Annotated in this window: 103 protein-coding genes and 5 pseudogenes (1 of these 108 running past the window's edge); 76 read left to right on the forward strand and 32 right to left on the reverse strand. The window is 65.0% G+C overall.

The features are described from left to right. Positions 1-292 carry the final stretch of an MFS transporter gene (locus ACVWZM_RS30415; RefSeq protein ID WP_076824390.1) on the forward strand. 944 nt of this gene lie to the left of the window's left edge, so 292 of the gene's 1236 nt are visible here — the last part of the coding sequence; the start codon falls outside the window, past its left edge; it ends in the stop codon at positions 290-292. Positions 293-299: 7 nt separating this feature from the next. Here ACVWZM_RS30415 and ACVWZM_RS30420 read toward each other — a convergent pair whose 3' ends face one another. After that, positions 300-704 (reverse strand): DUF4864 domain-containing protein, encoded by a 405-nt coding sequence (locus ACVWZM_RS30420; RefSeq protein ID WP_076824372.1) that lies wholly within the window; start codon positions 702-704, stop codon positions 300-302. Between the two features lie 118 nt (positions 705-822). Then, a complete protein-coding gene (locus ACVWZM_RS30425) occupies positions 823-1206 on the reverse strand; it encodes a hypothetical protein (RefSeq protein WP_141342804.1) in 384 nt (127 codons plus the stop codon). A gap of 187 nt (positions 1207-1393) precedes the next feature. Here ACVWZM_RS30425 and ACVWZM_RS30430 point away from each other — a divergent pair, with 187 nt between their 5' ends. After that, the gene (locus ACVWZM_RS30430; protein ID WP_057015183.1) at positions 1394-2146 is read left to right on the forward strand and encodes a Crp/Fnr family transcriptional regulator; all 753 of its coding nucleotides are present in this window, start codon (positions 1394-1396) and stop codon (positions 2144-2146) included. A gap of 301 nt (positions 2147-2447) precedes the next feature. Here ACVWZM_RS30430 and ACVWZM_RS30435 read toward each other — a convergent pair whose 3' ends face one another. Next, positions 2448-3980, reverse strand: a complete 1533-nt coding sequence (locus ACVWZM_RS30435; RefSeq protein WP_083714866.1) for a lysozyme inhibitor LprI family protein — start codon at positions 3978-3980, stop codon at positions 2448-2450. 67 nt (positions 3981-4047) lie between these two features. After that, positions 4048-4596, reverse strand: a complete 549-nt coding sequence (locus tag ACVWZM_RS30440; protein ID WP_018273259.1) for a cupin domain-containing protein — start codon at positions 4594-4596, stop codon at positions 4048-4050. 160 nt (positions 4597-4756) lie between these two features. Here ACVWZM_RS30440 and ACVWZM_RS30445 point away from each other — a divergent pair, with 160 nt between their 5' ends. After that, the gene (locus tag ACVWZM_RS30445; protein WP_035631725.1) at positions 4757-6085 is read left to right on the forward strand and encodes an aspartate aminotransferase family protein; all 1329 of its coding nucleotides are present in this window, start codon (positions 4757-4759) and stop codon (positions 6083-6085) included. Positions 6086-6191: 106 nt separating this feature from the next. Continuing rightward, positions 6192-7457: a D-amino acid dehydrogenase gene (locus ACVWZM_RS30450; protein WP_076824368.1), complete on the forward strand. Its 1266-nt coding sequence runs from the start codon at positions 6192-6194 to the stop codon at positions 7455-7457. Positions 7458-7564: 107 nt separating this feature from the next. On the opposite strand, the pseudogene ACVWZM_RS30455 reads toward ACVWZM_RS30450, so the two are convergent. From ACVWZM_RS30455 to ACVWZM_RS30465, 3 genes and pseudogenes are all read right to left on the reverse strand, one after another. After that, positions 7565-8727: pseudogene (locus ACVWZM_RS30455) on the reverse strand (IS4 family transposase). Positions 8728-9008: 281 nt separating this feature from the next. Beyond that, positions 9009-12164, reverse strand: a pseudogene (locus tag ACVWZM_RS30460) (efflux RND transporter permease subunit). 343 nt (positions 12165-12507) lie between these two features. Further along, on the reverse strand, positions 12508-12711 hold the full coding sequence (locus tag ACVWZM_RS30465) for a hypothetical protein (RefSeq protein WP_016844551.1): 204 nt from the start codon (positions 12709-12711) through the stop codon (positions 12508-12510). Between the two features lie 146 nt (positions 12712-12857). Between ACVWZM_RS30465 and ACVWZM_RS30470 the strand changes: the two genes are divergently transcribed. The 4 genes from ACVWZM_RS30470 (at position 12858) to ACVWZM_RS30485 (ending at position 14891) form a co-directional block, all read left to right on the forward strand. After that, positions 12858-13196: a hypothetical protein gene (locus ACVWZM_RS30470; protein WP_076824366.1), complete on the forward strand. Its 339-nt coding sequence runs from the start codon at positions 12858-12860 to the stop codon at positions 13194-13196. A 373-nt stretch (positions 13197-13569) separates the two neighbouring features. Next, entirely contained in the window at positions 13570-14013 is a 444-nt protein-coding gene (locus tag ACVWZM_RS30475; RefSeq protein ID WP_076824364.1) for a hypothetical protein, read from the forward strand. Between the two features lie 36 nt (positions 14014-14049). Further along, positions 14050-14238, forward strand: a complete 189-nt coding sequence (locus ACVWZM_RS30480; RefSeq protein ID WP_057015177.1) for a hypothetical protein — start codon at positions 14050-14052, stop codon at positions 14236-14238. A 263-nt stretch (positions 14239-14501) separates the two neighbouring features. Beyond that, on the forward strand, positions 14502-14891 hold the full coding sequence (locus ACVWZM_RS30485) for a hypothetical protein (RefSeq protein WP_057015176.1): 390 nt from the start codon (positions 14502-14504) through the stop codon (positions 14889-14891). A 119-nt stretch (positions 14892-15010) separates the two neighbouring features. On the opposite strand, the gene ACVWZM_RS30490 is transcribed toward ACVWZM_RS30485, so the two are convergent. Beyond that, the gene (locus ACVWZM_RS30490; RefSeq protein WP_076824361.1) at positions 15011-15643 is read right to left on the reverse strand and encodes a TetR/AcrR family transcriptional regulator; all 633 of its coding nucleotides are present in this window, start codon (positions 15641-15643) and stop codon (positions 15011-15013) included. A 152-nt stretch (positions 15644-15795) separates the two neighbouring features. Between ACVWZM_RS30490 and ACVWZM_RS30495 the strand changes: the two genes are divergently transcribed. Genes ACVWZM_RS30495 through ACVWZM_RS30505 form a run of 3 tightly spaced genes read left to right on the forward strand, consistent with a single transcriptional unit; the run spans position 15796 to position 19607 of the window. Continuing rightward, positions 15796-16293 (forward strand): (2Fe-2S)-binding protein, encoded by a 498-nt coding sequence (locus ACVWZM_RS30495; protein ID WP_076824359.1) that lies wholly within the window; start codon positions 15796-15798, stop codon positions 16291-16293. Next, positions 16290-17336 carry an FAD binding domain-containing protein gene (locus tag ACVWZM_RS30500; protein WP_076824357.1) on the forward strand — a complete coding sequence of 349 codons (1047 nt, stop codon included), beginning with the start codon at positions 16290-16292 and terminating at the stop codon, positions 17334-17336. The genes ACVWZM_RS30495 and ACVWZM_RS30500 overlap by 4 nt, the downstream gene beginning before the upstream one ends. A 3-nt stretch (positions 17337-17339) precedes the next feature. Next, positions 17340-19607: a xanthine dehydrogenase family protein molybdopterin-binding subunit gene (locus tag ACVWZM_RS30505; protein ID WP_076824355.1), complete on the forward strand. Its 2268-nt coding sequence runs from the start codon at positions 17340-17342 to the stop codon at positions 19605-19607. Between the two features lie 54 nt (positions 19608-19661). Here the strand turns inward: ACVWZM_RS30505 and ACVWZM_RS30510 are convergent. Further along, positions 19662-20646 (reverse strand): annotated as a pseudogene (locus ACVWZM_RS30510) (IS30 family transposase); the annotation flags it as partial. A gap of 212 nt (positions 20647-20858) precedes the next feature. After that, entirely contained in the window at positions 20859-21506 is a 648-nt protein-coding gene (locus ACVWZM_RS30515; protein ID WP_253638938.1) for a cupin domain-containing protein, read from the reverse strand. 182 nt (positions 21507-21688) lie between these two features. Here ACVWZM_RS30515 and ACVWZM_RS30520 point away from each other — a divergent pair, with 182 nt between their 5' ends. The 7 genes from ACVWZM_RS30520 (at position 21689) to ACVWZM_RS30550 (ending at position 29869) form a co-directional block, all read left to right on the forward strand. Continuing rightward, positions 21689-22456: an ABC transporter substrate-binding protein gene (locus tag ACVWZM_RS30520; protein ID WP_057015171.1), complete on the forward strand. Its 768-nt coding sequence runs from the start codon at positions 21689-21691 to the stop codon at positions 22454-22456. 171 nt (positions 22457-22627) lie between these two features. Further along, positions 22628-23281: an amino acid ABC transporter permease gene (locus ACVWZM_RS30525; RefSeq protein WP_057015170.1), complete on the forward strand. Its 654-nt coding sequence runs from the start codon at positions 22628-22630 to the stop codon at positions 23279-23281. After that, positions 23278-24009: an amino acid ABC transporter ATP-binding protein gene (locus tag ACVWZM_RS30530; protein ID WP_076823713.1), complete on the forward strand. Its 732-nt coding sequence runs from the start codon at positions 23278-23280 to the stop codon at positions 24007-24009. The genes ACVWZM_RS30525 and ACVWZM_RS30530 overlap by 4 nt, the downstream gene beginning before the upstream one ends. A 14-nt stretch (positions 24010-24023) precedes the next feature. Then, entirely contained in the window at positions 24024-25316 is a 1293-nt protein-coding gene (locus tag ACVWZM_RS30535) for an NAD(P)/FAD-dependent oxidoreductase (RefSeq protein ID WP_076823716.1), read from the forward strand. An 80-nt stretch (positions 25317-25396) separates the two neighbouring features. Beyond that, entirely contained in the window at positions 25397-28624 is a 3228-nt protein-coding gene (locus ACVWZM_RS30540; protein WP_076823719.1) for an adenylate/guanylate cyclase domain-containing protein, read from the forward strand. A gap of 47 nt (positions 28625-28671) precedes the next feature. Beyond that, a complete protein-coding gene (locus ACVWZM_RS30545; RefSeq protein WP_057015167.1) occupies positions 28672-29166 on the forward strand; it encodes a hypothetical protein in 495 nt (164 codons plus the stop codon). 7 nt (positions 29167-29173) lie between these two features. Further along, on the forward strand, positions 29174-29869 hold the full coding sequence (locus tag ACVWZM_RS30550; protein ID WP_083714852.1) for a class I SAM-dependent methyltransferase: 696 nt from the start codon (positions 29174-29176) through the stop codon (positions 29867-29869). 12 nt (positions 29870-29881) lie between these two features. On the opposite strand, the gene ACVWZM_RS30555 is transcribed toward ACVWZM_RS30550, so the two are convergent. The 3 genes from ACVWZM_RS30555 to ACVWZM_RS30565 all read right to left on the reverse strand — a co-directional run bounded on the left by ACVWZM_RS30555 (position 29882) and on the right by ACVWZM_RS30565 (position 33531). Continuing rightward, the gene (locus tag ACVWZM_RS30555) at positions 29882-30283 is read right to left on the reverse strand and encodes a PaaI family thioesterase (RefSeq protein WP_244558637.1); all 402 of its coding nucleotides are present in this window, start codon (positions 30281-30283) and stop codon (positions 29882-29884) included. 455 nt (positions 30284-30738) lie between these two features. Next, positions 30739-31824: an IS4 family transposase gene (locus ACVWZM_RS30560; protein WP_456851881.1), complete on the reverse strand. Its 1086-nt coding sequence runs from the start codon at positions 31822-31824 to the stop codon at positions 30739-30741. Between the two features lie 117 nt (positions 31825-31941). Then, positions 31942-33531 (reverse strand): gamma-glutamyltransferase, encoded by a 1590-nt coding sequence (locus ACVWZM_RS30565; RefSeq protein ID WP_076823724.1) that lies wholly within the window; start codon positions 33529-33531, stop codon positions 31942-31944. A gap of 104 nt (positions 33532-33635) precedes the next feature. On the opposite strand from ACVWZM_RS30565, the gene ACVWZM_RS30570 reads away from it, so the two are divergent. Continuing rightward, positions 33636-34409 carry an enoyl-CoA hydratase-related protein gene (locus ACVWZM_RS30570; protein WP_026193208.1) on the forward strand — a complete coding sequence of 258 codons (774 nt, stop codon included), beginning with the start codon at positions 33636-33638 and terminating at the stop codon, positions 34407-34409. Between the two features lie 249 nt (positions 34410-34658). On the opposite strand, the gene ACVWZM_RS30575 is transcribed toward ACVWZM_RS30570, so the two are convergent. Further along, complete coding sequence (locus ACVWZM_RS30575) at positions 34659-35672, reverse strand: zinc-dependent alcohol dehydrogenase family protein (RefSeq protein ID WP_057021064.1); 1014 nt, start codon at positions 35670-35672, stop codon at positions 34659-34661. Positions 35673-35876: 204 nt separating this feature from the next. Here ACVWZM_RS30575 and ACVWZM_RS30580 point away from each other — a divergent pair, with 204 nt between their 5' ends. After that, complete coding sequence (locus ACVWZM_RS30580) at positions 35877-36743, forward strand: DUF2066 domain-containing protein (protein WP_076823726.1); 867 nt, start codon at positions 35877-35879, stop codon at positions 36741-36743. Between the two features lie 44 nt (positions 36744-36787). Here ACVWZM_RS30580 and ACVWZM_RS30585 read toward each other — a convergent pair. Beyond that, a protein-coding gene (locus ACVWZM_RS30585; protein ID WP_199805250.1) for an IS5 family transposase occupies positions 36788-37548 on the reverse strand; the annotation gives its coding sequence in 2 pieces (ribosomal slippage) (positions 36788-37203 and positions 37203-37548; 762 coding nt in all). Positions 37549-37722: 174 nt separating this feature from the next. After that, positions 37723-38676, reverse strand: a complete 954-nt coding sequence (locus ACVWZM_RS30590; RefSeq protein WP_057021062.1) for an AraC family transcriptional regulator — start codon at positions 38674-38676, stop codon at positions 37723-37725. Between the two features lie 747 nt (positions 38677-39423). Here ACVWZM_RS30590 and ACVWZM_RS30595 point away from each other — a divergent pair. The 18 genes from ACVWZM_RS30595 (at position 39424) to ACVWZM_RS30680 (ending at position 60781) form a co-directional block, all read left to right on the forward strand. Beyond that, entirely contained in the window at positions 39424-39675 is a 252-nt protein-coding gene (locus tag ACVWZM_RS30595; RefSeq protein WP_244558638.1) for a hypothetical protein, read from the forward strand. 21 nt (positions 39676-39696) lie between these two features. Then, positions 39697-40716 (forward strand): formylglycine-generating enzyme family protein, encoded by a 1020-nt coding sequence (locus ACVWZM_RS30600; protein WP_141339642.1) that lies wholly within the window; start codon positions 39697-39699, stop codon positions 40714-40716. Positions 40717-40718: 2 nt separating this feature from the next. Next, on the forward strand, positions 40719-42362 hold the full coding sequence (locus ACVWZM_RS30605) for an arylsulfatase (RefSeq protein ID WP_141339640.1): 1644 nt from the start codon (positions 40719-40721) through the stop codon (positions 42360-42362). A gap of 194 nt (positions 42363-42556) precedes the next feature. Further along, positions 42557-44965: a fused MFS/spermidine synthase gene (locus ACVWZM_RS30610; RefSeq protein WP_301322470.1), complete on the forward strand. Its 2409-nt coding sequence runs from the start codon at positions 42557-42559 to the stop codon at positions 44963-44965. Positions 44966-44969: 4 nt separating this feature from the next. After that, the gene (locus tag ACVWZM_RS30615) at positions 44970-46004 is read left to right on the forward strand and encodes an AAA family ATPase (protein WP_244558639.1); all 1035 of its coding nucleotides are present in this window, start codon (positions 44970-44972) and stop codon (positions 46002-46004) included. Between the two features lie 7 nt (positions 46005-46011). After that, positions 46012-46998 carry a DUF58 domain-containing protein gene (locus ACVWZM_RS30620; RefSeq protein WP_057021076.1) on the forward strand — a complete coding sequence of 329 codons (987 nt, stop codon included), beginning with the start codon at positions 46012-46014 and terminating at the stop codon, positions 46996-46998. Continuing rightward, a complete protein-coding gene (locus ACVWZM_RS30625; RefSeq protein WP_076823744.1) occupies positions 46991-47482 on the forward strand; it encodes a DUF4381 domain-containing protein in 492 nt (163 codons plus the stop codon). Before ACVWZM_RS30620 ends, ACVWZM_RS30625 begins: the two co-directional genes overlap by 8 nt. Further along, positions 47475-48473 carry a vWA domain-containing protein gene (locus ACVWZM_RS30630; protein WP_076823747.1) on the forward strand — a complete coding sequence of 333 codons (999 nt, stop codon included), beginning with the start codon at positions 47475-47477 and terminating at the stop codon, positions 48471-48473. Before ACVWZM_RS30625 ends, ACVWZM_RS30630 begins: the two co-directional genes overlap by 8 nt. Continuing rightward, a complete protein-coding gene (locus tag ACVWZM_RS30635) occupies positions 48466-49986 on the forward strand; it encodes a VWA domain-containing protein (protein ID WP_253589455.1) in 1521 nt (506 codons plus the stop codon). The genes ACVWZM_RS30630 and ACVWZM_RS30635 overlap by 8 nt, the downstream gene beginning before the upstream one ends. Next, the gene (locus ACVWZM_RS30640) at positions 49983-51377 is read left to right on the forward strand and encodes a BatD family protein (protein ID WP_076823752.1); all 1395 of its coding nucleotides are present in this window, start codon (positions 49983-49985) and stop codon (positions 51375-51377) included. The genes ACVWZM_RS30635 and ACVWZM_RS30640 overlap by 4 nt, the downstream gene beginning before the upstream one ends. Beyond that, positions 51374-52432, forward strand: coding sequence for an HAD family hydrolase (locus tag ACVWZM_RS30645; protein ID WP_076823754.1), 1059 nt, complete (start codon positions 51374-51376; stop codon positions 52430-52432). Before ACVWZM_RS30640 ends, ACVWZM_RS30645 begins: the two co-directional genes overlap by 4 nt. Continuing rightward, positions 52429-52671, forward strand: coding sequence for a DUF3302 domain-containing protein (locus ACVWZM_RS30650; RefSeq protein ID WP_057021056.1), 243 nt, complete (start codon positions 52429-52431; stop codon positions 52669-52671). The genes ACVWZM_RS30645 and ACVWZM_RS30650 overlap by 4 nt, the downstream gene beginning before the upstream one ends. Beyond that, a complete protein-coding gene (locus ACVWZM_RS30655; RefSeq protein WP_253589457.1) occupies positions 52671-53612 on the forward strand; it encodes an HlyD family secretion protein in 942 nt (313 codons plus the stop codon). The genes ACVWZM_RS30650 and ACVWZM_RS30655 overlap by 1 nt, the downstream gene beginning before the upstream one ends. Positions 53613-53627: 15 nt before the next feature. After that, positions 53628-55061 (forward strand): DUF1254 domain-containing protein, encoded by a 1434-nt coding sequence (locus tag ACVWZM_RS30660; RefSeq protein WP_456855506.1) that lies wholly within the window; start codon positions 53628-53630, stop codon positions 55059-55061. Between the two features lie 41 nt (positions 55062-55102). Next, positions 55103-56566 carry a DUF1254 domain-containing protein gene (locus ACVWZM_RS30665; protein WP_076823761.1) on the forward strand — a complete coding sequence of 488 codons (1464 nt, stop codon included), beginning with the start codon at positions 55103-55105 and terminating at the stop codon, positions 56564-56566. Then, a complete protein-coding gene (locus ACVWZM_RS30670) occupies positions 56563-57582 on the forward strand; it encodes a DUF1254 domain-containing protein (protein ID WP_143270681.1) in 1020 nt (339 codons plus the stop codon). Before ACVWZM_RS30665 ends, ACVWZM_RS30670 begins: the two co-directional genes overlap by 4 nt. Positions 57583-57631: 49 nt before the next feature. Then, entirely contained in the window at positions 57632-58657 is a 1026-nt protein-coding gene (locus ACVWZM_RS30675; protein WP_141339636.1) for a SphA family protein, read from the forward strand. A gap of 21 nt (positions 58658-58678) precedes the next feature. Then, positions 58679-60781 (forward strand): adenylate/guanylate cyclase domain-containing protein, encoded by a 2103-nt coding sequence (locus ACVWZM_RS30680; RefSeq protein WP_076823766.1) that lies wholly within the window; start codon positions 58679-58681, stop codon positions 60779-60781. 128 nt (positions 60782-60909) lie between these two features. Here the strand turns inward: ACVWZM_RS30680 and ACVWZM_RS30685 are convergent, their stop codons facing one another. The 7 genes from ACVWZM_RS30685 to ACVWZM_RS30715 form a co-directional block, all read right to left on the reverse strand. Further along, entirely contained in the window at positions 60910-61191 is a 282-nt protein-coding gene (locus ACVWZM_RS30685; RefSeq protein WP_057021052.1) for a hypothetical protein, read from the reverse strand. Positions 61192-61286: 95 nt separating this feature from the next. Further along, positions 61287-61799, reverse strand: coding sequence for a MarR family winged helix-turn-helix transcriptional regulator (locus ACVWZM_RS30690; protein WP_076823768.1), 513 nt, complete (start codon positions 61797-61799; stop codon positions 61287-61289). 77 nt (positions 61800-61876) lie between these two features. Continuing rightward, complete coding sequence (locus ACVWZM_RS30695) at positions 61877-63190, reverse strand: MFS transporter (protein WP_057021050.1); 1314 nt, start codon at positions 63188-63190, stop codon at positions 61877-61879. Between the two features lie 37 nt (positions 63191-63227). Next, positions 63228-63554, reverse strand: a complete 327-nt coding sequence (locus ACVWZM_RS30700) for a non-heme iron oxygenase ferredoxin subunit (RefSeq protein ID WP_076823771.1) — start codon at positions 63552-63554, stop codon at positions 63228-63230. A gap of 8 nt (positions 63555-63562) precedes the next feature. Continuing rightward, complete coding sequence (locus ACVWZM_RS30705; protein ID WP_076823774.1) at positions 63563-64078, reverse strand: aromatic-ring-hydroxylating dioxygenase subunit beta; 516 nt, start codon at positions 64076-64078, stop codon at positions 63563-63565. Next, entirely contained in the window at positions 64078-65451 is a 1374-nt protein-coding gene (locus ACVWZM_RS30710; protein ID WP_076823778.1) for an aromatic ring-hydroxylating oxygenase subunit alpha, read from the reverse strand. Before ACVWZM_RS30710 ends, ACVWZM_RS30705 begins: the two co-directional genes overlap by 1 nt. A 241-nt stretch (positions 65452-65692) precedes the next feature. Beyond that, positions 65693-66589 carry a LysR family transcriptional regulator gene (locus tag ACVWZM_RS30715; RefSeq protein ID WP_076823781.1) on the reverse strand — a complete coding sequence of 299 codons (897 nt, stop codon included), beginning with the start codon at positions 66587-66589 and terminating at the stop codon, positions 65693-65695. A gap of 111 nt (positions 66590-66700) precedes the next feature. Here ACVWZM_RS30715 and ACVWZM_RS30720 point away from each other — a divergent pair, with 111 nt between their 5' ends. From ACVWZM_RS30720 to ilvA, 5 genes and pseudogenes are all read left to right on the forward strand, one after another. After that, positions 66701-68320 (forward strand): FAD-dependent monooxygenase, encoded by a 1620-nt coding sequence (locus ACVWZM_RS30720; RefSeq protein WP_076823783.1) that lies wholly within the window; start codon positions 66701-66703, stop codon positions 68318-68320. Positions 68321-68331: 11 nt separating this feature from the next. Further along, the gene (locus tag ACVWZM_RS30725; protein WP_076823786.1) at positions 68332-69123 is read left to right on the forward strand and encodes an alpha/beta fold hydrolase; all 792 of its coding nucleotides are present in this window, start codon (positions 68332-68334) and stop codon (positions 69121-69123) included. An 18-nt stretch (positions 69124-69141) separates the two neighbouring features. Continuing rightward, on the forward strand, positions 69142-70560 hold the full coding sequence (locus tag ACVWZM_RS30730) for an MFS transporter (protein ID WP_076823789.1): 1419 nt from the start codon (positions 69142-69144) through the stop codon (positions 70558-70560). Positions 70561-70578: 18 nt separating this feature from the next. Further along, on the forward strand, positions 70579-71769 hold the full coding sequence (locus tag ACVWZM_RS30735) for a M24 family metallopeptidase (protein WP_076823791.1): 1191 nt from the start codon (positions 70579-70581) through the stop codon (positions 71767-71769). Positions 71770-72099: 330 nt separating this feature from the next. Beyond that, a pseudogene (ilvA, locus tag ACVWZM_RS30740) lies at positions 72100-73389 on the forward strand (threonine ammonia-lyase, biosynthetic); the annotation flags it as partial. 3 nt (positions 73390-73392) lie between these two features. Here the strand turns inward: ilvA and ACVWZM_RS30745 are convergent. After that, a pseudogene (locus tag ACVWZM_RS30745) lies at positions 73393-74655 on the reverse strand (FGGY-family carbohydrate kinase); the annotation flags it as partial. Between the two features lie 134 nt (positions 74656-74789). Between ACVWZM_RS30745 and ACVWZM_RS30750 the strand changes: the two are divergent. From ACVWZM_RS30750 to ACVWZM_RS30795, 10 genes are all read left to right on the forward strand, one after another. Continuing rightward, complete coding sequence (locus tag ACVWZM_RS30750; protein WP_076823802.1) at positions 74790-75806, forward strand: sugar-binding transcriptional regulator; 1017 nt, start codon at positions 74790-74792, stop codon at positions 75804-75806. Between the two features lie 29 nt (positions 75807-75835). After that, positions 75836-77275, forward strand: a complete 1440-nt coding sequence (locus ACVWZM_RS30755; protein ID WP_057021038.1) for an extracellular solute-binding protein — start codon at positions 75836-75838, stop codon at positions 77273-77275. Positions 77276-77392: 117 nt separating this feature from the next. Continuing rightward, positions 77393-78322, forward strand: a complete 930-nt coding sequence (locus ACVWZM_RS30760; protein WP_194295301.1) for a carbohydrate ABC transporter permease — start codon at positions 77393-77395, stop codon at positions 78320-78322. A 14-nt stretch (positions 78323-78336) separates the two neighbouring features. Then, positions 78337-79194 (forward strand): carbohydrate ABC transporter permease, encoded by an 858-nt coding sequence (locus ACVWZM_RS30765; protein WP_018273209.1) that lies wholly within the window; start codon positions 78337-78339, stop codon positions 79192-79194. A gap of 4 nt (positions 79195-79198) precedes the next feature. After that, positions 79199-80302: an ABC transporter ATP-binding protein gene (locus ACVWZM_RS30770; RefSeq protein WP_076823807.1), complete on the forward strand. Its 1104-nt coding sequence runs from the start codon at positions 79199-79201 to the stop codon at positions 80300-80302. Between the two features lie 12 nt (positions 80303-80314). After that, positions 80315-81430 (forward strand): ABC transporter ATP-binding protein, encoded by a 1116-nt coding sequence (locus ACVWZM_RS30775; protein ID WP_371852070.1) that lies wholly within the window; start codon positions 80315-80317, stop codon positions 81428-81430. A gap of 2 nt (positions 81431-81432) precedes the next feature. Beyond that, positions 81433-83013 carry an FGGY-family carbohydrate kinase gene (locus tag ACVWZM_RS30780; protein ID WP_076823813.1) on the forward strand — a complete coding sequence of 527 codons (1581 nt, stop codon included), beginning with the start codon at positions 81433-81435 and terminating at the stop codon, positions 83011-83013. Further along, entirely contained in the window at positions 83006-84046 is a 1041-nt protein-coding gene (locus ACVWZM_RS30785) for a 2-hydroxyacid dehydrogenase (RefSeq protein ID WP_076823817.1), read from the forward strand. Before ACVWZM_RS30780 ends, ACVWZM_RS30785 begins: the two co-directional genes overlap by 8 nt. 17 nt (positions 84047-84063) lie before the next feature. Then, entirely contained in the window at positions 84064-84792 is a 729-nt protein-coding gene (locus ACVWZM_RS30790) for a class II aldolase/adducin family protein (protein ID WP_076823820.1), read from the forward strand. Next, on the forward strand, positions 84789-86297 hold the full coding sequence (locus ACVWZM_RS30795) for a glycerol-3-phosphate dehydrogenase (protein WP_076823824.1): 1509 nt from the start codon (positions 84789-84791) through the stop codon (positions 86295-86297). The genes ACVWZM_RS30790 and ACVWZM_RS30795 overlap by 4 nt, the downstream gene beginning before the upstream one ends. A gap of 23 nt (positions 86298-86320) precedes the next feature. Here the strand turns inward: ACVWZM_RS30795 and ACVWZM_RS30800 are convergent, their stop codons facing one another. Genes ACVWZM_RS30800 through ACVWZM_RS30810 form a run of 3 tightly spaced genes read right to left on the reverse strand, consistent with a single transcriptional unit; the run spans position 86321 to position 88899 of the window. After that, complete coding sequence (locus ACVWZM_RS30800) at positions 86321-87316, reverse strand: ABC transporter substrate-binding protein (protein ID WP_057021030.1); 996 nt, start codon at positions 87314-87316, stop codon at positions 86321-86323. Positions 87317-87337: 21 nt separating this feature from the next. Next, the gene (locus tag ACVWZM_RS30805) at positions 87338-88147 is read right to left on the reverse strand and encodes an ABC transporter ATP-binding protein (RefSeq protein ID WP_076823827.1); all 810 of its coding nucleotides are present in this window, start codon (positions 88145-88147) and stop codon (positions 87338-87340) included. Then, positions 88144-88899, reverse strand: a complete 756-nt coding sequence (locus ACVWZM_RS30810; RefSeq protein WP_225163506.1) for an ABC transporter permease — start codon at positions 88897-88899, stop codon at positions 88144-88146. Before ACVWZM_RS30810 ends, ACVWZM_RS30805 begins: the two co-directional genes overlap by 4 nt. A gap of 120 nt (positions 88900-89019) precedes the next feature. Here ACVWZM_RS30810 and ACVWZM_RS30815 point away from each other — a divergent pair, with 120 nt between their 5' ends. The 3 genes from ACVWZM_RS30815 to ACVWZM_RS30825 are packed head-to-tail and all read left to right on the forward strand — an operon-like array spanning position 89020 to position 92493. Beyond that, on the forward strand, positions 89020-90147 hold the full coding sequence (locus tag ACVWZM_RS30815) for a mandelate racemase/muconate lactonizing enzyme family protein (RefSeq protein WP_076823831.1): 1128 nt from the start codon (positions 89020-89022) through the stop codon (positions 90145-90147). After that, complete coding sequence (locus ACVWZM_RS30820) at positions 90147-91742, forward strand: GMC family oxidoreductase (RefSeq protein ID WP_253625745.1); 1596 nt, start codon at positions 90147-90149, stop codon at positions 91740-91742. Before ACVWZM_RS30815 ends, ACVWZM_RS30820 begins: the two co-directional genes overlap by 1 nt. Before the next feature lie 28 nt (positions 91743-91770). Then, the gene (locus ACVWZM_RS30825; protein ID WP_028335658.1) at positions 91771-92493 is read left to right on the forward strand and encodes a GntR family transcriptional regulator; all 723 of its coding nucleotides are present in this window, start codon (positions 91771-91773) and stop codon (positions 92491-92493) included. Between the two features lie 10 nt (positions 92494-92503). Here the strand turns inward: ACVWZM_RS30825 and ACVWZM_RS30830 are convergent, their stop codons facing one another. Genes ACVWZM_RS30830 through ACVWZM_RS30845 form a run of 4 tightly spaced genes read right to left on the reverse strand, consistent with a single transcriptional unit; the run spans position 92504 to position 96337 of the window. Further along, positions 92504-94294, reverse strand: a complete 1791-nt coding sequence (locus ACVWZM_RS30830) for a chloride channel protein (protein ID WP_076823840.1) — start codon at positions 94292-94294, stop codon at positions 92504-92506. A 1-nt stretch (position 94295) separates the two neighbouring features. Continuing rightward, positions 94296-94556 carry an SUMF1/EgtB/PvdO family nonheme iron enzyme gene (locus ACVWZM_RS30835; RefSeq protein ID WP_057021025.1) on the reverse strand — a complete coding sequence of 87 codons (261 nt, stop codon included), beginning with the start codon at positions 94554-94556 and terminating at the stop codon, positions 94296-94298. Further along, positions 94553-95287, reverse strand: coding sequence for an SDR family NAD(P)-dependent oxidoreductase (locus ACVWZM_RS30840; protein ID WP_057021024.1), 735 nt, complete (start codon positions 95285-95287; stop codon positions 94553-94555). The genes ACVWZM_RS30835 and ACVWZM_RS30840 overlap by 4 nt, the downstream gene beginning before the upstream one ends. A gap of 15 nt (positions 95288-95302) precedes the next feature. Beyond that, positions 95303-96337, reverse strand: coding sequence for a LacI family DNA-binding transcriptional regulator (locus ACVWZM_RS30845; RefSeq protein WP_057021071.1), 1035 nt, complete (start codon positions 96335-96337; stop codon positions 95303-95305). 180 nt (positions 96338-96517) lie between these two features. Between ACVWZM_RS30845 and ACVWZM_RS30850 the strand changes: the two genes are divergently transcribed. The 20 genes from ACVWZM_RS30850 to ACVWZM_RS30945 all read left to right on the forward strand — a co-directional run bounded on the left by ACVWZM_RS30850 (position 96518) and on the right by ACVWZM_RS30945 (position 115007). Beyond that, positions 96518-97819 carry an extracellular solute-binding protein gene (locus tag ACVWZM_RS30850; protein ID WP_456855507.1) on the forward strand — a complete coding sequence of 434 codons (1302 nt, stop codon included), beginning with the start codon at positions 96518-96520 and terminating at the stop codon, positions 97817-97819. Positions 97820-97877: 58 nt separating this feature from the next. After that, positions 97878-98765, forward strand: coding sequence for a carbohydrate ABC transporter permease (locus tag ACVWZM_RS30855; protein WP_076823847.1), 888 nt, complete (start codon positions 97878-97880; stop codon positions 98763-98765). A 4-nt stretch (positions 98766-98769) separates the two neighbouring features. Continuing rightward, positions 98770-99597: a carbohydrate ABC transporter permease gene (locus tag ACVWZM_RS30860; protein WP_076823849.1), complete on the forward strand. Its 828-nt coding sequence runs from the start codon at positions 98770-98772 to the stop codon at positions 99595-99597. A 7-nt stretch (positions 99598-99604) separates the two neighbouring features. Further along, complete coding sequence (locus tag ACVWZM_RS30865; RefSeq protein ID WP_076823852.1) at positions 99605-100609, forward strand: zinc-dependent alcohol dehydrogenase family protein; 1005 nt, start codon at positions 99605-99607, stop codon at positions 100607-100609. A gap of 6 nt (positions 100610-100615) precedes the next feature. After that, complete coding sequence (locus ACVWZM_RS30870; RefSeq protein ID WP_141339628.1) at positions 100616-101689, forward strand: ABC transporter ATP-binding protein; 1074 nt, start codon at positions 100616-100618, stop codon at positions 101687-101689. A 68-nt stretch (positions 101690-101757) separates the two neighbouring features. Continuing rightward, complete coding sequence (locus tag ACVWZM_RS30875; RefSeq protein ID WP_456856797.1) at positions 101758-102645, forward strand: sugar kinase; 888 nt, start codon at positions 101758-101760, stop codon at positions 102643-102645. Then, on the forward strand, positions 102642-103679 hold the full coding sequence (locus tag ACVWZM_RS30880; RefSeq protein ID WP_076823861.1) for a tagatose 1,6-diphosphate aldolase: 1038 nt from the start codon (positions 102642-102644) through the stop codon (positions 103677-103679). Before ACVWZM_RS30875 ends, ACVWZM_RS30880 begins: the two co-directional genes overlap by 4 nt. Positions 103680-104353: 674 nt before the next feature. After that, complete coding sequence (locus tag ACVWZM_RS30885) at positions 104354-105712, forward strand: ABC transporter substrate-binding protein (protein ID WP_028335636.1); 1359 nt, start codon at positions 104354-104356, stop codon at positions 105710-105712. Positions 105713-105778: 66 nt separating this feature from the next. Beyond that, on the forward strand, positions 105779-106753 hold the full coding sequence (locus ACVWZM_RS30890) for a carbohydrate ABC transporter permease (protein WP_141339626.1): 975 nt from the start codon (positions 105779-105781) through the stop codon (positions 106751-106753). Beyond that, entirely contained in the window at positions 106750-107727 is a 978-nt protein-coding gene (locus ACVWZM_RS30895; RefSeq protein WP_016843403.1) for a carbohydrate ABC transporter permease, read from the forward strand. Before ACVWZM_RS30890 ends, ACVWZM_RS30895 begins: the two co-directional genes overlap by 4 nt. Further along, complete coding sequence (locus tag ACVWZM_RS30900) at positions 107724-107942, forward strand: hypothetical protein (protein WP_057021016.1); 219 nt, start codon at positions 107724-107726, stop codon at positions 107940-107942. The genes ACVWZM_RS30895 and ACVWZM_RS30900 overlap by 4 nt, the downstream gene beginning before the upstream one ends. Before the next feature lie 4 nt (positions 107943-107946). Beyond that, a complete protein-coding gene (locus ACVWZM_RS30905; RefSeq protein WP_456855508.1) occupies positions 107947-109044 on the forward strand; it encodes an ABC transporter ATP-binding protein in 1098 nt (365 codons plus the stop codon). After that, complete coding sequence (locus ACVWZM_RS30910; RefSeq protein WP_076823867.1) at positions 109037-110062, forward strand: ABC transporter ATP-binding protein; 1026 nt, start codon at positions 109037-109039, stop codon at positions 110060-110062. Before ACVWZM_RS30905 ends, ACVWZM_RS30910 begins: the two co-directional genes overlap by 8 nt. A gap of 21 nt (positions 110063-110083) precedes the next feature. After that, positions 110084-110707, forward strand: a complete 624-nt coding sequence (gene dhaL / locus ACVWZM_RS30915) for a dihydroxyacetone kinase subunit DhaL (RefSeq protein ID WP_057021013.1) — start codon at positions 110084-110086, stop codon at positions 110705-110707. After that, entirely contained in the window at positions 110704-111096 is a 393-nt protein-coding gene (dhaM, locus tag ACVWZM_RS30920) for a dihydroxyacetone kinase phosphoryl donor subunit DhaM (RefSeq protein ID WP_028163196.1), read from the forward strand. The genes dhaL and dhaM overlap by 4 nt, the downstream gene beginning before the upstream one ends. Positions 111097-111127: 31 nt before the next feature. Beyond that, a complete protein-coding gene (locus tag ACVWZM_RS30925; protein ID WP_233475452.1) occupies positions 111128-111430 on the forward strand; it encodes an HPr family phosphocarrier protein in 303 nt (100 codons plus the stop codon). 1 nt (position 111431) lies between these two features. After that, positions 111432-113051 carry a phosphoenolpyruvate--protein phosphotransferase gene (ptsP, locus tag ACVWZM_RS30930; protein ID WP_076823870.1) on the forward strand — a complete coding sequence of 540 codons (1620 nt, stop codon included), beginning with the start codon at positions 111432-111434 and terminating at the stop codon, positions 113049-113051. Further along, positions 113044-113466 carry a hypothetical protein gene (locus ACVWZM_RS30935; RefSeq protein WP_057021010.1) on the forward strand — a complete coding sequence of 141 codons (423 nt, stop codon included), beginning with the start codon at positions 113044-113046 and terminating at the stop codon, positions 113464-113466. The genes ptsP and ACVWZM_RS30935 overlap by 8 nt, the downstream gene beginning before the upstream one ends. Before the next feature lie 37 nt (positions 113467-113503). Next, complete coding sequence (gene dhaK, locus ACVWZM_RS30940) at positions 113504-114487, forward strand: dihydroxyacetone kinase subunit DhaK (protein ID WP_076823874.1); 984 nt, start codon at positions 113504-113506, stop codon at positions 114485-114487. 334 nt (positions 114488-114821) lie between these two features. Next, a complete protein-coding gene (locus ACVWZM_RS30945) occupies positions 114822-115007 on the forward strand; it encodes a hypothetical protein (protein WP_456855509.1) in 186 nt (61 codons plus the stop codon). Between the two features lie 115 nt (positions 115008-115122). Here ACVWZM_RS30945 and ACVWZM_RS30950 read toward each other — a convergent pair whose 3' ends face one another. Continuing rightward, on the reverse strand, positions 115123-115293 hold the full coding sequence (locus ACVWZM_RS30950) for a hypothetical protein (RefSeq protein ID WP_244558641.1): 171 nt from the start codon (positions 115291-115293) through the stop codon (positions 115123-115125). Positions 115294-115343: the final 50 nt, after the last annotated feature.

Below are 115343 nucleotides of genomic sequence, written 5' to 3' on the forward strand. Positions count from 1 at the left end.
GCTCTACATCATCTCGGCGATGTTCGGCCTGTTCCAGGGCGGCATCGTGCCGAGCTACGCGATCATCGTGCGCGAGGCGATGCCGGCGTCGGAGGCCGCGACGCGGATCGGCATCGTGATCTTCGCCTCGGTGTTCGGTATGTCCTTTGGCGGCTGGATTTCGGGCGTGATCTTCGACGCCACCGGCTCCTATGCCGCCGCCTTCGCCAACGGCCTCGCCTGGAACCTGCTCAATGTCAGCATCATTCTGCTGCTCATGATGCGCTCGCGGCAGCGGGTGGCGCTGGCGTAATTCTCGATCACACCGCCTGGCCGGCCCTGAGCAATGAGCAGCCGGTGATCTTCAGGCTGCCGTCGGCCTGCCGCTCCAGCGTGTAGAGCGCCTCCCACGCCTCGCCATTGGCGTCGACGATATGGACGCGCTGTGCGATCCGGCCGCCGTCGCTGCGCGCCTCGCCGAACTCGAAGCTCCTGTGCCGATAGACCGGCGCGTATTGGTTCTGCACCATCGACATGAAGATGTCGGCTTGCGGAAAGATCTGCCGGATCGCCGGCGCGGCATGCGAATAGGCCGCCGCGGCGTCGTCGCGGCCGAACGCCTGCTCCTGCGCGCGGATCACGGCCTGCGCGGCGCCGACGTCGTCGGCCGCTGCGGGAGCGAGCGAGCCGAGCAGAATAGCGACGAACATCAGGATGATGCGCATGCGGTGGCACCGTCGACAGTCGACCTTCCAGCCGCCGCAAGGCTACTCCCGCACGACCACGGCGGCAACGGAGCAGGCGCATTCGGCGGCTGGCTCCGAACGGCCACGCAGCGCGATGTCAGTTGACGCGCCGATGGTGCCGCAGCGCCTCGGCAGTCGGGCATCCGGCGTGCCGCGCATGACGCGTTGCGAATGGCTGCTCGATGGTGACGATCTGGCAACCGTATTGCGCCGAAACCTCGGCGATGACGTTCGACACCGCGTCGTCGATGCGCGAGCCGGGCAGATGCGCGACGATCAGGTCGCCGATGCTGAGCCGCTTGCGGACGCGCAGGTCGTTGTCGATGCGGTAACTGAACAGGGCATGGATCACGCCGCGGCGATCGCGAATCGCGATCAGCCCGGTCTCGGGCGAGCTGCCGCGGCAGCGCCGGCGCACGAACCGCAGCCACTGATCCGTGGTAATACTGGCATCATGCATGAACACCAGCGGATAGGCCACGATCGCATGCTGATGGTCGATCGGAAGTGCCTGGAATTGCTCGTTCATCGCCGGATTCCCCGATGATGGCGAAACTGCTGGGGAAAGCGCGGCGCAGCATTGATCTGCATCAATGCCGCCGGCGGTTGATCCAGATCAAATCGGGGTTGATAGTGCCACGCACCTAACCAAGCGGACACCCGAAGCCATGAGCATTGCCGAGCCACTGCAGGATTCCTGTGCAGGCGCGACGCGTTCCGACTGCAGGCACGGCCGCGCCACGAATGGTTGCGAGGACTGCAAGGTCAGGCTGTTCAGCGTCTGCGCTGCGCTGGAGCCGTCCGAACTCGAGGAGCTCGACCGGATCAGCCAGGCAAAGCAGGTTCCGGCACGAACGACGCTGTTCGAGCAGAGTGCGCTGGCGGGCAGCGTGTTCAATGTCACCGACGGGGTCGTGCGGCTCTACAAATCATTGCCCGACGGCCGCCGCCAGATCGTGGGTTTCGCGCTGCCGGGCGACTTCCTCGGACTTGCGCTTCAGGACCGCTACGGCGTCACCGCGGAGGCGGTCAACGACGTCGCGGTTTGCCGTTTCGTGCGATCGGCGTTCCTCGCCTATGTCGACGGCAAGCCGCATCTGTTGCGCCGCCTGCATGAGTTCGCGGGGCACGAGTTGAGCCTGGCGCAGGACCAGATGTTGCTGCTCGGACGGCGCAGTGCCGAGGAAAAGATCGCTGCATTCTTGCTCCACATGCAGACGCGATACGCCCGGATCGGAAGCGTGTCCGTTACCGTGCCGCTGCCGATGAGCCGGCAGGACATCGCCGACTATCTCGGTCTCACCATCGAGACGGTGAGCCGCACGCTGACCCGCCTTGCGCGCGAGAAGGTGGTGTTGATCGTGCCCGATGGCGTGCGGCTGCTCGACCTCGAACGGCTCAAGCTGAGCGGCGCGAGCTGACGCTGCGGCGTCGGCTTTTGATCCAGCACAAGGCGATGCGCGCGCAGGCGCGCTAGGTCTCTCCATCACATGCAGGAGACGACCCATGCCTCTCGACACCATCCTCGTCATGATCGCGGTCACCGCGATGTTCGCCACCATTGCCGCCGTTATTGCGTGGGGCGACCGGCAGACGCGCGATCTGTGATACTGTCGTGTGATCAGAGCCATTCCGGTCCGATTGAATCGGAACGGGTCTCTGGATCGTTGTCTTGACGCGTTTTCGTCACGCGAACCGGTATCCACTTCGCCTGAAGACGCTCTATCTGATCGAGCCCTTGAAATTATCGATGTCCGGCGAGGGACGGGCGGGAAACAGCCGCGCGGTCGAGGAATTGTCAAGCCGGCGCTTGCACTTCGCTTCGTCGGCGTCCTTGTTCTCGGTGCCATCTTTGTTCGAGTAGCGCTTCTTCGCGAACAGATCGTCCTGCCGGTTGACGATCAGCATGGCGTGGTCGCGCTCGAGCGTGTCCGGGTTCTTGCGCTGCTCGTCGGAGCGGAACGTGCCGCCGACGATCTTGCCCGTCATCTCGTAGTCGCAGCCGGCCTTCCAGTCGCCCTGGTCCCACTTCCATCCCGTCGCCTTCAAGGTACCGTTGCTCTCGGTGGTGATCTTGATGATGGCGTTATGGGCGAGCCAGATGCCCGCAAGTCCGCTGCGCTTGTCGTCAAAGCCTTCGAGCAGCGCCAGGCGTTCGCGCTGCAATTCGTCGACGTGGTCGCGGGCATCGACGGTGAAGTGAACCTGGGAGCTCTGCTTGTTCCAGGCCGGGTGCAGGAATTCGGGATATTGCTGCGCCTGGCTCTTCACCCAGTTGCGCTGGTCGTCGATCAGCGCGCGCCGCGTCGCTTCGTCGAGGTGCGGCTGCAACGCCTTCCAGGCGCGGTTCAGCCGCCGGTCGTTGTCGGCCAGATCAGGGTCGGCGCAGATTTCCTCGTCGGTCGCCGTCTCCGGCCTGGTGCAGTCGAAGGTCGGGACGACGAAGGCGGTGTCCGCCCGGTCGGATGCCGTATCCTTGCCGGCGGCAAAATAGCTGCCGGTGACCTGCCACATCGACGAGCAGTCGACGAAGCCGTCCCACTCCTCGTCGTCGATGCTGCCGACGATCCGCAAGGTCTCGCCCTGGCGGCGGAGTTTGACTGACGGCGGCCTGGCGGGAGCGGCCGCAGCGTCGGCTTTCGGCTTGTCGGCCGCCGTGTCCGTATTGATCGCCACGGTGCCGGCGAGCCAGCCACTCCCCGCAGGCTTCAGGTCGGCGGTGAGCTTGCAGCTTCGCCTGCGGTCGCCGCCATAGTCGCCGCGCAGATCGGCGGCGAGGCGATAGGCGCCGCCGCCGGCAGGCGTCAGCGTGATGTTGCCGAAAGCGTTGACCCAGTTGCCGGCGAAGCCGGGACGGCCGGATGCCATTCCCTCAAGCGCGGCGGCGCGGCGGCGCAGGGCTTGCGCAAAGCTCTCCTTCAATTCGTCCGCGTCGCTATCGGCCAGCACCTCGGCGGCGTCGATGATCATCTCGTTGAACCAGGCCTGGTCGCGCTTCAAGAGCGGCTTGATGTTCGCAGGTATCTTGCCGAGCGCCACGTCGAACGCCCGGTCGATCTGCGTCACCAGCCTTTCGGTGCCGGCCTTCCTGCAGTCCGCGATCTTGATCGTGCCGTCGCCGCCATCGCCGCACAGCCTGATCGCGGTCGGCCCGCTGCTTGATGCCCGCAGATCATCGTCCAACGCAACGGACGGGCCGGATGCAAGGACCGCGATGGCCGCGACGGCGGCCGCAAACCGTGGAGAGCAAGGCATCGACGTCACCCGCACGGCCGCGCCATGCGGCCCCTGCGGCTTGGGTCGCCCGCCGCGCGCGCCGGGTTCAAAATGTCGGCGGCGTGCAGGCCGAAATCACCTCGCATGGCTTGGCGCCGATGCAGCGGAAGCGGTGCGGGCGGCGGCTTTCGAAGTAATAGGCGTCGCCGGCGTTGAGCACCCGCCGCTCGTCGTCGACCGTGACCTCGAGCCGGCCCGAGACCACGATGCCGCCTTCCTCGCCCTCATGCACCAGCGGCACCCGGCCGGTGTCGCTGCCGGGCTCGTAGCGCTCTTTCAGGATTTGCAACGCCCGGCCGAACAGGCTGTCGCCGATTTGCAGATAGGAGATCGGCTTCTTGCCGATCTCGGTCAGCTCGTCGGCGCGATAGAACGCCTTGCGCGGCCGCTCCGGCTCGATCGCGAAGAATTCGGCAAGCCCCATCGGGATCCCGTCGAGGATGCGCTTCAGGGCGCCGACCGACGGGTTCATCTGGTTGGATTCGATCAGCGAAATCGTCGAATTGGTCACGCCGGAGCGCTTGGCGAGTTCGCGCTGCGACAGCTTGTGCCGCGCGCGGATGAATCGAAGCCGACCGCCGATGTCGACGCTCATGGCAGTCCCCTTGGCAAATCTTTGTTGCAGGTGTTGCGGATCGAACAAATCTTGGCAGACCGCCTCAACAAGATCAATGGCTTGCGCTGCGGCAGAAAAGGACTTGTTGAGTGCCTGGAAGAGTGGTCCGACTAGCATCAGTCAGCAATGGAGCGCCGCCGTGACCGTTCATCAGATTCCGAACACCATCAAGACCGACTCGTTTTGGATGCCGTTCACGGCCAACCGGCAGTTCAAGAAGGCGCCGCGGCTGTTCTCCTCCGCCAAGGGCATGTACTACACCTCGGTCGACGGCCGGCAGGTGATCGACGGCTCAGCCGGCCTGTGGTGCGTCAACGCCGGCCACGGCCGCCCGCAGATCGCGGCCGCGGTCGAGCGGCAGTTGTCGACGCTGGATTTCGCGCCCTCGTTCAACATGGGCCACCCGCTGGCGTTCGATTTCGCCGAGCGGCTCGCCGAGATCGCCCCGAAGGGGCTGGATCGCGTCTTCTTCACCAATTCGGGCTCTGAATCGGTCGATACCGCGCTGAAGATCGCGCTGGCCTATCACCGTGCCGCCGGCCAGCCGAGCCGCACCCGCTTGATCGGCCGCGAGCGCGGCTATCACGGCGTCGGCTTTGGCGGCATGTCGGTCGGCGGCATGGTCGCCAACCGCCGCCAGTTCGCGACCCATCTGCCCGGCGTCGACCACATCCGTCATACCCACGATCTCGCCCGCAACGCCTTCGCCAAGGATCAGCCGGAGCACGGCGCCGAGCTCGCCGACGATGTCGAGCGGATGGTGGCGCTGCATGGCGCCGACACCATCGCGGCGGTGATCGTCGAGCCGGTGCCGGGTTCGACCGCGGTGCTGCCGGCGCCGAAGGGCTATCTGCAGCGCCTGCGCGAGCTCTGCACCAAGCACGGCATCCTGCTGATCTTCGACGAGGTCATCACCGGCTTCGGCCGCCTCGGCACCCCGTTCGCCGCCAACTTCTACGGCGTGACGCCCGACATGATGACGACCGCGAAGGGTATCACCAACGGCACCGTGCCGTGCGGCGCGGTGTTCACCAGCCGTCAGATCCACGACGGGCTGATGGTCGGCCCGGACAACGCCATGGAGCTGTTCCACGGCTACACCTATTCGGCGCATCCGGTGGCCTGCGCGGCGGGTCTTGCCACGCTCGACATCTACAAGGACGAAGCTCTGCTGACCCGCGGCGCCTCGCTCGCCGACTACTGGCGCGATGCCCTGCATTCGCTGAAGGGCCTGCCGAACGTGGTCGACATCCGCAACCAGGGCCTGATGGGTGCGGTCGAAGTCGCGCCGCGCGATGGTGTCGTCGGCGCGCGCGGCTACGACATCATGGTCGATTGCTTCAACCGCGGCCTCTACTTCCGCATGAGCGGCGACTCGCTGGCGTTGTCGCCGCCTTTGATCGTTGAGAAGTCGCACATCGACGACATCGTCTCGATCCTCGGCGACTCCATCAAGCGCGTGGCCTGATAATTGCTAGCTAGATATTAGCTGGCTCTACAAATTGCTGTCGCCGTTGCGAAGCAGAGTGGTTTCGCAGCGGCGATTGCGTTTTCGCTGCAGGATGTGAGGAAAAGTGAAGGTCCTTGTTCTCGGCAGTGGCGTGATCGGCGTCACCTCTGCCTATTACCTTGCACGCGCAGGCCACGAGGTGACGGTGATCGACCGTCGGCCGAAGCCCGCGCTGGAAACCTCCTTTGCCAATGCCGGCGAAGTGTCGCCCGGATACTCATCGCCGTGGGCCGGCCCCGGCGTGCCGGTCAAGGCGGTGAAGTGGCTGTTGATGAAGCACGGCCCGCTGGTGATCCGCCCCAAGCTCGATCCCGTGATGTGGCTCTGGCTCTTGAAGATGCTGCGCAACTGCACGACTGCGCGCTACGCGGTGAACAAGAGCCGGATGATCCCGATCGCGGAATACAGCCGCGACTGCCTGCAGGCGCTGCGCAGCGAGATCGGCATCCGCTATGACGAGCGTGCGCGCGGCACGCTGCAGCTGTTTCGCGAGCAGGCCCAGCTCGATCACACCGGCGACGATATCGCGGTGCTGAAGCAGTACGGCGTGCCGTTCGAGGTGCTCGGCCGCGAGGGCTGCATCGCCGCCGAGCCCGCGCTGGCCGGCGTGAAGGAAAAGTTCGCCGGCGGGCTGCGGCTGCCGCATGATGAGACCGGCGACTGCCACATGTTCACGCAGGCCCTGGCGCTGGAAGCCGAGAAGCTCGGCGTTCGCTTCAACTTCAATGTCGGCATCGACGGACTGAATGCGGACGCGACCCGGATCACCGGCGTCGCGACCAGCGCCGGGATGATGACGGCGGACGCCTATGTGCTGGCGCTCGGCAGCTATTCGCCGATCCTGCTGCGGCCGCTCGGCATCTCGCTGCCGGTCTATCCGGTCAAGGGCTACTCGATCACCGTGCCGATCAGGGACGCGTCCGGCGCGCCTGAATCGACCGTGATGGACGAGAGCTACAAGGTCGCGATCACCCGGCTCGGCGATCGCATCCGGGTCGGCGGCACCGCCGAGATCTCGGGCTATTCGACCAAGCTCTACGCCGCGCGGCGCGCGACGCTGGATCATTCGCTGACCGACCTGTTTCCGCGCGGCGGCGACCTTCCCAGGGCCACCTTCTGGTGCGGGCTGCGCCCGATGACGCCGGACGGCCCGCCGGTGATCGGCGCCACGCGCTTTGCCAATCTGCACCTCAACACCGGTCATGGCACGCTCGGCTGGACCATGGCCTGCGGCTCGGGCCGGGTGCTGGCGGACATGCTCTCGGGGAAGAAGCCCGAGATCGGCACCAAGGAGCTGTCGATCAAGCGCTACGATGTCAGGTTCGGGTAGGCCGCATCGCTGTACGCGAGCTGCTGGCGCAAGATGAGTTTATTTTGAGTCGAGCAACGGGCTCCGCTTCACCTCGCCCCGCTTGCGGCAGGGGTGTCCGGGGAAATTCAGGCATAGCGGAGCTCCATCTGGTCAGGTGAGATGGTTGATTTCCGACGGCTGGGGTTGATGGGCGGAGGTTTGTCGATGGCAGCGAGGGATCGACGCGTGAGCAGGAGCTGGCCGACGAGTTCGGCGAACCTGAGCGGGAGCATTTTGATGCAGTTGGTGTGAGCGGCGATGCGCAGCAGCAGGTAGGCAATCATCGCAGCGAGCACCTGAAGGCGGATCGCGTTGTCGTTGGCGCCGAGGAACTTGCGAATATCGAGATGCTGCTTGATCCAGCGGAACAGCAGCTCGATTTGCCATCGGCTCTTGTAGAGGGCGGCGATCTCGACGGCGCTACGGGCAAGGTCGTTGGTCAGGAGTGTGATCTTGCCGCCTTTCTCGCGTCTGATCTTGATGCGGCGGAGCGGGATTGGAAGGCGCGAATCGCCCTTGCTGGTGAGCTTCACCTCGTCATCGGCAAGGATTTCGAAGCCATCCCCGTTACGCTTGCGGATGGCGCGATGCCTGAGCGAGCGAAGACGGATGCTCGTCTTCGCCCGGGTAACGAAGAAAGCCTTGCTATCATTGATCTTCTGCCACCAGTCGAAACGGCAATAGCCCTTGTCAAACACATAGGTGGTGGCGGGCTGGATTGGGGTCTGTCGGCCGATCTCGATGTCATTGACGTTCGCGGCCGTCATCTCGACGCAGGTCGGGACATCGCTCCTTGGGTCGTAGACGACATGCAGCTTCATGCCGCGGATGCGGCCGTTCCACGTCGCCCAACTGCAGACCTTGCCGAGCGGGATCGGACTGGCGTCGATCAGACGCACCATCTCCATGCCTTCACTCCGCAGCTGGCGACGCGCCATCGCCGACAGCGCCGCAAAGGTTTGCGCGAAAATGCCGATCGGACGGCGGGCATTGGCATCGGACAACGTCGAGCGCGACAGCTTGCCGGTTCCCAAGTGATAGTGATGCTGCGAATTGGCGTTGAAGCCAGTCACCACCCCGCGCAGACTGCTGTTGCCGCTAAGCTGGGCATAGATCAGCGCCACCAGATGATCCCAGCTCCTGAACGACTTGTCGTAGGCATCCCCGTCCAGACGATCCACAACCGTCTGAACTGCCGTCGATTGATCGGTTCAAGCAGCCTTCCAAAAATGCTACCGCGATATCGCATGCTCGGCCCTCTGTGTCTCGACAACCAGAAAAGACCGATTTGCCTCGGTCCTGCCGAGCATGCACCGCGACACAGTGAATCATTCCCCGGACACCCCTGCGCGCGCGGGGAGAGGTCGGAACGCATCGTCAGATGCGTTCCGGGTGAGGGGGAATCTCCGCAAACGCGGCTGTCGCCGAATACGCTGAGAAGGCCCCTCACCCCAACCCTCTCCCCGTAAGAACGGGGAGAGGGAGCGCAGCACCGTCGCGGCTGCGATTTTGCCCCAATCTCGTCACGCACTATTCGGCGGCGTTCTTCACGGGCGGTTCGACATCGTCGTCGCGCTTCGTTGCCGTCCAGCTCGACAGCGCATTCGAGAACCGGTCGAGATAGAGATACACGACCGGCGTCGTGAACAGCGTGAGCGCCTGGCTCACGATCAGGCCGCCGACCATCGCATAGCCGAGCGGTTGGCGGATTTCCGATCCCGTTCCGGTGCCCAGCATCAGCGCGACGCCGCCGAGCAGCGCCGCCATCGTCGTCATCATGATCGGGCGGAAGCGCAGCAGGCCGCTTTCCGGATCGATTCACGCGGCGACCGATGCTCCTCGCGTTCGGCGGCGATCGCGAAGTCGACCATCATGATGCCGTTCTTCTTCACGATCCCGATCAGGAGGATGATGCCGATCAGCGCGATCAGGCTGAAATCGAACCCGAACGCCATCAGGATCGCCAGCGCGCCGACCCCGGCCGATGGCAGCGTGGACAGGATCGTGAGCGGATGGATGTAGCTCTCATAGAGCACGCCGAGGATCAGGTAGACCACGACCAGCGCGGCCAGGATCAGCAGCGGCACCGAGCTCAGTGACTGCTGGAAGGCCTGCGCGGTGCCCTGGAAACTCGAGCTGAGCGTGGCTGGAGCACCGAGATCGGCGACGGCGTTCTGGATCGCATCGGTGGCCTGGCCGAGCGCCACCCCTTGCGCGAGGTTGAAGCTGATCGTGGTCGCAGGAAACTGTCCCTGGTGCGCGATCGCGAGCGGGCGCACCGGAATAGTGGTCCACTTGCAGAACACGGAGAGCGGCACCTCGTCCCCCGTGGTCGGCGACTTGATGTAGAGCTTGTTGAGCGTGTCGAGCTTGCCCTGCAATTCGGGGAGGATCTCCAGGATGACGTGATAGCTGTTGAGCTGGGTGAAGTATTGGGTCACCTGGCGCTGGCCGAACGCGTCGTACAGCGTGTCGTCGATCAATTGCGGCTGGATACCGAAGCGCGACGCGGTGTCGCGATCGATGGTCAGCGTCAGCGTCGTTCCCTCGGTCTGCTGGTCGGTGGCGACGTCGCGCAGTTCCGGTAGCGTCTTCATCCTGGCCAGAATCTTCGGCGCCCATTCGTTCAGCTCGTCGAGCTTTGCATCCTGCAGCGTGTATTCGAACTGCGTCCGCGTGGCGCGGCCGCCCAGCCGGACGTCCTGGGACGCCTGCATGTAGAGACGTGCTCCCTCGACCGCCTCGAGCTTCGGCCGCAGCCGCGCGATGATCTGCTGCGCATTCGCGTCGCGCTCCTCGCGCGGCTTCAGCGTGATGTACATGCGACCCGAATTCAGCGCGGTGCCGCCGCCGCCGATGAACTCGGCCATGCTCTCCACCGCGGGATCGGCCCGAACGATCCTGCTGAGTTCTTCCTGGTGCCGCTCCATGTCGGCGAAAGAGATATCCTGGGCCATCTCCGACACCGCGTTCAGGAAGCCATTGTCCTGTTGCGGGAAGAATCCCTTCGGAATGATCAGGAACAGATAGACCGACAGTGCGACCGTCGCGAAGAAGATGCAGAGCGTGGTCCGGCTCCAGCTCAGCGCCCGATCAAGCCCTCGCTCATAGGCATGCAGCATCCTGTCGAATGCCGCCTCGCTCCATTGGTAGAGCCGGCCGTGCCTCGTCTCGCCATGCGCGCGCAGGAAGCGCGATGCCATCATCGGTGTCAGCGTCAGCGACACCACCAGGGAGACGAAGATCGCCATCGCCAGGGTCACCGCGAATTCGCGGAACAGTCGGCCGATCACGCCACCCATCAGCAGCAGCCCGATCAGCACCGCGATCAACGAGATACTGATGGACAGGATGGTAAACCCGATCTCGCCGGCGCCCTGCAATGCCGCGGCGAGCGGCCGCGCGCCCTGCTCGACGTATCGCGCTTTTCCAGCATCACGATGGCGTCGTCGACCACGAAGCCGACCGCAATCGTCAGGGACATCAGCGAAAGGTTGTCGAGCGTATAGCCGAACACTCACGTCAGCGCGCAGGCGCCGAGCAGCGCGAGCGGTACCGTGACGGCCGGAATCACCGTGGCCCAGAAGCTGCGCAGGAACAGGAAGATTACCATCACGACCAGAACGATGGTGATGAGCAGCGTGATCTGAACGTCCTCGACGGCGGCGCGGATGGTCAATGTCCGGTCGCTGATGATCTTGATCTGATGGCGGGCGGAATCGCGGCGACGAGCCTTGGAAGCTGCTCCGTGATCCTGTCGACCGTTCCGATGACGTTGGCGCCGGGTTGCTTGAAGATGACTAGGAACACGCCGCGTTTGCCGTCCGCCCAGGCGACCCGCTTCATGTCCTCCGACCCGGCGACGGCCTGGCCGATGTCGCGAATCCGCAACGGGCCGCCGTTGCGGTAGGCGATGATCACGTCATTCCAGTCCTTGGCATCCAGCAACTGATCGTTGGCGTAGATCGTGTAGGCACGGCTCGTGCCGTCGATGTTGCCCTTCGGACTGTCGACCGTCGTGATCGCGATCTGGCCGCGGATATCTTCCAGCGAGCGCCCCTTGGCGACCAGCTTGGCGGGATCGATCTGCACGCGGATCGAAGGCTTCTGCTGCCCGCCGATGAACACCTGGGTGACGCCCGAGATCTGACTGATCTGCTGCCCGAGCTGGGCGTCGACCGCGTCGCTCACGGTGATGAGGGGCAGGGTGTCCGAGGTCGCCGACAGCAGCAGGATCGGCGAGTCCGCCGGGTTGACCTTGCGATAGGTCGGCGGCGTCGGCAGGTTCTTGGGCAACTGGCCACCTGCGGCATTGATCGCCGCCTGGATGTCATTGGCGGCGCCGTCGATGCTGCGGTTCAGATCGAACTGAATGGTGACTGCGGTCGACCCGAGCGAACTCGTCGAGGTCATCTGGGCAATGCCCGGAATCTGCGCGAATTGCCGCTCCAGCGGCTGCGCAACCGAGGAGGCCATGGTCTCCGGGCTGGCGCCGGGCAGACTTGCGGAGATCTGGATGGTCGGAAAGTCGACTTGCGGCAGCGGCGCGACCGGCAACAGGGGATAGGCGACCATTCCGACGAACAGAATGCCGGCCATCAGCAGCGAGGTGCCGATCGGGTAGCGGATAAACCGAGATGAGATGCTCTCGTTCATTTCTGCGATCCAAATGAACGGCAGGCGCATCTTTTACCGAAGGTCGGGAGTCGTCCTCGAAAGCTCGAGCGCGAACGCGCGTTTTCCTCGCCATGGCCAATCGGCAGATCGCGGAGCTGTCTACCTGTTTTTGGCCAGCATAATCATTCCGGGGCATGCCGCGAATGGAAACGTCGGATCGCACATCGACGTTCGTTCAATGGCCGGAATTCGCGTGCCGTTATCGCCGTTTGGGAAGCGTCAAAAATGTCGCTGGCGCAGAATATATCGTGGGACGACATATTATTGCGCGCGCGGTTGGCTCGACGCCACGAGGGGGCGTTATGATTGTTCAGCCGCGGCTTGTCCAATGCAACTTGCTCGTGCAGCGGTCCTAGGCGATGTCGAACTCGTCCTGCATCCTGGTCACGATGTCGCGAAGTTCTTTTTCCTTCGCCTCGTCCAGGGCGGTCTCGCGGGTGCCGCCGAGATCCCAGCTCGGCGTATAGCCCTTGAGCCGGATCAGCTTCAGGCCAGTGACACCGGATCGTCTTTCCAGCTCGGCCGTGATCTCGTGCTGCATTTGAAGCGTCTTCATCGCGCACCTCCGGGAACGCTATTCCGCTCAACAGGACAGCCAGCATCATGTTCCTCGCGAGCCCGCGCCGGATGTGTGTCCCGCCGTGCAGGAACGTGCGCCTTGCGGTCCACGTTGCTTCCGGTCGAACCAGGAAAGGACCTCACATGAAGAAACTGGCAACGATCGGATTGGCTGCGGCCGTGATGCTGTCGACATCGCTCGCCTTCGCGCAGGGTGGCGGCGCCGGTGGCGGATCGGCCGGCGGTGCAAGTGCAGGCGCGGGGACCGGAAGCTCCGGCACAGGAACCGGCACCGGCGGCACCACCGGGATGGGAACCGGCTCGGGAATGAGCAATCCGCCCGGCAGCACGACCGGGAACATGAACAACCCAGGCACCTCGACGCCGAACTACTGGACCGACCCAAACAACAATTCCGCGACCGGGACCGGGACTTCAAACCTTCCCGGCAACAACAGCGGAACGCGGACCAATCCGCGGTGATCGCGAAAGCCTCGCCTCAGCGCGGGGTTTTTCATTACGGTCGCGTTCGGCGACGAAAGAGCCCGGCGCGATGGCCGGGCTGGATCGCGAATATGAACAGATATGTATGTACCAGGCTTGGCAATGCGACGATCTAACCGAATGCCAACCTGATCGTCTGTGCACTTTAGCACACTTGCGCGGCCACCGTGCTCAGCGACCGCAGCCATCGCATCCGGCGCGGGCTTATGCGGCTCATATGCCGTAGAGCCCGCGGCGCTCTCGAATTCATATCCCGCCCTGAAGATATTGAGCCCGACGCAGACGCTCTCGCGTGCAGGCCAGACCGTTGAGGTTCGGCCGCGAGCGCGGCAGCGAACCGAAAGGTGATGTCATGTCTTCGCTTCAGATTGCTATCGGCGACCGGATCATCGAGCCGATGATCGCGCTTGCCGGCTGCACGACGCAACAGCACATCGTCGTGGCCGGCACGAGGAGCATGGAATTGATGTTCGAGCTGCAGCGGCGCGGCTACGCGCGCGCGGCGGCGTCGGGCAATTGCGGCTGCCCCGCCGGTCAGTACGACGTTGCGCTGGTCGATTGGCGGCGGCGCACGCTTCTCTCGCTCGAGCCGGCGCTGGACTGGTTGACGAATGTCCTTAGCGCCCGTGCGGTGCTGGTGGTGTGGGTCGATGCCCAGAAGCCCTCGGCCAACCAAAGCCTGCGGGCGTCGCTGGAGCGGCGCGGCTTCGTCGTCGAGCAGGGCATCGTGCATCAGTACGGCTGCGCGCTGTCGGCACGGAGGTCGCAAGCCCATCCGCTGCAGCTTGCGGCCTGACGCGCTGAACGCGGCTTATCGCGAGGGGAAATCACCATGTCCAAGGTGCGACGCGCCGTGATCCGCGAATGGATGTTGCTGGCGCGCGAGAAACGGCAATCCAGCGAGCAGGCGGCCGCCTTTGCAACGGCGTCGCTGCAGCGGCACGACCTGCCGCGCAGCAGCCGTCGAACACCGCATGAAATCATCATGCGGTGGCTGCGGCCACGCACCGGACGTCCTTGAGCGGTGGCCGCCGCCATCGTGGGGCGGGCGGCAATCAACAGCAGAGCGATCGATGCGTGCCCATGAGTTTGAGCTGCCCCCGCATGCGCCTCGCGGCGCGGAGGATCTTGTTGCCGAAATCGCGAGGTCAACGTCCGACGCTGCGGCCCGCAGCGCCGCGGCGCTCGCGCTGGTGTATTGCGACATCATCGCGGGCGAGGGACCCACGGTGGCCGGCCGGGCGCATTTCTCGCGAACGATCGACGCCGCCGACGCCGCGCTATGTGCGCGCATCCTCTGTGCCGCCGGTCGCGCCGGACATTCGGTCAGTCGCGCCGAAGCCGACGCGGGTTTTTGCGATCGATGCGGTCGGGAGCGAACGGGTCGATGACGGACGTTTCGACGACCTGCTTGCCAAGGCGGTGCTGCATCATCTGATGGGCGCCGCCGGCACAACCATTCCCGGCCGCGAGCAGGCGCTGGCCCGCGACAATCCGCTGGATGACTGGGGGGCGGCGATCGTGCTGGCTGCGGAACCGCGATCCTGGCTCGCCGGTCATCTTGACTGGATGAAGCCGTCATCCCCGGCCGCGCGCACCATCGATGCGGTGCTTCATGTCAATCCGGCAGGACCCCGGCTGCCGCTCGGCATCCTCTTCAACATGGAGGCCTGAACAAGCATAGCCCGTTGAGCCAACGGGTCGCGCGATGGCCCGCCGATGACAGGCTCCGCGACATCCGGGGCAGTCGGTCCCGCATGTCGCTGCGCGCATGCGGGCTACGATGGGTAAGGTCAGCGCGACGGCTTTGGGTTGGCTTTCTTCGCAGGCTTTGCCGTTGTGCCGACCGGCTGCACCCGCAAGCCGTCCACGAATACGTCCAACAGCCGGAGCGCAGTGGTCTGCCAGCCGGGCTGGTCGTGCATGTAGCACATGCCGATCAGCGCCCGCAGCACGTCCTCGGCGCTGATGTCGCCACGGATCGCACCGGCCGCGACCGCGCGCGCGAGCAGGGTGCCGATCGCCTTGGTCAGGCGGTCGAACGAATAGGCGTGCAGCTCGGTCGAGCCGTGAGCGACCAGCGCCAGTGCTGCGACCATGCCCTTCTTGGTGGCGACGAATTCCACGTTAGCGCGCAGCCAGCGCCGCAGCGCCTCGACCGGCTCGGGCGCGCATTGCAGTTGCTCGGCCAGATCGCCGAGCTGCTCGACCTCGCGGCGGTAGACCGCCTCATAGAGCGCTTCGCGCGTCGGGAAGTGGCGATAGAGCGTGCCGATGCCGACGCCGGCATGGCGCGCCACCGCCTCGAGACTCGCCTCGCTGCCGCCGGCCGAGAACACGGCCTTGGCCGCTTCCAGCACGCGCTCGCGATTGCGCACGGCGTCGGCGCGGGGCTTGCGTGCAATTTCTGGTGATCGAGCGGCCATCGCTTTTTCTTTTCACCCTCCCTTGTAAACGGAGGATGCCTCCGTATATGGCGACCAGCACCGGGCCTGACAAGGCGCGCCGATCCTGCATCGGCGGCCACGGGCTTCCGTTGCCTCGATTCAAACCGACCATACACGGATCGGAGCCCTGCATGAATCTCCCACTCAGCCTCACTATCAACGGTGTCCGCCGGGAAATTGCCGTCGACGACCCCCGCGTAACCCTGCTCGACCTGTTGCGCGAGCGGCTCGACCTCACCGGTACCAAGAAGGGATGCGACCGCGGCCAGTGCGGCGCGTGCACCGTCCTGGTCGACGGCCGCCGCATCAATTCCTGCCTCGCGCTTGCCGTCAGCCATGACGGCGCCGAGATCACAACCATCGAAGGCGTCGCGCGCGGCGACCAGCTGCATCCGGTGCAGGCCGCCTTCATCGCCCATGACGGCTTCCAGTGCGGCTTCTGCACGCCGGGCCAGATCATGAGCGGCATCGGCCTGATCCAGGAAGGCCAGGCCGGCGACGATCCGGAGCGCGTGCGCGAATGCATGAGCGGCAATCTGTGCCGCTGCGGGGCCTATCAAGGAATCACCGAGGCCGTGCTCGAGGCGCAGGCCGACATCAACGCGACCAAGCAGAGGCGCTCCGCATGATGAACTTCGATTATGTCAGGCCGGCCAGCGTCGCGGACGCGATCGCGGCGGCATCCGAGAAGGGCGCGAGCTATCTCGCCTCCGGCACCAATCTGCTCGACCTGATGAAGGGCGGCGTCAGCCGGCCGAGCCTTCTCGTCGACGTCACGCGTCTGCCGGGGCTCGACCGCATCGAGCATCTGGCCGACGGCGGCTTGCGGATCGGCGCGCTGGTGCGCAATGCCGATCTCGCGCATGACGCGGAGTTTGCGCGCGACTATCCGGCGGTCGCCGAGGCGTTGCTGTCGGGCGCGTCGGCCCAGCTGCGCAATGCCGCGACCGTCGGCGGCAACCTGATGCAGCGGACACGCTGCGCCTATTTCTACGACGCCGGCAGCGCCTGCAACCGGCGCTGGCCGGGCGCCGGCTGCGACGCGCTGAAGGGCGAGAACCGCCTGCACGCGGTGCTCGGCTGGAGCGAGGGCTGCATCGCAACCCATCCGTCGGATTTCTGCGTGCCGCTGGTCGCGTTCGACGCCGTCGTCGAGATCGAGGGCAAGACCGGCCGGCGCGAGCTGCCGCTCGAGGCGCTGCACCGTCTGCCGGCCGAGACGCCGGAGCGCGAGACCGCGCTGGAGCGCGGCGACCTGATCGTCGCGCTGCGGCTACCGGCCGAAGCGCAAGGCTTCTCCGGGCATGCCCGCTACATCAAGGTGCGCGAGCGCACGTCCTACGCGTTCGCGGTGGTCTCGGCCGCGGCCGGCTTGCGCATCGAGGATGGAAAGATCCGCGAGGCGCGGCTGGCGCTCGGCGGCGTCGCGGCAAAGCCGTGGCGAGCGCGCGAGGCCGAGCAGGTGCTCGCGGGCGCCGCGCCGGATGCGGCGACCTATCGCGAGGCGGCGCGCGCCGCGCTCGCGGGCGCAAAACCGTCCGGCGACAACGCCTTCAAGATCGAGCTCGCGCAGCGCATCGTCGTGCGCGCGCTCACCCTTGCTGCTGCAGGCACCCCGGATCGCATTCCCGCGCTGCCGGGCTCTCCCTTCTCATCCGTTGCAGGAGCGTAACGCATGACGGCTGAACTCAATCTGACCCGCGACCCCGCCCATCTCAGGCACGGCTCGAATATCGGCCAGCCGCTGACCCGCACCGACGGCACGCTGAAGGTGACCGGCAAGGCCCGCTATGCCGCCGACAATCATCCGCCCGGCATGGTCTATGCCGTGATCGCGACCAGCTGCATCGCGCGCGGCCGCGTCACCGCGCTCGACGTCGCCGCCGCCAAGCGCCACCCCGGCGTCATCGACGTGATGACGCCGGCGCACAAGCCGGAGCTCGCCGAAGACCCCGACGCCAAGGGCAATCCGTTCGCCTTCCGCATGGAGCTCTTGCAGAGCGACGAGGTGCGCTACGCCAACCAGGCGATCGCGGTCGTGATCGCCGAGACGCTGGAGGCCGCCACCGAAGGCGCCGCGCTGCTGTCGCCGCGCTATCAGGTCGAGATCGCGCGTGTCGGTCTCGACGCCGGCGAAGCCTACGCGCCGCCGGTGGTCGGCATCGGTAATCCCGCCGAAGTCCGGCACGGCGATATCGATGCTGGCCTTGCCGCGGCGTCGAAGCGGATCGACGCAACTTACGAGACGCCCGCGCAGTACCACAACGCGATGGAGCCGCACGCGGTCGTCGCGGTGTGGGACGGCGACCGCCTGTTCCTCGACACGCCGAGCCAGGGCATGGCGATGGCGCAGATGCGGATCGGCGGCCTGTTCGGCGTTCCGCCCGGCAACATCCACATCAACAGCCCGTTCCTGGGCGGCGGCTTCGGCTCCAAGGGCCTGGTCTCCGGGCCGCAGGTGCTTGGCATCATGGCGGCGAAGCTTGTCGGGCGTCCGGTTAAGCTGGTGCTGCGGCGGAGCCAGATGTACGGCCCGGTCGGCCATCGTCCGCAGACCCGCCAGCGCATCCGGATCGGCACCGGTGACGACGGCCTGCTGACCGCGCTCGATCACGAGGCGCGCGTCACGACGTCGAGCTTCGACGATTTCTATGAGCCGGCGGCGGACGCCTCGCACACGCTCTATGCCAGCCCGGCGATCCGCACCGCGCATGAGGCGGTGCGCGTCGACACCGGCACGCCGCTGTTCATGCGCGCGCCGGGCGAGGCTACCGGATCGATCGCGCTGGAAAGCGCGATCGACGAGGCGGCGTTCGCCTGCGGCATCGATCCCCTGGAATTCCGGCTGAAGAATTATGCCGAGGTCGAGCCGACCACCGGCAAGCCGTTTTCCTCCAAGGCGCTGCGGCAGTGCTACGCCAAGGCCGCCGAACGTTTCGGCTGGGCGCGGCGTCCGCTGCAGCCGCGGCAGATGCGCGACGAGAACGGCTTTCTGGTCGGCTGGGGCATGGGCACCGCGACCTTCCCGGCGCTGATGTTCCAGGGCAATGCCCGCGCCGTAATCCGCGCCGACGGACGCGGCGTGATGGAGAGCGGCGCGCATGACATGGGGCAGGGCGCCTGGACCGCGCTCACGCAAATCTCGGCCGATGCGCTCGCGCTCGATCTCGGGCAGATCTCGTTCCTGTCGGGCACGTCGGACCTGCCGGATGCCGGCATCGCCGGCGGCTCCGCGCACACCGCAACGGTCGGTGCCGCGATCCACAATGCCGGTGCGGCGGTGATCGCAAAACTCGCCGAGCTTGCGACCTCCGATGAGCGCTCGCCGCTGTTCGGCGCCGGCAATGCCGGCGTGGTGGCGCGGGCCGGGCGGCTCCATCGCCGCGACGATGACGCGCGCAACGAAAGCTACGCCGAGATCTTGGCGCGCGCTGGCGTTGCCGAGGTCGAGGCCTCCGGCACGGGTGCGGCCGATCCGGCGGCGCAATCGCAATATGCGATGCACGCGCATGGCGCTGTCTTTGCTGAGGTGAAGGTCGATCCGGAGCTCGGCCAGATCCGCGCCACGCGGCTGGTCGGCGCGTTCGCCGCAGGGCGCATCATCAATCCGTTGATGGTGCAGAGCCAGCTGCGCGGCGGCATGATCTGGGGCCTCTCGTTCGCGCTGCACGAGGAGGCGGTGATGGACAAGCGGTCCGGCCGCATCCTGAATGCGAACCTTGCCGAGTATCATGTGCCCGTGAATGCCGACGTGCCGCCGATGGAGGTGATCACGGTCGACGAGCACGATCCCCATGTGAACCCGCTCGGCATCAAGGGCGTCGGCGAGATCGGCATCACCGGCAGCGCCGGCGCCGTCGCTAACGCCGTCTTCCACGCCACCGGCATCCGCGTGCGGAATTTCCCGATCAAGATCGAGGAAGTGGTGATGGGGTTGAAGTGATGCGGCTTGACGTGAGGGCTGTAATAACAGGTGTCGTCCCGGCGAAAGCCGGGAGGTGGATTCACATTCGAAGTGCAACACTTGAGCAAAGGACTCGGCAGGCGTGCGGTAGTCAAGGCATTTGCGCGGGGTTGTTGTAGGCGGCGATGAACTGGCGGAATCTGGCGGTCGAGAGGGTTACGAGATCCGTCTTGCGGGGAATAAAGCGGCGCATCCTGCCGATGGCGTTCTCGATGCCACCCTTCTGCCAGGGGGCATGGGGATCGCAGAAGAAGGTCGCGATCGAGAGGCGGTGCAGCGCCAGGTGACCGGCGAACTCGGTGCCGTTGTCGAAGGTAACGCTCTGGCGCAGCTCTTGTGGAAGGGGCGCGAAGAAGCCCACGAGATGGCGGGCGACACCGCGCGCGACCTTGGTGGCAAGGCGGATGCCGAGCAGCAGCCGCGAGGTGCGCTCATGCACGGTCAGCACGGCCTGACCGTATTTCGAGAACATCATCAGGTCGGCCTCCCAGTGTCCGGGCACGCTGCGGTCGGCCGCTTCGAGCGGCCGATTTGCCAGGGATACACGGCCTTCGATGAAGCTTGCGGGGCTGCCGCCCCGCTTGCCGCGGCAGCCGCGCTTGCTCTTGGCGCGCGGCAGATAGCGCCGCCAGTTGAAGTCCGTGGTGCGCCTGAGTTGGCGATAGATGAAGCGGTAGATGGTCTCGTGGGAGATCACCTTGCGCCCGTACTCGCGGGCCAGCCGGCCAGCGACCTGCTCGGGCGACCAGCCGCGGCGAAGGCGTTGCAACACCGCGCGGCGCAGGCCGGGCTCCCGTTCGAGGCGTCCGCCCGTCCAGCGCCGCGCTCGCATCTGGTGCTGGGCATAGCTCGGCTTGTAGCCGACCTGGCTCCCCCGATTGCGCCTCAGTTCCCGAGAGATCGTTGATGGCGAGCGATCCAGAGCTGCCGCGATTTGCCGGACCGAGCTGCCATTGGCCGATAGGCAGGCAATCTCGCATCGGTCGTCCAGAGAGAGCTGCTTGTAAGTCCGCCCCATGGCAACACCTCCTCAAGGAAGTGTTGCACTTCGTTTGTGAACTCAGGGGACCCATAACCACGAATGTGAGTTATGGCAGGACGCTGGGGCCGCTTCCCCTTCGACAATCAAGATTGGTGGTAATGGGTCCCGGCCCCCGTGCGCAATTGCGCACTAGGTCGGGACGACGCTGGATGGTTTTCGCCGGGACGACGGCGGAGAGAGTGGGGCCGTCACCCCGCCGCCGTCACGCAGTTCACCCACAGCACCACGGCCTTCGCATCGCGCGCGGGATTGGAGAACCGGTGCGGCCTCCGGCTCGCGAATCTGAAGCTGTCGCCTTGCTTCAGAGTCCAGGTCTCCGTGTCCACCGTCAGCGTCATCTCGCCCTGGAGCACGAGGCCGGCCTCTTCGCCGTCATGGGTATAGAACTCGTCGCCGGTGTTGCCGCCGGGCTCGAGATGCACCAGGAACAGGTTGAGCCGGCTCTCGCTGCCGGCCGGGCTCAGCAGCTGCTTTGAAATTCCCGTGCGCCACAGCTTCAGCTCGGCGCGCTGCACCTCGCGGGTCACGATGCCGCCGGCGCCGTCATCCCTGGGCGTCGCGCCGAACAGCGCGGCGATGCCGACGCCGAGTACGTCGGCCAATGTCGCCAGCACGCGCAGCGAGGGCGACGACAGGCCGCGCTCGATCTGGCTGATGAAGCCGATCGACAAATCGGTGCGCGCGGCGACCACCTCCAGCGACATTTCCTTGCTGCGGCGCAGGTCGCGGATGCGGCGTCCGACCGCGAGATCCATCGCCGGCTCCGCCGGCTTGCCGGCCGGTTTCTTGGCCGCGCGGCGTGCCGTTGCGGGCTTCGCTGCCGCGCCTTTACGCATTCTCTTGCCGCCGCTCACGTCAGTCCGCTTCCTTCATGTGCATGAAAACCGCTTGCATTGGCCGCGGTTTCGTGACCACAATTTCATATTGGTGAAAATAGGCCGGAACGGCGTCGACCGCAACCAAAAGCCCGAAACGCGCGGGCGATGCGGCGCCAAGGCCAGCTTCGGGAGGTGTTGCGATGTCGTTTCAGCGTCTCGTCCAGGCCGCGGTGGCGGCGCTTGCCCTTGCCTTGATCGCGCCGTCAGGGGCGCAGCAGGTGCTGAAGGTCGGCTCGACCCCGACCGGCATTCCCTTCACCTTCCTCGACACCAAGTCCAACTCGATCCAGGGCATCATGGTCGATCTCGCCACCGAGATCGGCAAGGACGCCGGCTTTACCGTGCAGATCGAGCCGATGCAGTTCTCGGCGCTGATTCCCTCGCTGACCGCGAACAAGATCGACATCATTGCGGCCGCGATGTTCGCCACCGCCGCGCGCAAGGAGGTGATCGACTTCTCCGAGCCGGTCTACACCTACGGTGAAGGTTTGGTGGTGCCGAAGGCCGACACCAAGGCCTATGCCTCGCAGGAGGATCTGAAGGGCACCGTGGTCGGCGCCCAGGTCGGTACTGCCTTTGTCGACGCGCTGAAGAAGACCGGGCTGTTCAGCGAGGTCAAGGTCTACGACACCATTCCCGACATCCTGCGCGACGTGAATGCGGGCCGTCTCAAGGCCGGCTTCGCCGATTATCCGATCCTCGCCTACAATCTGCAGCAGGGCAATTTCGCCGACGTTCGGCTGGTCGACGGCTACAAGCCGGTCACCGTCGGCACCGTCGCGATCGGTGTCCGCAAGAGCGACACGGAGCTGCTCGCGAAGATCAATGCCTCGCTCGCCAAGCTGAAGGCGAACGGCACGATCGCCAAGATCTTAGAAAAGTGGGGCCAGAAGGCCAACGCATCGTGAGTATTCATGTCCCGAAGTGATCCGTCATCCTGAGGTGCGAGCGAAGCGAGCCTCGAAGGGTCGACGGCCACCAGCCGGGCCGTACATCCTTCGAGACGCGGCGAAGACGCCGCTCCTCAGGATGACGGAGGTAACGTTCGAATAGTGTCGGGACTGGATACGTTTGAGCCGATGCAAAAATTCTTTCATGACGCCGTCGAGTTCGTGCCGATCCTGCTGCAGGGTGTCTGGCTGACCATCGTCGTCACCGTCGGCTCGCTCGTCCTTTCGACCGTGCTCGGGCTGGTGTGGGCCTTGATGCGGGTGTCCGGCATCGGCGTCCTGGTCGGGCTCAGCGCCTCGTTGATCAACGTGATCCGCGGCATCCCGATCATCGTGCTGCTGTTCTACATCTACTTCGTGATGCCAGATTTCGGCATCGCGCTGTCGGCGCTGCAGGCCGCGATCATCGGGCTCGGCATCGCCTATTCGGCCTATCAGGCGGAAAATTTCCGCGCCGGCATCGAGGCGATCGACAAGGGGCAGATCGAGGCGGCGCAGACCATCGGGATGGGCTGGTGGCTCACCATGCGCCGCGTGGTGCTGCCGCAGGCGGTCAGGATCATTTTGCCGCCCTACGGCAACATCATGATCATGATGCTGAAGGATTCCTCGCAGGCGTCCACCATCACGGTGGCCGAGCTGGCGCTGCAGGGCAAGCTGATCGCCTCCTCGACCTTCAAGAACACCAGCGTGTTCACACTGGTGGCGCTGATGTACCTCACCATGAGCATTCCGCTCATCCTGCTGGTTCGGCACTTCGAGAACAAGGCGAACCGCAAATGATCGAGCTCCGCGACGTCCACAAGAGTTTTGGCAAGGTCGAGGTGCTGAAGGGCATCACCGCCTCCGTCGCCAGGAGCGAGGTGGTCTGCATCATCGGCCCGTCCGGCTCCGGCAAGTCGACCATCCTGCGCTGCATCAACGGGCTCGAGAGCTACGATCGCGGCGAAATCAGCGTCGAAGGTGCGCGCGTCGACAGCAATGACCGCTCGATCGTGGCGATCCGCACCCAGGTCTCGATGGTATTCCAGCGCTTCAACCTGTTCCCACATCGCACCGCGCTCGAGAACGTCATCGAGGGGCCGCTTTATGTGAAGAAGGAGCCGCGTGAGCAGGCGATCGCCCGCGGCCGCGCGCTGCTCGCGCAGGTCGGGCTCGCCGACAAGGCGGAGGTGCATCCGCCAAAACTCTCCGGCGGTCAGCAGCAGCGCGTCGCGATCGCGCGGGCGCTGGCGATGCAGCCGAAGGCGATCCTGTTCGACGAGCCGACCTCCGCGCTCGATCCGGAACTGGTCGGCGAGGTGCTGTCGGTGATGCGCAAGCTCGCCGACGACGGCATGACCATGGTCGTCGTCACCCATGAAATGGGCTTTGCCCGCGACGTCGCCGACCGCGTGCTGTTCATCGACGGCGGCGTCATCGTCGAGCAGGGCGCCGCCAAATCCGTCCTCAACCAACCCGAGCACCCGCGCACCCAGGATTTCCTGCGCCGCGTGCTGCATCCGCTGTGAGCAGGTCACCTGTAATGAACGCGCCTATTCGCCTGCCGCTGCCACCGAGCCTCTATGCCGACACCGCGGTGCAGGCGACGCCGACGCCTCAGCTCACAGCGGACAAGAGCGTACCGGTCGCGATCATCGGCGGCGGCTTCACCGGCCTGTCGACCGCGCTGCACCTCGCCGAGCAGGGCGTGCTGGCGACCGTGCTGGAAGCGCAGGAGCCGGGCTGGGGCGCCTCCGGCAACAATGGCGGGCAGACCAATCCGGGACTGAAGCACGACCCCGACCAGATCGAGCAGGATTTCGGCACCGATCTCGGCCGCCGCATGATCGAGTTCTCCTACGGCACCACCAACTTCACGCATGACTTGATCCGCCGCTACCAGATCCCCTGCGAGGCCAGGCAGAACGGCACGCTGCGCGCCGCCTACAACGAGGCCAGCGCAGCGGCGATCGCGACCACGGCGAAGCAATGCATCCGGCGCGGCATGCCGGCGAAGCTGCTCGACGCCGCCGAGATGCGCCAGATGACCGGCAGCGACCGTTACCTCTGCGCCATGCTGGATGCGCGCGGCGGCGACCTGCATCCGCTGAGCTATGCGCGGGGTCTTGCGCGCGCCGCGATCGGGGCTGGCGCCGCCGTCCATGGCGAGACCCCGGCGCTGCGGCTGCGCCGCGACGGCGGCCGCTGGCGGATCGAGACGCCGCGCGCGGTCGTGCTCGCCGACAAGGTGCTGCTCGCGACCAACGGCTTTACCGATGATCTCTGGCCGGCGCTTCGCCGCAGCATCGTGCCGGTGTTCTCGTCGATCGCGGCGACGGCACCGCTGTCCGAGGCGATCGCGCGCGCGATCATGCCGACCCGGCCGGTGCTCTACGAAAGCGGCCACATCACGGTCTATTACCGCATCGACCAGCAAAATCGGCTCTTGATGGGCGGCCGCGGCCCGATGCGCTGGATCAGCAAGCCGACCGACGTCGCTTATCTGATCCGTTACGCCGAGCGGCTATGGCCGCAGCTCAAGGGCGTCAGCTGGACCCACGGCTGGAACAGCCGCCTTGCCATCACCGCCGATCACTACCCGCATGTCCATGAGCCCGCGGAGAATTTGCTGATCTCGCTCGGCTGCAACGGCCGCGGCGTCGCGCTCTCGACCGCGATGGGCGCACAGCTGGCGCGCCGGCTGATCGGCGGCCCCAAGGCCGAGATCGACATGCCCGTGACCGGCATCAAGCCGATCCCGATGCACGCCTTCTGGCGGGTCGGCGTCATCACGGCCGTGCTGACCGGCCGGGTGCGGGACCGCCTTGGTGTGTGAGGCATTTAACACAATTACAGAATGTGCTGGGCTAATCTCGCGCGTCGGATATATTCGCAGTCTTTACTGAAAGGCTGTTCATGCAGTGCGAGCGATGCGGCCGCGCAAACCGGGCTGGCAACGATTATTGTGAAGATTGCGGTGCGCCATTAGGCCTCAAATGTGACTCCTGTCAGCATGTGAACGGGCCCTCCAGCCGCTTCTGCGGCCGCTGCGGCACCGCGCTCGCCGCGGGCAGCGTCCGTCCCGACGCGCCCTCGCAGCGGCTGCTGCGTTCGCTGAGCACCAAGGGCGGCGAACGCAAGAACCTCACTCTGCTGTTTGCCGATATCCGCAACTCGACCAATCTGATCGACAGCCTCGGCGATCCCGAACTCGGGATGCGGCGGCTGGAGCCGGTGCTCGACCTGATGAAGGAAGCGGTCCACCGCTACGACGGCATCGTCAACAAGATCCAGGGTGACGGCGTCATGGCGCTGTTCGGCGCGCCGCCGCGCCCGCATGAAGATCATGCGGTCCGCGGCTGTCTCGCCGCGCTCGCCATGCAGGATTCGGTGGCCAGGCTCGCCGATCCCGGCATGCAGATCCGGGTCGGGCTGCACACCGGCGAAGTCGTCGTTCAAACGGTGGAAAACACAATCTATCAGACCTACGACGCCGCCGGCGCCAACGTCCATATCGCCAACCGGATGGAGCAGATGGCCGATGAGGGGGCGATCCTCATCACGCGGGACACCTATCTCGGCGCCAGGCAATTCGTCGAGGTCATGCCGCTCGGCATGCAGACCATTCGCGGCATCTCCATGCCGGTGGAGGTCTTTCGGCTGACCGGGCTGCTCAGCGCGCCCGCCAGCGACGTTTTCCGCAGCGGCCGCCGCCTGACCTCGATGGTCAACCGGACCGAGCAGATGGCGGCGTTGGAGCATGAGCTGTCGCGTGCAGTTGGCGGCGACGGCCGGGTCGTCGGCATGGTCGGCGACGCCGGCATCGGCAAGAGCCGGCTCTGCTTCGAGTTCGCCGAAAACTGCCGCCGCAAGGGCATTCGCGTCTACGAGGCCCGCGTGCTGGCGCATGGCCGCGCAACACCGTTCCAGCCCGTGCTCGAGCTGTTGCGCGACATCTTCGGCATCCGCGCCAAGGAGCCGATCGAGACATCCCGGCGTCGCGTCATCGACCGCTTCGCCGAGATGGCCGCATCGGAGCAGGAACTGCTGGTGCTGCTCGAATTCCTCGGATTGGCTGATCCGGCGTATCCGGCCCCGAAGCTCGATCCGCGCGCGCTGCGGCTGCAACTGCTCGATCTCGTTCGAACCTTGGTGCATGCGCGCCCCGGCGACACGCCGGCGGTCGTCATGATCGAGGACCTGCACTGGATCGATGCCGCGAGCGAAGAGTTCGTCGAGACGCTGGTCGATGCCATCGTCGGCACCGCGACGTTGCTGGTGGTCAATTTCAGGCCGGGCTTCACGGCACCTTTCATGCAGCGTTCGCACTACCGTCAGATCGCAATACCGCCGCTGCCGTGGTCCGATTCGAACGAGCTGCTCCGCGAGCATTTCGGCAGGCATCCCTCGCTGGCCTCGCTGAGCAGCAACGTCATCGAACGCGCGCAGGGCAATCCGTTCTTCATCGAGGAGCTTGCCAACACCGTCGTGGAGCGCGGCAATGTCGAGGGCGAACGCGGCAACTACCGGCTCAAGCATGGCGTCGATGCGGTGCCGCTGCCCGCAACGGTGCAGGCTGTCGTGGCCGCCCGCATCGATCACCTCGAGGATATCGCCAAGCAGGTGCTGGAGACGGCGGCGGTGATCGGCCGGCTGGTCGCGATGTCGGTGCTGCGTCCGGTCGCGGCGTTGCCGAACGACGATTTGCAGAACGCCATCGCGCAGCTGCGCCAGGCCGAACTGCTGTACGACCTGCCGCCCTACGACAAGGGACTGCTGGCGTTTCGCCATCCATTGATCCAGGAGGTCGCCTACGCAACCCAGTTGCGGTCGCGGCTGACCACGCTGCATGCGACTGTCGCCAAGGCCATCGAGGGCTTCGACTGGGGCAAGCTCGACGAGTTTGCCGGGCTGCTCGCCTATCACTACGAGGCCGCGGGCCAGCCGCTGGAGGCGGTCACCCATTTGCAGCGTGCGGCGCGCTGGATCGGCAAGACCAACTCCGCCGAGGCAATGAAAAGCTGGAAAAAGGTTCGCGCCCTGCTGCAGGACCAGCCCCCGTCCGAATATGTCGATCGGCTGCGAGCGATGTCGAGCGGCCAGATCCTCAACTTCGGCTGGCGTGAGGGCATGTCCGCCGAAGAGGTCAAGCCCTACGCCGAAGAGGCGATCAAATACGCACGCGCGGCGGACCCGGTGCACGAGCCGATCCTGCTCGGCGCCTACGGCAGAATCCTGGCCGCGACCGCGGCGGCCGACGACTATGTCAATCTCGTGCAGGACGCCTTGAAGCTCACCTCCGGCACCGGGGACGTCGGACGGTTTGCGACGGTCAACGCCATGCTGAGCCAGGCGTTCTTCCTGTCGGGTCGTCTTGCCGAGGCGCTCGACGCCGGGCAGGTGGCGGTTGCCGCGATTGCCGAGCAGGGCGGTTTTCACAACAACGTCACACTCGGCCTCAACCCGAACCAGATTCTCGGCTTCGACGTCGAGCACTGGATCAGGTGTCTCGGCACCAGAATTCTGGTGCGGCTCGGCCGGTTCGACGAAGCCGAACGGCGGATCGCCGAGGTGCTGCGGGCCGAGCCGGAGCGCTTCGCCGCCGTCGTGCAGTTCATTCCGCATTTTGCGATGGTGGAGATGGGCTGGAGCCGCGGCCGGCCGGAACTCGCCAAGCCGCATGCGGCGAGGATCGCCGAACTGGCCGAGCAGTCCGGCACGCCCTATCTGCGGGTCGCGGCGCTCGCCAGCGCCGGCCTCGCCAGCGGCGCCGCGGGCGATTTCAAGGTTGCCGCCGCCCAGCTTCAGGAAGCGATCGACTTTGCGCGCTCTGCGCGAGCCGGCCTCGAATTCGAGGCGCGCATGCTGGCGGATCTGGCCGAGGCGCTCTATCGCGCCGCCGACCACCATGCGGCCCTGCAAGCGGTGGACGAGGCGCTGATGGTCGCGCGGCGAAGGACCGATCGCGTCGCCGAGTTGCACGCGACCGTGCTGCGCGGCCTGATCATTTGCGCCTTGGGCAGCACGTCACATGAGGAGCTTGACGAGATTGTCGGCGGCGCTCAGAATCTGCTCGATGTCTCGGGGGCAGTCTATTTCACACCACAACTCGATCAGCTTCGATTGCATCTTGAGCGACGCTAGACGCGACGATTTTTCATTTCTGGAAACAAGGTACTGAGGGGGTTTTAATGGGACGGATGATTCAAGACGATACGACGCGCGATGTCCTTGATCTGCTGAACAAGCGGTTTGGTCCCGGCGGGATCATGGAGATGGTGGAGCTGCAAAAGGAGTTCGACATCTTCTCTCCCAATCATCCCCTCGAACAGTCGTTCCGGCTGATCGGGATCGAGCCGGCCGACCGGGTCGAGCGGAAGCGCTGGTATACTTTCCTCGGCACGCTGAAGGACTATCCTTCCGATCAGCCCAATGTGAGCGGATACAAGCGGGTGGTCCAGGCGTTCCGGCAGGCGCTCACGCAGGGTCCGTATCTGCCGGTGCTCGTTAGCGTTCACGCCATGAAGGAAAATCCGAAGGTGACGTTTGCAGCCGATGGCCATACGCCGCTGATCTACTCGACCCAGTCGTATCGGGTTCTGTCGATCCCGACCAAGCCAAGCCAGGTCGCCCGCAAGGAGCTTGCTGCGATGGCGAAGCAGCGGCGGGCCAAAGCCAAGAAATGAGCAAGACGTGAGCATCGCAGCGGAGACCGCAGGTGTCGGCGCCGAAGGCGACCGGGCGCGGTTCTCCGACCTCTATGCCGATGTCGAATCCTACTACAGCGCGCGGGTCGCCAAATACGGCGCCACCCCGCGCGGAGTGGACTGGTCCTGCCAGGCCACCCAGGACCTGCGCTTCGTCCAGTTGCTGAAGCTCTGCGACTTCTCCGCACCGTTCAGCCTGAACGACATCGGCTGCGGATACGGCGCGCTGTGCGCCTATCTCGCAAGGCGCCATCCGCAAGCGGAGATCGACTATCTCGGGATCGACCTGTCGCTCGCCATGATCAGCCGCGCGCGCCGCCGTTTCTCGGCGCCGGGGCGCCGCTTCAAGGTCGGCAAGGGCGGCCTGCGTCGCGCGACCTATTCGGTCGCGAGCGGCATCATGAATGTCGATGTCGGCGGCTGCCGCCGATCCTGGGAGGCATTTGTCGCCGGGATGCTGGCCGACCTGCGCCGCGCCAGCCTGCGCGGCTTCAGCGTCAACTTCGTTACCGGCGGGACGGAAGGCACGGCGGCCGCCGATGCGTCGCCGGTGCAGCTCTATTGCACCAGCCCCGAGGCGTGGATCGATTATTGCGAACGCGAGCTTGGCTGCACCGTCGAGACCGTCGACGGCTACGGACTGAACGAAGTCACCCTGCTGGCGCGATGTAGGGATTGCTGATCGGGCTGCGGACTATCGCTTGTCCAGAATCCGCAACTCGGCCGTGGCGCTGGCGACCGTTACATCGCTGGCGTCGATCAGATCGGCTTCGACGATCATGTCGCGGTCGGTCTGCGAGATGACCTTCGCCTTGGCCGTGATCGGGCCGACGCGCGCCGGTTTGAGAAACCGCGTGGTGAGGGTCCTCGTCACGACGGTCCGCGTTGCGGGCAGCGCTGCGAGGGCGCCGAGACCGGTGGCTGAATCCAGCATCGCGGCAAGGAAACCGCCCTGGATCGTTCCATGGCGGTTGGTGAACAAGGGTTGCGCCTCGAAACGGACTGTGGCGATTTCACCGTCGAAGCCCAGCCACTCGCGCCCAAGAAGTTGCGCGCCGGGCGGCACGTCTGCGCTTGCTTCACTCAAGCCGGTCACCGCAATTGTTGTCGGTCCAAAAGTATCAGAGCGTCTGGCTCATGCAATGTCCGCGGGCGCGGGTGGCGAAAGGCGGCAAATCACTGAGTGGCGCGACCTTTTGCAGATCGTGTCGCGAGAATGCGAGCGTGTGACTCACAGGTCGTGCAACACATTCACTGTCGTCCCGGCGAAGGCCGGGACCCATAACCACCGATGGTCGTTGTTTCGCGATGCTGGAACGACGAGCGCGATCCACAATTCTCGCTGCGGCGTATGGGTCCCGGCCTGCGCCCATAGGCGCTAAGATAGTTTGATCATAGTCTGATAGTGGCGCTTATGTCTGGGTGGCTCGCGTAGATGTCGCCGGAGAGCGTGACTGGCTCTGCAGAGTAGAGCGATTGCGGGCTGTGGAATGATCGCTTGCCGTAGCGAAGCGACGAGCTGGCGCAGCAGACGCCACGTCACTGGGTGGGTCAGGCGGCGTCGGGCAAGCGGGGAGAGTCTTCGAGTTCGTCGACGAGCGGCTCGAGCAATAGAATGATCAGCAGATGAGCGAGGATATGGGGTCTGGCGGACCGCTCGTCGGTTCCGGGAGGTCCCTTCAGGCCAATCAGGCTTTTCAGCCGCTTGAAGCCGAGCTCAATGCGCCATCGCAGCCGATAGAGGGCGAGGATATCTGCAGTCGTGAAGTCCTCTGGCCTGAGTGAGGTCACCAGGATCACCCAATCTGCGGCGTCAAGTGTTTGCCTGGAGAGCTGATGACCTCCCTTTTGTGCAGTCCGGCGCGCCTTGCGTCGCGCAGCCGCAGCAGCTTGCGCCGGCTTCTTCGCGGCAACCAGACGCACTGCGAGCGGCGGCGCACCTGACTTGCGCTTTATCCAAATCGGCCGATCGATCAGGCCACGCGCCGAGGCGTTGCGCAGTTCGGCAGTGAGGTCAACAAGATTACCTTCGGCATCGAGCCAGCGCGCGCTCTTCCAGCCGGCCCGGATCACGAAGTCTGCATCGGCATCGACGAGATGCGCCATGCGCTCCGGTTGCAGATAGGCGCGATCGGCAAGACGGATCTCACCGGCAACCGCCGGTATCCGATCCAGCGTCTCGCCCGCTCGCTGATCGGTCAGCTCGAAGTGACCAAAGCGCTCCTGCGGAAGATCGAACGCGCTATGGATACGCCACACTGCGTTCTTGTTCCTGCCGCTCGTCCCAGCCTTGGGGACCGTCGTGGCGTCAACAATACGGATCAGACGACCGCGGCTCGCCTTCGGCGCCGCGTCGGCAAGCGCCTGCTCGACCAAGATTGCCAGCCAATCTCCGCACTGACGTAAGCGATACAACAGAGCCACGTTGGAGATATCGACAAGCCCAACCGACGTGGCCCATGCCGCCGTCAACCGCAGCCCTTTCTCACCAAGGCAATAAGCCAAGATCAGGCGCAGCAAGTCGACCGCATTGCTGATCTCCCGCGGACGGACAAACGCCTTCGTCTTGCGCGCGCTAATGTTCAGAGCCTCGGCTCCGCCAAGTCGGGCGACAACGCGCGCCCAATCTTTGTTCACAAGCGATTCGTGTGCCATTCCATCTTGGAATCACAAACGAATCCAAGGCGCAAATCCTATTTTAGCGCCTATGGGCCTGCGCCGGGACGACGGTGGAGAAGGAGTCGTGCGTATAACTCACCCCTCCGCGACCGCGTCGCCCCAGGGCTGGAACGGCTCGGTGACGCCGCTGTTGGTGGCGCCGTCGCGCAGCACGACGCTCGGGCAGGCGAACTTCATCGGCAGGGTCTGGATGCGGGCTTCCTCGAAGTCGAAGCGGCCGCGCAGCGCCTCGCGCACGCTCGCGGGCAGGCGCTTGTCGCCGATCACCACGGCGCCTTCGCTGGCGTCGATCCGGGGCTGGTGGATTGCGGCGTCGAGATCCATGCCGAAATCCATCACGAAGGAGAGCAGTTGCGACACGGCCGGCAGGATGCGGCGGCCGCCCGATGCGCCGGCGGCAAGCGTGCGGCCGTCGGCGGCCTGCGCCACGACCGGCGTGTAGTTGGTCAGGCAGCGCTTGCCGGGCGCGAGCGAGTTCGGATTGCCTTGCGTCGGATCGAACCACATGATGCCGTTGTTCATGGTCAGCCCGGTGTTCGGCGTCACGAATTTGGAGCCGAAGGTCGACAGCAGCGTCTGCGTCACCGCGGCCATGTTGCCGTCGCGGTCGACCGCGGAGAAATGCGTGGTGCAGCTTGGCGCGATTGCTTCGGCGCCGAGCGCGCGGCGGCCGTCGACGTCGCCCATGTCCTTCAGCCGCTCGCGATAGGCGGCTTGCAGCGCCTCGGCATAGGCTGCGTAGGCCGCCGCATCCGGACCGCCCTGCGCGGGCGCCAGCGCCTTTTGCAAAAGGCCGAGCGTGCGCGCCATGGTCGGACCCGCGGTCAGCTCCGGCGTCGCATAGACCGTGCCGCCGCGATAGGGAATTTTCAACGGCTCGCGCAGATGGGCACGGAAGGCGGCGAGGTCGCGCACCGACAGCGTGCCGCCGGCGGCCTGGATGTCGTCGGCGATGCTGCGCGCCAGATCGCCCTCGTAGAAATCGCGCGGGCCGGCCGCGGCGAGCTGCGCCATCGTGGCCTTCAGCCTGTCCTGCGGCATGCGGACCACCGACCTGATGCCCCATTGCGCATTCGGCGGCAGGCCATCCTGCAGATACGCCACCGCGCTGGCGGGATAGCGCCGCAGATCGGCGGCGGAGCTTGCGATCATCGCGGTGGTCCACCAATCGACCAGAAGGCCCTCGCCGGCGAGCTTGACGCTCGGCGCCAGCAGGTCCTTCCACGGCATTTTGGCGTGGCGACGATGCGCTTCCTCCATGCCGGCAACGACTCCGGGCACAGCGATCGAGCCGGGGCCGTGCAGGTTGCGGTCGTCCTTGACCCGCGCCCAGGGGAACAGGTCGGAGGCCGCGCCGCCGGTCAGCGGATAATCCTCGATGCGCAGGCCGTCGGGCGCGCGCATGCCGTAGTCGATCACCTCGACGCGGTTCTCCTTGGCGCGATAGAGCACCATCGCGCCGCCGCCGCCGGCGCCGCTCATCCAGGGCTCAACGACGCCAAGCGCGAAGGTGGTTGCGATCACGGCGTCGACGCAATCGCCGCCCGCAGCCAATACCTCCGCGCCGACCTCGGCCGCCCGGCGCGACTGTGCGGCGACGATGCCGCCCTTGGCGCTGACGGCCGGCTTGCGGATCACTTGCGAGTTGGAGAACTGGTCGGACATGGCGTTGCTTTCGCTGTTCTTGTTGCGGGTGGGACACGTTGGCGTAGCATGCCAAGCATGGCACTGTCAGTGCAACAACAAGAACCAATTTCAGGGAGCGGAAAATGACTGGTGTGAAGCGTGAACGGGACGGCAAGGTCGGCATCCTGACGCTCAACGATCCCGCGAGCCTGAACGCCATGACGCCGGAACTGCTCGGCGATCTCGCGCGCGCCGTCGGCGAGATGAGCCTCGATCCGGACATCCGCGCGCTGGTCCTGACCGGGGAGGGACGCGGCTTCTGCTCCGGGCAGAACCTCAAGGCGTTCCAGTCGCTCGGCGACAACATCTACACCGGCGTGATGAGGCATTATTGGCCGGCGATGCAGGCCTTGCGCGAATGCCGCGTGCCGGTGGTGGTCGCGGTCAACGGCGTCGCGGCCGGCGGTGGCTTCAGCCTCGCGATGTCCGGCGACATCATCCTGGCGGCGCGCTCGGCGAGCTTCATCCAGGTGTTCAGCCGGATCGGCCTGGTGCCGGATCTCGGCTCGACCTGGCTGTTGCCGCGCCTGATCGGCCGCCAGCGCGCGCTCGACCTGATGCTGCTGAACGAGCCGCTGCCGGCCGAGCGGGCCAAGGAGTGGGGGTTGGTGCGCGACGTGGTCGACGATGCCAAACTGCTCGACGAGGCGAAGGCGCTCGCCGGTCGTCTCGCGGACGGACCGACGCGCGCGCTGGTCGCGACGCGGCAGCTCCTCGAGGAGAGCGAGCACGCCAGCTACGCCGATCAGTTTCGGCGTGAGATCGAGCTCCAGCAGGTGATCCGCGAGAGCGCCGACGCGAAGGAAGGCCGCCAGGCCTTCGTCGAGAAACGCAAGGCTCAGTTCACGGGACGCTAGAGCGGGATGAGCTTACCTAAATCGAGCGGCGAGCTCCGCTTCACCTCGCCCCGCGTGCGGGGAGAGGTCGGAACGCATCGTTCGATGCGTTCCGGGTGAGGGAGAGTCTCCGCGAATACAGCTATCACCAGACATATGCGGAGGCAGCCCCTCACCCAACCCTCTCCCCGTAAGAACGGGGCGAGGGAGCGCAGCGCCGTCGCTGTTCGGCGCAATCTCAGGATGCTCCAGGCCTTGATCGTGGGCGTGCTAGCCGATCGCAATCGCGATCTTGCCGAAATGCGCGCCACTCGCCATGTGGGCGAACGCTGCCTTGGCCTGGTCGAACGCGAACACTTTGTCGATGACAGGCTTGACGCCGTGCAGGCTGATGCCGTCGCACAGCGCCTGCAGATCCTCGATTGAGCCGACGGTGACGCCTTGCAGCCGCTGCTGCTGCATCACCATCAGCGGCAGCCGCGTGTCGGACGCGGCGGGACCTGCGAGCACGCCGATGAAGGCGATGGTGCCGCCGATCCTGGTGGCGCGGATCGACTCGTTCAGCGTGCCGACGCCGCCGACCTCGACGACGAGATCGACACCGCGTCCGGTGAGTTCGCGCGCCTTCTTGCCCCAATCGGGCGTGGACTTGTAGTTAAGCGTGACATCGGCGCCGAGCTGCTTCAGCCGCGCGATTTTGGCGTCGCTGGAGGATGTCGCGATGACGCGGGCGCCGCACATCTTGGCGAATTGCAGCGCGAACAGCGAGACGCCGCCGGTGCCCTGGGTCAGCACCGTCTGCCCCGGCTTGAGGTCGCCGAGCTTGACCACCGCGCTCCACGCCGTGAGGCCGGCGCATGGCAGTGCCGCGGCCTCGATATCATTCAGATGATCCGGCGTGCGCACCAGCGCATGCGCGGGGAAGACCCGGTACTCGGTCAGCACACCGTCGACGCTGCCGCCGAGCGCCGCGCGCATCCGCGCCTCGCTCGGCTCGCCGGCGAGCCAGCTTTCGAAGAAGCTGCCGATCACGCGATCGCCGGGTGCGAAGGTCCTGACGCCGGCGCCGACCGCCTCGACCACGCCGGCGCCGTCGGAGACCGGCACCAGCGGAAATTTCTGGCGCGAGCCGTAACCGCCCTTGACCGTGAGCAGGTCGCGATAGTTCAGCGTCGCCGCCTTCAGCCGCACCAGGACCTCGCCCGGGCCGGCTTGCGGAACCGGCTTGTCGACCAGCGCCAGCGCGTCGACGCCGCCGGGGCCTTGCAACTCATAGCATTTCACGGAACGTCTCCTGCTCGGTGCTCTTGTCTTGGGCTGCGCTCGCGGCGCTGCCACGCATGCGCTGAGCATATGTCAGGCCTGCCGCGCGTGGCCATAGCGCGCAGTGGGATTGATGGAATGGCGCCCATGCCCGAACGCGCTGGCGCGCGACCGGGAAATACCGCCAATCTGAGCCGTCAATGAAGTGACCGAGCGGAGGTGACCATGGCTGCCTTGCTTGAGACGAAGCGCGATCTGCTCGCCACGCTCGCACGCGGCGCGGTTCGCGTGCTGCTTGCCGCTGCATGGATCGCTTGCGGTGGTGCGATGGCCGCAGCAGACGACAGCCTCTACCGCGCGCAAACCGTCGTCACCGGCCAGGGCGAGCCGAACCGCATCGTAGGCTTCGGGGCGTGTCTGGAGGACGTCCTGATCAAGGTTTCCGGTCAGCCAATGCTGGCAGGCGACCACCGGCTTGCCGCGTACAAATCGAAGGCCAAGGCGTTCGTCAGCAGTTTCGACTATCACGATCAATATGCCGGCAAGCCGCATCATGACGAGCAGGGCACCCGCGACCGGCCCTACGACCTGACGGTGAATTTCGACGAGAAGAAGATCGACGGCATTCTCGCCAGGCTCGGTCTCAAGCCGTGGCGGTCGCAGCGACCGGTGCTCGGCGTCTTCGCCGAGATGCAGCACGGCCCGAAGGACTACGTCGTCACATCCGACGGGACGCAGTCCGACCTGCAACGCGACGCGCTTGCGGCTGCGGCCGGAAAACGCGGCATGCGCTTCGTGCTGCCCGATACAGCGGCATTGACGAGCGCCAACCTCACCGCCGCCGAACTGTTGAAGACGCCGCCGGCGAAGCTGAGTTCGATCGTCGCGGCGCAAGGCGAGGCCACCCTGCTCGGTCGGCTGGTCTGGGACGACAAGGATCTCGGCTGGGCCACGCAATGGCGGATGGCCTGGCACGGCAAGGATTACAAATGGCAGTTTCGCGGCGTCACCTTCGATGAAGCCTTCCTCCGCGGCATCGGCGGCGCCGCGCAGGTGCTGTCGGGCAATGGCGATCCGGGGCGATCGAAATGAGCTTGCGCGCGCAGCGGCTGGATCGCGCTAGGACCGATCGACATTCATTGCATCCAGATCATTGCGGCAGCGAGATGGATGAAGCCGGTAAAGTTGTCAGATCGCCTGTCATAACGGGTTGCCAAGCGTCGGAAGTGTTTGAGCTGGCCAAAGCAGCGCTCGATGCGGTTGCGCTGTTTGTATGCGTCGGCGTCGTGCGGAATGATGATCCTGCGGGTGCGGTTTGACGGGATCACCGCCGTTGCGCCGATTTCCGCGATGATCGCACGCAGGGCGTTGCTGTCATAGGCCTTGTCGGCGAGCACGGCATCGCCGCTTTGGCCGTGGAGCAGTGCCGGCGCCTGGGTGATGTCATTAACTTGCCCAGCCGTGACGATGAAGCGGAGCGGACGGCCGAGCGCATCAGCCAGCATGTGGATCTTGGTGGTCAGTCCACCTCGGGAACGCCCCAGCGCCTGATCTTTGGCCCCCCTTTTCCGCTCGTCGCCTGCTGGTGGGCGCGAACGATGGTGCTGTCGATCATCAGATACTGGTTGTCGCGATCGGCGGTCAGAGCAGCGAACACGCACTCCCAGACGCCGGCATGGCACCAGCGGCTGAAGCGCTGATGCACCGTTTTCCACTTGCCGTACCGTTCCGGCAGGTCGCTCCAGTGTGCGCCCGATCGCAAAACCCACAAACATCCGTTGACGAACAGTCGATTGTCCGCAGCCGTACGTCCCGGGTCGCCAGCTTTCCCCGGCAGCAGTGGCGCAATCCTCGCCCATTGCGCCTCCGTCAGCTCATATCGTTTCGCCGCCACCATCTGCTCCGTGTCTCGAATCACGGAACTCTATGAATCAGCGATCAAACCGCTTGGGAATCCTGAATGTCGATCGGTCCTAGAGCCCCGTTCCGATTGAATCGGAACGGGGCTCTAGATTCTCATTTTGACGCGTTTCCTTCACGCGAACCGGTATCCACTTCGCTCGAAAACGCTCTACCCGGCGTAGCCAAGCGTCTGCGACGGATATTCCCCGAACATCGCGCGGTAATATTGCGAGAAACGCCCGAGCTCGATGAAGCCCTGTTCGATCGCAACCTTGGAGACGGTGGTCTGGTCCGGGGTGCTTTCGCGCAGGATCGAACGGATCATGCAGAGCCGCTTGTAGCGCAGGAAAGTCACCGGGCCGACCCCGAACACCTCGTGGAAGGCGCGGTGCAGGCTGCGTCGCGACAGCCGAAGCTCGGTGCAGATTTCCGAGACATGGACCGGGCGCGTGCCCGCGGCGTGCAGATAGTCCTCGACATGGCGCACCAAGCGCATCGCCGACGGCAGATAGCTCGTTCCGTCGGGCGGCAGCGATGTCACGACCGTTGCGGTCACGCAGTCGACGATCGCGCGCCTCCAGAAGTCGGCCGACGCGTCCGTCAAGGCGTCCGGATAGCGCGCGAGGTGCGCGACGATCCGCGGCAGTTTGTCCGCCGCGCCCATGCCGATCGTGGGGTCGGCGCGAAAGTGGTTCTTCGCCTGCCAGGTTTCGGCGTCGGCGAGCCGCGGCTCGCCGCCGAATATGTCGGGCAGATCGGCGAGGTCGAAGCGGATGGCCGCGTAGGACGAAGCGCTGTGAAAGACCCCGTCATGCTCGACCGACGGCGGAATCACCAGCACATCGGCCGGCTGCATGTCGAACGCCCAATGCGTGACACGGTCGGTCGCGTTCAGCAGCATCCCGATGATCAGCTTGGGATCGGTCGAGATGCGCTGGGTGCGGACCCCGACATTGAATGCGCCGATGCTGAGCGAAAAATCACCGATCCCGACGTGAGACAATGTGCCGCGCAACTTGCCGCGCTCAAGCTGCATGACATCGACATGCGAGCCTTTGACGGCATCGTAAAGACCCTCGAAGCCGTCAAGCTCGCCGGTGCTAACCGTCAGGTGTTGGCCCATATCCACGTTCACAACTGCAGCGCGATTAATCTACTAAAACCAAATGCTTGAAGTCGGTGCAAGTCGGTACAAAAAGTGTGCCCCGCGACAATGTGCCTAAATTGGTTTGATTCGCATGGCGAGATCGTGATGCGGATTTGCAAACGTGCGGATTTTCGCTTGTTTTTCCGAGAAAGCAATAAGGCCGACCGGATCGGATTGATCGAATTGGAGCATCTTTCGTTAAGCCTGCACGCCTCGGGGTTGAGATTGGCACAAAGTGCACATCACTTGTATAGTGCGTTTCGCTATCGTTTGAACTGACAGCAGAATTCGCTCGTGACAACGTCCAGTGGAACGAGGCACGATGGAGAGCACTGTGCATGCAAGTGTGCACATGGATTGGCAACGGAGGAGAAAGGGAAGAAGACCTGACGGATCAACGCTGCCGAAAAGTGCAGCACAGAAAAATGGAAGGGCGCGACAATGCACTCAGGCACGATGCAATCATGCACGACGTTCGGTCACCGAGATCATAAGGTTCCGATCTTCAACAGGATTTTCCGTCTGGCGCTCGTTGGAGCAGCCGCGATTGTCGCGCAAGCAGGCCCGGCGTCGGCGGTCAGCATCGGCTCTTCCGCTTCACTGCCGATCATCACACAGCAGGAAGGCAGCGGTAACGTTGTGCAGGTGCGCGCTGTCGCGCGCCGGGGCGGCGTTGCCGTCGGACCACGCGGCGGTGCGGTAGCTTACCGGAGCCGGACGGTGGTGGGGCCGGGCGTTCGCCCCGGCTGGCACGGCGGCGGCACGCGCTGGGTCGGACCGCGGCCGGGAGGTTGGGCGCGGCCCGGCTGGTACGGCTGGCCGGTCGGGGGCGCGGTCGCGGCCGGCGCAGCGATCGGGTTCGTCAGCGCGGCGAGCGCAGCCGCCTGGGCGGGACCGGCACCGGCAGCGGGCATGTGCTGGTACTACACCGACCCGTCTCGAACACAGGGCTTCTGGGACTACTGCTCGCGGTAATGCCCAAAGAGGTGCATCGCCATGTCCCGGGTAGAGATCGCCTCCGCTGAACGAGAGCGTGACGACCGCGTCCAGACCGACGACATGGTCTGGATTCCCGGCGGCACGTTCCGCATGGGCTCCGACCATCACTATCCCGAGGAGGCGCCGGCGCATCGCGCCTCGGTCGACGGCTTCTGGATCGACCGCACCCCGGTGACCAACGCTCAATTCCGCGAATTCGTGCGGGAGACCGGGCACATCACGGTCGCCGAGCGACCGCCGGATCCTGCGCAATATCCGGGTGCGCTGCCGCATATGCTCTACGCCGGCTCGCTGGTGTTTCAGCCGCCGCGCCGCGTCACCACCCTGCGCGACTGGAGCCAATGGTGGACCTTGATGAAGGGCGCGAACTGGCGCCGCCCCTACGGCCCGCGCAGCAACATCAACGTGCTCGGCAGCCATCCGGTGGTCCACGTCGCCTATGCCGATGCGCTCGCCTACGCCAAATGGGCCAGCAAGGAGCTTCCGACCGAAGCCGAGTGGGAGTTCGCGGCGCGCGGCGGGCTCGAGGCCGAGGAGTTCGCCTGGGGCAACGCCTTGACGCCCGGCGGCAAGCACATGGCCAATACCTGGCAGGGCAATTTCCCGATTCAGAACCTCTGCGAGGACGGCTTCGACCGGACCTCGCCGGTGACCGCGTTTCCGCCCAATGGCTACGGCGTCCACGACATGATCGGCAATGTCTGGGAGTGGACCGCCGACTGGTGGTCCGCCCGTCATGAGGCCGACGCCGCGAAGCCCTGCTGCATCCCGCAGAATCCGCGCGGCGGCCGCGAGGAGGCGAGCTACGACCCCGCCCAGCCCGCGATCAAGATCCCGCGCAAGGTTCTCAAGGGCGGCTCGCATCTGTGCGCACCGAATTACTGTCGCCGGTATCGCCCTGCCGCCCGCCATGCCGAGCCGGTCGACACCTCGACCAGCCATGTCGGCTTTCGCTGCGTGGTGCGCCGACCCGATTCTCAATCGTCACAAAAACCGTTCGACAAGCAAGGAGCGTAAGAATGAGCGATGAGAGCAATATCGTTGCCAGGCAGTCCGGTAGTCGCGGAGGGCTGCTTCGTGGCTTGTTCGCGGCGGCGTTGGTCGCGACAAGCCTGGCGCCATTTGCCGGGTCTCCCGCGTCAGCGCAGCAGCCGAACGCGGCCAAGCCGAATATTCTCGTGATCTTCGGCGACGATGTCGGCCAGTCCAACATCAGCGCCTATACCCGCGGGCTGGTCGGTTACAAAACACCGAACATTGACCGCATTGCCAATGAAGGCATGATCTTCACCGACTATTATGCCGAGAATAGCTGCACCGCCGGCCGCTCCACCTTCATCACCGGACAGGTCTGCCTGCGGACCGGCCTCTGCAAAGTCGGTATTCCGGGAGCACCGGTCGGCTTGCAGAAGGGCGACATAACTATCGCGCAGGCCCTGAAGCCTCTCGGCTACGCCACAGGTCAGTTCGGCAAGAACCATCTCGGCGATCGTGATGAATACCTGCCGACCAATCACGGCTTCGATGAGTTTTTCGGCAATCTTTATCATCTTAACGCCGAAGAAGAGCCCGAGCGGCCATACTGGCCGAAGGACGACGCAGCTTTCGTCAAAGCCTATTCGCCGCGTGGCGTCCTCAAAGCTTCCGCCGACGGCAAGATCGAGGATACCGGCCCGCTTACCAGGAAGCGGATGGAGACAGTCGATGACGAGACTACAGGTGCTGCGATCGATTTCGTCACGCGACAGGCAAAGGCCAACAGGCCGTTCTTTACCTGGATGAACTTCACTCGCATGCACATCTTTACCCACGTTCGTGCCTCGATGCGCGGGCAAAGCGGCATGCCGGGCAATGAATACGCTGACGGCATGGTCGAGATGGACATGAACGTCGGAAAGCTGCTCAAGACGCTCGATGACCTGAAGATCGCAGACAACACGATCGTCGTCTTCAGCACGGACAACGGCCCGAACGCGTTCACCTGGCCGGATGCAGCGACGACGCCCTTCCGGTCGGAGAAGGACACCAATTGGGAAGGCGCGTTCCGTGTGCCGGCGATGATCCGTTGGCCCGGCCACGTCAAGGCAGGCGAGGTTGCCAACGGAATCGTGTCAGGTCTCGACTGGTTCCCGACGCTCCTTGCCGCCGCCGGCGATCCCGGGGTGAAGGATCGCCTGCTCACCGGCTGGCAGCCGCAAGGCGGCTCGACCACCTTCCGCAATCACCTCGACGGGTTCAACCAGCTCGACTACATCACGGGCAAGGCCGACAAGAGCGCACGCAACGAGTTCTACTACTTCAACGACGACGGTGATCTCGTTGCGATGCGAAACGGCGATTGGAAACATACCTTTGAACGGCAGGATCAGCCCGGCCAGTTCGACGTCTGGGCCCACCCGTTCACGCCTTTGCGCGTGCCAAAGATATTCAATCTGCGCATGGATCCGTACGAACACGCGGAGATATCGGGCAGCATGTACGATCAATGGCGGGTAGAGAACGCGTACATGATCGCTCAGGCACAAATCAAGGCGGCAGCGTTCCTGCAGACCCTTGTTGAATATCCGCCAAGCCAGCGGATTGCGAGCTTCAGCATCGACCAGATTCGTCGTGCGGTCGACAAGAAGGTCGATGAATCGTTCAAGAAGCGTGGTCTCGAATAGTCGCGAGGCCCTGCGAGACAGGCCAGTGGTATCGGCCTGTCTCGCACTGTATCCAAGGGGATTAGCGGATGGATGCTCGATCGAGCATAGGGTCTGCATCGACCGCGACCCGAGCACACCGAAAGAATCTGGACGCCGGCGCGAGCCGGAGGCTTGTCGCAGCGGCGCTGGCATTCGTCTCGGGTGCCGCCGGCCTGATCTACCAGGTGATCTGGATCAAGCAGCTCTCGCTCGTGGTCGGCGCTGATGTCTACGCCATCACGACCGCCGTGAGCGCCTTCTTTACCGGCCTGGCGTTGGGCGGCCTGATCTTTGGTGGAAGGGCTGACCGCGCCAGCCAGCCGGCGAAACTCTACATCGCGATCGAGATCGGCATCGGCATAACCGGCGTCGCCACCACCTTGATCCTGGCGAATATCGCGCCGGTCTTCGTGGCGATCGAGAGCGCGAGCGGCTTGCTCGCATGGGCCATGGTGTTCGTTCTGGTCGGCATCGCCCCGCTTCTGATGGGTGGGACGCTGCCGGTCCTTGTGCGTGCGGTGCTGCAGAATTCCGGCGATGCCGGCCGCGTCGGCGGCCGGCTATACGCCGCCAACACGGCCGGCGCGATTCTTGGCGCTCTGCTGCCGATGTTTGTCCTCATTCCGCTGTTCGGGGTGCAAGGGACCTCGATCGCGGCGGCGACCCTCAATGCCCTCGCGGCGGCGGGGGCAACGGTGCTTGGCCGGATTCCCTTGGCGTCGGCGAGGATCAAGCCTGCCGGCCGCGCGGCGGCGCATCAACCGCGCCGGGTCGGCTTGGCCGTTGCCCTCTATGCCGCCGCCGGCGCAATTGCCCTCGGCTATGAGGTTGTCTGGTCCCAGTCCATCGTTCAGTTCATGAGTACGCGCAGTTTCGCGTTTTCCGTGGTGCTTGCGACGTACCTCGCGGGACTTGCGGCGGGTGCCGCGATCGTTGCGCGGGTAATCGACCGGATCCGCGATCCCTGGAGTGTCTTTGGCCTTCTGATCGCCGCCGCCGGTTTCCTGGCTTTGATCGAGATCGCGGCACTTGGCCATTGGCTCGTGGTCGCGCAGACGGCGACCGAGGCGTTCGTGCTCCGCCTTACCGAAAGCCAGTTCGCCGGCATGTGCGCCCGCTTCGCGGTGGCAGCGTTCTGCATCGTATTCCTGCCGACCTTGCTGCTCGGGGCGGCCTTTCCGGTGGCGCTGCGTCTGGTGGTGCGGGATGCGCATATCGGGCAGGACGTTGGTGCCGTCGTGGCGGTCAATACGCTGGGCGGTGTGGGCGGCGCGCTTCTCACCGGCTTCGTGCTTCTGCCCTGGCTCGGGCTGGTCCACACACTTGCATTGCTCGCAATCGGTGCCGGCCTGCTGGGTGTCTTGGCCTGCTGGGGCGGTCGCTCGAGCCGCACCGGTCTTGGACTGGCATTCGCGGTCGGCGCAGCCTGCATCGTCGCTGCGGTCGCCACGCCGTCCGACCGATTGGCCCAATTGCTGCCGGCAGCGCGGTCGGGAAAAATCATGTTCTATGAAGAGAGCCCGGGTGGGACCGTTGCGGTGGTCAACACCGGCCGCTTCCGCCGGCTCTATATCCAGGGCGTATCCAATTCCGGCGACGCCATGCCGTCGCTGCGCTACATGCGGCTGCAAGCGCTCCTGCCTCTCATCATTCACAATGGCGAGCCGAAATCAGCCCTGGTGATCGGCTACGGCACGGGCATCACGGCCGGTGCTCTCTCGCAATTCCCTGCTCTCGACAGGAGGGTGGTGGGTGAGCTGCTCCCGGCGGTCCTTCGTGCGGCTCCGATGTTCGACGGCACCTTCAACGCCGCGTCCGACCCGGGATTGGAGAAGCGCTTGGGCGACGGCCGTCGCCTCCTGCAGCGCGAGAGCCAGACCTACGACCTGATCACGCTGGAGCCACCGCCGCCATCGGCGGTGGGCGTCGTCAATCTCTATTCTCGCGATTTTTATCGTCTGGCTTCGTCGCGACTGAACGACGACGGGATTGTCGCGCAGTGGTTGCCGCTGCCAACGCAGAACGACGAGGACACGCGCGCACTGGTTCGCAGCTTCATCGATGTGTTTCCGTACGCGTCTCTGTGGACATCGGAGCTGCATGAAATGTTGCTTGTCGGGTCGCGTCGTCCGATTCAGTTGGATGCGGAGCGCATCAGCGCGAGATTCAATCAGCCCGAGACGTCTGCGGCGCTTTCCGCGGTCGGCGTCAACTCGGTCGCGGCGCTGATCGCAACCTGGATCACCGACCGCGACGGGCTCGTGCGCTACGCGGCGGACGCGCCGGCGGTGACGGACGACAGGCCGCGGATCGAATACGCGACATGGGTTCGTCCGGACGAGTTCAGCCGGACGATTTCGCACATCTGGCAGTACCGTAGCGAACCGCCGCTCAAGGGAGCGGACGAGCAATTCACCGCCTCGCTGCTGAGCGAAAGGCGAGATCTTGATGCGTTCTATCGTGCCGGCCTCAGCGCCTATGCGGGCAACAGGCAGGCTTACGCGCGCGAGATGGCGAGCCTGAGCCAAGCGGCGAGGCGAAACCCCTATTACCGGTGGTTTACGGGGTCCAAGGAGCCGTAGTGCAATGTCAGACCATGCCGCAACACAGTTAGCGGCCGCCCCGGCGCGGCGAACCGCCAAGGACTCCGCGGCGCGCGACGCCGTGCTCGATCTCAAGGCGCGCATCGGCAAGTCGGTGCTCGGGCAGGATCATCTGGTCGAGAGCATGCTGATCGGGTTGCTGGCCAACGGCAACCTCCTGATCGAAAGCCTGCCGGGGCTTGCCAAGACGCGGGCGGTGAAGACGCTGGCGAAGAATCTTGCCGCGGACCTGTCGCGCGTGCAGTTCACGCCGGACCTGCTGCCGTCGGACGTGACCGGCGCGGAGATCTACCTGCAGACCGAGAAGGGCGGCCAGTTCCAGTTCCAGAAGGGGCCGATCTTCGCCAACCTCGTGCTCGCGGACGAGATCAACCGCGCGCCGGCCAAGGTGCAGTCGGCGCTGCTGGAAGCGATGGAAGAACGTCAGGTCACCGTTGCCGGCAAGACCTACAAGATGCCAGACCTGTTCATGGTGCTCGCGACCGAGAATCCGATCGAGCAGGAGGGCACCTATCCGCTTCCCGAGGCGCAGCTCGACCGCTTCCTGATGCATGTCGTGATCACCTATCCCGACGAGGCGACCGAAGGAGAGATCATCAAGCTCAATCGCGCCGAGAATGCGCGGAAGCCGGAAGCCGGAGCTGCCGAGCCGCCGCCGGTGCCGCAGCAGGCGATCCTCGATGCGCGCGGCGAGCTCGATGGCATTTTCGTCTCCGACCTCGCACAGAAATATATCGTCGACCTGATCTATGCGACGCGGTTTCCCGGCCGCTACGGCGAACCCCTGAGTAAATGGATCCAGATCGGCGCCAGCCCGCGCGGCAGCCTTGCCATCGACCGCAGCGCGCGGGCGCGGGCATGGCTCGACGGGCAGGATTTCGTCACGCCCGACCACATCCGCGCCGTCATCCACGACTGCCTGCGGCACCGGCTGATCCTGAGCTACGAGGCCGTATCGCAGGGCATCAGCCCCGACCAGGTGATCGACAAAATCACCGAGCTTGTCGCTGCAGCGTGAGGCCGTGATGACGGAGACATCAGCCAGAACGCCCGGTGTCTACGTCGGTCTCGACGATCTGATCGCGCTCGAATTCCGGGATCGCAGGGTTTCGTTCCTGCCGCGCCAGCCGGTGCATAGTCTGCTGTCGGGCCGGTTCGCCTCGCGCATGCGCGGCCGCGGGCTGAACTTCGAGGAGATCAGGGACTATCGCCCGGGTGACGATGTCCGCGAGATCGACTGGAAGGTCACGGCGCGGCTGCAGAAGCCGCATGTGCGCGTCTTCAACGAGGAGCGCGACCGTCAGGCTCTGCTCGTGGTCGATCAGCGGCTGTCGATGTTCTTCGGCAGCCGGCGCGCCATGAAGTCGGTCACCGCGGCCGAGACCGCCGCGATCGGCGCCTGGCGTGTGCTCGGCGTCGGCGACCGGATTGGCGCGATCGTGTTCAATGACAGCGATGTCGTCGAGCTGGCGGCGCGGCGCAGTCGCGCGACGGTGTTGCAGATATTGTCCACCATCGTCGCGCAGAACCAGGCGCTCGGCGTCGGCCGAGGCATCGTTCCGGCGTCAGGCATGCTCAACCGGGCGCTCGAACATGCCGAGCGGCGGACGATGCATGACGCAACCGTGATCCTGATCAGCGATTTCGATGGCGCCGATAGCGCGACGCGCCGGATGATCGGGGCGATCGCCCGGCATAACAACGTGGTCGCGGTGCTGGTCCACGATCCCTTGCAAAGCGATTTGCCGGCCTCGAGCCGGATGACCGTCACCGATGGCGAGCTGCAGATTCAGCTCGAAGTTGGTCGCGAGAGCGTCCGCAAGAGTATCGCGCAGGCGTCGCAGGAGCGGCTGCGCGGCGTATTCGCGTGGACGCGCGAGCTTGGCATTCCGGTGCTGCCGCTGAGCACAGCCGAGGAAACGGCGCCGCAAATCCGGCGTCTCCTGGGCGGGCTGCCGGCCCGGCACGGACGCGGTGGCGGTCACGCCCGAGCGGAGGCGGCTCTTGGCTGATCCCCAACCCGTCATTGTGGATCCCGTCGCGGGCCTGATCGATATCCCGCTGCCCCCGTCGGTGAGCCTGCTTCCGGCGACATGGGCGTCGCGGATCGTGATCGTGCTGGTTGCCGCAGGGGTCGCCGTCGCGGCGTGGCGCCTGCTGCGACATTTCCGCGCCAACCGCTATCGGCGCGCGGCGCTCGCGGAGCTTGACCGGCTGCTGCAGACACAAGGCGGCGTCCCGGAGGGAATGGCCGCGAGCCTCGCGCTGCTGGTGCGGCAGACCGCGCTCGATGCCTTTCCGCGCGAAACCATCGCGCCACTTGCCGGCGCGGGCTGGCTTGCGTTCCTCGACCGCAGCTATGGCGGGGACGAATTCTCGCAAGGCGCCGGACGGCTGGTCGCGACCGCGCCGTACGGGCGGACGACGGCGGATGCCGGCGATCTAACGGCGCTGCAGGATCTGGTGCGGCGCTGGATCAGGGGGCACCATGTTTGAGTTCACATGGCCCTGGATGCTCGCGCTCCTGCCGCTGCCGATCCTGGTGTGGTGGCTGTTGCCGCCGTATCGCGCGCGGCAGGCCTCGGTGATGGTGCCGTTCTTCGACCGCCTTGCGGCGGCAACCGGACAGACCCCGCAGCGCGGCGCCGTCGTGCTGCAACGGCGGCGCATCCAGATGGTGACGGCCGTATTGATCTGGGCGCTCGTCGTCGCGGCGCTGGCGCGGCCGCAATGGGTCGGTGATCCCGTCACGCGCGAGGTTTCGGCGCGCGATCTGATGCTCGCGATCGATATCTCCGGCTCGATGGACCAGCGCGACTTCCGCGGCAGCGATGGCGCGACGTTGACGCGGCTCGACGGCGTCAAGCGCGTGGTCGCGGATTTCATCGCGCATCGGCACGGCGACCGCGTCGCGCTGGTGCTGTTCGGCACCAGGCCCTATGTGCAAGTACCGTTCACGCAGGATCTGCAGACCGCGACCGCGCTGTTGGCGCAGACCGAGGTCGGCATGGCCGGACAGCAGACTGCGATCGGCGACACCATCGGGCTTGCGATCAAGACCTTCGAGGCCAGCAAGGCGCGCGAGAAGCTTCTCGTCCTGCTCACGGATGGCAACGACACGGCGAGCCGCGTCCCTCCGGAGCATGCCGCCGACATCGCGCACCAGAACGGCGTCGTGATCGACACGATCGGCGTCGGCGATCCGGCCGCGACCGGCGAGAACCGCGTCGATCTCGGCGTCCTGCGGTCGGTCGCCGCCACGACCGGCGGCCATTTCTACCGTGCCGAGGACGGTGCGCAGTTGCAGGCGATCTACGCGGACATCGACCGTCTCGCGCCGGCCAAGCTCGATACGCTGTCATGGCGGCCGAAGCAGCCGCTGTTCCAGTGGCCGCTCGGCGCCGCCGTGGTGCTGTCGCTGCTGCTGTGGCTCGGCCTGTCGCTGGAAAGCGGGCTGGGACGAAGGGGAGCGATCGGCCATGCATGACGCGGCCGCGATTCCCTTCCATCTGCTGCGGCCGCTGTGGCTGCTCGCGCTGATTCCCGTTGCTGCCGTCTTCGCATGGGTGCGGTGGCGGCAGAGCCCGCAGGCGCAATGGGGCGGGGTGATCGCGCCGCATCTGCTCAACCATCTCATCGTGCAGCCGGGGACGGGGCGTGGCGTCAGCCCGCTTTATCTGGTCGCCGCCGCGCTGTCGCTTGGCATCGTCGCGTTGTCGGGCCCGACCTGGCGGCGTGAGCTGCCGCCCTTCGTCGAGGACAAGGCGCCGCTGATGATCGCGCTGTCGCTCGACGCAACGATGGGGCAGAGCGACGTCGCGCCGACGCGGCTCGAACGCGCCAAGCAGAAGATCAGGGATCTGCTTGCGGCGCGCGCCGGCGCGCGCACGGGGCTGATCGCCTATGCGGGCACCGCGCATCTGGTGATGCCGCTGACCGACGATCGCGCCGTCATCGAACCCTTCCTCGCCGCGCTTGCCCCGGGCCTGATGCCGTCGCCCGGGAAGAACGCGGTCGCGGCGGTGGCGCTCGCCGCGGAGGCGCTCGCGACCGAAACAGTGCCCGGCACGATCCTGCTTGTCGCCGACGACGGCGGTGACGAGGAGGGAGCGGTTCGTCAGGCTGCCGGACGGAACGGCCTGGTCAAGCTGAGCGTCACGCCGAACAAGGGCGAAAGGTTCGGGCTCGGTTCGGACGTCGTCCAGGTCAGCATCGACGACGCCGACATCGCGGCGCTCGAGCGCCGGATCGAAACCCGCTATCAGGCCGCGCAGGGTGACGCGTTCGGTACGCAATGGCGCGATGAGGGCTTTTGGCTGCTGCTGCCGATTGCACTGCTCAGCCTGCTCTGGTTCCGGCGCGGCACGACGGTGGCCTGGGTTGTCGCCTTCGTCTGTCTGTCGCACGTGTCGTCCGCGAGGGCGGAGGAGTCGCGCCGTTTTGCCGACCTGTGGTTGACGCCGGATCAGCAAGGACGCATCGCCTTCGATCGCGGCGACTATACGACCGCGGCCAAGCGCTTCTCCGATCCGATGTGGCGCGGCATCGCCGCCTATCGGGCGTTCGACTTCCTGACGGCTGCGCAGGAATTCGCGCATGTCGAGACGCTCGAGGGACGCTTTGCGCTGGCTAACGCCCAGGCGCAGAACCACGCCTATGAGAAGGCGATCGCCGCCTATGACGAGGTTCTGAAGGTCGCGCCCGGCCATGTCGCCGCGAAGACCAACCGTGCCATCGTGGTGGCGGCGCTGAAGGCGAAAGAGGAGAAGCGGAAGAAGCAGGAGCAGGACGACAGTGCGCCGCCGGACGAGAAGGCCGACGAGATGCGGGTCGACCCGACCCAGAAGGGCGGCAAGCGGATCGAGGTGAAGCCGACGGATCTCACCACGGCCGGCGCCGCCGAAGCCTGGATGCGTCAGGTCCAGACCACGCCGGCTGACTTCCTCAAGCTGAAATTTGCGATCCAGGACGCGACGCGGCCGGCGGGGACGAAGCCATGAGGCACCCGCTCGCCGCCGTAGCCCTGATGATCGGACTGCTGATACCCTGCGCGGCGCTCGCCCAGCAAACCGCGCCGGAGCCGATCCTGCGGGTGACGATCGATCCGCCGCGCGTCGTGGTGGGGCAGGCGGCCACGCTGCGGATCGACGTGCTGGCGCCGAACTACATGACGGCGCCACCCGAGCTGCCCGACTTCCAGGTCCGCAATGCCGTGACCCGTCAGTTGCGGAGCATCAATGAAAACGAGCAGCGGGACGGCCTCACCTATGCCGGCGTCCGGTTCGAATTCGCCATCCATCCGCAGGAGCCGGGCAGCTACGCGATCGCCGGCCAGGCGATTACCATCAAATACGCCGCCGAGCCGCCGGCGACGCGCGAGGCCACACTCGCGCTGCCGCCGATCGCATTTGAGGCCTTCATCCCGGACGCGGCCTCCGCCCTGCAGCCGTTCCTGGCCGCGCGCAATCTGTCGATCGAGCAGACCGTCAACCGTTCGTCGGATCAGCTCAAGACCGGGGACGCCGTGACGCGGACCGTCACCGTCAAGGCCGAAGGCATTCCCGCGATGCTGCTGCCGCCGGTGAAGTTCACCGCGTTCGACGGACTCAAGCTCTATCCTGCGCAGCCGTCGCTCCAGGACAAGACCGACGGGCGCACCGATGTGCTGTCCTCGGCGCGCACCGACAGCGGCGTCTACATGCTCGAGAAGGCCGGCGACTATGTGCTGCCGCCGATCGACCTGCGCTGGTGGAACACCGGCGCGCAAAGCATCGATGTGGCGCATCTCGACCCGGTGACGCTGCACGTGGAGGCGAACCCCGCAGCCGGCGCTGCGTCCTCCGTCGGCACCTCCGGCCCGCGCCGGTCATGGGGCGCGCTGCGCGATGTCGTCGCCGACCACTGGCTGTCGATCGCGCTCGTGCTCCTGGCGCTTGCCGGGCTCGGCTGGCTGATGCCGCGGATGGTGCGGGCGATCGCGGCGCGTCTTCGCCGGCGTCGCGAGGCCTATCTCCGCTCGGAAGCGTTCGCCTTCAGCGAGCTGCGGCGCGCCGCGCGCCGTGGCGATGCCAAGGCGGTCTACTTCGCGCTGCTCGACTGGCTGCAGCGGTTCGAGCCGGTCGCGCCGCAGCATACGGTCGAGGCGTTCAAGGCCGTCGCCCATGATGCCGCGCTCGATGACGAGATCGGCGCGGTCGAGCGCGAGCTGTTCGCGCCGTCTGCCGGCGCGGTGCGCTGGTCACCGCACCGGCTGCTGCGCCACATCGGCGGTGCCCGGCGCAGCATACGACACGAGACGGCGCGCGCCGCAAGGCACAGGGCGCCGGGACAACTCAATCCGGTTGACGATCGTGTGCTGTCGCTCAACCGGCAGAGGAGGCCTGCGAGATGAGCCGCGATGTTGGTGCCTTTGCCGTCTCGAAGAGATTGCTGCTGATCGCGTTGATCGCCCTGCCGCTCAGCGCGCTGGCGCCGGCGCGCGCGCTGAGCCAGGTCGATCCCTTACCGTCCTGGAAAGACGGCGCGGCGAAATCGGCGATCGTCGATTTCGTCGCGCGCGTCACGACACAGGGCGGGCGAGACTTCGTGCCGCCGGCTGAGCGGATCGCGACGTTCGACAATGACGGCACGCTGTGGACCGAGCAGCCGTTCTACTTCCAGCTCGCCTTCGCGTTCGACCGCGTCAAGGCAATGGCGCCGGAGCATCCGGACTGGAAGACGCGGCAACCCTTCAAGGCGCTTATCGAGAAGGACAGCAAGGCGCTGGCCGCGAGCGGCGAGAAGGGCCTCCTGCAGATCGTGATGGCGACGCATGCCGGCATGACCACCGATGCGTTCGCAAGCTCGGTGCGCGACTGGCTCGCGACCGCCAGGCATCCGCGCTTCAACCGGCCGTATGACAGCCTGGTCTACCAGCCGATGCTGGAGCTGCTGGCCTATCTCAGGGCCAACGGCTTCAAGACCTTTGTCGTATCCGGCGGCGGCGTCGAATTCATGCGGCCGTGGATGGAGCGGGTCTACGGCATCCCGCCGGAGCAGGTGGTCGGCTCGTCCGGCGTGGTGAAATTCCAGATCGGCGCCGACGGCAAGCCCGTGCTGATGAAAGAAGCCAAGGTCGAGTTCATCGATGACGGCCCGGGCAAGCCGGTCGGCATCAACCGGTTCATCGGCCGCCGCCCGATCTTTGCGTTCGGCAACTCGGATGGCGACCTGCAAATGCTGCAATGGACCGTGGCGGGGTCGGGCGCGCGCTTCGCCGGCATCGTGCACCACACGGATGCGGTTCGTGAATATGCCTACGACCGGCAATCCAGGATCGGCAAGCTCGACAAGGCGCTGGATGCCGCCAGCGCGGGTGGCTGGACCGTGGTCGACATGAAGCAGGACTGGAAGGAGGTCTTTCCGCCCCTGACCGCGGCCGGCGCCGCGACGGAGGCGAAGCCATGAGCGGCTACGACATCTTCGCCTGGATCGTGCTCGTCATCCTGGTCGCGAGCGCGATCGGCGTGTTCTGCATCGCCGGCTGGCTGCCCGGGCACATCGCGAAATCGCGCAATCACCCCTATGCGCAGGCCGTGATGGTCGCCGGCTGGATCACCTTGATCTGCGGCTTTGCGCTGTGGCCGATCGCGTTCATCTGGGCCTATGTCGATGTGCCGGCGCCGCGCCGGGCGGGAGATGCGTGATGGGTGTCGCGATCTTCAACGTCTATCTGGTGCTGCTGTTCCTCTTGGTGCATTTCAAGATCGTGCGCTTCAACCTGTTCTGGAAGGCGTCTCCCTTCATCGTGCTGGTGTTGCTGCTGTTCGGCCTGCTGGTGCCGATGGGCTGGGGCGCGCCGCAGGGCTCGGCGCTGGTCGTGCGCAACGCAGTGTCGATCGTGCCTGACGTCGCGGGCGAGGTGACCGAGGTGCCCGTCGTCGCCAACGTGCCGCTGAAGGCCGGCGACGTCCTCTTCAAGATCGATCCGACGCCCTATGACGCGCAGGTCAAGGCGATCACGGCGCAGCTCAAGCTGTCGAAGACGCGGCTTGCGCAGATGACGACGCTTTACGAACGCGACGCCGGGCGCGGCTTCGACGTCGAGCAGCGGCAGTCCGAGGTCGATCAGCTCAGTGGCCAGCTCGAGGCCGCGCAGTGGAACAGCGACAAGACGGTGGTCCGCGCGCCGGCCGACGGCTACGTCACCAACCTCGCGCTGCGCAAGGGCGCGCGGGTCGCGAACCTGCCGCTGTCGCCGGTGATGGCGTTCATCGACACCTCGAACACAATCATCGGCGTCGAGATCAATCAGATCGATGCGCGCTACGTTGCGCCCGGGCAGGAGGTCGAGGTCACCTTCAAGTTTGCGCCCGGGCAGATCTACACGGGCAAGGTCGAAAGCGTGCTGCAGGCGGTCGCGACCGGCCAGGCCACGACTTCGGGCACCGCCGTTGCGCCGAAGGCGATCGAGGCGGTGCCGTTCGTCGTGCGCGTCAAGCTCGATGATGCCGCGTTCGCCAACCGTCTGCCGGCCGGCTCGACCGGAACGGCGGCGATCTACACCGACCATCTGAAGCCGACCCACGTCGTGCGCCGCGTGATCCTGCGGCAGCTCGCGATCGTCAATTATGTGAATCCGTTTTGAGTGATGGAGATTGTCATGAAGCCATTGATCGCCGGAGGACTTGCGCTGATGATGGCGACCGTATTGGCATATGCCCAAACGCCGTCCAGCGATGATCTGAATCGCCGCCTGATCGAACGCCGCGCTGTCGAGGCCGTGATCTGGGGCATTCCCGCGGTCAACACCGACCTGATGCGGCAGGAGATGCTGACCAGGACGCCGGGCAAGGTGGGGCAGGTGATCTATTGGGGGCGTCCGCTTGATTGGCACAACCAGACGCTGACGCCGAATCCGGACGCGCTGTACTTCATGACGTTCTTCGACACGCGGAATGGTCCGATCGTGCTCGATCTCCCGCCTAACGATACGAACGGATCGTTCAACGGCAATATCGTCACGGTCTGGCAGATGCCGCTCGAGGATGCCGGCCTGCTCGGCGTCGACAAGGGTGCCGGCGGCAAGTTCCTGATTCTGCCGCCGGGTTACAACGGCCCGAAGCCCGACGGCTACATCGCGCTGCAGTCCGACACGTTCGGCGGCTACATGCTTCTGCGCTCCAACCTCAAGAGCCACGGCGATGCCGACGTCCAGGCCGCGATCGCCTACGGCAAGCGCATGAAGGTCTATTCCCTGGCGCAGGCGGCCAGCCCGCCGGCGACGGTGTTCAGCGACGTGAAGGACACCGATTTCGATTCCACCATTCGCTACGACGCGGCTTTCTTCGAGCACCTGAATCGGATCATACAGGACGAGCCGTGGATCGACCGGGATCGGGTGATGATCGATAGCCTCAAGTCGATCGGCATCGAGAAGGGAAGGCCGTTCGCTCCGTCCGAGGCGATGAAGACGGTGCTTGCTTCGGCGGCGAAGGAGGCGGGTGCCTGGTTGGCGGCGAAATACGACGCCGGCCTGCCGCCGTTCTTCTCCGAGACCAGCCGCTGGACGTTCCCGGCGCCGCCGGACGTCGTCAAGGCCTACTCCGACGGGTTCGCCGATCCGAACGCATACCCGACCGACAGCCGCGCTCTCGCTTACAGCTACGCCTATATCGGCATCAAGCGCCTGGGCGCCGGTCAGTTCTATGCGATCTCGATCCGCGACAAGGCGGGCGATGCCTTCGACGGCAGCAAGACCTATCGCCTCAACGTTCCGGCCAATGTTCCGGTCGCACAATACTGGTCGGTGACCGCCTACGATCGCGCGACCCATGCGTTGATCAAGAACGTCGCTCGGGCCAGCCGGTCCTCGCAAATCCCCGACCTGAAGAAGAACCCGGATGGCTCAGTCGACATCTATATCGGGCCGGCGGCTCCGGCCGGACAGGAGACGAACTGGCTGCCGACCGACCCCGCGCGCAAGTTCGAACTGATGGCGCGCTTCTACGCGCCAAAGAAGGAATTTTTCGACAAGGTGTGGAAGCTGCCCGACGTCGAGCGGATCGCCATCACAACAGGCGGTTCAACGAAATGAAGCGCCGGAAATCAGTTATCGGTACAACAGGGAGTTGCGTGATGAAGGTCCGTCTCTTGCGCGCCACCGCCGCCATTGGGCTCGTTTGCGTTATCCCGGCGTCGGCGCAAACCCAAGCGCCTTACGCGTTCGAGCGCGGCTATCCGACGGCGGATACGACCAGGCGCGCACGCGATGACGCCGACTTCCAGCGGGCGATCACCGCCTATCGGTTCTGGTATCCGACCGTGTCGGTCGAAGGCATCTTCAACGGCAACCGTGAGGTCGGCATCAAGGACGGCGAGAAGATCGGCATCGCCGCCGCGGGCCCTCGTCAGGTCGGTTTCACGCTGAACTCTGATACGCCCTATGGCTCCGGCGTGATCGACGTGAGCAAGGGGCCGGTCGTCATCGAGATTCCGCCCGGACCTTATATCGGCCTCGTCAACGACCACAACCAGGGCTGGGTGCTTGATATGGGGTTGCCCGGGCCCGATGCCGGCAAGGGCGGCAAGCATCTTGTGCTGGCGCCGGACTACAAGGGTGCGGTGCCGGCCGGCTATCACGTGGCGCGCTCGAAATCCTACAAGAACCTGCTGGCGATCCGTGCGCTGCCGGTGGGCGGCGACGTCAACAAGGCGATGGATGCGTTGCGTGCGCTAAAAGTCCATCCGCTCGGCAGCAACCGCAATCTCGCAGTCGTCGATACGACCAAGGAGAAGCTGGACAGCTCCTCGTTGCGCTGGGAAGACAACGGTCAGTTCTGGCAGGTGCTCAAGCGGATTGTCGACGAGGAGCCGATCGTTCCGTCGTTCCTGCCGATGTATGGGCTGCTGTCCGAACTTGGCATCGAGAAGGGCAAGCCGTTCGCGCCCGACGCGCGCATGACCGACATCCTCGCGCGTGCGGCCAAGGCTGGGCGCGACCAGATGCTGGTGTCGGCCTTCGACAGCGCACGGCCCGATCGTATCAACTGGCCGGATCGCAAATGGGAGTGGGTCGGCCTGACGCCGGGCAGCGCGCAATTCGAGACGCCGGCCGGCATGGATCTCGAGGCGCGCGACCGCTGGTTCGCGCAGGCGATCGTCACCTCGCCGGCGATGTTCCGCCGGACCGCCGGCGCTGGCTCGCTCTACTGGATGAGCGTGCGCGACGCTACCGGCGCCTTCCTCGACGGCGGCAAGAACTACACATTGTCGTTGCCGCAGCCGGTGCCCGGCAAACTGTTCTGGTCGGTCACCGTCTATGACACGGCGACGCGATCGCAGGTGCAGACCGATCAGGATCGTGGCGCGCTGCGCTCGATGTTCGAGCTGAAGGACATCAAGGGCAGCGCACCGGCGCAGCTCTATTTCGGCCCTGACGCGCCCACAGGCCACGAGGCGCACTGGATCAAGACACAACCCGGCAAGGGTTGGTTCGCCTATATTCGCATCTATGGGCCGGAAGCAGCGGCCTTCGACAAGAGCTGGAAGCCGGGCGACTTCACCGAGGTGAAGGCTGCCACGGTCGGGAGCATGAAATGATGCTGCGGAATTTCCTCTTTGGTGGTGTCCTTTGCCTCGTGGGCCAAAGTGCATCGCTCGCGCAATCGCCGGTACCTGTCACGGTCGACAATTTTGCCCGCGCCGAGTCCGATCTCTATCTGGGCAATCTCGCCAAGGGGGTCGGCCTCGGAAAGCTCAACCATCGCCGCGAGCCGGCCAGCATCGACAACCAGACCGTCATCCGGCTCAACCGCGATACGCTCTATACATCAGGGGTGTTCGACCTCGACGCCGGGCCGGTGACGATCACGATGCCGGACCCTGGCAAGCGCTATATGGCACTGCAGGTGATCAGCGAGGATCATTATGTGCCCGCGGTCTATTACGGTGCCGGCAAGCGCACGCTGACGCGCGACAACGTCGGCACGCGCTACGCGGTGGTCGGAATTCGGACGCTCGTCAATCCAAACGATCCGAAGGATCTCGAACAGGTCCACGCGCTGCAGGATGCCATCAAGGTTAGCCAGAAAGGCACCGGCAAGCTCGAACTTCCGAACTGGGACCCCGCCAGCCAGAAAGCCATTCGCGAAGCGCTGCTTGCGCTCAATGATTACACCGGAGGCTTTGCGCATGCTTTCGGACCCAAGGGGCACGTCGATCCTGTCAGGCATCTGATCGGCACGGCCGCCGGCTGGGGCGGCAATCCCGACAAGGACGCCACCTATCTGAGCATCACGCCTACGAAGAATGATGGCACGACGGTCTACAAGCTGACCGTCCGCGACGTCCCGGTCGACGGCTTCTGGTCGATCAGCGTCTACAACGCCAAGGGATATTTCGAGAAGAATTCCTACGACGCCTACACGCTGAACAATATCACCGGCGCGAAGGGCCCCGACGGCTCCGTCGCGGTCCAATTCGGCGGCTGCGACGGCAAGATCCCGAACTGCCTGCCGACCATGAAGGGCTGGAATTACACGGTCCGGCTCTACCGGCCGCGGGCGGAAATCCTGAACGGCAAATGGAAGTTCCCGGAGGCGCAGGCGGTCAACTGAAGCGCGCGCGAATCCGCTACGATGGCCTGAACGAAGTGGGGAGATCAGGATGAGGATGGTCAAGAATCACAGGTGCGCCGCACTGGGCATAGCTGGCGCACTCGCACTGTCGGCAGCGCCGCGCGCGGCGTTGGCCGATTCCGGCGGGGTCAGCTTCTGGCTGCCCGGCGCGTTCGCAAGCCTGACCGCCGCACCGGCCATGCCCGGCTGGGCGTATGAGACGATCTACATTCACCTCGACCAAAGCGCCAACGCGGGCAAGAATTTCGTGATCGGCAACCGGGTGCCCGGATCGGTCGTCGCTGGTCTCAACGCGCATGCAGACGTTCTCGTGGAAGGATTTACCTACACCTGGGCTCAGTCCGTGCTCGGGGGCCAGGCCGCCGTAACCTTCCTTGCCGCGCCGGGAAATGTCGGCGTCGGTGTCGACGCGACACTGACGGGGCCGCGGGGCAATACGGTCTCGGGCGTCGCAACCGACAACCGCAACACGGTCTCCGATGTCTTCTACCAGGGCACGCTGAAATGGAATCAGGGTGTCAACAACGAGATGGTCTACATCTTCGGCAACATCCCGAGCGGGACCTATGACAGCAGTCGCCTCGCCAATCTCAGCTTCGGATTCACTGCGATCGATGTCGGCGGCGCCTATACCTATCTCAATCCTGAATCCGGCCAGGAGTTCTCGGTGCTGGCGGGCGTCACCTACAATGGAATGAACAAGGATCTGCAGTACCAGAACGGCATCGACTTCCACGTCGACTGGGGACTTTCGAAGTTCGTCGCCAAGAATGTGCATGTCGGTGTCGCCGGCTACTATTTCCAGCAACTCACCGGCGACAGCGGTGCCGGCGCGAAGCTCGGTGATTTCAAGGGACGCGTCGCGGGCATCGGCCCGCAGGTCGGATTCATCTTTCCGGTGGCCGACGGCTATCAGGGCTATCTGAACCTTCGTGGCTACAAGGATTTCGCCGCAGAGAACCGGCCGGAAGGGTGGACGGCGTGGGTGACGTTCCAGCTCTCGCCGGCCGCGCCGGCTACTACACCGACGAAGCCGATCGTGCGCAAATATTAGCGGAGGCGAACGACGAGCTCGATGAGTGATGCGCGCGAGACCGGCCGGGGGCCGGTTCGTATCGGCTTCCGCACCTCGATCATCACGGTGGTCATCGCCGCGGTGCTGGTGGTCGGACTGACGCTGGTCTATCTCAGTTTCAGGCGGGTCTCGTCGATCACGCAGATGGCCGCGAGCACCTTCATCGACAAGGTGGGGCAAATCGGCGCCGATCGCATCGACGCGCAGTTCAAGAATGTGCGCGACAACCTCGAGATCCTGGCAGGAATTCCGGCCATCCAGGAGGCCGACGTCGCCGACAATGTCAGGCTCTACGCCCTGCTGGCCTCGATGCTGCGCAACAATCCGCAGATCTTCAACCTCTATGTCGGGTACGAAGACGGCTCCTTTCTTGAGATGGACGTCATCGATCGCGCCAAGCCGCAATTCCGCACGGCGCTGAATGTCGCCGCCGACGCCGTCTACCGCGTCGTCGTCATTGCCCGCTCCGGCGCGGCCGCCGCGGCGCCGGTGACGCTGTTCCTGTCCGAAAACCTGACCAAGGTCGCCGAGGTGGCGGGGCCGCATAGCTACGACCCGCGGCGGCGTCCCTGGTATGTCGATGCCTTAAAGGATCGCAAGACGCTGCTCACCGGGCCTTATGTGTTCTACGCGACCGGGGAGCCCGGCTACACGCTGCGCACGCCGCTCAGGGAGGGCCGCCGCGGGGTGGTGGCCGCCGACCTGCTGCTCAATCGCCTCGAGGAGATGCTGAGCCGGCAAAAGCTCGGAAAATCCGGGCTGGCCTTCCTGTTCAACGACGCCGACCGCATCGTCGGCCATCCCGAGATGCGCGAGCTGATGACGGAACGCAGCGACGCACTGCCCCGGATCGACGTCCTCAAGCTTCCCGGCCTGTCCGCGGCGATCCAGTCCTGGCGCAGCGACGGGCTCGCCCAGCAGTTCTTCACCGACGCCGACGGACGGACCCTTGTCGCGGCCTTTCACCGCATCGAGACGGCCGGTGCGGCCAACATCCACCTCGCGGTGGTCGCCCCGCTCGACGAGTTTTTCGCCAAGATCATCTCGGAGCGGCGCGCGCTGTTCGCCATCGCGCTCGGCTTTGTGATCGCGATGCTCCCTTTCGCGTTCTGGCTCGGCTCGCTGCTCGCCCGGTCGCTGCGTGAGCTGGCGCGGCAGACCGACGAGATCCAGCGCTTTCAGCTCGCCGACCGGCCGCGGATGCAATCGGCCATCGACGAGATCGATGAACTGGGCCGCTCGGTGTTTACGATGCGCACCGTCGTACGCAACTTCTCAAGCTTCATTCCTCAGCCGATCGTCCGTCAGCTGATGCAGTCCGGAGCCTCGCTGCAGCTCGGCGGTATCAGGCGCGAGGTCACGGTTCTCTTCACTGACGTCGCCGACTTCACCGCGAAGACCGAGAAGGCGGACCCCTCGCAAGTCATGATCTTCACCTCGCGTTATTTCGCCGCGATGTCGGAGGCGATCATGAAACACCATGGCACCATCGACAAGTTCATCGGCGACGCCGTGATGGCACTGTGGAACGCGCCGGACGAGGATCCCGATCACGTCGTTCATGCCTGCGAGGCCGTGCTGGACTGCGTTCACCGCAATGCCGAGCTCAACCGGGCTTTCCGCAGCGAAGGCTGGCCGGCCTATGGCACGCGGTTCGGCCTGCATCTCGGCGATGCCGTGGTCGGCAATGTCGGCTCCGCCGCCCGCATGAGCTACACCGCGCTCGGCGCCACCATCAATCTGGCCTCGCGTCTCGAAGGCCTCAACAAGAACTACGGCACGCAGGTCCTGGTGAGTGCAGCCGTGAAGGCGCGTGCCGAACACAGATTCGCGTTCCGCAGCGTCGACCAGATCCGGCCGAAGGGCTTTGCCGACGCGATCACGGTCTACGAGCTGTGCGGCGAACGCGGCGATTCGGAGCTGACGTTCTGCGCGCGCTGGGAAGCCGTCTACAGTTCGATCCGGTACGCGGAGCCCGCCGCGGCGGCGCTGCGCATTGCCGATTTCCTGGTCGAGTACCCCTGGGATTGTGTCGCGCAGTACCATGCCGAACGGCTGCGCAACGCGGTTCAGCAACCGTTGTTTGATCTACCGGTGCCCTGAGATGCAGGGAGAGGAATTAGATCCGACCCTCGATCTTCCAGGGCCGCTTCGGTCGTCGATCGAGATTGCGCGATCGCCGATGCGATCGTTTCGGCCGCCCCCGCAACAGGGGCGCGTAACGCCGGTGGCTAGGCGGCCATCAGTTGCTGAAGCGCAACAGCCTGCTCACGGGTCTGGAATGCGATGGCGGTGTGGGTAAAGCCCGACGATGCCTGGGTCTGCGCGATGTGATTGAGGACCTCGTTGCCCTTGACCACGTGAAGATCCATTCCCTGGCCGGCCGGGAAAATCCCCAGAACGACGTCGTAGGCCTCGATGATGGCCTTCAAGGCGCCACCCTTGTCTTCCGACGCGTCGATAAAGATACGAACATCCGCGGCGATACTACGAAGTTCGTCAAAGTCGATCACTGGAAGTCTCCCATACGCAACTCACTGATCGATCCTAGCTACAACTTGCTTACTGAAACATAAATTACGCGGGGTTCCTCACCGGACAAGTGTCGCTAGGCGCCGGTCGGCGGCCTCCGTTTCGCAATGCGTTTGACCGGCGCATGGGCCGGCACGGCGTTCGAGGTCTGGTCGGCCATGTGGGGGATGCGGTGCTCGATATGCGCCACGACCCGGAAGAAGCTCTCCAGCGCCTTGGCGTCGAGACCGGCCGTGAGGTTGCTGTGCCGGCGCAGGATTTCATCCAGACTGCGGTCGAGCAGCGCCACGCCCTGCGATGTCAGCCGGATCTCGGTCCGGTTCCGGGCGCTGCCTCGCACCGGCGTCAGCTCGATCAGGCCCTTTTTCTTCAGCGAGGCCGTCTCGCGGCTGACGACGGCCTTGTCCAGTTGCGCATTGGTCCAGATGTCGTAGGCGCTTGCCGGTTCATGCTCCCTGAGAAAGGACAGCACCCGCCATTCCGCGAGCGATACGCCGTAGGCTTGCGGGAAGAAGGCATTGGCATTGGCGCGCAACTTCGCGACCAGGCTGGACAGCACCGTGGGCACGTAACGTTCGAAATCGATCACCAGCTCCGAGCCCGTGTTCCCTTGCGCGGCGCGGCGCGGGTCAGGGGCTCTGTTGCGGTTTGCGCCAGTCCGGCTCTTCATTCTTTCACGAGTTGAGTGCGCGCGATCAGGACCAACGCCGCCGCGACCAGGAGAACGCCTGTTACCACGAGGAATCCGGTGGTGAAACTGCCCGAGGCGTCCTTGGCGCGTCCGATCACGATCGGGATGGTGGCGCCTCCGATGCTGCCGATGGTGCTGACCAGGCCGATCGCGCCCGGCGCGCTCTGCCGCGACATGTAGGACTGGGGAATAGTCCAGAACACGGCCTGCGTACCATAGACACCGACATTGGCAACCATGAATCCGATGATGATCCAGACCGGCGATGTTGAAAAGGCCGCCATCGCGAAGCCGGCCGCTGCGATCACGAAGGTCATGGCCGCATAATAGAAGCGCTCACCGACATGGTCGGAGTGCCGCGACAACGCGATCATGCCGATCAGGCCGGCGACGGGCGGGATCGCGGTCACGAAACCGACCTGTGAATTCGGCAGCCCGAACGACTTGATGATTTGCGGCAGCCAGGGAAACAGCGAAGCCAGGCCGCAGAACAGGCCGAAATTGCACAGGCCGAACAGCAGCACCATCGGCTTGGTGATGGTCCTGAGCACGCCTTCGGCATGCACCACCCCGGTCGCCTTGGCGTCGCGCTCCAGCGCGCTGGTCAGCCAGTTGCGCTGCGCCGTCGACAGCCAGCTCGCCTGCTGCGGGCGGTCGGTCAGATAGAAGATGCCGACGATCCCGAGAATGACGGGCGGCAGGCCTTCGAGGATGAACAGCCATTTCCAACCCGAGATGCCGAACACCCCGTTCAGCTCGAGGATCGCGCCGGAGATCAGCGAGGCGAAGATATAGGAGATCGGCACCGCATAGTTGAACATCGCGTTGTAGCGGGCGCGGTAGCTGAATGGAAACCAGAGGCTCAGCAGCAGCATCACCCCGGGAAACAGGCCGGACTCGGCAAATCCGAGGAAGCCGCGGAATGCATAGAGGCTGAGCGGGCCCTGCGTGAATGCCATCAGCATCGTGGCGATGCCCCACAGGATCGCGATCCGCGTCAGCGTGACGCGCGCGCCGTATTTGCTGAGGATGAGATTGCTCGGGATCTCGAAGATGGAATAGGTGAAGTACATGATGCCGACCGCGATGCCGAACTTCTCGGCATTGAGCCCGAGCTCCTTGTTCATCTGCAGCGCGGCAAAGGAGATGTTTCCGCGGTCGAGAATGGCGAGGAAATACATCGCCATGACGAACCACATCAGGCGCAGCGCGACCTTGCGGATTGTGGTGCGTTCGATCTGGGGATCGGCGGTCGTCATCGCCGCCTTGTCCATCACGACTTCGGTCATCCCTGTTTCCCCCGATTCTTGATTTTTGATGGTCGTCTTATGCGGGCAGGCAGACTTCGAGCCTGTCGCCCGCCACGCGGACCGGATAGGTCCGGATGTCGATCTCGACCGGGCTGGTCAGCGCCTCGCCGGTCCTGATGTCGAAGCGGCCCATATGCAGCGGGCATTCGATCTCGCAGCCGTCCAGAATGCCGTCGGACAGCAGCGCCTCCGCATGCGTGCAAATGTTGCTCGTGGCGTAGTACTCATTGCCGACGCGATAGAGCGCGATGTGGTGGCGGCCGATTTCGATGCCGTACGGCTCGCCTTCGTTCAGCGCGCTGAGTGCGGCCGCTTCGTGCCAGGTTCCCTGATCGTCCGTCATGTGCCCTCTCAAATGCTGTAGAAATCGAGCACGGTCGGGACGCGGTCGTTGACCAGCGTGATGACCTTGCGCGCGATCTTCCAGGTCTCGCCGTCACGCCGCAGCGTGTGCTCGTAGCGCCCGTGCCGCAGATGTTCCTTGGCCATGCGCGGGTCGTAGACGTGGACCGAGAACACCGAATGGCAGGTGATCTGATCGGCGCCGGTTTCCCACGCTTCCAGGTTCGAGATCTGGTGCACGGTGCGCGGCAGCGGCAGCGCGGTGATCGATTTGCGCGACTCGATGCGCGCGATCCGCTCTTCCAGTCCGCGCCGCGCATCGTGGTAGAGCAACGAGACCTGCGTGTCGGGATCATTGGTGGTGGTGTACTCGTCGAGCCAGGCCGGCACCCAATAGACGGCATCCTCGCTGTACATCGCGACCCAGTCGGCCCATTCGCCGGTGTCGAGCAGGCGGGCCTCGCGAAAGATGACCGCGGCTGCGACCGCGCGGGCATCGGTTTGCTTGATTGCGTCGGCCGCCATCACGCCGTCTCCCCGGCAGCGTGCTGCAGCAGCCTGCGCCACTCGCGATACCCGGGATGGAAATTCGTCTCGCCGCCGAAGCTGGTGGGGCCGAACGACCATTCGGAAGGGGTGATGCCGAGCTCGCGCGTGTGCGCGCTCTCGCCGTGGCCGACCTCCGCGATGCCGCGCAGATAACCTTGCGTGGGCGCGGCGGTCGTCGCGTCATAGCCGGTCTGGCAGAATTCGTACATGACGTTGTCGTCCGAGCTTGCCAGCCCGGAGGCATTGAAGAAGTCTTCGTAGTTGCGAATGCGAAGCGTGCGCGCCGCGGCACTTTCGCCGACCGGAGCAAGGCAATGCGACACCATCTCGGTCTTGTCGGGTGCCAGCGGCCGCCAGGTTCGCACCTGCGCCGACAGGATGTCGATGACCTGCAGGTTCGGAAAAATCGTGAGGTTGCGCTGGCGCAGCATCCATTTGGCGCGGGTGCTGCCGACGCGCTGCCGCACCGCGTCGAGACGCGCCGGATCCATGCCGAGCGGCCGGCCATAGAGCTGCGTGCGCTTGATCGACCAGTTGACGGCGTGACCGTAATCGAAGCTGAAGCTGCCTTGCCCTTCCTGCTCGCCTTCCGGCTCCGCGGTGAATCCGGCATCCGGTCCGGCGCTTGCATTGCGCTTCTTCAGGATATCGACGTAGGAGCTGTGTGTGGTCGCGAAGTGATAGTAGTCGAGACCGTTCTCGAACTGCAGCTTCCAGTTTCCATCGAACGTGTAGGTGCTGGCGCCCGGCACGAATTCGACCTCACCGCTGTCGCTCTGATCGATGATGAGGTCGAGGAACGCGCGGGTGTCGCCGAGAAATTCCTCCAGCGGCGGAACGTCGGCGGAGAGGCTCGCGAACAGGAATCCGCGATACGAGCCCAGCCGCGCGACCGGAAGAAGGTCGTGATTGCTGTTCGAGAAGGACGGCGGATACTGCCCGCTCGCTTCCTCCGTCACGGAGATGTTGCGTCCGCCCGAGTCGTAGGCCCAGCCGTGATAGCGGCAGACATGGAATTTCTGCCGGCCCTGCTTGAACGGGCAGACGATCGTTCCGCGATGCCGGCAGGTGTTGAGGAAGGCGCCGACTTTGCCCTCAGTGCTCCGCATCACCAGAATGGGATGCCGGCCGATATGGGTGGTGACGAAATCGTTGGGACGAGCGACCTGGGATTCCAGGCCGATGAAATTCCACGTGGCTTCGAAGATATATCGCAGCTCGGCGTCGAACACGTCCGGATCGGTGAAGATCCGGCGATCGACTTCAAAGATGCGTTCGCCGGGGCGGTCGTCGATGAGCCGGGAAATCTCGCTCAGCCTTGCCGCATGGGTCTGCGAAGCAGCGTTCATAACGTCCTCCCTTCGACTAACCGCCGGCCGCGAAAAGTCGCCCGCAGAGCCGCTCACGGCTCGCGTCTTTTCACGGCGGGAACAGCCGGCTTGATCGCCAATCTTGGAATGACTCTATAGTTGTCATGACAACCATGGTCAAGACGGATTGGTCGATCGGAAGCTGCAGCCGGACGCAACGGATACGGCCCGTGCGTCGGGCAGCGATGAATGAGCAGACCGCTTGCGTGGAGCGGCGGGTTTAGCTCTTGCGCGCCGGCGCGGTCAGGATAATTCCCGCGTCGATCAGGGCGCGGCAGATTTTCTTCAGCGCCGCAATCGCTTCACGCGTGGCCCGGCTCACGGGTCGTCCGCGCGGCAGCGCCAGCACGCGTTCGGCGCGCATCCACGGCAACAGCGCCGCCGACAGCACGCCGGCAACCACCTCCTGGTGAATGCCGGAGAAGGGCAGCAGCGCGTAGCCGAGGCCAGATGCCACCATGCGTTTCATCGGTGTGCTGTTATCGACCCGCACCGCGCAGAGCATGGTCGACGGGAATGGGTTGCGGCTGAGCGGGGCCACCGCGGACGGCAAGGCGTCGAATTCCTTGCGGGTCAGCCGGCCGCGCTTCAGCAGCGGATCGCGCGACGGTCCGATCAGGAACACCTGCTCGACGACCAGCGTTTCATAGTCGAGATGGTCGTTGGGCGACGGCGTCGTCACGATCGCCAGATCGAGCTCACCGCGCAGCAGGCGTTCGGACGCGTTTTCGGTCAGGCCCTCGCTCAGTTCGAGTCGCACGCGTGGAAACTGCGTCACGAAGGCCTGGGCCAGCGGCGGGTAGAGGATATCGCCGAGGCTCGGCGGCGCGCCGATCCGCACCGTACCGCTGGGCTCGCGGTTTTCCGTGCGCACCTCGGCCTTGATGTCGTCGATTGTGCCGAGCAGCCAGCGCCCCCGCGCGAGCAGCACCTTGCCGGATTCCGTGACCGAGACACCGCGCGCGCCGCGTTCGAGCAAGGCGCCGCCCAATTCGTCCTCGAGTTCCTTGACGTGGCGGCTGAGTGCCGACTGGGCGACGTTCAGCGTGCTCGCTGCGGCGGCAAAGCCGCCACGCTCGGCGACGGCGACGAAATAGCGGATCTGCCGCAGGTCCATGACTGGCACTCCATCTCAAATCGAGATGGATACCATATCAAACATATTCTTGTGAGATACCAAAAAAATGGAGCAGTCTTCTCGCAACGATCAAACGGAGGAGAGACGAGGATGGGCATCGCCACCGATGAGGCACGCCAGACGTCTGTATTCATTGCCGGCGGCGGGCCGGTCGGCCTTGCGATGTCGCTGCTGCTCGATCGCTTCGGCATCGACTGCGTGGTGGTCGAGAAGAGCCCGACGACGACGGATCATCCCAAGTCGCGCGGCTGCTGGGTCCGCACCATGGAGATCTTCCGGCAATGGGGAATCGAGCAGGCGATCCGCGACCGCGGCCTGCAGGACAATTCCGACATGTTCGTGTTCCTCGACAGCATCGCGGGACACGAGTTCGGCCGCACCCGGCCCGAACCGAATGTCGGCCATACGCCCGCCTGGAAGAGCCTGGTCGCCCAGGACGCCGTCGAGGAGGAAATCCTGCGGGTGGTCGAAAAGTCCAAACACGCCACGGTGCTGTTCAACACGTCCTGTGAATCGTTCGAGGAGACCAACAGCGGCGTCAACGTCACGACACGTTGCGAAAAGACCGGCGAGGTGACGCGATGGATGGCGACTTACCTGATCGCCGCCGATGGCGCGGGCAGCCAGACGCGGCGCAGCGCCGGGATCGAGATGGTCGGGCCCTCGACGCTTGCGGTGATGTCGAACGAGTATTGGCGTGCCGATCTGTCGCGGCTGCCGATCGCGCGCGAGGCCGCCGGCTTCATCATCGTCCCGGACAAGCCCGACCTGCCGCGCGCCGGCATCCTGAACACCAATGGCCGGGATCGCTGGCTGACCGTGACGCAAATCGGCCTGACCAAGGACGATCGCGAGCGGCCTTGGACCGACCAGGAGTTCATCGAGATCGCGCGCGGCCATGTCGGCATTCCCGATCTCGATGTCACGCTTTTGAACTGCTCGATCTGGCGGGTCAGCATGCAGGTGGCCGAGACCTTTCGAAAGGGCCGGGTGTTTCTGGTCGGCGACTGCGCACACCGCTTTCCGCCGACCGGCGGTTTCGGCCTGAACTCCGGCGTTCAGGACGCGCATAACCTCGCGTGGAAACTGGCCTTCGTGCTGAAGGGCTTTGCGAACGAAAAGCTGCTCGACAGCTATTCCAGCGAGCGACGTCCGATCGCGCAATCCAATGCCAATTTCAGCTACGGCAATCGGCTGAGATTCGGGCTGACCGACGACGCCGTGCGATCGCGCGATCCGGACCGGATCAGGTTCTGGATCAACGACATGGACAATCACCTGCACAGCATCGGGCAGAACCTCGGCCACAATTACGAGGAGGGCGCGGTGATCCCCGATGGCACCGTCGCGAAGGCCTTGAACTCCCGCTACTACACGCCGACGGATCGTCCCGGCGCGCGATTTCCGCATATGTGGCTCGAACCTTCGCGCAAGAAATCGACGCTCGACTGGTTCGACAAGCAGTTCACCGTCGTCACGGGGCCGCTCGGCGGCGAGTGGCTGGAGGCGGGGAAGCAGGTGTCGGAGAAGACCGCCTTGCCGCTGTCGCTGAAACAGTTGCCGTCGGCCGATCCGGCGGACGGATTCCAACTGGGCATGCGCGGCGCCGTGCTGGTGCGCCCCGATGGCCACGTGGCCTGGCGAATGCCGTGGCTGCCGTCGGATCCGGCGAAGGAATTGGCCGGCGCGCTTTCAACGCTGCTGCATTAGCGGGGACCCCGATGCAATCGTTCGAGTCCAACGGCATCGTCACGGCGTTTGAGAAAACCGGGCGCGGCGAGCCGATCGTGCTGCTGCATGGCGGCGAGGCCGATCATGCAATGTTCGACGGCCTTGCGCCTGTCCTTGCGGCGAACTTCACGGTGATCGCCTATGACCAGCGCGACTCCGGTGCCACCCGAAACCCTCCGTCGTCCTATTCGCTGGCCGATTTGGCCGACGACGCCGCGGCCTTGGTCGGAGGGCTCGGTTACGATCGTGCCCATGTCTTCGGAACCTCGCTGGGTGGGCAGATCGCGCAGGTGCTGGCGGCCCGTCATCCCGATCGCATCGACCGCCTGATCCTGAGCAGCACCTGGAAGGTCAACAGAAGTCCACTCGACGTCAATGCGGATGTGTTCCGCAAGCTCGCTTCCTGGCGCGCGGATACCATCGCCAATGCGTCGAAGATTTCCGAATTCTTCTTTCCGCCGGCATACCTGCGCACGAGGCCCGAGCTGATCGAGATCTTCCGCGGCTCGAGCCGCGACGAGGGACAGAAGGCGCGCCGCGCCGCCTTGCTTGCGCAGCCTGTCGCCGCCGATCTGACCGGCTTCGATCGCCCGACGCTCTTGCTGGCGGGCGGTGATGACCGGCTGATCCCGAATGTCGAAACATTTGCGCTCGCCCGCGATCTTGCGCGCGTCGAGACGAGGACCATCGCAGGCGTCGGCCATGTCGCGTCGATCCAGGCCCCCGAGCGGGTGGCGGAGGCGGTGACGGCATTTCTGAATTCAAACAAGAAGGCGGCTTGACAACAACAGGGGGAGACCATGGCGGAGCAAACGAGCGCAGTGCCGTTCGACGAAGCGCCGGTAACGACGCGCTATTGGCTATCGATCATCATCTTCGCCGTCACCGGCGTGGTCGATTTCTTCGATTTCTTTGTGGTCGGATTTCTGGTCTCGGTGCTGGCGCCGAAATGGCACCTGACGTTCGGGCAGACCTCGATCATGCTGATGAGCGCCGGCATGGGGGCGATGCTGGGGGCGTTCGTCGCGGGCGTCCTCGCGGATCGTTTCGGGCGCAAGCCGCTGGCGATATCCGGCGTTCTGCTCTGCGGCCTGACCTCGGGTGCGATCGCGTTCATTCCGGAAGACGGCTGGGTTGCGTTTGCGATCCTGCGCTTCTTCGTCGGCTTCGGCCTTGCCGCCGGCGCGGCGGCGGCGGTTCCTGCCATCGTCGAATTCGCACCGACCCGCCATCGCACGCTGGTCACGAGTCTCGTGGTCGTCCCGGTCGCCTTTGGCGTGCTGTCGGCATCGGTGACGGCGAGCTTCCTGCTGCCGCTGGTCGGCTGGCGCGGATTGGCGGCGGTCGGCTTCCTGCCGATCCTCCTCGGAATTCTGACCATGATCATCATGCCGGAATCGCCGCGCTGGCTCATCAGCAAGGGCCGCGTGCGCGAGGCGCAGGCGAGCATCCGGAAACTCTACCGGGTCGGTGGCGAGTCCTTCGTGCTGCCTGCGCTGCCGCCGGCGAGCCCGGCGACATTTGCCGATCTCTTTGCCGAGCAGCGGCGCTTCTGGCTGACGGTCCTGATCTGGTTCGGCGCCAGCACGGCGAATTACGGTGTGTTCCTGTGGGGGCCGACGATCGTGGCGCTTCTGCTCGGCGTCGCGCCCCAGGATGCGGCAAAGATGTTCATCTATGTCAGCCTCGCCGGCGTGCTCGGCCGAACCGGCTTCGCCTTCCTCGCCCATCGGATCGGCCGCAAGCCCTGTGGTCAGTTGATGGGCTACGGCACCGCGGCGTCGCTGGCGCTCGCCGCCTATTTTCACAACGACTTTGCCGGCTCGGTACCGTTGTTCCTGGTCTTCCTGATCGTCGGCGCCGTGTTCTTCGATGGCGGATTTTCGAACATCGGACCCTATCCGGCGGAAATCTTCCCGGTTCAGCTCTCGGGACGCGCAGTCGGCCTTGCCCAGCTCTCGAATGGGATCGGCAAGATCGTAGGTCCCCTGTGTCTCGCCTTGATCGCCGGCGCGGATAATCTCGTGCATCCAAGTGCGACCGCCGCGGCGGTGACGCCGGCGTTCTGCTTTCTTGCCGGCGCGGGCCTCCTGATCGGCCTTGCCTTTACGTTCCTCGGCGTCGAGCCGCACGGGCGCCCGGTGGTTCTGTTTGGCGAAAACGCGAGCGCGAGCGCCGCACCGAAATCGCTGGCCGCAAAACCGGCCGCGGGACAGTGAAAGACGAAAGGTCATACCATGGACAACGCTTTCGACACGATCGCAACGGCGGCGCCGTTCGATACTGCAAAGCTCGATCGGCTGATGGATGAAGCGGGGCTCGACGTCCTGATCGTCACCTCGCGTCACAATGTGCAGTATCTGCTCGGTGGATATCGCTTCTTCTTCTTCGACGTCATGGAGGCAATCGGCACCAGCCGCTATCTGCCGGTGTTCGTCTATCAGAAAGGACACCCGGAAAATTCCGCCTACATCGGCAACCGCATGGAAAAGTTCGAGCACGCGCTCGGACGGATATGGACGCCGATTGTCAAGGCGGAGGCGTGGGGAACGATCGATGCGATCGGCCTCGTCATCGATCATGTGAGGAAGCTCGCTGGCTCCGCCAGGCGCATCGGCATCGAGGCAGGCTTCCTGCCGGCCGATGCCAGGGATCATCTGCATGCCGGCCTTGGCGACGTCGAGTTCCGCGAGGTCCATTTCACGCTGGAACGTCTGCGTGCCGTAAAGTCTCCCGCCGAACTGGACCTCATCAGAGAGGCTTCCGAACGGGTCGTCGACGCGATGATGGCCACGTTCAGTGGCTGCGCACCGGGCATGACCAAGCACGACGTCGTCGCCCATCTGCGCCGCGAGGAGCAGGAGCGCGATCTGGTCTTCGAATATTGCCTGATTGCCGCGGGCAAGAGCCATAACCGCGCGCCTTCCAGCCAGCGTCTCGTGCAAGGCGACGTGATCTCGATCGATTCCGGCGGAAACTACCGGGGCTACATCGGTGACCTCAGCCGCATGGGCATCCTGGGTGAACCTGACAGCGAGCTGCGCGAGTTGCTACAGGAAATCGAGGACGTCCAGCAGTTGGCCCGGCGCGCGATCCGGCCGGGCGCCATGGGTGGCGACATCATCGCGGCGGGCGAGGCGGCCGTCAAAGCCTCGCCGCATCGCGCCGTGCTCGACTTCACCGCACACGGCATTGGGCTCGTCAGTCACGAAGCGCCGCGCCTGACCGCGAACGGCCCGGTTCCTTACGCGCCGTACGACGCCGACCGGCCGCTCGAACGCGGAATGGTGATCTCGATCGAGACCGCACTGCTGCATCCAACGCGCGGCTACATCAAGCTCGAGGACACGCTGATCGTCTCCGAATCGGGCTGGGAAGCGCCCGGTGACCATGGCAGGGGGTGGAATTCGGCCCGTCCCATGGCCTGAAGCGGTCAGTGCAGGGCGGTATTTTGGCTAAGCCACGGATTCAGCCGCAGCGCTGGAGGCGTTTGGCAATATTCGGAATACTAGAAATGTACCCCTGAGTTGCCCGACGTGTCAAGTGGCTCGGTCGAGTCTGGCCGCCGCCGGCTACTGTGCATGGGGTTGTTTTCGATATTTTGGCAGCGGCGGTCTTTGCTTCACGCCAGCCTCCCCTCATGCGATGCTTCGAACTGGATGCAGCGGCGGCTCCGTGCCGTCCGCTCGCCGGGTCGGCGCCGACGATGGTAAGGTGCAACCGATATCGATTGCCTCCCCATCGACAGAAGCGACCCGATGACCGCTGCCGCCGACGCACTTCGTGACTACGCCCAAAGCATCCTGACCGCCCGTGTCTACGACGTGGCGGTCGAGACGCCGCTCGATCCCATGCCGCGGCTTTCGGAGCGATTGTCGCGTAACGTGTTGCTGAAGCGGGAAGACTTCCAGCCGATCTTCTCGTTCAAGCTTCGCGGCGCCTACAACAAGATCGTCAGGTTGCCGGACGCGCAGCGAAGACAGGGCGTGATCTGCGCGTCGGCCGGCAATCATGCGCAGGGCGTGGCGCTGTCGGCGCGCAAGCTCGGCATTCCGGCGACGATCGTGATGCCGAGGACGACGCCCGCTATCAAGGTCGAGGCCGTCCGGCGCTTGGGCGGTGACGTTGTCCTGCATGGCGATACGTTCGACGACGCGCAAACCAAGGCCAGGGAGATCGAGGCTGCGCGTGGCTTGACCTTTGTGCATCCGTTCGACGATCCCGATGTGATCGCCGGCCAGGGAACGGTCGGGATGGAGATCCTGCGCCAGCATCCCGATCCGATCGAGGCGATCTTCGTGCCGATCGGCGGAGGCGGACTGGCGGCCGGCGTGGCCGCCTTCGTGAAATTCCTCAACCCCTCGATCAAGGTCGTCGGCGTCGAGCCGGCGGACGCTGCGTCGATGGCGGCCGCGCTCGCCAAGGGCAACGTCGTCGCGCTGGATCAGGTCGGACTATTCGCCGACGGCGTCGCCGTCCGCAAGGTGGGAACCGAGACCTTCCGGCTCTGCCGCGACCTGCTCGACGAGGTCGTCACGGTGGACACCGATGCCATGTGCGCCGCCATCAAGGATATCTTCGACGACGTGCGATCGGTTGCCGAACCGTCCGGCGCATTGGCGCTCGCCGGCCTCAAGGCCTACGCCGAGCGCGGCGCACTCAGCGACGGAAGCCTGATTGCCGTCAACAGCGGGGCCAATCTGAATTTCGACCGGCTGCGCACCATTGCCGACCGCGCCGAGGTCGGCGAACATCGCGAGGCGCTGCTTGCCGTGACCGTGCCGGAGAAGCCGGGCAGCTATCGGCACTTCATCCGCATCCTCGGCTCGCGCGCGATCACGGAATTCAACTACCGCTTTGCCGAGACCACCGCGCCGGCGCAACTGTTTGTCGGCATCGCGCTGAGCCGCGGCGAGGCCGAGAAGCGGGAGGTCATGGAGCTGCTTCGGCGCGAAGGCTATCCGATCCTCGATTTGAGCGAGAACGAGATGGCCAAGGACCATGTGCGCTACATGGTGGGCGGTCGCGCTCCGCTGCTCAAGGACGAGGTTCAGCGCGAGCAGCGCGGCGCCGTAGCTTGCTTCGGTCTGCTCGGCGACCGAGACGGGAACGCCGAGAACGCGGTGCCGGATGCTGGTCCAGGCGTCGTTCTTCGCGCCGCCGCCGATGGCGATGACGCGGCGCAGGCGCGGCGCACCGAGCCGCGCCAACTGGCGGTAGGCGAGGGCTTCCACCGACGCGATGCCCTCGAGCAGACCCTGGAAGAAGCGGCAATCTTCCGCAGGACGCGGCGTGACCCGCGCGGCCAACGCTGGATCGGCGATCGGAAAGCGTTCGCCGGGCTTTGGCAGCGGATAGTAGTCGAGCCCGGTCGGCTGGTCCGGCGTCAGCTGCGGTGTCAGCCGCTCCATCTCGGCGGCGGTGAAATGCACCAGCAACGCCGCGCCGCCGGAGTTCGAGGCACCGCCGGCAAGCCAGCGCTCGCCGAGCCGGTGCGAATAGACGCCTTGGTCGGCCGCGAAGATCGGCTGGGTCGCAAGCTGCTTCACCACCAGCGTCGTGCCGAGCGAGGTGACGGCATCGCCCGGCTGGTCGGCGCGCGTCGCGATGAAGGCCGCAACGCCATCGGTGGTGCCGGCGGAGACCTGCGCCGTGAGCGGCAGTCCTAGCGACCGCGCGATCTGCGGATCCATCTCGGAAAATGGCGTCCCCGGCACCAGCACTTCGGGGAGCAGATCGTCGCGCACGCCGAGCTGTTCGAGCCAGGATGGCCAGGCGCGCGCGACCGGGTCGTAGCCGAGCTTCAGCGCGTTGTTCTCGTCGCTGATGCCGTGATGGTTCGCGAGCCGGCCGGCGATCCAGTCCGCCTGGTGAACGGCGTGGCGCGCATCGCCGACATAGCCGTCATTCTGCAGATAGAGCAGCTTGGCGAGCGCGCTGCTCGCGCCATGCGCGCCGCTCTCGCGCGGGGCGACCGCCGCGACGCGCGTCGCCTCACGCGTGGCGCGGGCATCATTGTACATCAGCCCCGGCGAGCAGGGGCGGCCGGTGGCGTCGACCAGCAACAGCGTGCCCGACGTGCCGTCGACGACGATGCGCGTGACGTCGCCGAGAGCGACGGTCTCGCCGAGCTTGCGGATGGCCGCCGTCGCGGCCTGCCACCACAGCTCTGGTGTCTGGTCGATGGCGTTGCCGTCGACGCGCGGTGCAGCCAGCGCGACGGACGCAAAGCCGCGGATGGCGGCCTGCGCATCGATTGCACAAGCGCGCACGCCGCCGGTTCCGACGTCGATGCCGAGATACAGACCTCCCATGCGACCTCATCGCTCTCTGGTGCGCGCGCGACGACGTTGGTTGCGCTGCAGCACGTTTGGGGGATTGACGCCCCGTTCGGCCTCTGCAATTTTTTGCAGTACGTGAAGAAATTTGCAAGCGGACTTTTCCTGATATGGCACCCCCGCCCGACAGGCTGCCGGTGATCGACGGCGAGGCGTCGCTCGCGACGCGCGCAGCGTGGCTGTATTTCGCGGCGGGGCTCACCCAGTCCGAGGTCGCCGACCGCCTCAACATCCAGAGCACCAAGGCGCATCGCCTGATCGCACGCGCCAGCCGCGAGGGCATGATCCGCGTGTTCGTCGAGGGGCCGGTCGCCGAATGCGTCGCGCTCGAGAACGATCTCGCGCAGCGCTTCGGCCTCTCGTTCTGCCGCGTCGCGCCTGATCTCGGCGAGGGCGATCTGCCGCTGAAGGCGCTGGCGCTGGAAGGCGCGAGCTTCCTGCGCCAGATCCTGGAGCGCGGCCAGGACAAGGTGATCGGCTTCGGCCATGGCCGCACGCTCGCGGCGGTCGTGGAGCAGATGCCGCAGACGCCGGCGCGCGACGCGCAATTCGTGTCGCTGCTCGGCGGACTGACGCGGAAATTTGCCGCCAATCCGTTCGATGTGATTCACAAGCTCGCCGAGCGCACCGGCGCGGAAGCCTATCTGCTGCCGGTGCCGGTGTTCGCCAATTCGGTCGCCGACCGCGCCGTGCTGATGCAGCAATTCGGCATCGCCGACGTTTTCGCGCTGGCGCGCAAGGCCTCGCTGCTGTTCGTCGGCATCGGCCAGGTCAGCCGTGACGGCTTCCTGGTGTCGAGCGGCATGATCAAGCCCGACGAGGTCGTCGAGCTGAAGCGTGTCGGCGCCTGCGCGGACCTGCTCGGGCATTTCTTCAGCGCCGACGGAACGGTGCTGGACACCGATCTGTCGGCCCGCGCTACCTCCATGAGCATGCCCGACCTCAGGAAGCACCGGATCGTCGCCATCGCCGGCGGGCCGGCCAAGGTGACCGCGCTGCGCGGCGTGCTGCGCAGCGGCGTTCTGCACGGCCTCATCATCGACGAAGCGACCGCAAAGGCGCTCGCCACCGACAAGCCGGAGACCACATCCGGCAAGACAAGAAGCAAGACCCGGAAGGACACATAAAACAAAGCGTCAACAAGGAGAGGAAATACATGTTCGATCGCGAGAAGAATCTGTTCGACTCCTACGCTGCCAAACGCATCAGCCGCCGCGATCTCCTGGACGGCGCCGCCAAGCTCGGCATCGCGGGGATCGCCGCCAACGCCGCTTTCGCCTCCTCCATGTCGAAGGCGATGGCCGCCGACTTCAACTGGAAGGCCCAGAGCGGCAAGAGCGTCAAGCTGCTGCTCAACAAGCACCCCTATGTCGACGCGATGATCGGCGACATCGAGGCGTTCAAGACGCTCACCGGCATGAACGTCACCTACGACATCTTCCCGGAGGACGTCTATTTCGACAAGGTGACGGCGGCGCTGTCGTCGAAGTCGGACCAGTACGATGCCTTCATGACCGGCGCCTACATGACCTGGACCTATGGTCCGGCGGGCTGGATCGAAGACCTCAACACCTACATCAAGGACCCCGCCAAGACCAATCCGGCCTTCGCCTGGGACGACGTGCTTCCGGGCCTGCGCGCCTCGACCGCGTGGGACGGCGTCGCCGGCTCCGAGCTCGGCACGGGCAAGGCCAAGCAGTGGTGCATCCCCTGGGGCTATGAGCTCAACAACATCACCTACAACCGCAACGTCTTCGACAAGGTCGGCGTCAAGCCGCCGAAGAACCTCGACGAGATGCTGGAGGTCGCGGCCAAGATCACCAAGGACGCCGGCGGTCCCTACGGCGTCGGCGTGCGCGGCTCGCGCTCCTGGGCGACCATCCATCCCGGTTTCCTGTCTGCCTATTCGAACTTCGGCCAGAAGGATTTCGTGATGGAGGGCGGCAAGCTGAAGGCCGCGATGAACACCAAGGCCTCGAAGGATTTCCACGACAAATGGGTCAAGATGATCCAGACCTCGGGCCCGAAAAACTGGTCGACCTACACTTGGTACCAGGTCGGCACCGATCTCGGCGCCGGCGCCTCGGGCATGATCTTCGACGCCGACATCCTCGGCTACTTCATGAACGGCGGCGACAACAAGGAGAAGGGGCATCTTGGCTATGCGCCGTTCGCGGCCAATCCGGCCGCCAAGGCGCCGACCCCGAACGTCTGGATCTGGTCGCTCGCGATGTCGAGCTTCTCCAAGCAGAAGGAGGCGGCCTGGCTGTTCATGCAGTGGGCGGCATCCGTCGAGCACGATCTGTTCGGCGCGCGCAAGATGGACTTCGTCAATCCGGTGCGTGCATCGGTGTGGAAGGACAGCGAATTCCGCGACCGCATCGCGAAATCCTATCCCGGCTATCTCGAGCAGCACGACATGTCGTCGCCCGGCGCCAAGATCTACTTCACGGCGCAGCCGCTGTTCTTCGACCTGACGACGGAATGGGCCGCTTCGCTGCAGAAGATGGTGGCCAAGGAGGTCAGCGTCGACGAAGGGCTCGACAAGCTCGCCGACAGCATCAACCGCCAGCTCAAGCAGGCCGGTCTCGGCTGACGGATCAACTGTGCGGTGCCTGATCCCCCGCACCGCACCCATCCGCCGGCTCGGACCCTTGTCCCATCCGAGCCGGCGGCGTTTGCCAGCCGAACGCGATCTCTTATCATCATGAGCATGGTCCAACTCCTCCAGACGAACGCGCAGGCAGCGCCGGCCAAACCAAGGCCGCGCGTGCGCCTCTTGCCCTATCTGCTCAGCCTGCCGGCGCTGCTCGTCTGCGTGGCGATCCTGGTTCCGTTCGTGACCGCGGCGGTCTACTCGCTGCAGCGCTACCGGCTGAACCTGCCTCATCTGCGCGGCTTCATCGGCGTCGGAAACTACATCGACTTCCTGTCCGACCCGGCGTTCTGGAATACGTTCCGCGTCTCGATCACCTATACTGTGGTCACGGTCGTGCTCGAGCTGCTGCTCGGTCTTGGCATCGCGCTGCTGCTGCGCCGGCCGACCCGCTTCCACAACGCAGTGTCGATCATGCTGCTGCTGCCGCTGATGACGGCGCCGGCGATCGCCGCGCTGATGTGGAAGCTGATGACCAATCCGAGCTTCGGCATCCTGTCCTATCTGGTCGGCCTGTTCGGCGTCACCGATTTCAAATGGGCCTCCGATCCATCGAGTGCGCTGTTCACGGTCGTGCTGGTCGATGTCTGGGTCTACACGCCCTTCATCATGATCCTGCTGCTGGCGGGGCTGCGCTCGCTGCCGCGGCAGCCGTTCGAAGCCGCTGCACTCGACGGCGTGCCGGCGAGCTTCGTGTTCTTCCGCATCACGCTGCCGATGCTGGCGCCCTACATCATCACGGCGTCGCTGTTCCGGCTGCTCGATTCGATCCAGCAGTTCGACATCATCTATGCGATGACGCAGGGCGGGCCGGGTGACCGGCTGATGGTATTCCAGGTGCAGGCCTATCTGGAATTCTTCCAGTACACCAATGTCGGCAGATCGGCGGCGCTGTTGATGATCCTCTGGCTGATCACCAACATCCTGTCGAATATCTTCATCAAGAACTGGTTGCGGTTGCGCGAGCGTGCGCACGGCCACGCGTGACGGGGAGGGGCGCGATGGAACATTCCAGCCTTGCCGGTCGCATCTTCCGCGGCGTGGCGCTCACGCTGATCCTGATTTTCTTCATGTTTCCGATCGTCTGGATCTTCCTGATGTCGTTCCAGACCAACGAGCAGATCCTGCGGATCCCGCCGCGGATCCTGTTCGAGCCGACGCTTGCCAATTACGAGGCGCTGATCTCCGGCCAGCTGCGCACCGCGGCCGGCAATCTGCAGATCTCCTTCATGCGCAACCTCTTCAACAGCGTCGTGCTGTCGAGCGCGGCGGTGCTGCTGGCGCTGCTGCTCGGCGTGCCGGCGGCCTACGCCTTTGCGCGCTTCAAATTCCGCCTCGGCGAGAGCATCGCCTTCACGCTGCTGTCGTTCCGCTTTGCGCCGCCGCTGCTCGTGCTGCTGCCGCTGTCGCTGTACTACCAGGAGCTCGGACTGAACGACACCTATTTCGGGATCGTCTGGGTCTATCAGTTGATCGCGCTGCCGCTGATCCTGTGGATCGTGCGCGGCTATTTCGAGGATATCAGCCCTGATATCGAGCATGCCTACCGACTGGCCGGGCATTCCTGGCGCGAGGCCTTCACCAGGATCGCGGTGCCGCTGGCGGGGCCGGGGATCGCCGCGGCGGGGCTGCTGTCGTTCATCTTCTGCTGGAACAATTTCGTCTTCGCGCTGATCCTGGCCTCCGCCGACAAGCAGCCGGTGACGGTCGGCGCGCTCGCCTTCGTCACCGCGTCAGGTATTCAGTACGGCCAGATCGCGGCGGCGATCGTGCTGTCGGTGACGCCGACCCTGTTGCTCGCGCTCTATGCACAGCGCTACCTGGTCGAGGGTCTCTCGCTCGGCGCGGTGAAAGGCTGATCCAATGGCGCGTCTCGAGATCAACTCGGTGAGCAAAGCATTCGGTGCGGCACGGCCCGCCGACGGATTGTCGCTGGCGGTCGAGCCAGGCGAGATCGTGGCGGTGTTCGGACCGTCCGGCAGCGGCAAGACCGTGCTGCTGCGCATGATCGCGGGCATGTTCGAGCCCGACGACGGCGACATCCTGGTCGGCGGCCGCTCGGTCGTCGGTGCTCCGCCCGAGCGGCGCGGGATCGGCATGGCATTCCAGAACTTTGCCTTGTTCCCGCACATGACCGCCCGCGACAATATCGCAAGCGGCCTGCGCGCCAGGGCCGGCGGCGGCGATGTCGCCGTCCGCGTTGCCGCGATCAGCAGGCTGCTCAAGATCGAGCACGTGCTCGGTCACGCGCCGCGCGAATTGTCGAACGGACAGAAGCAGCGCACGGCGCTGGCGCGGGCGCTGATCGGCAATCCGGATGTGCTGCTGCTGGATGATCCGCTGCGCAATGTCGACGCCAAGCTGCGCTACGAGATGCGGCTCGAGCTCCCGAACCTGCTGCGGCGTGGCACCGCCGCCGTGCTCTACGTCACCCAGGACTATCGCGAGGCGATGGCGATCGCCGACCGCATCGCGGTCTTGATCGACGGCCGGCTCGCGCAGGTCGCGACGCCTGCCGATATCTATGCCCAACCCGCATCGGTCGCGGTCGCGCGCCTGTTCGGCGATCCGACCGTCAACCTCGCGGAAGTCTCGCCAGTAGCGGAGCACGGCATGCTGTCGGCTGACATCGCCGGCGCCAGGATCCGGCTCGGCGCGGCCGATGGCGCAGCACCTGCCGGTGCATGTTGGCTGGGCGTCCGGCCTGAGGATCTCGTGGTCTCGTCTGCATCCACCGACGACGCCATCCCGGCGCGCATTCTCGCGATCACGCCGATGCACGAGAAGGCGGTGCTGCTGCTCCGTCTTGCCGACGGCACGGAGTGGCTGGCGGCGCTACCGCCGGATGCGCCGCAAGGCGCGGCTGACGATGCTATTTTCGTTCGCTTTGCGCCCGACGCCGCGATGCTGTTCGATCGCGCCACCGGGCTGCGGATCGGGGCGTCGCACCGGCTCAAGGCGGCATAGGAGCGAATGGTCATGGACATGCTCGAGCTTCGGGGCATCGACAAGGTCTATCGCAGCCGCGGCAAGGAGCCGGTGCACGCGGTGCGCGCGCTCGACATGGCGGTCGAAAAAGGCGAGATCGTCGCACTGCTGGGATCGTCGGGCTGCGGCAAGACCTCGACATTGCGCATGATCGCAGGCTTCGAGGACGTCTCCGCCGGATCGATCGCGCTCGGCGGGCGGCGGATCCACGAGCTGCCGCCGGCGCGGCGCAAGGTCGCGATGGCGTTCGAGGGCTACTCGCTCTATCCGCCGCTCACGGTCCGCGAGAACATCGCGTTCGCGCTGAAATCTGCCCAGTTGCCGCGAGCCGAGGTGACGCGTCGCGTCGGCGAGATCGCCCGTCTGGTCGAGATCGAGGACATCCTCGACAGCTATCCGCGCGCGATCTCAGGCGGCCAGCAGCAGCGCGTGTCGCTGGCGCGGGCGCTGGTGCGCGACGCCGATCTCTATCTGCTCGATGAGCCAATGGGGCAGCTCGAACCGCAGCTGCGCGCGGTGCTGCGCGGCCGGATCAAGAGCCTGCTTGCCGAGCGCGGCATGACCGCGATCTTCGTCACCCACGACCAGACCGAAGCGAGTGCGCTGGCCGACCGCATCGCTGTCATGGAAGGCGGCCTGCTGCAGCAGTTCGCCAGCGAGAAGGAGCTGAAGGGCCGACCGGCCAATCTGTTCGTTGCAAGCTTCATCGGCGAGCCGCCGATGAACCTGCTCGACGCCGAGGTGACGCGGTCCGATGGTGGCTTCCGTCTGTCGGTCGGAACCGACATGGGTTTCGATATCGCCGGCGCCGGACTCGACGTTGAGGCGGCGAAGACGCTCGCGGCCACGCCGCAGGTGCGGATCGGCATTCGTCCGCAGAAGATCGTGGTCGGGACCGGTGACGTCAGGGTCAAGGTCGTCTCCAACCAGTGGCTCGGCGATCAATCGCATGTCGCCGGCGATTGCGGTGGCCGCATGCTGATCGCGGTCATACCGGGCCGTGTCGCCGCGCGGCCGGGAGAGATCATCTCGTTTGCGCTGGAGCCGCGTCACCTGCACATCTTTGGCAGCGACGGAACCTACATTCGCCATGCGGAGGGAGCGTGACGATGACCGCTTCGGCCAGCCGCGACGTTATCATCGGCATTGACGCCGGCACCTCCCTGATCAAGGCGGTGGCGTTCACGCTGACCGGCGAGCAACTCGCAGATGTCTCGCGGCCGAATGCGTACAGCAGCCTGGCCGGCGGCCATGTCGAGCAGGACATGGCGCAGACCTGGAGCGATACGGTCGCGGTCATTCGTGCGCTGGCGAAGTCCGTGCCTGACCTGTCGGCGCGGATCGCGGCCGTCGCGGTGACCGGGCAGGGCGACGGCACCTGGCTGATCGATGACGACGGCCGGCCGGTCGCGCCGGCGCTGCTGTGGCTCGACTCGCGCGCCGGGCGGCTGGTCGAGGCGATTCGCGGCGGCGAGCACAACGCGATCCTTTACCGTCGAACCGGCTCCGGGCTCAATGCCTGCCAGCAAGGGCCGCAACTGGCGTGGCTGCAGGCCCACATGCCCGACACGATCGCCGGCGCGACCACGGCCTTCCACTGCAAGGACTGGCTTTATTTCCTGCTCACCGGTGAACGCGCAACCGATCCGTCGGAAGCCACGTTCTCCTGCGGCGATTTCCGCAAGCGAGCATTCGACGCAGAGACCGCGCGGTTGATCGGTATCGCCGACCTGACGCGCCTGTTCCCGCCGGTCGTTGACGGCGCGGTCATGACGCATCCGCTGACCGCGGCCGCCGCCATCGAGATCGGCCTGCCGGAAGGTGTGCCGGTCTGCCTCGGCTATGTGGACGTGATCTGCAATGCGCTCGGCGCCGGGCTCTACGATCCGTCACCCGATGTCGGCTGCACCATCATCGGGTCGACCGGCATGCATATGCGGCTGGTACCGAGCGCCGACGCGGTGACACTGAATCGGGAGGCAACCGGCTATACCATGCCGTTCCCCGTGCCCGGTCATTATGCCCAAATGCAGTCCAACATGGCGGCGACGCTGAACATTGACTGGATGCTCGATCTCGCCTGCGACATGCTGGCGGCGGAAGGCGTGACGCGCACGCGCGCCGAACTGATCCGCCGGCTCGACGATCAGGTGCTGCGGGCGAGGCCCGGCGAGGTGCTGTTCCACCCGTTCATCTCCGATGCCGGCGAGCGTGGTCCGTTCGTCGCGCATGAGGCCAGCGCGCAATTCTTCGGCTTGCGGTCGCGCCACCGCTATGGCGACCTGATGCGCGGCGTGATGGAGGGCCTGGCCTTCGCCGCACGGGATTGTTACACGGCGATGGGGTCGCTGCCGCGCGATGTCAGGATCACAGGCGGCGCGGCGAAGAGCCGTGCGCTTGGCGCCATCCTCGGGGCCGCGCTGGATTGCGACGTCCGGATCTGCAGCCGCGCCGAGGCCGGCGCCGCGGGCGCTGCGATGATCGCGGCGGTCGCGATCGATGCCTATCCCGACATGCGCGCCTGCGCCGAGCAGTGGGTCGCGCCGCATCTAAGTGCGCCGCAATCGCCGGACGCTGCGCTGGCGAAGCGCTATGCCAGCATCTTCCCGACCTATCTCGAGGCAAGGCTGGCGTCGCGGCCGGTCTGGAAGCAACTCGCTGCGCTGCGCGCCGGAGGCGATCATGTCTAAGTCCATCGCCATTGTCGGCGACCGCTTCATGCTGCCCTCGGTGTTCGCCGAGCACATCCGGTCAGCCTGCGGCGATGGCCTCGACATTCGCACCCTGGAGCAGCCCTGGCCGGACGAGCCGATGGAACACGGTTACGCCGGCTCGAAGCTCGATGGCTTGAAGGAATTCATGGGGCAGCCCGACGAGATCATCGGCTTCATCGGCGATGCCGAACTGCTCGTCACCCATCTGGCGCCGATCTCGCGGTCGATGCTGGAGCGGCTGCCGAAGCTGAAGTTCATCGCGGTGTCGCGGGGCGGCCCGGTCAACATCGACATGCAGGCGGCGCGCGACCACAACGTGCTGGTGGTCAATACGCCCGGCCGCAATGCGGGTGCGGTCGCGGAGTTCACGATCGGCGCCATTCTGGCCGAGACACGCCTGATCCGCAGTGGTCACGAGGCGCTGCGAGGCGGGGAATGGCGCGGCGATCTCTATCGCGCCGATCGCACCGGGCGCGAGCTCGGCGAGATGACGGTCGGCATTGTCGGCTACGGCGCGATCGGCAGCCGCGTGGTCAAGCTGCTGAAGGCATTCGGCTGCAAGATCCTGGTCGCCGACCCCTATGTCCAGCTCAGCGCGCAGGACCGCAATGACGGCGTCGAGCATGTCGCGCTCGGCGAATTGCTCGGCCGCGCCGACGTCGTCACGCTGCACGCCCGGGTGACGCCGGAGACCACCCGTTTCATCGGGCGCGAGGCGCTGGCACGGATCAAGCCGGGCGCGTTCCTGATCAACACCGCGCGCGGTCCGCTGGTCGACTACGAAGCGCTGCATGATGCGCTGGCATCGGGGCATCTCGGCGGCGCCATGCTCGACACCTTCGCGGTCGAGCCGGTTCCGGCGGACTGGCCGCTGCTGCGACTTCCCAACGTCACGCTGACGCCGCACATCGCCGGCGCCTCCGTGCGTACCGTCACCGTGGCCGCCGGACAGGCGGCCGAAGAGGTTCGTCGCTTCCTGGCCGGCGAGCCGCCACGCAATCCGTGCTGAAGAGAAAGGCAGTTCGTATGACCCGTGAGGAACGACAGTTGCGCGAGGCGATCATCGCCAAGTGCCGGTGGATGAATGCGTCGGGTCTCAACCAGGGGACATCGGGCAACATCTCCGCCCGCTACAAGGACCGGATGCTGATCACGCCGTCGGCGACGCCCTACGATTCGATGAAGCCGGAGATGATCGCCTCGATGCTGCTCGAGGGCGACTATGGTGCGTGGGAGGGGCCGCTGCAGCCGTCCACCGAATGGCGCTTCCATCTCGACATCACGCGCGCCCGGCCCGATGTCGGCGCCATCGTCCATACCCACTCGACCTACGCGACCGTGCTCGCGATCGCGCGCAAGCCGATCCCGGCCTGCCATTACATGATGGCGGCGTTCGGCGGCACCGAAATCCGCTGCGCCGGCTATGCGCGCTACGGCACCAAGGAATTGTCCGATCATGCGATTGCGGCGCTCGAAGGCCGCAATGGCTGCCTGCTCGCCAATCACGGCATGATCGCGCTCGGCGCCAATCTCGACAAGGCGATGTGGCTCGCGGTCGAGCTCGAGACCATCGCGCGTCAGTACTACCTCTCGCTGGCGCTCGATTCGCGCGTCATCCTGACCGACGAGGAGATTGCCGACACCGCGAAGGGGTTCTCCACTTACGGTCTGCAGGCGCCGAAGCCGAACAAGGCCCGCGCGACCGCAAAGGCGGCGCCGCGCCGCGCCGAGAAAAGGCGCAGCAGCAAGCGATGACGGGCACTGCGCCGGTCGCAGGTACGGATCACGGGCTGGTCGATATCGCCATCATCGGTGGCGGCATCAACGGTGCCGGCATCGCCCGCGACGCCGCCGGCCGCGGACTGAAAGTGCTGCTCTGCGAGAAGGATGATTTCGCCGAGGGCACCTCGTCGCGCTCGGGCAAGCTGATCCATGGCGGACTGCGCTATCTCGAATATTACGAGTTCCGCCTGGTGCGCGAGGCGCTGATCGAGCGCGAGGTGCTGCTCGCGTCGGCGCCGCATATCATCTGGCCGATGCGCTTCGTGCTGCCGCATTCGCCGGAGCAGCGGCCGGCGTGGCTGGTCCGCACCGGGCTGTTGCTCTACGACCATCTCGGTGGCCGCAAGCAGTTGCCGGCGAGCCGCAGCCTGGATCTGTCCCACGCTCCGGAGGGCGCGCCGCTGCGTCAGGAGTTCCGGCGAGGCTTCGAATATTCGGACTGCTGGGTCGATGACAGCAGGCTGGTGATCCTCAATTTGATCGATGCCGCACAGAACGGCGCCTGCATCCTGCCGCGCACGCGGGCGGTGCGCGCGCGCCGCGACGGCGAGACCTGGCTGCTCGAAATGCACGGCGACGACGGCACAACGCAGGTCGTGCGGTCGCGCGCGCTGGTCAACGCCGCCGGGCCGTGGGTTCAGGATGTCATCCAGGGCGTGGCGGGCCTGAACTCGGCCCAGAGCGTACGGCTGGTCAAGGGCAGCCATATCGTGGTGCCGAAATTCTGGAGCGGGCCGCAGGCCTATCTGCTGCAGAACAGCGATCGCCGGGTGATCTTCGTCAATCCCTATGAGGACGATCTCGCCTTGATCGGCACCACAGACATTCCCTATCACGGCCGCGCCGAGGACGTCGCGATCGGAGAGGACGAGACCGATTACCTGTTGCAGGTCTTGCGCCGCTATTTCCGAACGCCGCCGCAAGCGGGCGAGATCGTGCACGCGTTCTCCGGGGTCCGGCCGCTCTACGACGACAACGCCGACAATCCGTCGGCCGTGACGCGCGACTATGTGTTCGAGGTTCACGGCGCGCAGGATGTGCCGCCGCTGCTGTCGATCTTCGGCGGCAAGATCACGACCTACCGCCGGCTGGCGGAGCAGGCGCTGCAGCGCCTCGCGCCGTGGTTTCCGAAGCTGTCGTCGGCCTGGACCGCGGATCGGCCGCTGCCGGGTGGCGACATCGGCGGCAGTTTCGATGAATTCGCGAATCGGCTGGCACGCGACTATCCCGATTTGCCGCGAACGCTCATCCATCACTATGCCCGTCTTTATGGGACGCGCGCGCGCCAGCTGCTGGGTCCGGTCCGCAGCGCCGCAGACCTGGGCCGTCATTTCGGCGGCGAGTTCTATGAATGCGAAGCGGCGTATCTCCGCGAGAATGAGTGGGCAAGGCAGCCTGCCGACTTCCTGGACCGGCGCACCAAGCACGGCCTGCACTTGACGCCCGCGCAGCGGGTCGCGTTCGAGAGCTACCTCTAGGACGCGATTTGCGTCCAGGTGCGTCACGCAATCGTTTTCAAATACAGGCTCGGATCGAAATATTTGCTTGCCGGGGTAAAGTCCTTGATGCCGGCATTGGCCATGAAGAAGTCGGTCGATTGCTGCAGCCAGTTGGTGACCGTGCCGTCGGAATACATCCGCTTCCAGTCCCGCGACGAGAACATCTTCTGCGCCTTGAACGATTCGTCGATGTCGGCCATCGGCGTCTGGCTGTAATGGCCCTTCTGCAGCTTTTCCATCGCTTCGGTGCTGTTCGCGATGATGTAGTCATTGGCATCGGCCCAGCCACGGATCAGCTTCGCCAGCGTTTCCTTGTTGGGCTCGTAATAGTCATTGGCCGCGGCCCAGCCGCCGATGATCGCGGCCTTTGGATAATAGGCTGAGGCGTCGGCGAGCTTGACCGCGCCCGGCACCTTGTCGCGAACCGTCACGTTGAAAGGCACCCAGAGCGCGACGGCGGGCACCGCGCCTGAAATGAAGGCGGTTACGGCGGCCGGCATGGTCTGGTTGACGAGTTCGACCGCTTTGGGATCGACCTTGTTCGCGCGCAGCGCGGTGTCCAGGAACACATGCGCGGTGGTGCCGGTCGCGGTTGCGATCCGCTTGCCCTTCAGGTCCTCGAATGACTTGATGCCCTGATCGCCGCGCACCCAGAGCTGTGCGGTCGCGACCTCGATGTCGTTGATGAGGAAGACCTTGCCCTGGCCCCGGGCGGGGAAGTTCGAGAGCACAGCGCCCGTCGCCAGCACGTCGAGGCTGCCGCCGATCAGCGCCTGGAAGATTTCGAGGCCGGTATTGAACTGCCGCAGCTCGAGATCCAGTCCCTGCTTTTCGAAGGAACCGCGGTCCATGCCGGTCCAGATCTGGCCGTCGACGGCAACGGTGTGCAGATAGCCGACACGAACTTTTGTTTTTGCCTGAGCAATCGCAGGGGCTGCGGCGGTGAAGGACCCCAGGGCAAGCCCGGCCGTCGTGGTCAGAAATTGTCGCCGATCCATAGGTCGTCCTCCGCTGTGTTGTTATTCCGAGAATGAGACCGGACGCATCTGCGCCTGCTGGGCGCGATACTCGTCCATCACCAGATGCTTGATATAGCTTCGCAGCTCGCCGAATTCGGGCCGTTCCTGGATCGATTCATCGCGTGGATAGGCGAACGGCACGTCGATGATCTGCCTGATCCGCGCCGGCCGCGCGGTCACGACCACGATGCGGGACGCGAGATAGATCGCCTCCTCCACGGAGTGGGTGATCAGCATGACCGTCTTGCCTTCGGTCTGGAGCACCTTGAGCAGCAGGTTCTGCATGTTGGAACGGGTCTGGGCGTCGAGCGCACCGAACGGCTCGTCCATCAGCAGGAACTGCGGCTTGACCGCGTAAGCCCGCGCGATCGCGAGCCGCTGACGCATGCCGCCGGACAAATGCTTCGGATAGGAGTTGGCGAAGTCGGACAGCCCCATCAGGCCGAGATAGTGATCGCAGATCGAATCGCGCTCACCGGCCGCGACGTGATTGGCTCGGAGCGTCAGGCCGAAAGCGATGTTCTGTTTCACCGTCAGCCACGGGAAGACGCCATATTCCTGGAAGATGACGCCGCGCTCGGGACCGGGACCCGTGACGGGCTGCCCGTCGAACAGCACGCTTCCGGTCGTCGGCTTCTGGAAGCCCGCGAGCATGCTCATCATCGTGGTCTTGCCGCAGCCTGAAGGGCCGATCACCGCGATGAAATCGCCATCGTTGATATCGTAGCTGACATTCTCGACGACGTTGAGGCGTCCCTTCGGGGTCTCGAAGGCAAGCGAAACCTTGTCGAACTGTGCACGCGTGGTCATGCGATGGCCCGATCCTGCCAGACCAGCAACCGGGCGGTGATCTTGCGCAGGATCATGTCCATGATCAGCGCGATCAGGCCGATGCAGATGATGCCGACATAGATGACGTCGAGCAGGAAGTAGGTCGATGCATTCTGGATCATGGCGCCAAGCCCACGCTGGGCCGCGATCAGTTCGGATGCCACCAGCGTCGCCCAGGCCACGCCAAGCGCGACCCGCAGCGCGGTGAGGATGTGCGGAACGGTGAGGGGAATGATCACCTTGCGAAAGATTTCCGCCTGATTGGCGCCGAGCGTCTGCGCCACGCGGATATAGAGCGGGGTGATCTGCGAGACCCCCTCATACATGACGATCACGCCGGAGAAGAACGAGGCGTAGAACAGGATGACGAGCTTTGCGAGCTCGTCGACGCCGAAATAGACGATGACGAGCGGGATCAGCGCGATCGGCGGCAGCGCGCGGAAGAAGTTGATCATAGGGTCGGCGAAGGTGCGGGCCGGGCGATACCATCCGAGCAGAAAGCCGACCGGCACCGCGACCAGAATTCCAAGCGAGACGCCGAAAAAGACGCGCCTGGTCGAGGCGAAGATGTCGATCAGGAGGCCTTCCTTGGTGAGAAGCTCGACGAACTTCGCGGCGACCTGGTGCGGGGCGGGGATCAGCGATGCGTTGACGAAGCCGCTCCAGCGCACGGCATACCAGAGCAGGATCGCACCGACCCACGGTATCAACCCGAGACCAAAGCGTCTCACGCCAGCTCCGTCCATTCGACGCGTCCACCCAGATTGCAGTTGATGTTTGCCCAAGTCATATTATAAATAGGATGACCATACAAGCGCCGCTTTGGTCATAGGCGCCGCAGGTTTCCGCGCATGACACCGCCGCCTTTCACCATCCGGAGCGTCCAGGCCTTTGGCTTTCGCTATCCTCTGACGACACCGGTCATCACCTCGTTCGGGCGGATGGGGGACCGGCCTGCCGTGTTCGTTCGGGTCGAGGACACGGACGGTTACGTGGGCTGGGGCGAGGTCTGGTGCAACTTTCCCGCGCCGGGCGCCGAGCATCGTGTTCGGCTGGTCAATGAGGTCCTGGCACCGGCGCTTGTCGGATTCAGGGCAAGCGAACCTGGTGCCGCATTCGAGCGGCTGACGCAGGGAACTTCGGTGCTCGCGTTGCAATCCGGCGAAGCGGGCCCATTCGCGCAGTCGATCGCCGGCATCGATCTCGCCGTCTGGGATCTCCATGCGCGCCGCCGGAACGTAGCGTTGTGGAAACTGCTCGGCGGATCGCGGAAGCGGATAAAAGTCTACGCCAGCGGCATCAATCCGGTCGGATCGGAGCGAGCGGCGGAAGCAGCGCTCGGCCGCGGCTATCGCGCCTTGAAGCTGAAGATCGGCTTCGATCCGGCAGGCGACCAGGCCAATCTCGCCGCGCTGCGCCGCGTCGTCGGCGATGGCATGCTTGCGGCCGACGTCAACCAGGGTTGGACCATCGCGCAGGCGCTCGAGCACGCGCCGCAGCTGGAGCCGTTCGGCCTTGCCTGGCTCGAGGAGCCGATCCGCGCGGACCGTCCGCGGCAGGAATGGAAGCAGCTGCACGAGACGATCCGTTTTCCGCTCGCGGCCGGTGAGAACATCGCGAGCTACGCCGGCTTTGCCGAGGTGCTGAGCGAGCCGGTTCTCGGTGTCGTCCAGCCTGACATCGCCAAGTGGGGCGGGCTTTCGGCTTGCGCCGGCATCGCCCGCGACATCCTGACGTCAGGCAAGATGTTCTGTCCGCACTATCTCGGCGCCGGCATCGGCCTGTTGGCGTCGGCGCATCTGCTGGCGGGCGTCGGCGGCGAGGGATTGCTGGAGGTCGACAGCAACGAGAACCCGCTGCGGGATCAATTCTGCGGCCCCGTGCTTCACGTCAGCGATGGAATGATCGAGCTCGGCGACGAGGCGGGTCTCGGCATTGCGCCCGATCTTGCCTCGATCGAACAATACCGGACCGCGTGATGTCGGGGCTTGGCTACGATTACATCATCGTCGGTGCGGGGTCGGCCGGCTGTGTGGTCGCAAACAGACTGTCGGCCGATCCTGCCTGCCGCGTGTTGTTGCTCGAAGCCGGCGGATCGGACCGGAATTTCTGGCTCAAGCTGCCGGTCGGGTATTACCGGACCATCTACGACGAGCGCTTCTCGCGCCTGTTCAAGACCGAGCCGTCGGAAGGAAGCGGCGGCCGCGCCATCGTCTGGCCGCGTGGCCGCGTGCTCGGCGGATCGTCGTCGATCAACGGCCTGATCTTCATCCGCGGCCAGCACGAGGATTTTGACGACTGGGAACGTCTCGGCGCCGACGGCTGGAACTATCGCGACGTCCTGCCCTATTTCCGGCGCTACGAGCGCTATCGCGGCGGCGAGAGCCAGTATCACGGCGGCCTCGGTGAGTTCGAGGTCTCCGACCTCCGGAACGACAATCCGGCGTCGAGGGCCTGGGTGGAGGCGGGCGTGCAGTTCGGGCTGCCGCGCAATCCCGACTTCAACGGCGCGACGACGCTCGGAGTCGGTTCCTATCAGCTTGGCATCGGGCGGCATTGGCGGACCAGCTCGGCATCCGCCTTTCTTCGACCGATTACCGACCGGCGCAACCTCACCATCATGACGCATGCGCAGGTGAGCAAATTCACTTTCAACGGCCGCGTCGCGACCGGCGTCGAGTGGATCAGCAAAGGGCAGGTTCATCGCGCGACAGCCGATCGCGAGGTGATCCTGTCGGGCGGCGCGCTGCAATCGCCGCAGATCCTCCAGCTTTCCGGGATCGGTCCGGCCGACCTGCTTCGCAAGCACGGCATTGCCGTCGTCACCGACTCGCCCGAAGTCGGCTCCAATCTGCAGGACCACTACCAGGCGCGGCTGATCGTGCGCCTGAAGGAGCGGATCTCGCTCAATGACCAGGTCCGCCATCCTGTCGAACTCGCGAAGATGGGGTTGCAATGGATGCTGGCCGGGCGAGGGCCGTTGACGGTGGGGGCGGGACAGGTGGGCGGAGCGGCCTGTACCGAATATGCGGTCGGCGGCCGTCCCGACGTGCAGTTCAACGTGATGCCGCTCTCCGTCGACAAGCCCGGCGAACCCCTCCACAGCTATTCCGGCTTCACGGCCTCGGTCTGGCAATGCCACGGCCGGTCGCGCGGACAGCTCGCGATCCGCTCGGCCGATCCGTTCGAGCAGCCGCTGATCGCGCCCAATTATTTCGCCGAGGAGATCGACCGCAAGACCATTGTTGCCGGCCTGAAGATCTTGCGCGAGATCTATCAGCAAAAGGCGTTCCGCCCGCTCTGGGACGTCGAAATGGTGCCGGGCGAGGCCGCAAGTAACGATGCCGGGCTGTGGGAGTTTGCGCGCAACACCGGCGGCACGGTGTTTCACTGCGTGGGCACCTGCCGCATGGGCAGCGACGAGCGGGCAGTACTCGATCCGCAGCTGCGGGTGCGCGGCGTCGAGCGGCTGCGCGTGATCGACGCCTCGGTGATGCCGCAGATCACCTCGGCCAACACCAATGCGACCAGCCTGATGATCGGGGAACGCGGTGCAGCCCTTGTCATGCCGTGATTGGGCCGCTTGATTTCCGGAGGGCGAGATGGAATTGAGTTCCGACAGTCACGTCCCCAAATACGCGCAGATTGCCGATATCTTTCGCCAGCGGATTGCGCGCGGTGTCTGGAGTCAAGGTTTTCGCCTGCCGGCCAACGAGGATCTGGCGGCCGAGTTCGGCGTCTCGCGCGTTACCATCAGGCAGGCCGTCGAACTGCTCGCCCGCGACGGTGTCATCGAGGCGCAGCAGGGCCGCGGCACCTTCGTCACCGGGACTGTGCGACAGGACCGCTGGCTCAAGGTCGAGACCACACTGTCCGATCTCGCGGACATGTACCGCGACACCTCGCCGGAGATCATCAACATCTCGGAAAGCCGGAGCGACGCGCCGTTGCTTCCCGAAGACGGCAAGCCGGCCGAGAAATATGTCTTCATGCGCCGTCTGCACTCGCGCCAGAAGCAGCCTTATTGCGTCATTTCCATCTATCTCGATGAGAAGATCTTTCGCAGGTCTCCCAAGCGCTTTCGCAACGAGACGGTGATCCCGATCCTCAACGATCTCAGGGATCCGGCGATCGCCAGCGCCCGCCAGACATTGACCATCGGAACCGCGGACATCGAGGCGGCGCGGCTGCTGCGCGTGCCTTTGAATTCGCCGGTCGCCGAAGTCCGCCGTGTCTTCACGGCGAGCGATCGCACCGTGATCTATCTCGGTGAAGTCACCTATCGCGGCGATTTTGTGCGGATCGATATGGATCTAAGGCCATAGCGCGCAAGCATCACCGCGAAAACAGCTCCTGGTTCCGGCGTTCGAGCTCTTCCCCATAGGTGCGCAGCACATGGGATTCGCTTAAGGTGCCAATCGTGACGCGATGGTCGGCACGGTCGATGACCGCGAGGACGTCGGCTTCGCTCCGTTCAAAGGCCTTCAGGATCTCGCGAACCGACGTGCTCGGAAGCAGGTATTCATCCTGCTGCTGGGCCAGCGACCCGAGCGGATCGTCGTCCCGATTGGTGACGGAATGCAGCGTCGCCGCCGCGACGATGCCGGCATAGCTGCCGTTCGGATCGCGCAGCACGACCTGTCGGACCTGCGCCGGCGAGAACAGCTTCTGCGCCTCGCCGATCGGCATGGTCGTCAGCGCATTCTCGAAGTCGGCGCGCATCAGGGAGGCCGCGCTCATCTGACGGACCCAGCCGATGTCCTGCGGACCGCGGATCACCTCGCCGCGCAGGTGGAAGCGCCATGTCGCAAAACTGTAGCCGAACAACTCGCGGACGATGAGCGCGCAGACCGATGATGCGACCACCGCCCCGACGGTCACGGAGAAATCGCCAGTGATTTCGAGCGCGAGACAAACCATGCTGAACGGTGCGCCCAGTACGCCGGTTCCGAGTGCGGCGAGAGCCGCGATGGCGGCGGTGCCGGGCTGAAGCGCGAGCGTGGGGAAGGGGCCGGTCAGCACGACGCTGTAGAGCTGCCCGATCAGCGCGCCGAGCAGCAGCGAGGCGAAGAACAGTCCGCCGCGAAAGCCGGAGCCGAGCGAGACGGCCGATGCCAGGATCTTGAGCACGATGGTCGTCGTGAGCAGGAGCCAGCTCGGATTGCTGACCAGCAGGATTTGCATTGCGCCGTGGCCGGCGCCGAGCACGGTCGGCGTCAGCAGGGCGAGGCCGCCGAGCAGCAGGCCGCCGAGGATCGGGCGCACGAAGCCGCTGAAAAGCGTGACCCGCTGAAAGCAACGTTCGGAAAATGCGACCGCGAGCATGACGAGGATGCTGACGAATGCGCAAATGATGCCGATCAGCACGGTCTGTCCGATCATCTCGACGGACACGGGCGATGGGAAGCCCGGCACCATCAGAAAGGACTGATGCGTCAACCCCCGCGCCACCAGCCAGGCCGTGACGGCGCTGGCGATGACGGGCACGAGGGCGGCCGAGGTGTAGGCTCCCAGCACGACCTCGAAGGCATAGAAGGCGCCGGCCAGTGGAGCCGAAAAGGCTGCGCTGATCGCCCCCGCCGCGCCGCAGGCCACCAACAGCCGCATGTCGTTGCGGCGGGCGGCGAGGCGCTGGCCGACATGGGAGCCAAACATCGAGCAGATCTGCGTGTATCCCGCTTCCAGTCCGACCGATCCGCCGAACCCGTTGGACAGCAGAGTCTGGATCGAGATCAGCAGGCTGCCGCGGAACGACACCCGGCCGCCATAGAGCGCGTTGGCTTCGATCGCGTCAGCGAGCTGCTGTCCCTTGACGCGCCGCGCGAAGTACAGCCCGATCAGCGCCAGGACCAGGCCGCCAACTGCCGGGATCAGCAGCGTGCGCTGCCAGGAAATCACGCCGGTGGCGCTCAGATGTGCGTCGAGGGGAATGTCGAACAGCAGCGCGTGCGAAGCCTGGCTGAGGCCCGAGATCGCGGCAACGAGGACGCCGCTCAGCAACCCGACGACAATGCCGACCAGCACGAGGCCGGTCTCGCGATTGCGCACGAAATTGCGCAAGAACTGCGGCAACAGACGGGTGCCGGGAGCAGGGGCCGGCTTCGCGGCATTTGTCGCCAGCGTCATCCTATGCCGAATCCCGCAGCTGCCCGGTGCGCACGACACGGAAGCCGGTCGTGCCCGACGAGCCGACCGGCGCGTTCGGGTTTCGCGCTGCGAAGCGGTGGCGGCTGCCGTGGGACTCGAGGCAGGATTCACCGCGCGTCGAGCGGTTCGGTGCAGGCTCGCGATTCAAGGGGACTCCCGACGGTGCGAGGCGGTCCTCGTACCATTCCCAAACATTTCCGGCGACATTATGCAGGCCGTATCCGTTGGTTTCCTGGCTCATCCGGCAAGAAACCCGCCATCCACCGCGACGACGGTGCCGGTCGCATATTGTGATGCCGGCATGCAGAGGAATGCGACGGCTCCCGCAATGTCCTCCGGCTGACCCCAGCGCTTGAACGCGGTGCGGTCGGCGATGCGCTGATAGTGCGCGCGATCGGTGCGGCCGGCCGCATTGATCGCCGTTTCGATATAGCCGGGCGCAACCGCATTGACCCGGATGCCTTGCTCGGCCCATGCCAACGCGAGCGCCTTGGTCAGCATCACGACACCGCCCTTGCTGGCGCAATAAGCCGGGATTCGCGGCAGCGCCAAGGTCGCGTTCATCGAGGCAAGATTGACGATCGAGCCCTTGCTCTCGGTGAGAAGCGGGCGGAACGCCATGCAGGTTCGAAAAGTGCCCGTGAGATTGACGTCGAGCACCTTCATGAAGGTCTCGATCTCGTATTCCTTGTCGCGGGCGAGGATTCCCGCGCAGTTGACCAGCGCATCGACGCGCTTTTGCTGTCGGGCAAAAGAAGCGACAGCGTCGTCGTTCGTGACGTCGAGCGTCGCGAGTGTGAGGCCGGCGCGCGATTTCAGCAAAGTGCGCGCCAGATCGGTCTCGTTGGCCGCCGTTGCGGTCACTGTCGCGCCGAGGTCGCAAAACTGATTGCTGATTGCGGCGCCAATGTCGCCGGCGCCGCCGATCACCACGGCATGGAAGTCGGACGCAAGAGAGAAGTTTGAGCGCATTGGAGGGGTCTCGCTTCAGGATTTGAGAGGGGGAGCCGTCGATTCACGGACCACCAGGGAGAAGTCGATCTCGCGATGCATGATGGTCTGCTCGCCGGCGAGGCTGCGCACCAGATATTCCCCGGCGCGCTGCCAGGTTTCTCCGGTCGGTACGTGGATCGTGGTCAGGCTCGGCCGCAAGTGGCGGCTCCAGTCGAGATCGTCGAAGCCGACCACCGACAGGTCACGCGGCACCGAAAATCCATCGCGCTCCGCCTCGAGCAACACGCCGTAGGCGATCACATCGTTGCCGCAGACGACGGCGGTCGGACGATCCTTCAGGTTGAGGAGATAGCGGGCCGCTTCGCGCGCGTCATCCAGCGTGTAGGGCACCTCGACATGCCATTGCGGCGGAAGCTCCAGGCCGTTCTCGGTGAGCGCGCGGCGAAAGCCGGCGACGCGAGCGCTGGCGCGGTCGTTGTTGCGCTGGAGCGCCGAGACGATCCCGATGCGGCGGTGGCCAAGCTCGATGACATGCGCAGCGGCGCGATGGGCGGCCGCTTCGTTGTTGGTTCCGACGCACGGGTGGGGTCGATCAGGCTGGTAGATGCCGACATTGATGAAGGGAACCGCGTTGTCCGCAAGCAACTTGCGCAGTCCCTCGTGATGGCAATCACCGCGCAGCACAAGTCCATCGACGCCGCGGCTGATCAAATTGCGCGCTTGCTGCAATTCGACGTCGAGATCGTAGCCGCTCGTGGTGAGAAACAGCATGTATCCGACCGAGGAGAGATACTGCTGCAGCGAGGCGATGCCGCGCGCGAACATCGTGTTGTCGATGGTCGGAACGATCGCGCCAAGCGTGCGCGAGCGCCGTGACGACAGGATGCGCGCCGGCGCATGCGGAATGTAGCCGAGCGCGTCGATGGCCTGTTCGATGCGCGCCCGCAGGGAAGGGCTCACCGCATCGGGATTGTTGAGCGCGCGCGACACCGAGGCCGTTGAGACGCCGGCACGGGCTGCGACGGCGCGGATGCCCTGTTTCACGGATTTGGCGTTGGTCAATCGTATCAATGTAACGTTACATTCGATGAGGCAAACCGCGTGGTAGCGGTAATCTCGTAAATTTGCCGCAGAATATCCGGTTTGTCCATTGCTTGACACAACCGATGTGAGGTCTAGATTGTAACCGTTTTCAAGCCTCGTTCAAAATGGCCCCAGCTTAAGGCGGCCAGCCGGGAGGAGAGTTCGATGAAGGTCAGGATGCTCGCGACGCACGTCGCGTTGCCCGTTCTCGCGCTTGTCGCCGTCAGCGCGCAGGCTGATGCGGCCGATTTCGACTGGATGAAGTTCAAGGGCAGGACCGTCACCTTTCTCGCCAATAACAATCCGGTCGCGCAGGCACTGCTGACCTACAAGGCCGATTTCGAGAAGCTGACCGGCATGACCCTGAAGGTCGACGGCTATCAGGAACAACAGATGCGCCAGCGTCTGGTCACCGTCATGAATGCGAACAGCGACGAGGTCGACGTGTTCATGACGCTGCCTTCGCGCGAGGGCGAGCAGTTCGCCGCGGCCGGCTGGTACGGCGATCTCACTGCGATGGCCAAGAACGAGGTGGCCAAGGAATACGACCCGGCCGGGTTGAGCCAGGCCCTGCTCAAGGCCGCGACCTTCGGCGGCAAGCTGACCAGCATGCCGATGAACATCGAAGGTCCGATCTTCTATTACCGCACCGACATCTTCAAGAAGTGCGGCATTGAGGCGCCGAAGACCATCAAGGATGTCGAGGCGGCGGCCGAGAAGATCAAGACCTGCGACAGCGCTGTCACGCCCTTTGTCTCGCGTGGCCTCAAGCCCGCGGTCGCCTACACCTTCAGCAACATGCTGCACAACGTCGGAGGCAGCTACATCGCAGGCGGCAAGTCGAACCTCTGCTCGGCCAAGGGCAAGGAAGCACTCGACACCTATAGCCGGCTGCTGCGCGACTTCGGTCCGCCGGGTGTGGTCAACTACAGCTTCCAGCAGATTTCGGCGCTCTACCGCAGCGGCCGCGCCGCGATGGCATTCGAATCCTCGAATGAGTTGCGCACGGTGATGGAGGGCGGCGCGCGCCTGAAGGACACCGGCCTGTTGCCGTTCCCGGCAGGCAAGGCCGGCCAGGTGCCGACCACGATCGGCTGGGGCATGGCGGTGTCTTCGCACAGCAAGCAGCCGGACGCGGCCTGGTACTTCGTGCAGTGGGCAACCAGCCCCGAGGTGCAGAAGAAAATGGCGCTCCAGGGCATTGCCCCGCCGCGGCCGTCGGTTGCCAAGGATCCTGAGTACCGCAAATGGATCGACGAAGAACCCGTCCGCAAGGAATGGCAGGCTGCGCTCGATGTGCTGGCCACGAAGGGCTCCTCCGAGGTCGGCTATCCCATCATCGCCAATCCGGAATCGCGCGAGTTCATCGGCCAGGCCGTGCAGGACCTGATCTTGAAGCAGAAGCCGATCGACCAGGCCTGTGCCGATGCCGACAAGGCGCTCGATGCGCTGATCGCCCAGAAGTAACCGCTTGATGCCGGCAGGCTTATGCCTGCCGGCGCCTCACTCTCAAGGAAACGGACGCATGTCGGACGCGGCTGCGACACTCACGCAGGACCGGCAGAAGCTGGAAATGACGGCGCTCTCGGCGCCGGCCGTGATCTTTACGGTCGCGATGATCGCGTTTCCGGTCGTCTATACGATCTGGCTCGGCTTCCAGACATTCTCCTCGACCGGCAAGCAGTCCTTTGCGGGCCTCGCCAATTATTCAAAGCTGATCTCCGACTACGAGTTTTGGCACGGACTCTGGATCACCATAGCGCTCTATGTGCTATCGTTGGTGCTCCAACTCGTCTTCGGCGTGTGGCTGGCTCTGGTGTTGTTTCACGCCAGGCGCCTGCCGGGAATCGTGCGCTCGCTGTTCATCTCCCCGTTCATGATGCCGCCAGTGGTGGCGGGCATGATGTGGCTGGTGATCCTCGATCCTTCGCTGGGCGCGGCCAATTACATCCTCCAGTCGTTCGGCCTGCCGCCGTCGGACTGGCTGGCGTCGCCGACCTGGGTTATCCCGACCGTCGCTCTGATCGACAGCTGGCAGTGGACGCCTTACGTCGCCTTGATCGTGTTGGGCGGCCTGCAATCCCTGCCGCCGAGCGTCTACGAGGCCGCGCAGATCGACGGGGCATCGCCGTTCAAGACCTTCCAGCGCATCACTTTGCCGCTGCTCTTGCCGACCATCGTCACCGCGGCCATCCTGCGCAGCGTCGATCTCCTGCGTTTCTTCGACATCATCTACATCACGACCCAGGGCGGCCCCGGCAACGCCTCGAACACGCTCAACATCTACGGCTTCCGGGTCGGCTTCGAATTCTTCAACATCGGTTACGCCAGCGCCCTGATGCTGACGCTCACGGCGATCGTGTTCGGCGCCGTGCTCGCCTTCAACCGCCTGCGCGGCGCCGTGGCGTGGTGATGTCATGACGGATGCCGCCAACACCGACCGCTGGATCCGCTGGCTCAACACCGTGCAGCTCGTGCTCGCCGGCGTGCTCATCATGGCGCCGACGGTCTGGATGGTGTTGTCCTCGTTCAAGCCGTCGTTCGAGGTCACCGCCTATCCACCGACGCTGATCTTCACGCCGACGCTCGACAATTATTTCGAGCTGACCAAGACCACGCCGTTCCTCAGCTATGCGCTCAACAGCCTCATCGTCACCGTCGGCTCGACGGCGCTCGGCTTACTGTTCGGCATCCCCGCCGCTTTCGCCGTCTCCTGGACACGGATCTCATGGCCCGCGATTTTGACGCTCGCGGCGCGCATGGCGCCGGGCACGCTGTTCCTGCTGCCGTGGTACGTCATGTTCCGGCAGGTCGGGATGATCGGCTCCTACACGGCGCTGATCCTGAGCCACGCGGTCATCACACTGCCGATCGTGATCTGGGTGCTGCTGCCATCCTTCGACGGCATCCCGCGCAGCGTCTTCGAGGCGGCGCAGGTCGACGGATGCAGCGTCACGCGCATCCTCTGGCGCATCGCGCTGCCGCTGGTGGCGTCCGGCGTCGCCGTCTCGGCGATCCTCGCCTTCGTCTTCTCATGGAACTACTTCCTGTTTGCGCTGGTGCTGTCCAACGGCGACACCAAGACGCTGATCGCGGCGGCCTTCAACTTCATCGGCGAAGGCTCGACGCAATGGGGCGCTCTCATGGCCGCGGCGACGCTGATCGCACTGCCGCCGCTGGTGCTGGCTGCCCTGGTTCAGCGCTGGCTGGTGTCCGGACTGACGCTCGGTGCGGTGAAAGGCTAGGTATCTGATGAACGTGTCACCCCGTCCGAATTCGATCATGCAGGCCGCGGTCTTCCACGGCGGCGACCGCATCACCATCGAGCGCGTGGCAATGCCTGACGCCGGCACAGGTGAAGTGCTCGTGCGCGTTTCGCGCACCGCGCTGTGCGGTTCTGACTTCAAGCTCTGGCACAAGGGCGCAGAGTTCACCGCCGGCCATGAGATTTTCGGCGTGGTCGAGCAGCCGGGTCACCGGCTACATGGTCGCCGCTGTGCCGTCTATATTCCACTCCACTGCGACCATTGCGCGGCCTGCAAGCGCGGCGATACCCAGATGTGCCTGGAGGTCTCCAGCCTGATCGGCTGGAACCGGCCGGGCGGCTACGCCGAATACGTGCCGGTGCCGGAAAATTGCCTGCTGCCGGTGCCCGATGACATCGAGGACAGCCTTGCGCCGCTCTTGCTCGACACCATCGGCACGTCGGGCCACGCCGTGCGTTTCGTCAGCCGCGTGGTGACGCCCGGTGAGGCCGGACCTGTTCTTGTCATGGGCGCCGGGCCGGTCGGCCTCGGCGTCGTGCTGGCGCTCCGTGCGTTCGGCTACAACGACATCTACGTTGCCGACCCCAATGCGACGCGGTTGAAGATCGCGCAATCCTTCGGCGCGAAGGCGTATCCCGTGGGCGACACCTCGAAGCGCTTTGCTCTCATCATGGAATGCTCCGGCGCGCATGCGGCGCGCAATCTCGGCATCGAGCTTGTCCTGCCGCGCGGCGCGCTGGTGCTGGTCGGCGAGAACGCCGCGCCCTGGACCATCGAGGAGGGCAAGGTGTTCCGCCGCAAGGACTTCTACATGATCCGGACCTTCTACTTTCCGGTCTCGGATTTCGAGCCGAACATCGAGCTGCTGCGCAAGTTCAAGGACGAATACCGCGTCCTCGTCGACGGCGAGTTCGGCCTGTCGGCCCTGCCTGAGAATTTCGCCCGCTTTGCCAGGGGCGAGCTGATCAAGCCGGTACTGGCGCTGGATTAAGCGATCATGGCCTCGATCTCGATCCGCAACCTCGTCAAGCGCTACGGCAGTTTCACTGTGATCCCCGATCTCAATCTGGAGATCGCGGACCATGAATTCGTCGTCTTCGTGGGGCCGTCCGGCTGTGGCAAGTCGACCCTGCTGCGAATCATTGCGGGTCTCGAGCCGATCACGTCGGGTGACCTCTACATCGGCGACAAGCGCGTCAACGGCGTGCAAGCTGCACAGCGCGACATCGCGATGGTGTTCCAGGACTACGCGCTCTATCCGCACATGCGCGTCTACGACAATATGTCGTTCGCATTGGAGTTGCGGGGAACGCCGAAGGCGGAGATCGATGCGCGCGTGAAGCGTGCCGCCGCGCTCCTGCACATCGAGCCCTATCTCGACCGCAAGCCGAAGGAGCTCTCCGGCGGACAGCGCCAGCGCGTCGCCATGGGCCGTGCGATTGTGCGCAATCCCAAGGCGTTCCTGTTCGACGAGCCGTTGTCCAACCTCGACGCAAAACTGCGCGGACAGGTGCGGGCCGAGATCAAGGCGCTATCGCAGGAGCTCAAGACCACCATGGTTTTCGTGACCCATGACCAGATCGAGGCCATGACGATGGCTGACCGGATCGTGGTGCTCCAGAACGGGACGATCCAGCAATACGACACGCCGGAGACGGTCTACGAGCGGCCGGCCAACCAGTTCGTCGCCGGCTTCATCGGCTCGCCCGCCATGAACTTCTTCCCGGTCGAATGGCGTGAGGAGCGCGCGATCCTTTCGCAAGGCGCAACGGCGGTGCCGCTGGACGGTGAGGCCGCAAGCCGTCTGCAGCAGGCGGGAAATGCCGTGCTCGGCATCCGTCCTGAACATTTTGCCGTCACGACCGATGCGGCAGACGGCATCGCCATCAACGTCAAGCTGGTCGAGCCGCTCGGCTCGGATACCCTGATCCATTTCGATCTCGCCGGCGTCTCCGCGATCGCAAGGGTCGATCCAGCGCTGCGACCAAAGCTCGGCGATCGCCTCAGTTTGCGGCCGCAGCCGGGCAAGACGCATTTGTTCGATGCAGCGAACGGGCAGGTTTTGCGGTGAGCGCGTCGGCGAACATAGCAGCTCTTTCGGCGCTCGCAGACGTGGCGTCCGAGGCCAGGCCTGTCCAGGTGATCTGCCTTGGGCTATCCGCGCTCGATCAGGTCTGGCGCGTCGATCGGCTCTTTGCGGGCAACAGCGAGAAGATAAAGTCCATCGACTACGGTACCCTTGGCGGCGGAATGGCCGCCAATGCCGCGGTCGCGGTCGCACGGCTCGGTGCCTCCGTCGCGTTCTGGGGGCGGGCAGGGGACGATGCCGCCGGGCACGAGATGCGGTCGGCTTTTGCGGCCGAAGGCGTCGACGTCGAGAATTTCCGGCTGTTCCCTGATGGCCGCTCATCGGTCTCGGGGATCATCGTCGACAGTTCGGGCGAGCGGCAGATCGTGAACTTCCGTGGTCTCTTTCCGGAAGCGGCCGATTGGCTTCCGCTTGAAGCCGTCGCTCGCGCATCCTCGGTGCTGGCGGATCCGCGCTGGGTGGAGGGTGCTGCGACGCTGTTTCGCGAGGCGCGTGCGCGCGGCATTCCGACGGTGCTCGACGGCGATATGGCTGATGCCGAGGTATTCGAGCGACTGCTGCCCCTGACCGACCACGCGATCTTTTCCGAGCCTGCGCTCGCTTCTTTCGCCGGATCTGCCAAAGACGAATCTCTCGCAGCACTGGCGCGGCTGGGCTGCAGTGTCATCGCCGTCACGCGCGGCGAGGGTGGCGTCAGTTGGTACGAGAATGGCCAGCTGCACCGGCGCGCCGCCTATGCCGTCGATGTCGTCGATACCACCGGCGCCGGCGACGTCTTCCATGGCGCCTATGCCCTTGCGATCGGCGTCGGCCTCGATGTGCGCAACGCCATGGCGTTTTCTGCAGCCACGGCCGCGATGAAATGTCGCCACGCCGGTGGCCGCAACGGAATCCCCACCATCAACGACTGTCTTGCATTCATGAGGACGAAGCCATGAGAACGATTGGAAAGAACCGCGGGCTGGGCCGCCTTGCTGACGCGGAAGGCCACTTTCGCATGGTCGCGCTGGATCAGCGGCCGCCGCTGTTCGATGCCATTGCGAAGGCGAAGGGAATCACGCGGGATCAGGTCGAATATTCCGACGTCACGGCGGCCAAGCGGCTCCTCGTGGAGAACCTCGCACCGCATTGCAGCTCGATGTTGTTCGACCCGAATTTTGCCGTGCCCGCAGCGATCGATCTGTTGCCGCCGCGCTGCGGCCTGATCATGACGCTGGAGGAGCATCGCGTCGAGGAGACCGCGGGCGGTCGCAAGTCGCGCGCGATCGCCAACTGGAGTGTGGAGAAAATTCGCGCCATGGGCGGCGACGCCGTCAAGGTGCTGGCCTGGTATCGGCCGGATGCGGACGCCGCGGTCAACGAGCATCAGAAGCGCTTCGTGCGCGAGATTGGCGAGGAGTGCGCCCGCCACGACGTTCCCTATGTTCTTGAACTGCTGGTCTATCCGTTCCTTGGCAGCGCCAATCACACCGCCGATTATGTGGAATCGCCCGGCAAGCTGCCGAGCCTCGTCATCGATAGCGTGCGCGAGTTTGCCAAGCCCGAATACGGCGTCGATCTCCTGAAGCTTGAGAGTCCCCTCGCGGCCAACAGCCTGCCGGCCCGTGACGGCAGCGCCGAAGCCAAGGCCGCGCAGAAGGAATTCGATGCAATCGGCGATATCTGCCGCGAGCGGAGCATTCCCTGGGTCCTGCTGTCGGGCGGCGCCGCGCCGGAAAAATTCGAACGCGTCCTCGACTTCGCCTATGCCGCGGGCGCGGGCGGTTTCCTGGCCGGTCGCACCATCTGGCTCGATGCCGTCCTGAAGAATTTCCCGGACCTTGGGGCGGTTTCGGCGAGCCTGCGCAAGGACGGCCTCGGCGTGCTTGAGCGGCTCAACAAGCTGACGACGGCCAAGGGCACGCCGTGGAAGGCGCGCTTTCCGGTATTCACTGACATCAAGCAGGAGGGTGACTTCGCGCGCGCCTATTGAAACGGTGACGGCTCCACGTGTCTTGGTGGGCCCGGCAGGACTCGAACCTGCAACCAGACCGTTGTGAGCGGCGGAGCAAGATCAGCTTCGTTGATCAAGCTGCACCATGCTTGAGTTCGATGGCGTTCGTCGCGCTTTGGTGAGGTCGTTTTCTGGCGCGAAACCGGTGCGGTTCGCGGCAATGGCGGATTTCGGCCGAAGCTGAGGCTGCTCGCGCGCCCAATCGCTTTGTTGAACGTTCAGTAAAGTCGCATACTAAACATGCTGGCTGCGGCTGACCTTCCGGCTTCCCTGTTATCGGGACGGACCGAATTGCGTCCTCCGGACCAGATCGGCAATCGTTGTTCGCCGCATTCGCTGCAATTATGGGGAAATTTGCTGCATTGCAAACGTCGACGCTTGCGCGTGCGAGCGTCGGGAATATTTTCGCCAAGGTCGCGAGAACCGGCTTGACGGGCCAAAAAATTTAGTACTACGTTTAGTAATACAAAAACTAAACATCGCGCATCGAGCGCCGATGTGCAGGAGGAGCCCAAGCCATGCCGGAGCCGTCTCCGGCAGCGGTCCGTCTCGTCCTTCACTCATCGCTCCTCAAACTCGGTTTCAGGGTCTTGGCGTCGCTCCGGCAGGGCGCGCTGAGCGGGTTGGACGCTTCAACGAGAGAGGAAACGGATATGCGGACATTCAATTGGCTGAGAAGCTCAGCGGCCACCACGGTTCTCGGGGCGGCGCTGCTGGGGATATTTGGCGGAGGCGAAGCTGCGGCCCAGGGTAAGCAGCTCACGCTGTGCTGGGCGGCATGGGATCCGGCCAACGCGCTGGTCGAACTCGGCAAGGATTTCACCAAGCAATCCGGCATCGAGATGAAGTACGAGTTTGTCCCCTGGACGAGCTACGCGGATCGCTTCCTCAACGAGCTCAACTCCCACGGCAAGCTCTGCGACCTGATCATCGGCGACAGCCAGTGGATCGGCGGCGCCGCCGAGAACAAGTGGTACGTCAAGCTCAACGATTTCTTCGACAAAGAGCACATCTCGATGGACGACTTCGTCCCGGCGACCGTTGTCGGTTATTCGCAGTGGCCGAAGAATTCGGCGAACTACTGGGCGCTGCCGGCGATGGCCGACGCCGTGGGCTGGACCTATCGCAAGGACTGGTTCTCGCGGCCCGACATTCAGTCGGCTTTCAAGGCCAAGTACGGTCGTGATCTGGCGCCGCCGAAAACCTATGACGAGTTGAAGCAGATCGCGGAGTTCTTCCAGGGCCGCGAGATCGACGGCAAGAAGGTCTACGGCGCCTACATCTTCACCGAGCGCGGCTCCGAAGGCATCACGATGGGCGTGACCAACGTCCTCTACAATTACGGCTTCAGCTACGACAATCCGAAGAAGCCGTACCAGATGCAGGGCATCGTCAATTCCGCCGAGGCGGCCAAGGGGCTCGAATTCTACAAGGAGCTCTACAAGTGCTGCACCGCGCCGGGCATGACCAACGCCTACATGCAGGAAGGGCTCGATGCCTTCAAGTCGGGCCAGGTGGCGATGCAGATGAACTGGTTCGCCTTCTTCCCCGGCCTCTACAAGGATCCGAATGTGGGCGGCGACAAGATCGGCTTCTTCGTCAATCCGGCTGGCCCGAACGGGCACTTCACCCAGCTCGGCGGACAAGGCATCTCGGTGGTTGCGACCTCCGACCGCAAGGACGACGCGCTCGCCTATATCAAGTGGTTCGCGCAGCCCGCCGTGCAGCAAAAATGGTGGCAGATCGGCGGCTACTCGGCGCTCAAGGCGGTGGTCGACGCGCCGGACTTCCCGAAGAGCGCGGCGTTCGCGCCGCAATTCCTGGAGTCGATGGGTATCGTCAAGGACTTCTGGGCCGAGCCGTCCTACGCCCAGCTGCTGCTTGATATGCAGAAGCGGGTGCACGACTACGTCGTCGCCGACAAGGGCACGGCGCAGCAGGCGCTCGATCTCCTGGTCAAGGACTGGACCAAGGTGTTCAAGGAACAGGGCAAGCAAGTCGCCTCGCAATAGCCCGAACGCCGCGTCCCAACTGAACTGGCTTCCCCGAGGTCAGCCTCGGGGAAGACGAACCAGCCGATGGACAAGATGACGACGATCCTGCAACCCGACCATGCTACGATCCCGGGCGTGAGCGAGCCCGCCAAATCCCGCGCCGTGCGCCGCGGCCATGGTCTGTCCGACCGGACCATCGCGTGGCTGTTCGTCGCGCCGACGATTGCGCTGCTGCTCGCGATCAACATCTTTCCGCTGGTCTGGATGATCCGGCTGTCCTTCACCAGCCTCAACCTCAGCATGTCCTATCTGCCGCTGCGGTTTGTCGGGCTCGACAATTTCAGCGACATACTCAACGACGAGGACGTCTGGTTCCGGCTCCAGACCACCGCGCAATTCGTGATCTGCTCGGTCGCCTTGCAGGTCGTGGTCGGCTTTGGGCTCGCGCTTCTGATCAACCGTCAGTTCCGCGGCCACAGCTTTTGGACCACGATCATCCTGCTGCCGATGATGCTGTCGCCGGCGGTTGTCGGTAATTTCTGGACGCTGCTGCTGCAGCCGCAGATCGGCCCGTTCAACTATCTGATCAGCTTGTTCACCGGTGTGCCGCCGAGCTCTTTCAGCATGACAGGGCAAGTCGCGCTCGCGCCATGGACCATCGTGCTCGTCGACACCTGGATGTGGGCGCCGTACGTGATGCTGATCTGTCTCGCCGGGCTGCGCTCGATCCCGGATTATATCTATGAGGCGGCCGAAGTCGATCGTGCCTCGGCCTGGCGGCAGTTCTGGTCGATCACGCTGCCGATGACGGTGCCGTTCCTGATGCTGGCGGTGCTGTTTCGCGCGATCGAGAACTTCAAGATGTTCGACATGGTCAACCTGCTGACCTCGGGAGGGCCGGGGTCGACCACCGAGCTCGTATCGATCACGCTGAAGCGTGCGGCATTCGAGAAGTGGCGCACCGGCTATTCGTCCGCGCTCGCCATCATCCTGTTCGTGACCGTGTTCGGGGCCGCCAACATCTACGTCAAAGCGCTCAACAAGGTGAAGCAACGATGACCGCTGCCGTAGCCAAATCGGTCCTGGCCAGATCCAGCGCACACTCGATCGTCGAGGCCTCGCCGCGCACCAAGGCATTCGCTGGTGCTCTCGTCATCCTCTATGCGTTGATCACGATCCTGCCGCTGGTCTGGATCGTCGCCACCGCCTTCAAGTCGCAAAGCGATGCCATCGCCTATCCGCCCAAGGTGATCTTCGAGCCGACGCTCGAAGGTTATGTCAACCTGTTCACGGTGCGCACCCGCCAGACACCTGATTTCATCGCCAAGTTGCCGCCCCCGGAGACCTGGTATGACAAGCTGGTCCGCAAGCATGACATGGTCATTGCCGGACCGTCCAAAGTCGTCCCGCGCTTCGTCAACTCGCTCATCATCGGGTTCGGTTCGACCTTCCTCGCCGTCTTCCTCGGTACGCTCGCGGCCTACGCCTTCTCGCGCTTCCGCATTCCGCTGGCGGACGATCTCCTGTTCTTCATTTTGTCGACGCGGATGATGCCGCCGGTCGCGGTCGCGATCCCGATCTATCTGATGTACCGGCAGCTCAACCTGACCGACACCAGGCTCGGAATGATCCTGCTCTATACCGCCGTGAACGTCTCGCTCGCGGTCTGGCTGCTCAAGGGGTTCATCGACGAGATCCCACGCGAGTACGAGGAGGCGGCCCTCGTCGACGGCTACACGCGACTGCAGGCGCTGCGCAAGGTGGTGCTGCCGCAGGCCGTCACCGGAATTGCGGCGACCGCGATCTTCTGCCTGATCTTCTCCTGGAATGAATACGCCTTCGCGGTTCTGCTGACCAGCGGCGAGGCGCAGACCATGCCGCCCTTCATCCCTTTCATCATCGGTGAGGGCGGGCAGGACTGGCCGGCGGTTGCCGCCGCGACCACGCTGTTCGTCGTCCCGATCGTCATGTTCACCGTGCTGCTCCGCAAGCATCTGTTGCGCGGCATCACCTTCGGAGCGGTGCGCAAATGAGCGGTTCAGCTGTTGTTAAGGAGGCCAAGGGAACCAAGGGGACATTGCACCGCTTCTTCAGCCGCGGGCGCTGGGAGGCCGTTGCGATGACCCTGATCGGGGGCGGCATCTTCATGCTGGTGCAGCCCTTCTCGATCGATCTCTACAGCTATTCATTCGTGACGATTCTGGCCGGCACGGTAGGCTTCGTCGTCGTCAGCCACTTTCCGGAATAGGGACATGGCTCAGATCCGCATCGAAAATCTTCGCAAGTCGTTCGATCAGTTCACCGCGGTGGAAGGGTCGACCTTCACCATCGACGACGGCACTTTCTTCGCGTTGCTCGGCCCTTCCGGCTGCGGCAAGACCACCACCTTACGCATGATTGCTGGCCTCGAGCTGCCGACCGAGGGCAAGATCCTGCTCGACGGGGAGGACGTCACGTTCCACCGCGCCGCCGCCCGCGATATTGCGTTCGTGTTCCAGCTGTTCGCGCTCTATCCGCATATGAATGTCGGGCAGAATATCGGCTTCCCGCTGAAGTGCCAGGGCATGGCGCGGCACGAGATTCGCGAGCGGGTGCAGGAGACCGCGCGGATGCTGCGGATCGAGCATCTGCTGTCGAGCAAGACATCAAAGCTCTCGGGCGGCGACCGCCAGCGTGTCGCGCTCGGGCGAGCCATGGTGCGGCGCCCGAAGGCCTTCCTGATGGACGAGCCGCTGGGCGCGCTCGACGCCGAGTTTCGTCATCTGATGTGCGGCGAGCTGCGCGATTTGCACGATCGCATCAAGGCGACCACGGTCTATGTCACCCACGACCAGCTCGAAGCGATGTCGATGGCCGACCAGATTGCGATCATGAACAAGGGGCGCGTGGAACAGATCGGCACGCCGCAGGAGGTCTACGACCGGCCCGCCAGCATGTTCGTGGCCGACTTCATCGGCTCGCCTCCGATGAACTTCCTGCGCTTCGAGGGCGGCCTGCGATCTGGTGACCGGGCGATCAATTTTCACGACACCAGGCTCGTGGTGCCCGAGATCCGCGAGGACCGCCCCAGCGCTGCGCTGGCCCTCGGGATTCGTCCAGAACATATTCGATTCACCGACGCCGGATCCGTTCGCGGCGAGGTGTTCGGCGCGGAATATCTCGGCACGACGCAGATCGTCACGATCGACACGGCCTCTGGACGGGTCGCGGCGCGGCTGCCGTCGAGCGCCTCGGTGCAGATCGGAGAGACCGTCGGCCTCGAATTCAACTCCGGTCGGCTCTCATTGTTCGATGCCGGCAGCGGCCTTGCAATCAGGACCGCCGGCGAGGAGGGGGGGCGCCATGGTTGACGTCAGCTTACGCAACATCAGCAAGCGCTTCGGCGCGGTGGAGGCAGTGCGCGACCTCTCGCTGACCGTGAACGACGGTGAGTTCCTCGTCCTGCTCGGGCCGAGCGGTGCCGGCAAGACCACGACGCTGCGGCTGATCACCGGGCTCGAGAGCCCCGACGCCGGTTCGGTCATGATCGGCGGGCGCGATGTGACGCATGATCCGCCGGGTTCACGGGACATCGCATTCGTGTTCCAGCAATATTCGCTGTATCCGCATCTGTCGGTCTATGACAACCTCGCATTCCCGCTGCGCTCTCCGGCACGGCGCGTGCCGGAGCCGCTGATCCGGAAGCGTGTCGAGCAGACCGCGGAGCTCCTGCACATCGCCAGCAAGCTGAATAATCGTGCCACCCGCCTGTCGGGAGGTGAGATGCAGCGGGTCGCGATCGGCCGTGCGCTGGTGCGCGATCCCTCGATCTATCTGATGGACGAGCCGCTGTCGTCGCTGGATGCAAAGCTCCGCGCCGAGCTTCGCCTCGAGCTGAAGCGGATCCAGCTCGAGCTCGGCGCGACCATCCTTTATGTGACCCACGACCAGGTCGAAGCCATGACGATGGCGTCAAGGATCGGCGTGATCAAGGACGGCCGGCTGCTTCAGCTCGGCACGCCGAGGGAGGTCTACGAAAATCCATCCAGCAGCTACGTCGCGTCGCGGCTCGGGACGCCCCAGATCAATTTCCTGCCCGCACGGCTGCTGTCCGATGTGGCGATACCGCCGGAAACGGAGACGGTCGGCATCCGCACCGAGCACCTTCAGATCGCCGCGCGCAACGGCGGGCAGATGGTCGGTCGGGTGCATCGCGTCGAGCATCTCGGCGAGCAGAATCACGTTCACCTCGACTATAAGGGCGAAACGCTGGTGACGCTGGCGGATCCGCACCAACCGCTGCGGGCCGGCCAGGAGGTTGAATTGCAACTGGTGCGTCCGCTGTGTTTCGACCGGGCGGGGCAACGCATCGGCGCGATGGTCCAATAGGGGAGCGAGAGGTTCAGATAGATGTCTGTGCAACCGGAGACATTCAAGTCGCTGCTCAAGGCGGCCGCCGAGCAGGTCATCGCCAGCGCGCCGGAGCTCACGAGCCTGGACCAGGCGATCGGCGACGGCGACCACGGGACCAACATGAAGCGCGGCTTCGAAGCCGTGCTCGGCAAGCTCGATGCCATCTCGGCGCAGCCGCTCAACGAGGCATTCAAGGCGATTGGCAAGACCCTTGTCATGACGGTCGGCGGCGCCTCCGGCCCGCTTTATGGCAGTTTCTTTCTCGCCGCGGGCGAGGCGCTGTCGCAAGACAAACACCTGCCCGACGATCTCGCCGACGTGTTCGGTAGCGGAGTGGACGCGGTGAGCGCGCGCGGCCGCTCGCAGGCCGGCGAGAAGACGATGCTCGATGTGCTCGTTCCGGTGCTGGAGACACTGAAAGCGGGCGCCGGCCAGCCCGATCTGATCGAGCGGGTGCGCATCACCGCGGCTGAAGCGGTTGAGCGCACAGTGCCGATGCAAGCCACCAAGGGCCGGGCGTCGTTCCTCGGTGCGCGCAGCGTCGGTCATGTCGATCCGGGGGCACGATCGAGCTGCGTTCTGCTGCACGCTGTGTGCGCTGGCCTGGAGGCGCGGCAATGACCGATACCGTAGGGATCGTGATCGTCTCGCATTCCCGGGATATCGCCAAGGGAACCGCGGACATGGTGCGGCAGATGGTCGGCAGCGAGGTCAAGGTCGCCTTCTGCGGCGGCAATCCCGATGGTGGTCTCGGCACCAGCGTGCCGCTGATCATCGACGCCATCAACGATGCCTGGTCATCAAAAGGCGTTGCTGTGCTTGTCGACCTCGGCGGCGCCGAGACGAACAGCGAAATGGCGGTCGAAATGCTGGAGCCGGCGCGGCGTGATCTCGTTGTCGTCTGCAACGCCCCGATCGTCGAGGGCGCCGTCATGGCGGCGACCGAAGCTGCGGGCGGCAGCTCGCTGGCCCAGGTCAGGGCCGTGGCCGAGGAACTCTCTGCCGACTGAGCCGGCGGGGAAGCGATGATGGATGATGAGCATGCTTGATAAAGCGGACGAACAGATCTTCACCGGCAGTGTGCGGTTGGTGCATGCGGTTGGCATGCACGCGCGCCCCGCGGTCAAGCTGACCAAGCTCGCCAAGAAGTTCCAGGCTCAGATCTCGGTGCGGGTCGCGGGCGCGCCTGAATGGATCAATGCCAAGAGCGTGGCCAAGATCATGGCAATGCGCGCGGCACATGGCAGCACGATCGAGATCAAGGCCTCCGGTAGCGATGCCGAGGCCGCGGTCGCGACGCTGGTCGATCTGATCGCAAGCGATTTTCCGGATGGAGCACCATAGCATGCAGGGCGGCGCTGCAGGTCTGGCCTACCGCGGCAGGACCGCCTCGATCGGCTTTGCCCATGGCCCGTTTGTCCGTGTCGATGCGGGCGCGGCCGGCGAGCGCGTGGCCGGCACACTGGTCGAGGAGGCGCTGGCCTTGCGCAATGCGATCGACGTCGCGAGTGGCCAGATCGCGGATCTTGCCGCCAGCGCCGGCGGCGAAGCTGCGCAGATTCTCGAATTCCAGGTTGCGCTGCTGGAGGATGAGGATTTGATCGAGGCGATCTTCGCGTCGATCGGCGAGGGACGTCCGGCCGATGTCGCATGGCGTTCGACGCTCGACGCGCACATCGCCGACTACAATTCCGCACCGGACGACTATCTGAAAGCGCGTTCCTCCGATCTTGCGGATTTGCGCGACCGCGTGGTCCACATTCTGCGCGGCGACCAGGGGCAGCCGCTGAAGATCCCGAGCGGGGGCGTGGTCTGCGCCGACGATCTGCCGCCATCGCGATTCCTCGAGATTGACTGGTCCGGCGGCGGCGGCCTGGCGCTGTTGCGCGGCAGCCCGACCAGCCATGTCGCGATGCTGGCGCGCGCGCGCGGCATCCCGATGGTGGTGCAGCTCGGTTCAATTCCAGACATCGGCACCATGGCGTTGCTCGACGGCGAAGGCGCGATGCTGGAACTCGATCCCAATGCCGAACAGGTCCGTACTTTCGAGAAGCGGCGCGACAGCCATCTCAAGAGCAGGGCATCCGCGCGCGCAATCCTGCGGCGGCCGACAGCCTCCTGGCGCGGCGAGCGGATCAAGCTCTTCATCAATATCCAGCGCGTCGAGGATCTCGAGCATGCCGACGCGCAATATGCCGACGGCATCGGCCTGATGCGCACCGAGTTCCTGCTGACGGAGCGCGGTGGCCTGCCCGACGAAGAGACACAGTTTCAGGCTTACGATGCGGTGTTGCGTTGGGCAGACCGGCGACCGGTCACCATTCGCACGTTTGACGCGGGCGGCGACAAGCCGGTGCCGGGCTTCACGGTGGACGGCGAAGCCAATCCGTTCCTCGGGGTGCGCGGCCTGCGCCTGTGCCTCGCCCGGCCCGAGATCTTTGCGGTTCAGCTCCGCGCGCTGGCGCGGGCCGCGGTGCGCGGCAATCTCAAGGTCATGTTCCCGATGGTCACCTCGGCGGACGAGCTCGAGGCGGGACGGAAGCTGTTCGCCGATGCCGTGCAGCGCTTGCAGGCGGACGGCATTGCCGCAATGCTTCCCGATCTGGGAATCATGGTTGAAGTCCCGGCGGCGGCCCTTGCGGTATCTAGCTTCAAGGCCGCCTTCTTCTCGATCGGCTCGAACGATCTCGCGCAATATGTCCTGGCCTGCGATCGTTCCAACGGAGCTCTCGCCCCCTTGATGGACCCTCTGCATCCCGCAGTGCTCGAACTGATCGCGCGGACCGCGGAGCACGGCCGCCGCGCCGGCATCAGTGTCAGCCTCTGCGGCGACATGGCCGGTGATCAGCGCTGCCTGCCCGCCTTGCTGAATTGCGGACTGCGCGAATTGTCCGTGAACGCCTCGGCGCTGGCGCAGATCAAGCACACCATTGACCGGCTGAGCAGCGGAGGCAGCGTTGGCTGACACGGCGGCCGATGAAGCGCCCGAAGCGGGCGCGGTTGCGGTCTACAAGCGCATCTTCAAGGAAGTCCTTGAGAGCCGCCCGTCCGGCATGCGGCTTCGACTGGCCCATGCCATGGGCAAGAACCGCAGCTTCGTCAGCCAGATCAGCAATCCCGCATATCCGGTGCCGATCCCGGTGCAGCATCTCAACACGATCTTCGATGTCTGCCACTTCCCGCCACAGGCGAAGGCAGCCTTCCTTCGCGCCTATGCGCGCGCACATCCGCGCCGCGTCGGCCGGTTGAGCGAAGGCTCGCACGAGCGGACGCTGACGCTGCATCTGCCGGACCTCGGCAGCACCAAGCGCAACGCCGAGCTTGACACGCTGCTCCAGGAGTTCACGCGGCGACTGATTGACATCATGCGGGAAAAATAGGCGAGAAACGCCAAACGGACCAAGCGGGGAGGACACCATGAAGAAGTTCATCAATTCGGTCGACAACGTGCTCGGCGAAAGCCTCGACGGTTTCGCGGCCGCGCACGCCGATCTGGTTGTGCTGGGCGCCGAGCGCAAATTCGTCCGCCGCCGCGAGCTGAACTCGAAGAAAGTTGCGCTGGTCTCGGGCGGCGGCAGCGGGCACGAGCCGCTGCATGCGGGCTTCGTCGGTTACGGCATGCTGGATGCCGCCTGTCCCGGCCAGGTGTTCACTTCGCCGACGCCGGACCAGATCGTCGAGGCCGCACAGGCGGTCGCGGGCGATGCCGGCGTCCTGTTCATCGTCAAGAACTATGCCGGCGACCGCATGAACTTCGAGATGGCAGCCGAGATCGCCGAGGGTCGCATCGCCACCATCGTGACCGATGACGATGTCGCGGTCGAGAAGTCGACCTACAGCGCCGGGCGGCGCGGCGTCGCCGGCACCCTGATCGTCGAGAAGATCGTCGGCGCCGCGGCCGAGAAGGGCGCCGATCTTAAGACCTGCGTGGCGCTCGGCGAGCGCATCAACGCACAGACGCGCTCGATGGGCGTTGCGCTGACCAGCTGCACCGTCCCGGCTGCGGGCACGCCGACCTTTGCACTTGCCGAAGACGAGATGGAGATGGGAGTCGGCATTCACGGCGAGCCTGGCCGCCGCCGCGTCAAGCTCGCAGAGGCCGATGCGATCGCATCGGAGATGACGGCAGCGATCGCCGGCGATCTCGCGGCGCCCGCGGGCTCCGAGGCCCTGCTGCTCGTCAACGGCTTCGGCGGCACGCCGACGATCGAGCTCTATCTGATGTACAACGCGACGCGCCGGATGCTCGAGGAGCGGGGCCTGCGCATCGCCCGTTCGCTGGTTGGCAGCTATGTCACATCGCTGGACATGGCGGGTTGCTCGCTCACCGTAAGCCTGCTCGACAGCGAGACCACCGGGCTCTGGGATCATCCCGTGCGTACGGCCGCATTGAAATGGTGACTGCTGTGGTGGGCGGCCGCTGATTTTCAGATTGCGCCCCGATCGACGATGGGCCGGGGTCTCAGGCATGCACCGGAAGTCTGCCGGTTCACCCTCCCTGAAACTTGCCGTGTCCTTCGGGCGCGGCATCTTTTTTGCGTGGAGGAGACAAGGGCTTCGGCGATCGTGAGTGCCAAGCCATTGATTTATTGCTGGGCCCGGCAGGACTCGAACCTGCAACCATGAACGGGCATAGCGGTTCGGTTGTGAATTCGCTCCTGGATGCTTGCTCCACAATTCGCCTGATGCGGAGCATTTGGACTGTTCGGACAGCGTTAAGAGGCAGCAGAACCGAGTGAAGGATGAGGATTGGATACAAGCCGTCGAAGAACGCATATGCGATGAACGCGACATTGCTCAAGATGGCCGTGATCCTGAGCTGGAGCATCGTCTTCATGCAAAACGTGGCGAAGACGAGAAGAGATGCGAGATAGCCGGCGGCTTCAACCCAGGATTTCGAGCCGCAGAGCAAGACGTCTGAGCAGCGCATTTCCGCGTCCTTCTATGAACTTGACCCTGAAGAGCGCGACGAGCCCTGCACATGTGGCTCAACGGGCTTGGATACCGAAGCAAGCGCAAAATCAGATGCTGATCGGCTAGAAGAATCCGGCACTAAGATCCAGCCCATAAGTCATCGACAGCAGCCACACCAAGAGGGCGGCTCCACAGAACAACGCGGTCTCCTTGAGGACGTTTGCCTGCAATGACGATGCGGGGAATACCCGGACAAAAGCGTTAGCAATCGCAGCAGCTGCAGCGGCGCGCATGATGATCTCCAGGAGTTGGTTAATGACTGGGCGTCAGCGAGCATCGTGCT

Source organism: Bradyrhizobium sp. USDA 4501 (assembly GCF_054062115.1).

Coding starts and splice junctions, on each gene's coding strand:
- ACVWZM_RS30605 (WP_141339640.1), top strand. CDS start 40,719: ATGAGCGATGAGAGCAATATCGTTGCCAGGCAGTCCGGTAGTCGCGGA.
- ACVWZM_RS30850 (WP_456855507.1), top strand. CDS start 96,518: ATGAAGGTCAGGATGCTCGCGACGCACGTCGCGTTGCCCGTTCTCGCG.
- ACVWZM_RS30540 (WP_076823719.1), top strand. CDS start 25,397: ATGCAGTGCGAGCGATGCGGCCGCGCAAACCGGGCTGGCAACGATTAT.
- ACVWZM_RS30525 (WP_057015170.1), top strand. CDS start 22,628: ATGCAAAAATTCTTTCATGACGCCGTCGAGTTCGTGCCGATCCTGCTG.
- ACVWZM_RS30785 (WP_076823817.1), top strand. CDS start 83,006: ATGTCTAAGTCCATCGCCATTGTCGGCGACCGCTTCATGCTGCCCTCG.
- ACVWZM_RS30890 (WP_141339626.1), top strand. CDS start 105,779: ATGGACAAGATGACGACGATCCTGCAACCCGACCATGCTACGATCCCG.
- ACVWZM_RS30885 (WP_028335636.1), top strand. CDS start 104,354: ATGCGGACATTCAATTGGCTGAGAAGCTCAGCGGCCACCACGGTTCTC.
- ACVWZM_RS30580 (WP_076823726.1), top strand. CDS start 35,877: ATGGCTGCCTTGCTTGAGACGAAGCGCGATCTGCTCGCCACGCTCGCA.
- ACVWZM_RS30770 (WP_076823807.1), top strand. CDS start 79,199: ATGGCGCGTCTCGAGATCAACTCGGTGAGCAAAGCATTCGGTGCGGCA.
- ACVWZM_RS30760 (WP_194295301.1), top strand. CDS start 77,393: ATGGTCCAACTCCTCCAGACGAACGCGCAGGCAGCGCCGGCCAAACCA.
- ACVWZM_RS30700 (WP_076823771.1), bottom strand. CDS start 63,554: ATGACGGACGATCAGGGAACCTGGCACGAAGCGGCCGCACTCAGCGCG.
- ACVWZM_RS30430 (WP_057015183.1), top strand. CDS start 1,394: ATGAGCATTGCCGAGCCACTGCAGGATTCCTGTGCAGGCGCGACGCGT.
- ACVWZM_RS30480 (WP_057015177.1), top strand. CDS start 14,050: ATGTCCAAGGTGCGACGCGCCGTGATCCGCGAATGGATGTTGCTGGCG.
- ACVWZM_RS30715 (WP_076823781.1), bottom strand. CDS start 66,589: ATGGACCTGCGGCAGATCCGCTATTTCGTCGCCGTCGCCGAGCGTGGC.
- ACVWZM_RS30635 (WP_253589455.1), top strand. CDS start 48,466: ATGCATGACGCGGCCGCGATTCCCTTCCATCTGCTGCGGCCGCTGTGG.
- ACVWZM_RS30710 (WP_076823778.1), bottom strand. CDS start 65,451: ATGAACGCTGCTTCGCAGACCCATGCGGCAAGGCTGAGCGAGATTTCC.
- ACVWZM_RS30800 (WP_057021030.1), bottom strand. CDS start 87,316: ATGGATCGGCGACAATTTCTGACCACGACGGCCGGGCTTGCCCTGGGG.
- ACVWZM_RS30855 (WP_076823847.1), top strand. CDS start 97,878: ATGTCGGACGCGGCTGCGACACTCACGCAGGACCGGCAGAAGCTGGAA.
- ACVWZM_RS30660 (WP_456855506.1), top strand. CDS start 53,628: ATGAAGCCATTGATCGCCGGAGGACTTGCGCTGATGATGGCGACCGTA.
- ACVWZM_RS30775 (WP_371852070.1), top strand. CDS start 80,315: ATGGACATGCTCGAGCTTCGGGGCATCGACAAGGTCTATCGCAGCCGC.
- ACVWZM_RS30675 (WP_141339636.1), top strand. CDS start 57,632: ATGAGGATGGTCAAGAATCACAGGTGCGCCGCACTGGGCATAGCTGGC.
- ACVWZM_RS30590 (WP_057021062.1), bottom strand. CDS start 38,676: ATGGGCCAACACCTGACGGTTAGCACCGGCGAGCTTGACGGCTTCGAG.
- ACVWZM_RS30835 (WP_057021025.1), bottom strand. CDS start 94,556: ATGAGCCAGGAAACCAACGGATACGGCCTGCATAATGTCGCCGGAAAT.
- ACVWZM_RS30440 (WP_018273259.1), bottom strand. CDS start 4,596: ATGAGCGTCGACATCGGCGGTCGGCTTCGATTCATCCGCGCGCGGCAC.
- ACVWZM_RS30895 (WP_016843403.1), top strand. CDS start 106,750: ATGACCGCTGCCGTAGCCAAATCGGTCCTGGCCAGATCCAGCGCACAC.
- ACVWZM_RS30705 (WP_076823774.1), bottom strand. CDS start 64,078: ATGGCGGCCGACGCAATCAAGCAAACCGATGCCCGCGCGGTCGCAGCC.
- dhaK (WP_076823874.1), top strand. CDS start 113,504: ATGAAGAAGTTCATCAATTCGGTCGACAACGTGCTCGGCGAAAGCCTC.
- ACVWZM_RS30530 (WP_076823713.1), top strand. CDS start 23,278: ATGATCGAGCTCCGCGACGTCCACAAGAGTTTTGGCAAGGTCGAGGTG.
- ACVWZM_RS30735 (WP_076823791.1), top strand. CDS start 70,579: ATGGACAACGCTTTCGACACGATCGCAACGGCGGCGCCGTTCGATACT.
- ACVWZM_RS30750 (WP_076823802.1), top strand. CDS start 74,790: ATGGCACCCCCGCCCGACAGGCTGCCGGTGATCGACGGCGAGGCGTCG.
- ACVWZM_RS30865 (WP_076823852.1), top strand. CDS start 99,605: ATGAACGTGTCACCCCGTCCGAATTCGATCATGCAGGCCGCGGTCTTC.
- ACVWZM_RS30725 (WP_076823786.1), top strand. CDS start 68,332: ATGCAATCGTTCGAGTCCAACGGCATCGTCACGGCGTTTGAGAAAACC.
- ACVWZM_RS30655 (WP_253589457.1), top strand. CDS start 52,671: ATGGGTGTCGCGATCTTCAACGTCTATCTGGTGCTGCTGTTCCTCTTG.
- ACVWZM_RS30505 (WP_076824355.1), top strand. CDS start 17,340: ATGACGGCTGAACTCAATCTGACCCGCGACCCCGCCCATCTCAGGCAC.
- ACVWZM_RS30495 (WP_076824359.1), top strand. CDS start 15,796: ATGAATCTCCCACTCAGCCTCACTATCAACGGTGTCCGCCGGGAAATT.
- ACVWZM_RS30820 (WP_253625745.1), top strand. CDS start 90,147: ATGTCGGGGCTTGGCTACGATTACATCATCGTCGGTGCGGGGTCGGCC.
- ACVWZM_RS30680 (WP_076823766.1), top strand. CDS start 58,679: ATGAGTGATGCGCGCGAGACCGGCCGGGGGCCGGTTCGTATCGGCTTC.
- ACVWZM_RS30900 (WP_057021016.1), top strand. CDS start 107,724: ATGAGCGGTTCAGCTGTTGTTAAGGAGGCCAAGGGAACCAAGGGGACA.
- ACVWZM_RS30435 (WP_083714866.1), bottom strand. CDS start 3,980: ATGCCTTGCTCTCCACGGTTTGCGGCCGCCGTCGCGGCCATCGCGGTC.
- ACVWZM_RS30905 (WP_456855508.1), top strand. CDS start 107,947: ATGGCTCAGATCCGCATCGAAAATCTTCGCAAGTCGTTCGATCAGTTC.
- dhaL (WP_057021013.1), top strand. CDS start 110,084: ATGTCTGTGCAACCGGAGACATTCAAGTCGCTGCTCAAGGCGGCCGCC.
- ACVWZM_RS30650 (WP_057021056.1), top strand. CDS start 52,429: ATGAGCGGCTACGACATCTTCGCCTGGATCGTGCTCGTCATCCTGGTC.
- ACVWZM_RS30630 (WP_076823747.1), top strand. CDS start 47,475: ATGTTTGAGTTCACATGGCCCTGGATGCTCGCGCTCCTGCCGCTGCCG.
- ACVWZM_RS30790 (WP_076823820.1), top strand. CDS start 84,064: ATGACCCGTGAGGAACGACAGTTGCGCGAGGCGATCATCGCCAAGTGC.
- ACVWZM_RS30840 (WP_057021024.1), bottom strand. CDS start 95,287: ATGCGCTCAAACTTCTCTCTTGCGTCCGACTTCCATGCCGTGGTGATC.
- ACVWZM_RS30730 (WP_076823789.1), top strand. CDS start 69,142: ATGGCGGAGCAAACGAGCGCAGTGCCGTTCGACGAAGCGCCGGTAACG.
- ACVWZM_RS30720 (WP_076823783.1), top strand. CDS start 66,701: ATGGGCATCGCCACCGATGAGGCACGCCAGACGTCTGTATTCATTGCC.
- ACVWZM_RS30420 (WP_076824372.1), bottom strand. CDS start 704: ATGCGCATCATCCTGATGTTCGTCGCTATTCTGCTCGGCTCGCTCGCT.
- ACVWZM_RS30910 (WP_076823867.1), top strand. CDS start 109,037: ATGGTTGACGTCAGCTTACGCAACATCAGCAAGCGCTTCGGCGCGGTG.
- ACVWZM_RS30600 (WP_141339642.1), top strand. CDS start 39,697: ATGTCCCGGGTAGAGATCGCCTCCGCTGAACGAGAGCGTGACGACCGC.
- ACVWZM_RS30465 (WP_016844551.1), bottom strand. CDS start 12,711: ATGAAGACGCTTCAAATGCAGCACGAGATCACGGCCGAGCTGGAAAGA.
- ACVWZM_RS30860 (WP_076823849.1), top strand. CDS start 98,770: ATGACGGATGCCGCCAACACCGACCGCTGGATCCGCTGGCTCAACACC.
- ACVWZM_RS30950 (WP_244558641.1), bottom strand. CDS start 115,293: ATGCGCGCCGCTGCAGCTGCTGCGATTGCTAACGCTTTTGTCCGGGTA.
- ACVWZM_RS30565 (WP_076823724.1), bottom strand. CDS start 33,531: ATGTCCGACCAGTTCTCCAACTCGCAAGTGATCCGCAAGCCGGCCGTC.
- ACVWZM_RS30645 (WP_076823754.1), top strand. CDS start 51,374: ATGAGCCGCGATGTTGGTGCCTTTGCCGTCTCGAAGAGATTGCTGCTG.
- ACVWZM_RS30515 (WP_253638938.1), bottom strand. CDS start 21,506: ATGCGTAAAGGCGCGGCAGCGAAGCCCGCAACGGCACGCCGCGCGGCC.
- ACVWZM_RS30520 (WP_057015171.1), top strand. CDS start 21,689: ATGTCGTTTCAGCGTCTCGTCCAGGCCGCGGTGGCGGCGCTTGCCCTT.
- ACVWZM_RS30765 (WP_018273209.1), top strand. CDS start 78,337: ATGGAACATTCCAGCCTTGCCGGTCGCATCTTCCGCGGCGTGGCGCTC.
- dhaM (WP_028163196.1), top strand. CDS start 110,704: ATGACCGATACCGTAGGGATCGTGATCGTCTCGCATTCCCGGGATATC.
- ACVWZM_RS30615 (WP_244558639.1), top strand. CDS start 44,970: ATGTCAGACCATGCCGCAACACAGTTAGCGGCCGCCCCGGCGCGGCGA.
- ACVWZM_RS30570 (WP_026193208.1), top strand. CDS start 33,636: ATGACTGGTGTGAAGCGTGAACGGGACGGCAAGGTCGGCATCCTGACG.
- ACVWZM_RS30470 (WP_076824366.1), top strand. CDS start 12,858: ATGAAGAAACTGGCAACGATCGGATTGGCTGCGGCCGTGATGCTGTCG.
- ACVWZM_RS30780 (WP_076823813.1), top strand. CDS start 81,433: ATGACCGCTTCGGCCAGCCGCGACGTTATCATCGGCATTGACGCCGGC.
- ACVWZM_RS30830 (WP_076823840.1), bottom strand. CDS start 94,294: ATGACGCTGGCGACAAATGCCGCGAAGCCGGCCCCTGCTCCCGGCACC.
- ptsP (WP_076823870.1), top strand. CDS start 111,432: ATGCAGGGCGGCGCTGCAGGTCTGGCCTACCGCGGCAGGACCGCCTCG.
- ACVWZM_RS30825 (WP_028335658.1), top strand. CDS start 91,771: ATGGAATTGAGTTCCGACAGTCACGTCCCCAAATACGCGCAGATTGCC.
- ACVWZM_RS30620 (WP_057021076.1), top strand. CDS start 46,012: ATGACGGAGACATCAGCCAGAACGCCCGGTGTCTACGTCGGTCTCGAC.
- ACVWZM_RS30500 (WP_076824357.1), top strand. CDS start 16,290: ATGATGAACTTCGATTATGTCAGGCCGGCCAGCGTCGCGGACGCGATC.
- ACVWZM_RS30880 (WP_076823861.1), top strand. CDS start 102,642: ATGAGAACGATTGGAAAGAACCGCGGGCTGGGCCGCCTTGCTGACGCG.
- ACVWZM_RS30925 (WP_233475452.1), top strand. CDS start 111,128: ATGCTTGATAAAGCGGACGAACAGATCTTCACCGGCAGTGTGCGGTTG.
- ACVWZM_RS30805 (WP_076823827.1), bottom strand. CDS start 88,147: ATGACCACGCGTGCACAGTTCGACAAGGTTTCGCTTGCCTTCGAGACC.
- ACVWZM_RS30815 (WP_076823831.1), top strand. CDS start 89,020: ATGACACCGCCGCCTTTCACCATCCGGAGCGTCCAGGCCTTTGGCTTT.
- ACVWZM_RS30695 (WP_057021050.1), bottom strand. CDS start 63,190: ATGACCGAAGTCGTGATGGACAAGGCGGCGATGACGACCGCCGATCCC.
- ACVWZM_RS30665 (WP_076823761.1), top strand. CDS start 55,103: ATGAAGGTCCGTCTCTTGCGCGCCACCGCCGCCATTGGGCTCGTTTGC.
- ACVWZM_RS30870 (WP_141339628.1), top strand. CDS start 100,616: ATGGCCTCGATCTCGATCCGCAACCTCGTCAAGCGCTACGGCAGTTTC.
- ACVWZM_RS30640 (WP_076823752.1), top strand. CDS start 49,983: ATGAGGCACCCGCTCGCCGCCGTAGCCCTGATGATCGGACTGCTGATA.
- ACVWZM_RS30535 (WP_076823716.1), top strand. CDS start 24,024: ATGAACGCGCCTATTCGCCTGCCGCTGCCACCGAGCCTCTATGCCGAC.
- ACVWZM_RS30670 (WP_143270681.1), top strand. CDS start 56,563: ATGATGCTGCGGAATTTCCTCTTTGGTGGTGTCCTTTGCCTCGTGGGC.
- ACVWZM_RS30475 (WP_076824364.1), top strand. CDS start 13,570: ATGTCTTCGCTTCAGATTGCTATCGGCGACCGGATCATCGAGCCGATG.
- ACVWZM_RS30490 (WP_076824361.1), bottom strand. CDS start 15,643: ATGGCCGCTCGATCACCAGAAATTGCACGCAAGCCCCGCGCCGACGCC.
- ACVWZM_RS30545 (WP_057015167.1), top strand. CDS start 28,672: ATGGGACGGATGATTCAAGACGATACGACGCGCGATGTCCTTGATCTG.
- ACVWZM_RS30755 (WP_057021038.1), top strand. CDS start 75,836: ATGTTCGATCGCGAGAAGAATCTGTTCGACTCCTACGCTGCCAAACGC.
- ACVWZM_RS30795 (WP_076823824.1), top strand. CDS start 84,789: ATGACGGGCACTGCGCCGGTCGCAGGTACGGATCACGGGCTGGTCGAT.